The sequence below is a fragment of the Anaeromyxobacter soli genome, from assembly GCF_022808855.1.
Lineage (GTDB): Bacteria > Myxococcota > Myxococcia > Myxococcales > Anaeromyxobacteraceae > Anaeromyxobacter > Anaeromyxobacter soli.
Genome location: NZ_JAKZLF010000019.1, coordinates 1 through 95,288, shown reverse-complemented (window position 1 = coordinate 95,288; position 95,288 = coordinate 1). Strand labels below are relative to the sequence as shown.

At 72.2% G+C, this 95,288-nt stretch carries 77 protein-coding genes; 42 read left to right on the top strand and 35 right to left on the bottom strand.

Annotation, left to right across the window (positions count from 1 at the left end):
* The 5 genes from MLV88_RS14295 to MLV88_RS14275 form a co-directional block, all read left to right on the top strand.
* A partial coding sequence (locus tag MLV88_RS14295; RefSeq protein WP_243337798.1) for a chemotaxis protein CheA occupies positions 1–1,471 on the top strand: 1,471 nt, incomplete at its 5' end.
* A complete protein-coding gene (locus MLV88_RS14290) occupies positions 1,468–2,070 on the top strand; it encodes a chemotaxis protein CheC (protein ID WP_242341071.1) in 603 nt (200 codons plus the stop codon). The genes MLV88_RS14295 and MLV88_RS14290, both read left to right, overlap by 4 nt.
* A gap of 10 nt (positions 2,071–2,080) precedes the next feature.
* Positions 2,081–2,824 carry a nickel pincer cofactor biosynthesis protein LarB gene (gene larB / locus MLV88_RS14285; RefSeq protein ID WP_242360412.1) on the top strand — a complete coding sequence of 248 codons (744 nt, stop codon included), beginning with the start codon at positions 2,081–2,083 and terminating at the stop codon, positions 2,822–2,824.
* A 10-nt stretch (positions 2,825–2,834) separates the two neighbouring features.
* Positions 2,835–4,046: a nickel pincer cofactor biosynthesis protein LarC gene (larC, locus tag MLV88_RS14280; RefSeq protein WP_242341069.1), complete on the top strand. Its 1,212-nt coding sequence runs from the start codon at positions 2,835–2,837 to the stop codon at positions 4,044–4,046.
* 150 nt (positions 4,047–4,196) lie between these two features.
* Entirely contained in the window at positions 4,197–6,074 is a 1,878-nt protein-coding gene (locus MLV88_RS14275; protein ID WP_243337797.1) for an ATP-binding protein, read from the top strand.
* 9 nt (positions 6,075–6,083) lie between these two features.
* Here MLV88_RS14275 and MLV88_RS14270 read toward each other — a convergent pair whose 3' ends face one another.
* Positions 6,084–7,760: a hypothetical protein gene (locus MLV88_RS14270; protein ID WP_243337795.1), complete on the bottom strand. Its 1,677-nt coding sequence runs from the start codon at positions 7,758–7,760 to the stop codon at positions 6,084–6,086.
* Between the two features lie 334 nt (positions 7,761–8,094).
* On the opposite strand from MLV88_RS14270, the gene MLV88_RS14265 reads away from it, so the two are divergent.
* The 7 genes from MLV88_RS14265 (at position 8,095) to MLV88_RS14235 (ending at position 15,029) form a co-directional block, all read left to right on the top strand.
* The gene (locus MLV88_RS14265; RefSeq protein WP_242344800.1) at positions 8,095–8,775 is read left to right on the top strand and encodes a MotA/TolQ/ExbB proton channel family protein; all 681 of its coding nucleotides are present in this window, start codon (positions 8,095–8,097) and stop codon (positions 8,773–8,775) included.
* Between the two features lie 122 nt (positions 8,776–8,897).
* Entirely contained in the window at positions 8,898–9,395 is a 498-nt protein-coding gene (locus MLV88_RS14260; protein WP_242360408.1) for an ExbD/TolR family protein, read from the top strand.
* 9 nt (positions 9,396–9,404) lie between these two features.
* On the top strand, positions 9,405–9,989 hold the full coding sequence (locus MLV88_RS14255) for an ExbD/TolR family protein (protein ID WP_242335654.1): 585 nt from the start codon (positions 9,405–9,407) through the stop codon (positions 9,987–9,989).
* A gap of 224 nt (positions 9,990–10,213) precedes the next feature.
* Complete coding sequence (locus MLV88_RS14250; protein WP_243337793.1) at positions 10,214–12,652, top strand: sodium-translocating pyrophosphatase; 2,439 nt, start codon at positions 10,214–10,216, stop codon at positions 12,650–12,652.
* 1 nt (position 12,653) lies between these two features.
* Positions 12,654–13,349, top strand: coding sequence for an LON peptidase substrate-binding domain-containing protein (locus MLV88_RS14245; protein WP_242335648.1), 696 nt, complete (start codon positions 12,654–12,656; stop codon positions 13,347–13,349).
* Between the two features lie 103 nt (positions 13,350–13,452).
* Complete coding sequence (locus MLV88_RS14240; RefSeq protein ID WP_243337790.1) at positions 13,453–14,310, top strand: UbiA family prenyltransferase; 858 nt, start codon at positions 13,453–13,455, stop codon at positions 14,308–14,310.
* A gap of 23 nt (positions 14,311–14,333) precedes the next feature.
* Positions 14,334–15,029, top strand: a complete 696-nt coding sequence (locus MLV88_RS14235; protein ID WP_243337789.1) for a class I SAM-dependent methyltransferase — start codon at positions 14,334–14,336, stop codon at positions 15,027–15,029.
* A gap of 27 nt (positions 15,030–15,056) precedes the next feature.
* Here the strand turns inward: MLV88_RS14235 and MLV88_RS14230 are convergent, their stop codons facing one another.
* From MLV88_RS14230 to MLV88_RS14215, 4 genes are read right to left on the bottom strand one after another with little or no spacing between them, the layout of a single operon-like run.
* Positions 15,057–16,739, bottom strand: a complete 1,683-nt coding sequence (locus MLV88_RS14230) for a hypothetical protein (protein WP_243337788.1) — start codon at positions 16,737–16,739, stop codon at positions 15,057–15,059.
* Positions 16,736–18,052 (bottom strand): UDP-glucose dehydrogenase family protein, encoded by a 1,317-nt coding sequence (locus MLV88_RS14225; RefSeq protein WP_243337787.1) that lies wholly within the window; start codon positions 18,050–18,052, stop codon positions 16,736–16,738. The genes MLV88_RS14230 and MLV88_RS14225 overlap by 4 nt, the downstream gene beginning before the upstream one ends.
* Positions 18,053–18,102: 50 nt before the next feature.
* Positions 18,103–19,509: a hypothetical protein gene (locus MLV88_RS14220; RefSeq protein WP_243337782.1), complete on the bottom strand. Its 1,407-nt coding sequence runs from the start codon at positions 19,507–19,509 to the stop codon at positions 18,103–18,105.
* 26 nt (positions 19,510–19,535) lie between these two features.
* A complete protein-coding gene (locus MLV88_RS14215) occupies positions 19,536–20,459 on the bottom strand; it encodes a nucleotidyltransferase family protein (RefSeq protein WP_243337780.1) in 924 nt (307 codons plus the stop codon).
* Between the two features lie 118 nt (positions 20,460–20,577).
* Between MLV88_RS14215 and MLV88_RS14210 the strand changes: the two genes are divergently transcribed.
* The gene (locus MLV88_RS14210; RefSeq protein WP_242335639.1) at positions 20,578–21,834 is read left to right on the top strand and encodes a baeRF10 domain-containing protein; all 1,257 of its coding nucleotides are present in this window, start codon (positions 20,578–20,580) and stop codon (positions 21,832–21,834) included.
* 57 nt (positions 21,835–21,891) lie between these two features.
* Here MLV88_RS14210 and MLV88_RS14205 read toward each other — a convergent pair whose 3' ends face one another.
* The 4 genes from MLV88_RS14205 to MLV88_RS14190 form a co-directional block, all read right to left on the bottom strand.
* Positions 21,892–23,451, bottom strand: a complete 1,560-nt coding sequence (locus tag MLV88_RS14205) for a glycosyltransferase (protein WP_243337779.1) — start codon at positions 23,449–23,451, stop codon at positions 21,892–21,894.
* 69 nt (positions 23,452–23,520) lie between these two features.
* Positions 23,521–25,146, bottom strand: coding sequence for a capsule assembly Wzi family protein (locus MLV88_RS14200; RefSeq protein ID WP_243337777.1), 1,626 nt, complete (start codon positions 25,144–25,146; stop codon positions 23,521–23,523).
* A gap of 52 nt (positions 25,147–25,198) precedes the next feature.
* Positions 25,199–25,981: a glycosyltransferase family 25 protein gene (locus MLV88_RS14195; RefSeq protein WP_243337774.1), complete on the bottom strand. Its 783-nt coding sequence runs from the start codon at positions 25,979–25,981 to the stop codon at positions 25,199–25,201.
* 15 nt (positions 25,982–25,996) lie between these two features.
* The gene (locus MLV88_RS14190) at positions 25,997–26,650 is read right to left on the bottom strand and encodes a hypothetical protein (protein WP_243337772.1); all 654 of its coding nucleotides are present in this window, start codon (positions 26,648–26,650) and stop codon (positions 25,997–25,999) included.
* A gap of 225 nt (positions 26,651–26,875) precedes the next feature.
* On the opposite strand from MLV88_RS14190, the gene MLV88_RS14185 reads away from it, so the two are divergent.
* The 8 genes from MLV88_RS14185 (at position 26,876) to MLV88_RS14150 (ending at position 35,364) form a co-directional block, all read left to right on the top strand.
* Positions 26,876–27,652 (top strand): hypothetical protein, encoded by a 777-nt coding sequence (locus tag MLV88_RS14185; protein ID WP_243337770.1) that lies wholly within the window; start codon positions 26,876–26,878, stop codon positions 27,650–27,652.
* A gap of 25 nt (positions 27,653–27,677) precedes the next feature.
* Positions 27,678–28,616 carry a glycoside hydrolase family 16 protein gene (locus MLV88_RS14180; protein ID WP_243337769.1) on the top strand — a complete coding sequence of 313 codons (939 nt, stop codon included), beginning with the start codon at positions 27,678–27,680 and terminating at the stop codon, positions 28,614–28,616.
* Positions 28,617–28,871: 255 nt separating this feature from the next.
* Positions 28,872–29,759, top strand: coding sequence for a glucose-1-phosphate thymidylyltransferase RfbA (gene rfbA / locus MLV88_RS14175; protein WP_243337767.1), 888 nt, complete (start codon positions 28,872–28,874; stop codon positions 29,757–29,759).
* On the top strand, positions 29,759–30,307 hold the full coding sequence (rfbC, locus tag MLV88_RS14170) for a dTDP-4-dehydrorhamnose 3,5-epimerase (protein WP_243337764.1): 549 nt from the start codon (positions 29,759–29,761) through the stop codon (positions 30,305–30,307). The genes rfbA and rfbC overlap by 1 nt, the downstream gene beginning before the upstream one ends.
* 15 nt (positions 30,308–30,322) lie before the next feature.
* Positions 30,323–31,333 carry a dTDP-glucose 4,6-dehydratase gene (rfbB, locus tag MLV88_RS14165; protein WP_242360395.1) on the top strand — a complete coding sequence of 337 codons (1,011 nt, stop codon included), beginning with the start codon at positions 30,323–30,325 and terminating at the stop codon, positions 31,331–31,333.
* Positions 31,333–32,232, top strand: coding sequence for an SDR family oxidoreductase (locus MLV88_RS14160; RefSeq protein ID WP_243337763.1), 900 nt, complete (start codon positions 31,333–31,335; stop codon positions 32,230–32,232). Before rfbB ends, MLV88_RS14160 begins: the two co-directional genes overlap by 1 nt.
* Before the next feature lie 340 nt (positions 32,233–32,572).
* Complete coding sequence (locus MLV88_RS14155) at positions 32,573–34,147, top strand: SLBB domain-containing protein (RefSeq protein WP_243337761.1); 1,575 nt, start codon at positions 32,573–32,575, stop codon at positions 34,145–34,147.
* An 8-nt stretch (positions 34,148–34,155) separates the two neighbouring features.
* Positions 34,156–35,364, top strand: a complete 1,209-nt coding sequence (locus tag MLV88_RS14150; RefSeq protein ID WP_243337759.1) for a GumC family protein — start codon at positions 34,156–34,158, stop codon at positions 35,362–35,364.
* A gap of 56 nt (positions 35,365–35,420) precedes the next feature.
* Here MLV88_RS14150 and MLV88_RS14145 read toward each other — a convergent pair whose 3' ends face one another.
* Positions 35,421–36,008, bottom strand: a complete 588-nt coding sequence (locus MLV88_RS14145; protein ID WP_243337757.1) for a sugar transferase — start codon at positions 36,006–36,008, stop codon at positions 35,421–35,423.
* 202 nt (positions 36,009–36,210) lie between these two features.
* Between MLV88_RS14145 and MLV88_RS14140 the strand changes: the two genes are divergently transcribed.
* The 5 genes from MLV88_RS14140 to MLV88_RS14120 all read left to right on the top strand — a co-directional run bounded on the left by MLV88_RS14140 (position 36,211) and on the right by MLV88_RS14120 (position 42,553).
* Positions 36,211–37,440 (top strand): glycosyltransferase family 4 protein, encoded by a 1,230-nt coding sequence (locus MLV88_RS14140; protein ID WP_243337755.1) that lies wholly within the window; start codon positions 36,211–36,213, stop codon positions 37,438–37,440.
* Between the two features lie 235 nt (positions 37,441–37,675).
* Complete coding sequence (locus tag MLV88_RS14135; RefSeq protein WP_243337753.1) at positions 37,676–38,998, top strand: O-antigen ligase family protein; 1,323 nt, start codon at positions 37,676–37,678, stop codon at positions 38,996–38,998.
* A complete protein-coding gene (locus tag MLV88_RS14130; RefSeq protein ID WP_243337747.1) occupies positions 38,998–40,293 on the top strand; it encodes a lipopolysaccharide biosynthesis protein in 1,296 nt (431 codons plus the stop codon). Before MLV88_RS14135 ends, MLV88_RS14130 begins: the two co-directional genes overlap by 1 nt.
* Positions 40,294–40,329: 36 nt before the next feature.
* A complete protein-coding gene (locus MLV88_RS14125; protein WP_243337746.1) occupies positions 40,330–41,463 on the top strand; it encodes a glycosyltransferase in 1,134 nt (377 codons plus the stop codon).
* Positions 41,464–42,001: 538 nt separating this feature from the next.
* Positions 42,002–42,553, top strand: a complete 552-nt coding sequence (locus MLV88_RS14120) for a D-glucuronyl C5-epimerase family protein (RefSeq protein ID WP_243337745.1) — start codon at positions 42,002–42,004, stop codon at positions 42,551–42,553.
* On the opposite strand, the gene MLV88_RS14115 is transcribed toward MLV88_RS14120, so the two are convergent.
* The 5 genes from MLV88_RS14115 to MLV88_RS14095 form a co-directional block, all read right to left on the bottom strand.
* Positions 42,550–43,767: a glycosyltransferase gene (locus MLV88_RS14115; protein WP_243337744.1), complete on the bottom strand. Its 1,218-nt coding sequence runs from the start codon at positions 43,765–43,767 to the stop codon at positions 42,550–42,552. The genes MLV88_RS14120 and MLV88_RS14115 overlap by 4 nt on opposite strands.
* Before the next feature lie 19 nt (positions 43,768–43,786).
* Positions 43,787–44,902, bottom strand: coding sequence for a DegT/DnrJ/EryC1/StrS family aminotransferase (locus MLV88_RS14110; RefSeq protein ID WP_243337743.1), 1,116 nt, complete (start codon positions 44,900–44,902; stop codon positions 43,787–43,789).
* An 8-nt stretch (positions 44,903–44,910) separates the two neighbouring features.
* Positions 44,911–45,558: an acyltransferase gene (locus tag MLV88_RS14105; RefSeq protein ID WP_242335584.1), complete on the bottom strand. Its 648-nt coding sequence runs from the start codon at positions 45,556–45,558 to the stop codon at positions 44,911–44,913.
* A gap of 7 nt (positions 45,559–45,565) precedes the next feature.
* The gene (locus MLV88_RS14100; RefSeq protein WP_242335581.1) at positions 45,566–46,519 is read right to left on the bottom strand and encodes a Gfo/Idh/MocA family oxidoreductase; all 954 of its coding nucleotides are present in this window, start codon (positions 46,517–46,519) and stop codon (positions 45,566–45,568) included.
* 115 nt (positions 46,520–46,634) lie between these two features.
* Positions 46,635–47,954 carry a nucleotide sugar dehydrogenase gene (locus tag MLV88_RS14095; protein WP_242335578.1) on the bottom strand — a complete coding sequence of 440 codons (1,320 nt, stop codon included), beginning with the start codon at positions 47,952–47,954 and terminating at the stop codon, positions 46,635–46,637.
* A gap of 287 nt (positions 47,955–48,241) precedes the next feature.
* On the opposite strand from MLV88_RS14095, the gene MLV88_RS14090 reads away from it, so the two are divergent.
* From MLV88_RS14090 to MLV88_RS14070, 5 genes are all read left to right on the top strand, one after another.
* Positions 48,242–49,435 carry a DegT/DnrJ/EryC1/StrS family aminotransferase gene (locus MLV88_RS14090; RefSeq protein ID WP_242335575.1) on the top strand — a complete coding sequence of 398 codons (1,194 nt, stop codon included), beginning with the start codon at positions 48,242–48,244 and terminating at the stop codon, positions 49,433–49,435.
* Positions 49,436–49,582: 147 nt separating this feature from the next.
* Positions 49,583–51,472 carry a polysaccharide biosynthesis protein gene (locus tag MLV88_RS14085; RefSeq protein ID WP_242335572.1) on the top strand — a complete coding sequence of 630 codons (1,890 nt, stop codon included), beginning with the start codon at positions 49,583–49,585 and terminating at the stop codon, positions 51,470–51,472.
* 134 nt (positions 51,473–51,606) lie between these two features.
* Positions 51,607–53,352, top strand: coding sequence for an ABC transporter ATP-binding protein (locus MLV88_RS14080; protein ID WP_242335569.1), 1,746 nt, complete (start codon positions 51,607–51,609; stop codon positions 53,350–53,352).
* Positions 53,353–53,505: 153 nt separating this feature from the next.
* Entirely contained in the window at positions 53,506–53,952 is a 447-nt protein-coding gene (locus MLV88_RS14075) for a low molecular weight protein-tyrosine-phosphatase (protein WP_242335567.1), read from the top strand.
* Positions 53,949–55,076 (top strand): polysaccharide export protein, encoded by a 1,128-nt coding sequence (locus tag MLV88_RS14070; protein WP_242335564.1) that lies wholly within the window; start codon positions 53,949–53,951, stop codon positions 55,074–55,076. The genes MLV88_RS14075 and MLV88_RS14070 overlap by 4 nt, the downstream gene beginning before the upstream one ends.
* 121 nt (positions 55,077–55,197) lie before the next feature.
* Here MLV88_RS14070 and MLV88_RS14065 read toward each other — a convergent pair whose 3' ends face one another.
* From MLV88_RS14065 to MLV88_RS14055, 3 genes are all read right to left on the bottom strand, one after another.
* Positions 55,198–55,638, bottom strand: a complete 441-nt coding sequence (locus MLV88_RS14065; protein WP_242335562.1) for a hypothetical protein — start codon at positions 55,636–55,638, stop codon at positions 55,198–55,200.
* A gap of 64 nt (positions 55,639–55,702) precedes the next feature.
* Entirely contained in the window at positions 55,703–56,179 is a 477-nt protein-coding gene (locus tag MLV88_RS14060) for a zf-HC2 domain-containing protein (protein WP_242335559.1), read from the bottom strand.
* On the bottom strand, positions 56,176–56,787 hold the full coding sequence (locus MLV88_RS14055) for a sigma-70 family RNA polymerase sigma factor (protein ID WP_242335557.1): 612 nt from the start codon (positions 56,785–56,787) through the stop codon (positions 56,176–56,178). The genes MLV88_RS14060 and MLV88_RS14055 overlap by 4 nt, the downstream gene beginning before the upstream one ends.
* 193 nt (positions 56,788–56,980) lie before the next feature.
* Between MLV88_RS14055 and MLV88_RS14050 the strand changes: the two genes are divergently transcribed.
* The 6 genes from MLV88_RS14050 to nagZ all read left to right on the top strand — a co-directional run bounded on the left by MLV88_RS14050 (position 56,981) and on the right by nagZ (position 67,123).
* Positions 56,981–60,217: a DUF4175 family protein gene (locus MLV88_RS14050; protein WP_243337741.1), complete on the top strand. Its 3,237-nt coding sequence runs from the start codon at positions 56,981–56,983 to the stop codon at positions 60,215–60,217.
* Complete coding sequence (locus MLV88_RS24615; protein ID WP_243337739.1) at positions 60,214–61,824, top strand: peptidase MA family metallohydrolase; 1,611 nt, start codon at positions 60,214–60,216, stop codon at positions 61,822–61,824. The genes MLV88_RS14050 and MLV88_RS24615 overlap by 4 nt, the downstream gene beginning before the upstream one ends.
* A gap of 22 nt (positions 61,825–61,846) precedes the next feature.
* On the top strand, positions 61,847–62,875 hold the full coding sequence (locus MLV88_RS14040; RefSeq protein WP_242335547.1) for an AAA family ATPase: 1,029 nt from the start codon (positions 61,847–61,849) through the stop codon (positions 62,873–62,875).
* Between the two features lie 7 nt (positions 62,876–62,882).
* The gene (locus tag MLV88_RS14035; RefSeq protein ID WP_243337736.1) at positions 62,883–63,788 is read left to right on the top strand and encodes a DUF58 domain-containing protein; all 906 of its coding nucleotides are present in this window, start codon (positions 62,883–62,885) and stop codon (positions 63,786–63,788) included.
* Positions 63,785–65,938: a BatA domain-containing protein gene (locus MLV88_RS14030; protein ID WP_243337735.1), complete on the top strand. Its 2,154-nt coding sequence runs from the start codon at positions 63,785–63,787 to the stop codon at positions 65,936–65,938. The genes MLV88_RS14035 and MLV88_RS14030 overlap by 4 nt, the downstream gene beginning before the upstream one ends.
* 90 nt (positions 65,939–66,028) lie before the next feature.
* The gene (nagZ, locus tag MLV88_RS14025) at positions 66,029–67,123 is read left to right on the top strand and encodes a beta-N-acetylhexosaminidase (protein ID WP_243337733.1); all 1,095 of its coding nucleotides are present in this window, start codon (positions 66,029–66,031) and stop codon (positions 67,121–67,123) included.
* 197 nt (positions 67,124–67,320) lie between these two features.
* Here the strand turns inward: nagZ and MLV88_RS14020 are convergent, their stop codons facing one another.
* The 5 genes from MLV88_RS14020 to MLV88_RS14000 all read right to left on the bottom strand — a co-directional run bounded on the left by MLV88_RS14020 (position 67,321) and on the right by MLV88_RS14000 (position 73,985).
* On the bottom strand, positions 67,321–68,442 hold the full coding sequence (locus MLV88_RS14020; RefSeq protein WP_243337731.1) for an alpha/beta hydrolase family protein: 1,122 nt from the start codon (positions 68,440–68,442) through the stop codon (positions 67,321–67,323).
* A gap of 168 nt (positions 68,443–68,610) precedes the next feature.
* Positions 68,611–69,927 (bottom strand): response regulator, encoded by a 1,317-nt coding sequence (locus tag MLV88_RS14015; RefSeq protein ID WP_243337729.1) that lies wholly within the window; start codon positions 69,925–69,927, stop codon positions 68,611–68,613.
* Between the two features lie 173 nt (positions 69,928–70,100).
* Entirely contained in the window at positions 70,101–71,186 is a 1,086-nt protein-coding gene (locus MLV88_RS14010) for a porin (RefSeq protein WP_243337726.1), read from the bottom strand.
* Between the two features lie 34 nt (positions 71,187–71,220).
* Positions 71,221–72,258, bottom strand: a complete 1,038-nt coding sequence (locus tag MLV88_RS14005; protein WP_242335526.1) for a sulfate ABC transporter substrate-binding protein — start codon at positions 72,256–72,258, stop codon at positions 71,221–71,223.
* A gap of 152 nt (positions 72,259–72,410) precedes the next feature.
* The gene (locus MLV88_RS14000) at positions 72,411–73,985 is read right to left on the bottom strand and encodes a CotH kinase family protein (RefSeq protein WP_243337725.1); all 1,575 of its coding nucleotides are present in this window, start codon (positions 73,983–73,985) and stop codon (positions 72,411–72,413) included.
* Between the two features lie 229 nt (positions 73,986–74,214).
* On the opposite strand from MLV88_RS14000, the gene MLV88_RS13995 reads away from it, so the two are divergent.
* Entirely contained in the window at positions 74,215–75,501 is a 1,287-nt protein-coding gene (locus MLV88_RS13995; RefSeq protein ID WP_242335520.1) for a hypothetical protein, read from the top strand.
* 3 nt (positions 75,502–75,504) lie between these two features.
* Here MLV88_RS13995 and MLV88_RS13990 read toward each other — a convergent pair whose 3' ends face one another.
* Positions 75,505–76,809, bottom strand: a complete 1,305-nt coding sequence (locus MLV88_RS13990; RefSeq protein ID WP_242335517.1) for an MFS transporter — start codon at positions 76,807–76,809, stop codon at positions 75,505–75,507.
* A 156-nt stretch (positions 76,810–76,965) separates the two neighbouring features.
* Between MLV88_RS13990 and MLV88_RS13985 the strand changes: the two genes are divergently transcribed.
* Positions 76,966–77,712: an SDR family oxidoreductase gene (locus tag MLV88_RS13985; protein WP_242335514.1), complete on the top strand. Its 747-nt coding sequence runs from the start codon at positions 76,966–76,968 to the stop codon at positions 77,710–77,712.
* Between the two features lie 197 nt (positions 77,713–77,909).
* Positions 77,910–79,121, top strand: a complete 1,212-nt coding sequence (locus MLV88_RS13980) for a hypothetical protein (RefSeq protein WP_242335511.1) — start codon at positions 77,910–77,912, stop codon at positions 79,119–79,121.
* A gap of 46 nt (positions 79,122–79,167) precedes the next feature.
* Here MLV88_RS13980 and MLV88_RS13975 read toward each other — a convergent pair whose 3' ends face one another.
* The 7 genes from MLV88_RS13975 to MLV88_RS13945 all read right to left on the bottom strand — a co-directional run bounded on the left by MLV88_RS13975 (position 79,168) and on the right by MLV88_RS13945 (position 87,081).
* Positions 79,168–79,827 (bottom strand): hypothetical protein, encoded by a 660-nt coding sequence (locus MLV88_RS13975; protein ID WP_242335508.1) that lies wholly within the window; start codon positions 79,825–79,827, stop codon positions 79,168–79,170.
* A complete protein-coding gene (locus tag MLV88_RS13970) occupies positions 79,824–80,942 on the bottom strand; it encodes a DUF2332 family protein (RefSeq protein ID WP_243337723.1) in 1,119 nt (372 codons plus the stop codon). The genes MLV88_RS13975 and MLV88_RS13970 overlap by 4 nt, the downstream gene beginning before the upstream one ends.
* Positions 80,943–81,027: 85 nt before the next feature.
* A complete protein-coding gene (locus tag MLV88_RS13965; protein ID WP_242335503.1) occupies positions 81,028–82,278 on the bottom strand; it encodes an MFS transporter in 1,251 nt (416 codons plus the stop codon).
* A gap of 173 nt (positions 82,279–82,451) precedes the next feature.
* Complete coding sequence (gene glnA / locus MLV88_RS13960) at positions 82,452–83,876, bottom strand: type I glutamate--ammonia ligase (protein WP_242335500.1); 1,425 nt, start codon at positions 83,874–83,876, stop codon at positions 82,452–82,454.
* A 257-nt stretch (positions 83,877–84,133) separates the two neighbouring features.
* A complete protein-coding gene (locus tag MLV88_RS13955) occupies positions 84,134–85,588 on the bottom strand; it encodes a sigma-54-dependent transcriptional regulator (RefSeq protein ID WP_242360354.1) in 1,455 nt (484 codons plus the stop codon).
* A gap of 90 nt (positions 85,589–85,678) precedes the next feature.
* Positions 85,679–86,734, bottom strand: a complete 1,056-nt coding sequence (locus tag MLV88_RS13950) for a two-component system sensor histidine kinase NtrB (protein WP_242335494.1) — start codon at positions 86,732–86,734, stop codon at positions 85,679–85,681.
* Between the two features lie 8 nt (positions 86,735–86,742).
* A complete protein-coding gene (locus MLV88_RS13945) occupies positions 86,743–87,081 on the bottom strand; it encodes a P-II family nitrogen regulator (RefSeq protein ID WP_012099225.1) in 339 nt (112 codons plus the stop codon).
* Positions 87,082–87,378: 297 nt separating this feature from the next.
* Here MLV88_RS13945 and MLV88_RS13940 point away from each other — a divergent pair, with 297 nt between their 5' ends.
* Positions 87,379–88,470: an alpha/beta fold hydrolase gene (locus tag MLV88_RS13940; RefSeq protein WP_243337720.1), complete on the top strand. Its 1,092-nt coding sequence runs from the start codon at positions 87,379–87,381 to the stop codon at positions 88,468–88,470.
* A gap of 10 nt (positions 88,471–88,480) precedes the next feature.
* The gene (locus tag MLV88_RS13935; RefSeq protein WP_242354696.1) at positions 88,481–89,932 is read left to right on the top strand and encodes a sensor histidine kinase; all 1,452 of its coding nucleotides are present in this window, start codon (positions 88,481–88,483) and stop codon (positions 89,930–89,932) included.
* A 16-nt stretch (positions 89,933–89,948) separates the two neighbouring features.
* Here MLV88_RS13935 and MLV88_RS13930 read toward each other — a convergent pair whose 3' ends face one another.
* The 4 genes from MLV88_RS13930 to MLV88_RS13915 all read right to left on the bottom strand — a co-directional run bounded on the left by MLV88_RS13930 (position 89,949) and on the right by MLV88_RS13915 (position 94,885).
* A complete protein-coding gene (locus MLV88_RS13930) occupies positions 89,949–90,470 on the bottom strand; it encodes a GDYXXLXY domain-containing protein (protein WP_242335485.1) in 522 nt (173 codons plus the stop codon).
* On the bottom strand, positions 90,457–91,764 hold the full coding sequence (locus MLV88_RS13925) for a DUF2157 domain-containing protein (protein WP_243337719.1): 1,308 nt from the start codon (positions 91,762–91,764) through the stop codon (positions 90,457–90,459). Before MLV88_RS13925 ends, MLV88_RS13930 begins: the two co-directional genes overlap by 14 nt.
* Before the next feature lie 96 nt (positions 91,765–91,860).
* Complete coding sequence (locus tag MLV88_RS13920) at positions 91,861–93,360, bottom strand: hypothetical protein (protein ID WP_242360351.1); 1,500 nt, start codon at positions 93,358–93,360, stop codon at positions 91,861–91,863.
* Between the two features lie 79 nt (positions 93,361–93,439).
* Entirely contained in the window at positions 93,440–94,885 is a 1,446-nt protein-coding gene (locus MLV88_RS13915) for a phospholipase D-like domain-containing protein (protein WP_242360350.1), read from the bottom strand.
* Between the last annotated feature and the right edge of the window lie 403 nt (positions 94,886–95,288).

Sequence of the window (95,288 nt, the reverse complement as noted above, 5' to 3'; positions counted from 1 at the left end):
CCGGCGCGTGCAGGTGCAGGTCGAGATCGCCGGGTCCTGCCCGGTGCCGGCGGTGCGCGGCTTCCTCGTGGTGAAGAAGCTCGGCGCGCTCGGGCAGGTCGCCGAGGCCCGGCCGTCCGTGGAGGAGCTCCGCGCCGGCCGCATCCCGGGCAAGCGCCTCGAGGTCCTGCTCGACACCGCCGAGTCGCTCCAGGCGGTGGAGCGCGCCCTCGCGCAGATCTCCGACATCGCCGCCGTCACGCTCCGCGAGGCGGAGGCGGAGCGCGCCCCCGCGCCGGCCCCGGCGCCCGCGCGAGAGGGGACGCCCGGGGAGGCGAGCCGCACGGTGCGCGTCCGCACCGAGATCCTCGACGGCTTCCTCGACGCGGTGGGCGAGCTCATCCTCGCCACCGCGCGCATCCGCGAGATCGGCCGGGCGCTGCCGGAGGGCGCTCGCCCCGCGCTCGACGAGGGCGTGGACCGGCTGCACGCGATCGTGAAGGACCTGCACGACAAGGTGATGACGGTGCGGATGACGCCGCTCGCCCTCGTCACCGAGCGGCTCCCGCGCACGGCGCGCGACGTCGCGCGCAAGCTCGGCAAGAGCGTGGAGGTGGAGATCCGCGGCGCGGAGATCGAGCTCGACCGCGCCATCCTGGAGGAGCTGTCGGACCCGGTGCTGCACGTCCTGCGCAACGCCGTCGATCACGGCGTCGAGCTCCCCCACCTCCGGCTCCTCGCCGGGAAGCCCGCCACCGGCGCCCTCGCCATCACCGCTCGCCGCGAGCGGGACCGGGTGATCCTCGAGATCTCGGACGACGGGCGCGGCATGAACCCCGAGAAGCTCCGCGCCGCCGCGGTCGCGCGCGGCGCGCTCAGCGCGGAGGACGCGGCGGAGCTCCCCGAGCGCGAGGCGCTCCTGCTCGCCTGCCTGCCGGGCGTCTCGACCGCCGAGACCGTCACCGACGTCTCCGGCCGCGGCGTCGGCCTCGACGCGGTGAAGCGCACCGTCGAGGGGGTGGGCGGCACGCTCGAGCTCGACTCCGTGCCCGGCAAGGGCACGCGCGTCACCTTCCGCCTGCCGCTCACCGTGGCGGTGCAGCCGGTGCTGCTCGTGCGCGTCGGCGAGGAGGTGCTCGGCATCCCCATCGCCAAGGTCCACGGCGCGGCGCAGGTGGCGCTCTCCCGGCTCGAGCGGAGCCAGGGGACGCCGGTGCTGGAGCACGAGGGCGCGCTCGTCCCGGTGCACGACCTCACCCGCCTGCTCGGCTTCCCGGGCGCGCCCTTCGACGAGCGCTCGGTGGTGGTGGCCGACGGCGGCGACGGCGGGCGGGTCGGCCTCGCGGTGGACGCGCTCCTCGGCCAGCACGAGGCGGTGCTGAAGCCGCTCGGCGAGCCGCTCGACCTCGTGCCCGGCCTCTCCGCGGTGACGGTGCTCGGCACCGGGCGGCCGGTGTTCATCCTGGACGTTCAGAGGCTCCTCTCGGCGTGACCTCCTTCGGCCCGCGAGACCTCGACGCCCTCCAGGAGCTCGCCACCATCGGCTGCGGGCAGGCCATCACCGCGCTCGGCAAGCTCGCCGGCCGGCGCATCGAGATGGACGTCCCCGAGGCGTGGGTGGGCGCCGAGGCGGGCGCGATCGCCGTGTTCCTCGGGGGGCTCGGCCAGGACCTCGTCGCCGTCGGCGTGAAGCTCGAGGGGCCGCTCCAGGGCGACCTGCTCCTCGCCCTGCCCGAGGCGGACGCGGAGGGGCTCGCGGCGCTGCTCGGCTTCCCGCCCGGCGCGGGCGAGGGCTGGGGCGGCATGGCCGAGAGCGCCCTCATGGAGTCGGGCAACATCGTGGGGAGCGCCTTCGTCTCCGCCATCGGGACCCTGGTCGGCGAGAAGCTGCTCCTGTCGGTGCCCACCTTCGCGCGCGGCAGCGGCCGCGCCTGCGTCGAGCGGCTCGTCGCCCACGCCGGCTCGATCGCGCTCGCCACCCGCTTCACCCTCGCCGCCGAGGTCGACCGCGGGGCCCTCGAGGGGCTCATCCTCGTCATGCCCGAGCCGGAACGGATCGCGAGGCTCCTCTCGCACCTCGATCTGCGCTAGACACCCCGGCATGGACGAACGCACGCTGCGCCGGCTCCTCGACGGCGTCCGCAATGGCGACACCACCGTCGACGACGCGGTCGCGCACATGAAGCACGCGCCGTTCGAGCGGCTCGGCGACGTCGCCACGATCGACACGCACCGCGCGCTGCGCGTGGGCATGCCGGAGGTGGTGCTCGCCGAGGCCAAGACCGGCGCCCAGGTCGCCGCGATCGCGAAGCAGCTCGCGGCCCGCGGGCCGCTCCTCGTGACGCGCCTCGCGGCGGACAAGGCCGCGCCGGTGAGGCGCGCGGTGAAGGGGGCGAAGTACGACCCGGTCTCGCGCACCCTGCGCAAGGGGCGCATGGACGTCCCGGCGCGCGGGCCGGTCGCGGTCTGCTGCGCCGGGACGAGCGACATCCCCGTCTGCGAGGAGGCGGCGGTGACGCTCGACGTGATGGGCCTCGAGGTGATCCGGGTCTACGACGTGGGCGTCGCCGGCCTGCACCGGCTCCTCGCGCGCCGGGCGGACCTCGAGCGGGCCCGCGCCGTGATCGTGGCGGCCGGCATGGAGGGCGCGCTCCCCTCGGTGGTGGGGGGCCTCGTGGGGCGGCCCGTCATCGGGGTGCCCACCTCCGTCGGCTACGGAGCCTCGCTCGGCGGCATGGCGCCCCTCCTCACCATGCTCAACTCCTGCGCGCCCAACGTCACGGTCGTGAACATCGACAACGGCTTCGGGGCGGCGTTCGTGGCGGGCCTCATCGCGCGCGAGTAGGAGCCTCTCCATGCAGCCTCTGCTCGTCCTCGAACCCATCGGCGGCATCGCCGGCGACATGTTCCTCGCGGCGGCGCTCGACCTGGGCGTCGACCGCGCCCGCCTCGAGGAGGCGCTCCGCTCGCTGGGCGTGCCCGGCTGGCGGCTCGAGGTGCAGCGCCGGAGCGCCTCGGCGATCCTCGGCACGCACGTGGACGTGGTCGTGGAGGGGCAGGAGCCGCCCGCGCGGTCGCTCTCCGAGATCCTCGGCATCCTCGACGCGAGCGCGCTCGCGCCGCGGGTGAAGGCCGCCGCGCGCGGGCTGTTCGAGCGGATCGGCCGGGCCGAGGCGAAGGTCCACGGCGTGCCGGTCGAGGAGGTGCACTTCCACGAGGTCGGCGCGGTGGACTCGATCGTGGACCTGTGCGGCGCGGCGGTGGCGCTCGACCTGCTCGGCTGGCCGCGCGTGGTGTCCGCGCCGCCCGAGCTCGGGCGCGGGATCGCCCGGACGGCGCACGGGCCGGTGCCCATCCCCCCGCCGGCGGTGCTGGAGCTGCTCGCCGGCACGCCCGTGCGGCCCGGCGGGCCTCCCGGCGAGGCGGTCACGCCCACCGGCGCCGCCCTCCTCGCCGAGTTCGCCCAGGTGGGGCCCCTGCCGCCGTTCGTGCCGCGCCGGATCGGCCACGGCGTCGGGACGGTCACCTGGCCGGACCGGCCGAACGTGCTGCGCATGACGCTCGCCGAGGAGGTCCCGCTCGCCCCGGGCGCGAGCCCCGCGGGCGGCGCGCCCGCGGAGGCCGGCGCCGGGGCGCTGTGGGTGCTCGAGGCGAACCTCGACGACTGCCCCGGGCAGCTCGTCGCGCGCGCCATCGAGGCCGCGCTCGAGGCGGGCGCGCTCGACGCGTGGGCCGCGCCGCTCACCATGAAGAAGGGACGCCCGGGGATGCTCCTGGGCGCGCTGTGCGAGGAGCCGCGCCGCGCGGCGGTGACCCAGGCGCTCTTCGCGGAGACCACCACGCTCGGCGTCCGCCGCCACGCGGTCGAGCGGGACGCCCTCGAGCGCACCTTCGAGCAGGTGGAGACGCCCTACGGGGTCGTGCGGGTCAAGGTGGCGTGGCAGGCCGGGCGCGAGCTGGGCGCTCACCCCGAGTACGACGACTGCCTCGCCCGCGCGCGCGAGCGCGGCGTCCCGGTGCGCGAGGTGATGTCCGCCGCCATCGCCGCACATCGCGCCGGGCGCTGAAGGCCGCGGCCGCCGCCTTCGTCGGCGCGTCCGCTCCGCGTGCTAGAGTCACTGCGGGGGAAGCGCGTGGCACGCAAGGAGAAGGCACGGCCGCGGAAGCGATCGGCCCGCGCGACGCCGCGGCGGAGGCCCCCGCGGCCCGCCCCGCGCGTGGACGACGCCGTGCTGCGCGAGGTGTTCCGCACCGCGGCGGTGCCGGCGGTGGTCCTCGAGGACGGCGTGGTGAAGCTCGCGAACGAGGCGTTCGCGCGGGCGCTCGGGCAGGACGCCGACGCGCTCCGCGGCGCGGCGCTCGGCGCGCTCCTCCCGCCGGTGGACGGCGAGGTCCCCACCCCGCTCCCCGGGACGATCCGCAGCTACCGCACGAGCGTCGCCGGCGTGCCCGCCCGCGTCGACGTCTCCGCCGCGCTCACGCCCGCGCAGAGCGGCGCGGTCCTGGGCTCGGCCGCCCTCGCCCTGGCGCTGCCCGACGAGGACACCGCGGTCCCGCGCGTGCTCCTCGCCCTCTCCCGCGAGCTCGCCGAGGCGCGCAGCGAGGACCAGATCACCGCGGCGGTGGCGCGCGCGCTCGAGCTGCTCTTCCCCGCGCGCTCCTTCTGCGTGCGGCTCGTCGATCCGAGGACCTTCGCGCTCACCACCCTGTACGCCCGCGGCCGGCTCCGGCCGCTCGCGCGCGGCCGGCTCGCCCTCAAGGCGATCGCGGTCGAGCGCACCGGCCTCTCGCGCGCGGCGCTCGAGCAGGGCGGCGTCCAGATCGTCGAGCGCGACGTGCCGCTCTTCGCGGGCTGCGACGAGGCGAGCGCGGTCCCGCTCGCCGTGGCGGGGCAGCTCTTCGGCATCGTGAACCTCGAGTACGCGCGCGGCGGCCCGGGCGATCCGCTCTCCGACGCGTCGCTGCTGTACCAGGTGGCGAACCACGCCGCCCTCGGCGTCCGGAACCTGCGCTCGGTCGAGGAGCTCACCTACCTCAAGACCTACCTCGAGGACCTCATCGAGCACGCGAACGCGCTCATCTTCGTGGCGAGCCGGGCGCGCGAGGTGATCGTCTGGAACGCCGCGCTGGTGCGGCTCACCGGGGTCACCCGCGAGGAGGCGCTCGGGGGCGATCTCCTCGCGCGCATCCCGCCGGAGGAGCACGCCGCGGTGGAGGCGGTGCTCGCGCGCGGGCTCTCGGGCGAGTCGGTGGACGGGTTCGAGACGCGGCTCCTCGCCGCGGGGCGCGAGGCGCGCATCGCGGTGAACACCGCCCCCATCTTCGGCGCGGCCGGCGACGTCGAGGGGGTCATCGCCATCGGCCACGACCTCACGCGCGTGCGCTCGCTCGAGGCCGCGGCGGAGCACGCCGAGCGGCTCGCCGGCATCGGCCGGCTCGTCGCGGGCGTCGTGCACGAGCTCAACAACCCGCTCACCGCGGTGAACATGTACTCGGACGTGCTCGTGGAGAAGCTGCAGAACGCCGGGCACGACCCCGCCGACGTGGAGAAGCTCCGCGCCATCCGCGAGGGGGGCCAGCGCATCCAGCGGCTCGCGCGCGACCTCGTCGCCTACGCGAAGCCCTCCGGCGCGCGCGCCGAGCTCGTGGACCTCGCCTCGGTGCTCGACGAGGCGGCGCGGCTCGCGAAGCCCGCCCTCAAGGAGATGAGCGCGGTGCTCGAGCAGCGGCTCGTCCCGGTGCCGCCGGTCGAGGGGAACCGCCCGAGCCTCGTGCACGTCTTCGTGAACCTCGTGCGGAACGCCGCGCAGGCGGTCGGCGAGGGCGGCCGCGTGTCGCTCGCGCTCGAGCAGGACGGCGAGACCGTGAAGGTCGCGGTGCAGGACGACGGCGCGGGCATGCCGCCGGAGATCGCGGCCCGGGCGTTCGAGCCGTTCTTCACGACGCGCCCGGGCGTGGGCATCGGCCTCGGGCTCCCGATCGTGCAGGGCATCCTCGAGCGCCACGGCGGCCGGATCGCCCTCGACACCGCCGAGGGCCGCGGCACCACCGTGACGGTGACGCTGCCCGTCCGCGGCGCCAGCGCCGAACGGTGAACGCTCCGTTCAAACGTTCACGCTGAGGATCGCGTAGCCCTTGAAGGCGGGCAGCACCGTGGAGAGCGAGTAGCCCGACGGGTTCATGGGGATGCGCACGTCGCTGCCGTCGGCGGAGACGAAGCGCGCGCGGCGGGCGTCGCCCGCCACCTGGAGGCCGAGGAACAGGGTCGCGCCCTGGGCGCGCTCCGGGCCGAGCGTGACGAGGTGCGCGTGAACCGCGCCGTCTGTGCGGTCGAGGACCACGAGGAGCGGCTGGCGCGAGGCGACGGACGCCGCCCGGCGTCCCTTGCCGAGGAGCGCCGCGAGCGCGCGCTCGAGCAGCGCCGGGTCCGGCGGCGCGGCGCTGCCCTTCTCCGGCGCGAGCGGCGCGAGGGCGGCGAAGGTCCCCTTCCCCACGCGCACGCCGGCGGGCTTGCCGCCCGGCAAGAACGTCGCGCCTGGCCGCCCGACCTCGTCGGCGCCGGCGGGCTCGCCGAACGCGAGCACCCCCCCGCCTGCCTCGAGCCGCCGCCGGATCTCCTTGGCCTCGAGCGGCGTCACGCCCACGGCGTCGGCGAGCACCACGACCGCCTCCGGCGGCGCGTCCTCGAGGCGGAGCACCACCGGGGCCTGCACGTGCAGCTGCGCGAGCGCCTCCGCCGCGCGCTCGACGGCGGCGCGGTGCCGCCCGCCGGACCAGAGGTCCGCCTCGGCGGAGTAGAGGATCGCGCACTCGGCGACCGGCGTGGTCACGAGGGGCGAGCGGCCCGCGGTGGCGAGCTGGCGGGCGAGCCGCCGCACGGCCGCGACCTCCGTGCCCGGCGCCGCTGCCGGCTCTACGCCGGAGAGGTCGATGCCGCAGCTCGCCGCGACGGCGGCGAGGCGCGCGTGCGGGTGCGCCCCGGCGGCGGAGGCAGCCGCGGGCGCGACCGCCGCGAGGCGGCGGCCCATCGCCGCGCGCAGGAGGCGGAACAGGCCGATCCCGGTCGCGCCGGGCGCGAGGCTCGCCGGGAAGATGGCCGCGTCGGCGTGGCGCGCGGCGCGGAGCTGCGCCGGGCCGACCGCCTCGAACTGGACCACCACCTCGAACGCGCGGGCGGCGGCCCGAGCCGCGTCGCGCGCGCTGCGCGCGTAGTCGGCGACCGCCCGCTCGAGCGCCTCGTTGCGGGTGCGCCAGAAGTCGCGCCCGAACGGGAGGACCTCGAACGAGAGCGCGCCGGAGGCCTGCGCCACGGCCTCGCGCGCGAGGGAGAGGTAGTCGATCGGCTGGAAGTGATCGCCGTACTCGCGGACGAGGTGGCGGGTGAAGGCGCGCTGGCAGTCGGTGCAGAAGCCTGCGCCGAGGAGGCCGAGCGTGAGCGGCGCGTCCGGGCGGTCCAGGCAGACGCCGGCGAAGCCGGCCGAGAGCGCGGCCCGGACCGCCTCGCCGACGCGGGCGCGCTGGCGCTCGGACGACAGGCAGGCGCGCGGGGTGCCGCCCATGCCCGCGATCGTCCCGTCGGCCGCGCGGCACGCCTCGGACGGCGTCGTGGCGCGGCCTGACGGCACGTCGGCGAGCGCGCGGTTCACGAGCGACGCGGGCAACGGCTCCGCGGGCGTGGCGACGAGCGGGTGCGCGTCGAGCGCGGCGGCCGCGCGGGCAGCCTCTTCCGGCAACGCGCCGGGCGCGAGGCGGTAGGGCGCGAAGGTGGTCTCGTTCGGCATGTCCGACGACCGCCCGGACGGAGTGCGGCGCGCTTTCGGCCGCTCACCGGCCAGGCGCTCCGGCGCGCGGAGGCGGAGAGCCTACGACGCAGGCCGCCTCGCGGGCAATTGCCGGGCGAGCGCGGCGGATGCACCGTCTCGCCCGGACGTGCGCGACACGGCCGCGCGGGGCGGCGGGCGCGTCGCGTGTAGGTCGAACGGTGTGCGCGGCGCGCGCACGCCGTCGAATTGACGCCTCTGAAAACCCCGTGATAGGGGATCGAGCACTCGGGCAAGCGCGCGGCAATTCCCTGCGGATTTCCGCGCGTGCCCACGGTCCGGAGGACCCTTCCAGATGGGCGACATGTTCGGAACGCTGGCGAAGCACTACCACGACGGTGGCTGGATGATGCACCCCATCCTCGTGTCGCTGTTCTTCGTGGTGGGGCTCGTCATCGACCGCATCATCGCCCTGTATTTCAGGGCGAACGTCGATAAGGACGCCTTCCTGCGCGGCCTCAAGAAGCACATCTACGCGGGCGACCTCGACAAGGCGATCAGCTTCACCGCCTCGCAGAAGAAGACGCCGCTCACGAGCGTCATCAAGGCGGGGCTCATCAACGTGCCGAAGGGCGATCAGGACGTGCAGGCCGCCATGGACGAGGCGACCCTGCGCGAGTCGCCCAAGATCGAGGCGCGCACGGGCTACCTCGCCATGATCGGCAACGTGGCCACGCTGCTCGGCCTCCTCGGCACCATCGTCGGCCTCATCGGCGCGTTCGGCGCCGTGGCGAACGCCAACCCGGCCGACAAGGCGGCGATCCTCGCCGACTCCATCTCCGAGGCCATGAACTGCACCGCGTTCGGCCTCCTCACCGCGATCCCGGCGCTCGTCGCCTTCTCGGTGCTGCAGGGCCGCACCCAGCACATGATCGACGAGATCAACGAGACCTCGGTCGCCGTGCTGAACCTCATCGTCGCGAACAAGGACAAGATGAAGATGCCCGCGACGGTGTCGACGGGTGACGACGACTAGGACGGATCCCGGCGCTCCCCGCTCGCCCCGTCGGGGCGAGCGGCCCGGGGCGCCCGAGCGACCGTCCGCGGCGCGAGCCACGGGCGGCAGCGGATCCGAGCTCACGCGAGAGGAGGTAGCCAATGGGCGGCGGCGCGATGCCCGAGCAGGGCGGCGGCGGTGGCAAGCGGCGAAAGAAGGCGCTCGACGCGACGATCAACGTCGTCCCGGCGATCGACCTGCTCTCCTGCTGCATCACCTTCCTCCTCTACACCGCGGTCTGGACGCAGGTCTCGCGGCTCCAGGTGCAGCAGCTCGGCACCGGCGCGCCCGAGGTCGAGCAGACCGAGGCGCAGAAGCAGCTCCTCGTGACCCTCGCCATGGGCGAGCGGGGCTTCAACCTCTCGACCTCGGCCGGCACCTCCATCGAGATCCCGAACCTCGGGCGCGGCCAGGACGGCCTCGTGCGCTTCGACCTCAAGGGCCTCGGCGAGCGGCTGAAGGCGCTCAAGGGCGATCACCCGGACGCCGCCGCGGTCACCCTCTCCGCCGAGGACACCGTGCCGTACGGCGACCTCGTGCAGGTCATCGACACGTGCGTCGGCGCGGGGCTCGTCTCCGTCGCCGTCACCGGGGTCTAGAGAGCCGCCATGCCCATCGTCACTCCAGGCAAGCGCCCGGCGAAGCGGTTCGAGAAGTCGAAGATCCTCGGCGGCAAGATGGGCCGCGCTCACAAGGCGACCAACGCGGAGCTGAACGTCGTCCCGATGGTCGACATGATGACGATGCTCGTCATCTTCCTCCTGCAGCAGTTCAGCGCCACCGGCGAGGTGCTGTACATGCAGAAGGACATCAAGCTCCCCGACGCGCAGCACGGGCAGATGATCGAGATGGCGCCGGTGGTGGCGGTGAGCGCCGACCAGGTGGTCGTGACCGGGGTGAAGGTCGCGGACATCCGCGAGCTCGACTCCGACTCGGGCTACCTCAACATCCCCGCGCTCGAGGAGCGGCTGCGCGACGAGAAGAAGCGCTGGGAGTTCATCCACCAGCAGGACCCCGAGAAGAAGTGGGACGGGGTGGTGAACATCCAGGCGGACAAGGCGGTGCCGTTCCGCATCGTGAAGCGCGTGATGTACTCCTGCGGCGTGGCCGGCTACTTCAACGTGAACTTCGCGGCGCTCGACCTCGGCGGCCTCACCGCCACCTCGAGCGGCGCCCCGACGCCCGGCATCTGAGCGCTCGCCCGGCCGCGATCGCCCCCGCCTACGGCGCGGGGCGCCGGCCGCGGCGCGGCTCTTCCGCGCGCCACGCGGCGCCCGCGGGCGCTCGGGACGCCCGAACATCCCCAACGCTTGCCAAAAAGCGCAACGGGCCGGTACTATCCGGGCTCCGCCGCGGCGTTCCGTCGCGCAACCAACGGATATTCCAAGAAATATCCGAAGATTCGGATTCCCGGACCATGAACATCTCCCACCTGCTTTCACGCCTCGCCGTCGCCGCAGCGCCGCACCACGGCGGGGGCGAGGCGAACCTCGTCCTGCCGGACCTCGGGTCCGAGACCTTCCTCGGCGGTGTGACGGGGCACTCGCTCCTCCTCGTCGGCCTCCTCGTCTGCGCGCTCGGCCTTGTCTTCGGCCTCGTCGTCGCCCGGCAGCTCAAGGCGCTGCCCGTGCACCGCTCGATGCGGGAGATCTCCGAGCTCATCTACGAGACTGCGAAGACCTACCTCGGCACGCAGGGCAAGTTCATCGCGATCCTGTGGGCCTTCATCGCGGTGATCATCGTCGCGTACTTCGGCTTCCTCACCACCGGCCCCGAGGGGCAGCAGGGGATGGGGCTGGGCCGGGTGGCGATCATCCTCCTGTTCTCGCTCGTCGGCATCATCGGCTCGACCGGCGTCGCCTGGTTCGGCATCCGCGTGAACACCTACGCGAACAGCCGCGCCGCCTTCGCCTCGCTGGGCGGCAAGCCGTTCCCGACCTACGCCATCCCGCTCAAGGCCGGCATGTCGATCGGCACGATGCTCATCAGCGTCGAGCTGCTCATCATGCTGTTCATCCTCCTCTTCATCCCGCGCGACCTCGCCGGCCCCTGCTTCATCGGCTTCGCGATCGGCGAGTCGCTCGGCGCGTCCGCGCTCCGCATCGCCGGCGGCATCTTCACGAAGATCGCCGACATCGGCTCGGACCTGATGAAGATCGTCTTCAAGATCAAGGAAGACGACGCGCGTAACCCCGGCGTCATCGCCGACTGCACCGGCGACAACGCGGGTGACTCGGTCGGCCCCTCCGCGGACGGCTTCGAGACCTACGGCGTGACGGGCGTCGCGCTCATCACCTTCATCCTGCTCGCCATCTCCAACCCGGCCGTGCAGGTGAAGCTGCTCGTCTGGATCTTCGCGATGCGCATCATGATGGTCATCGCGTCGGTCGTGTCCTACTGGATCAACGAGGCCGTCGCGAAGGGCCGCTACGCCACCGCGACGGTGATGAACTTCGAGGCGCCGCTCACCGCGCTCGTGTGGCTCACCTCGGTCGTCTCGGTGGTCCTCACCTACGTCGTCTCGTACCTGCTCATCGCCGACCTCGGCGACGGCACGATGTGGTGGAAGCTCTCGACGATCATCACCTGCGGCACGCTCGCCGGCGCGATCATCCCCGAGATCGTGAAGGTCTTCACCTCCACCTCCTCCGGCCACGTGAGGGAGGTCGTCACGGCCTCCCGCGAGGGCGGCGCGTCCCTGAACGTCCTCGCCGGCCTCACGGCGGGCAACTTCTCCGCGTTCTGGATGGGCCTCGTCATCACCGCCCTCATGGCGGCCGGCTGGGGCGTCTCCACGCTCGGCCTCTCGGACCTCATGATGGCCCCGGCGGTGTTCGCCTTCGGCCTCATCGCCTTCGGCTTCCTCGGCATGGGCCCGGTGACCATCGCGGTCGACTCCTACGGCCCGGTCACCGACAACGCGCAGTCCGTCTACGAGCTCTCGCTCATCGAGAACGTCCCGAACGTCCACGCCGAGGTGAAGAAGGAGTTCGGGTTCGAGCCGAACTTCGACAAGGCGAAGCACTTCCTCGAGGAGAACGACGGCGCCGGCAACACCTTCAAGGCGACCGCCAAGCCGGTGCTCATCGGCACGGCCGTCGTCGGCGCGACGACGATGATCTTCTCGATCATCGTGGCGCTCACGAGCGGCCTCACCGCCAACCTCGAGAAGCTCTCCATCCTGAACCCGCTCTTCCTGCTCGGGCTCATCATGGGCGGCTCGGTGATCTACTGGTTCACCGGCGCGTCCACGCAGGCCGTCTCCACCGGCGCCTACCGCGCGGTCGAGTTCATCAAGGCCAACATCAAGCTCGAGGGCGTCGAGAAGGCCTCCGTCGAGGACTCGAAGAAGGTCGTCGAGATCTGCACGGTCTACGCGCAGAAGGGCATGTTCAACATCTTCCTCGTCGTGTTCTTCGCGACGCTGTCCTTCTCGTTCGTCGACGAGTTCTTCTTCATCGGCTACCTCATCTCGATCGCGATCTTCGGCCTGTTCCAGGCGATCTTCATGGCGAACGCCGGCGGCGCCTGGGACAACGCGAAGAAGGTCGTCGAGGTGGAGCTCAAGGCGAAGGGCACCGCGCTGCACGACGCGTGCGTGGTCGGCGACACCGTCGGCGACCCGTTCAAGGACACCTCGTCCGTCGCGATGAACCCCATCATCAAGTTCACGACGCTCTTCGGCCTCCTCGCCGTCGAGCTCGCGATCAAGATGGAGCTCGGGACGCGCGTCACCCTCGCGGCCGTCTTCCTCGCCGTCGCGCTGTTCTTCGTCTACCGCTCGTTCTACGGGATGCGCATCCAGGTGGGCATGAAGGCGGCGGGCGAGACCTCGGCGAGCCCGGCGGCCCATTAACATGTGCGCGGAGCGCATCGCTCCGCAGGGCAAGTGGGCGGCGCTCGCGAGCGCGTGCGCCGCCCTCAAGGTGTTCCCGCTCCACGGCGTGGCCGTCCTCCCCGGGACGCCCACGCCGTTTCACGTCTTCGAGCCCCGCTACAAGGCGCTCGTGAAGGACGCGCTGGCCGGGGATCGCGTGGTCGCGATCCCCGCGCTCTACACCAAGGCCGACGCGCAGCGGCTCCGCCCGCGCCTCAAGCCCATCTGCGGGGCCGGCATCATCGAGGCCGAGCAGGAGTACCCCGACGGCCGCTACGACATCCTCGTGCGCGGCCTCGCCCGCGTGCGGCTCGTCGAGGAGCACGTCACCGAGAAGGCGTACCGGGAGTGGAAGGCGGAGATCCTCGAGGAGATCTGGCCGCAGGGAGGCGCCGCCGCGCTCGCGCCGGAGCTCGAGGCGCTCCGCCAGCTCGTCTACGAGCTCTCGACGCGGCTCCCGGCCGAGTCCGGCGCGCCGCAGCTCGCCGAGGCGGTCGCGCAGATGAGCGATCCCTCCGCGATCGTGGACCTCGTGGGCGCCGCGGTGGTCTCCGACCCCGAGTCGCGCCAGAAGGTGCTCGAGGAGCTCGCGGTCGCGCGGCGGCTCGAGTACGTGCTCGAGGAGGTCGCCGGCGTCGTGCTGGTGCTCTCGAAGGGGAAGAACCCGCGGGTGTGAGGCGGCTGTTCCGCGGGGCGCCGTCACGGACGGAGGGGCGATGGACGGGGACAGCGCGCGCGGGACGCCCGCGGCCGAGGCGCGGGGCGGGATTGCACGCACCGTGATCGAGATCTTACGGGCGCTGCGGCTGCACCAGTGGGCGAAGAACGTCCTCGTGTTCCTCCCCCTCGTGGCGGCCCACCGGCTGCGGGAGCCGGAGGAGGTGCTCCGCGCCGCGCTCGCCTTCGTCGCGTTCGGGCTCGTCGCCTCGGGCGTCTACGTCACGAACGACCTGCGCGACGTCGAGGCGGATCGGTTGCACCCGCACAAGCGCCTGCGGCCGTTCGCCTCCGGGGCGCTGTCGGCCCGCGTGGGCGCCGCGCTCGCGCCGCTCCTGTTCGTCGCGGCCTGGACCGTGGCAGTCCCGCTCCCCCTCGCTTTCAGCCTGCTCGTGGCGGGCTACCTCACCGCGGCGCTGGCGTACTCGTTCGGCCTCAAGCGCCAGCCCATCGCGGACGTGCTCGTGCTCGCGATCCTGTACACGACCCGGATCTTCGCGGGCGCTGCGGCCACCGGGATCGTGGTGTCGGAGTGGCTCGCGACGTTCTCGATGTTCCTGTTCCTATCCCTCGCCTTCCTGAAGCGCGCGAGCGAGCTCGTCTCGAGCGACGACACGCTCCCCGGGCGCGGCTACCAGCGCGTCGACCGGGAGATGGTGTTCACGATGGGAATCGGGAGCGGCTATCTCTCCGTGCTCGTCCTCGCGCTGTACGTCTCGAGTCCGGACGTGCGCCACGTCTACAGCCACCCCCACGTGCTGTGGGCCCTCTGCCCGCTCCTGCTCTACTGGCTCTCGCGGCTCTGGTTGCTCGTGCGGCGGGGCGAGATGCACCACGACCCCCTCGTCTTCGCCATGCGGGATCTCCCGAGCTACGGCGTCGCCGGGGCGTCCGCCCTCGTGATCCTCATCGCCTCCTGACCTCACCTCCGAAGGGAGGAGCCATGCCCGAGCCGCTCGGCCAGCCCACGCCAAGGAGCACCCCCTCGCCGGCCGCGCGCGGCGCGCCCGACCCGCGGCGGCGCATCGCCGCCGCCTACCCGGGCGGCGCGGGCCTGTACGCGAGGCTCCGCTTCCTCATCATCCGCGAGAACATCCTCGCACCCATGGACGCGCTCCTCCCAGCCCGCGGGCGCATCCTCGAGGTCGGCTGCGGCTTCGGGCTCTTCGCCGGCTACTTCGCCGCGCGCGGCGAAGGACGGGAGGTGCTCGGCGTGGACCGCGACGCGCGCCGGATCTCGCTCGCGTCGCGGATGTCCGAGGCGCTCGGCCTGCCGGCGCGGTTCGCCGTGAGCGACGTCCGCGCGCTGCCCCAGGCGGAGCGCTTCGACGGGGCTTACGCGCTGGACGTGCTGCACCACGTCCCCGCCGAGCACCATCTCGGCGTACTGCGAGACGTGCGGGACCGGCTCGCGCCGGGCGCCACCCTCCTCGTGAAGGAGATCGCGACCGCGCCGCGCCTCGGGCTCGCGTTCACCTGGGCGCTCGATCGCGTGATGGCGCCCCAGGACCAGCTCAGCTATCGCTCGCCCGAGGACTGGCTGGCGCTCCTCGCCGAGGCTGGGTTTCGCGCGAGCGCGCGGCGCATCCGAGACGTGCTGCCCTACCCACACGTGCTCATCGAGTGCGTGCGGGAGTGACGGACGGGCGGCGGTGCACGCCGCCGCTCAGCGGGCGTTGGCGGTCGACGCGCCGGCGGAACAGACGGTGTACTGCGGGTACGCCGGGTGGGTGACGGGCTCCGCGCAGCTCGGCGCGGCCGAGCGTTTGTGGAAGGCGATCCCGCGCTCGCGCAGCGAGGGCTCGAGCCCCTCGAACGGACCGAAATAGATCTCGAGCGGCTGCGGCATCCGCGCGAGGCTGTCGAGGTGCGCCGCGAGGACCGTGGTGCCGATCGTGCGGGCGCGGTGCTGGGACGCGAGCGTGAGGGCGCTCCCGGCCAGCGCGAGCGCGAGGCCCGCAGCGGCGAGGGCGCGCCGGCGAGCGCGCAGCGCGACGACCGCCGTGAGGATCGGGACGAGCCAGAGCTGCGGCACGTACCGCGCCCACCAGGCCTCGGGGTTCACGAGGACGCTCGCGACGAGCGCCGCTCCGACGAGCCAGGCGGGATCCCGCCGCGTCTCGGGCGCGCGCCAGAGGAGCAGGAGCGTCGTCGCGAGGGCGACGAGCAACGCGCCGCTGAAAAGCGGGCCGAAGCCGCCGACGCGCAGGTCGACCACACCGAGCCAGGCGAGCTCGCCCTCCACGACTCGGAACGGAGCCTTCGGGTGGACCTCCGCACCGTCACACGCGCCGAAGGTCGCGATCGCGAGGGCTGACAGGCGATCCCGCCCGCGCAGGGCGGACGGGGTGTTCGCGGTCATGAAATCGATCTTCCCCGGTCCCATGATCGGGAAGAACGGATGCCCGTGCTCGCGGGCGTTCGTCACGTAGGGCGCGTAGCCGACGAGGGCGACCGCGAGCGGGATCGCGACCGCGAGGGCCACGGCGTACCGCCGAACTCCCGGCGCGCGGGTGAGGAGGCCTATCGCGACGAACGCGAGAGCTGCCCCAACCGCGTACACCACGCCCGTGAACTTGAGGTTGGGGAGATACAGGGCTGCGCCAGCGAGGCCCGTCGCGGCGGCGAGGCGCAGCCCCGGGATCCCCACGAGGAGCATGGCGGCGAGGAGGATCGTGATGGTGGCCGCAAGCTGCCCGTCCACATAGAGCGAGAAGAGCTGCGCAACGGCTACCGGGTTCAGCGCCGCCGCTGCCGCGATCGCCAGCGATGTGAAGGGGCCGAGGCCCGCCCGCGCGCGCGCCGCCGCGAACACGAAGCAGAGCGCCGCCGCGATGAGCACGACGTTCATACCCTTCGCGGCCTGGAAGGGAATCCCGAGACGGTAGAGCGCCGCGGCGACCTCCCACGACGCCTTCGGATAGTGATCGATCCAGAACGCGAACCCTTCGCTTCGGAAGGGATCGCCGACCACGTGGAACGGGTTCCAGCCGCGGGCGAGGTCGTCGATGGCGGGCGCGTGGTAGGCGAGCCCGTCCCAGGACATGTCGAAGAAGCGGGAGGCGAGGGCGCACGACGCGGCCCACCCGAGGAGCGGCAGCGCGGCCACGAGCCACAGCGCGGCGCGCGAGCGGACGCCCGCGTCGCGGGCCGCCCACGTCGAGAGCGACGCCCCCGCCGCGAGCGCGATCACCGCGTGCGCAGGCCCGATGGGAACGCCGATCGCGAACCCGGCCGCCGCGAGCAGGATCATGACCGGAGCGGGCGCGAAGAGCCCCGCTCCGACGGCGGCAACGAGGGAGCCCGGCGCCGTCGCGCCGGCGCCTCGCGGCGCGGCCGTCGTCTTCATTGCAGCTCCGCCGCGTTCCGCCCCACCCCGTAGTACGTGAACCCCGCCGCCCGCATCTTCGCGGCGTCCCACACGTTCCGGCCGTCGAGGAGCACCGGCTGGCGCAGGAGCGCCTTCAGGCGGGCGAGGTCGGGCTGGCGGAACTCGTTCCATTCGGTGACGAGCATGAGCGCGTCGGCGCCCTCCGCCGCCGCGTAGGGCTCGTCGGCGAGCACGACACCGCGGCCGTCGAAGAGCCGCTCCGCCACCTCGGCGGCCACCGGATCGTGGGCGCGCACCCGGGCGCCCGCGCCGAGGAGCCCCTCCACCACCGAGATCGCCGGCGCCTCGCGCATGTCGTCGGTCTTGGGCTTGAAGGCGAGCCCCCACACCGCGATGGTCTTCCCGGCGAGCGAGCCGAAGTGCTTCGTGGCCTTCTCCACGAGCCAGCGCTTCTGGCGCTCGTTCACGCGCTCCACCGAGCGGAGCAGGTCGAAGTCGAGGCCCACGTGGCGGGCCATGGTCATGACGGCGCGCACGTCCTTCGGAAAGCAGGAGCCGCCGAAGCCCACGCCGGGGAAGAGGAACGGGTGGCCGATGCGGCGATCGGAGCCGATGCCGCGCCGCACCTGATCCACGTCGGCGCCGAGCCGCTCGCACAGCGCGGCCATCTCGTTCATGAAGGAGATGCGCGTCGCCAGCATGGCGTTCGCCGCGTACTTGGTGAGCTCGGCGGAGCGCAGGTCCATGAACAGCACCGGCTGCTCGGCGCGGACGAACGGCGCGTACAGCTCGGCCATCACCGCGCGGCCGCGCTCGGAGGCGACGCCCACGACCACGCGGTCGGGCCGCATGAAGTCCTCGATGGCGGCCCCCTCCTTGAGGAACTCGGGGTTCGAGACCACGTCGAACGGGTGCTGCGCGACGCGCCCCAGGGCCTCGGCGACCTTCTCCGCGCTGCCGACCGGCACGGTGCTCTTGTCCACCACCACGCACGGGCGGGTGAGGTGCCGGCCGATGTCCTCGGCCGCGGAGAGCACGTACTGGAGGTCCGCCTCGCCGTTCTCGCCGGGCGGGGTGCCCACCGCGATGAATGCGACCTCCGCGCCCCCGATGGCCTCGGCGTAGGAGGTCGTGAAGGTGAGCCGCCGCTCCTTCACGTTGCGGCGGACGAGCTCCTCGAGGCCGGGCTCGTAGATCGGGATCCCGCCGGCGCGCAGCGTCTCGATCTTGCGCGCGTCCACGTCGAGGCAGACGACGGTGTGGCCGGTCTCGGCGAAGCAGGTGCCGGTGACGAGGCCGACGTAGCCCGTGCCGACGACAGCGATCCGCATGTGTGCTCCCCCAGGAAAAAGCGCCCGGAGGGTAGCACGGAGCGGCCGGCTCAACGAGCGGCGGTGCGAGCGTGCGCCGGCGCGGCGCCGCCCGCTTCCGGGGGCGCCCTGCGCAGCGCATGCGCCGCGGCGGCGGCGAGCCAGGCGGCGGCGAGCGAGAGCGCGAGCACGTTCGCGTAGTTCCCCACGAGCACGTGCTTCTGCGTCTCGACGAGCCCGTCGGCGAGCGAGACCGGGTACTGCAGGACGCCGAAGAGCGCGAGGAGCCCCGCCGGGCGCGCCGCGCCGGAGCGCCGCGCTGACGCGAGGAGCGGCGAGGCGGCCGCGAGGAGCGAGAGCGCGAGCACGGCCCGCCCGAGCCGGTGGAAGACGCCGGTCCAGAAGCGGAACGGGAACAGCTCGGCGTAGGACGCGAGGCCCGGCGCGCGCTTCGAGAGGTAGGCGAGGTCCACGTCGGCGCCCTTCGCCACCGCGCGGGCGACGAGCGCGGCGGCGGCGCGCGGGTGCGTCGCGAGGAGGCCTGCGGCGGCGGCGAGCGAGCCGGGCGCGCGCTCGAGGCAGGCCGGCCCCTCGGGCCGCACGTAGGCTCGCACGCCGATGCAGTCGCGATCGACCGGCGCCCCGCGCACACGCACCTCGGCGAGCTCCGCGTCGGAGAGCGGGAGGAGCGCGCCGTAGTAGAGCGCCTGGTAGGCGTTGAGCCGCGTCGTGGCGCGGTTCACGAGGGGCGGGACGACGGCGACGGCCTGGGCGAGGAGGAGGGCCGCGACCGCCAGCGCGCGAGTGGCCGCCGTCCGCGCACTGAGCGCGTCCCACAGGAAGGGCGCCGCGAGGAGCGGCAGGTAGAAGAAGGCGGGCTTCGCCGCCCCCACGAGCGCGGCCACGGCGAGCGCGGCGAGCGCGTCCCAGCGCGATCGCTCCCGCGCCGCGCGCCACGTGAGGAGCGCGAGGAGCGGCAGGAACACGATCGCGACCTGGTCCTCGAAGGCGCTGTTCAGGAACGCGACGAAGCTCGTCTCGAGCGCGACGAGGCCGAGCAGGAGGGCGAGCACCACCCCCGCGGCGGGCGCCTCGGCGGCGGCGGCAGCGACGAGCGCGACGACGCCCGCGACGAGCAGCGCGCGGAGCGGCAGGGAGCCGACGACGAACGAGTACTCGCGGTCGCGCGTGACGAGCCCGTCGAGGGCCACCTGCGCCGCGAGGATGGGCTTGTAGGACGAGGCCGTCATGCCCGGGTGGACCCGCGGCGCGTCCGGGGCGAGCTCCCAGCGGTCGTGCCACTCGCCGAGGATGCGGCGCTCGCGCTCGGGGGTGTCGTAGGGCGGCCAGTTCGTCGCGAACCCGACCGGCTTCTCGAGGAGGAAGTAGGTCGAGCGATCGAAGTCGCCGTTGTCCGCGAGCCCGGTGCCGAGGTGGAGGAGCGAGAGCGCCGCGAGGGCGGCCGCGTAGGCCCCCACGCCGACGCGTCTCGCTCGCTCCGGGGTCACGGCGCGACCACGAGCCTCGCCGCGGCATCCACGCCGCGCAGGTGGCGGAGCTGGGCCGGGTCCTTCGCCGCCTCCACCACCCGCTCGACGGCGAGCCGCTCGGCGACGCCGAGCGCCGGGCGCACCCGCGCCGCCGCGTCCGCGATCTCGGGGTAGAAGTGCGCGGCGAGCTGGCTCGAGCCGAAGAGCGCGCGCGACAGCCGCAGGTCCGCGGCGCGGGCGTGGAGGTAGCGGACGTCGAGCTCGAGGCGGAGCAGCTCGCGCACGTCCACGAAGGTGATGAGCGGCGCGAAGAGTCCCAGGCCCGCCTGCTCCGCGACCGTCGCGAGGAGCGCGTCCTCGGCCGACGGCCGGGCGGCCCCCGGGCCAAACGCCCGGTGCGGCCGGCCGCGCTCGAAGAGTGGCCCCTCCGCCGGGCCACCGGGCCACAGGGCGTCCTGCACGGCGATGGTGATGCGCTCGTCTGCGAGCACCGCCGTGCGGCCCTCGTGCTCGGTGCGCTCCACGTGGAGCGCAGGCACCCGGGAGACGAGCTGCTCGCGGTCGGCCGGCCGCATCGCGATGCGTACCTCGCCCACCGGGCGGAACGCCATGTGCGGGTAGAGCCAGTCCACGTAGGCGGCCGCGTCGAGCAGCACGACCGGCAGCTCCGGCGCCTCGCGCAGCGCGTTGCGCAGGGAGACGAGCTTCAGGACGTTGTCGTTCACGACCCCCTGGTAGTTGCCGAGCAGGCGCTCGCGGAACGCCTCCGGCAGGCCTGCGCCGAGCCGCGTCGTCTCGAGCTGGTACGAGGCGAGCGGCCCGAGGCCGTGCGCCTCGAGGACGTCGCCGAGGAGCGAGAAATCCGCGTCGGGCAGCGCCCGCGGGGGGGTGAAGTCGGTGAGCGCGCGCAGGGCGTCGAGCAGGGCCACGGCCGCCATCTAACCCGTCCGGCGCGGCGCGGCAATCGGCCAATCGAGAGGCGCAGAGCCCCGCCGACGACTCGACGCGCGCGGGGCCCGTGGGCATGTCCACGTTGTGGTGACAAGGGAGGAAGGAATGATCGAGCTCGACGGAACGCTCTCCGAGCTCGCCCGCTACAAGAGCGGCAGCGAGCCCATCGTCAGCCTGTACCTCGACATCCGTTGGAAGGACGAGCAGCAGCGCGAACGCGTCCGGCTGTTCGTGCAGGAGCGAATCCGGCAGACCCTCGCGCACTACCTACCGGAGAGCCCGGGCCGCGCGGGGCTCGAGAAGAACCTGAGGCGGATCCAGGAGCAGGTGAACGGCCTGCTCGGCCAGGAGTACGAGGAGAACAAGAACGGGCTCGCGCTGTTCGCGTGCGACGCGCTCGGCCTGTGGCAGCCGCACTTCTTCCGGCGGTCGTTCGAGAACGCGCTCACCACCGACGCCATCCCGCACCTCACCCAGCTCGCGCGGCTCCAGGACGACGTCGCGCCGGCCATCGTGGTCGCGCCGAGCCAGGAGGGCGCGGACATCTACCACGTGTCCCTCGGCGATCTCGCCGTCGAGGCGAACCTGCGCGGCTTCGTCCCGCGCCGCGAGCGCGACAACTTCAACGCGGGCGGCTCCGGGCGGCCGCGGGCGCAGTACGAGCGGGAGACGAAGGAGGTCCGCCACCACGAGAACTACGTCCAGAAGAACCGGCGCGCCGCGGCGGCGGAGGTGACCGCCTTCTACGACCAGCACCGGCAGGCCTATGTCGTGCTCGTCGGCACCGCCGAGACGCTGGCCGCCTTCGAGCGCGAGCTTCCGGAGCGGCTCAAGGAGCGCATCATCGCGCGGCTCCCGCGGCCGCGGGACTGGGAGTCCGGGGACGGGATGCGGCGCGACGGCATCGTGAAGGGCGCCGTGAAGGCGCTCGCCGAGCGGGAGAAGCTGGACGAGCACGACGCCATCGAGCAGGTGGTGGCCCAGTCGCTCCGCGGCGCGCTCGGCGTGCTCGGCCCGAGCGACGTGGTCGAGGCGCTGAACCAGGGGCGCGTGCACCGGCTCGTCATCGAGGAGTGCTTCGACGGCACGGGCTGGCGCTGCGAGAACTGCCTCGCCATCGGCGCGAACGCGGAGTCGGCGGAGTCCTGCCCCTACTGCGGCGGAGAGCTCCACGCGGTGCGCGACCTCGGCGAGGCGATCGTGGCGCGCGCGCTCCTCGACGGCGCCGCCGTGGAGGTGGTCGCCCACGCGAACAAGCTCCACAGCTACCGGGGCGTGGGCGCGTTCCTCCGTCAGACCGCGCAGACCGGGCTCCGCGGCGCGAGCCCGCCCTACCCGAGCGCGCCGGGGGCGAGCCAGTAAGGAGGCCCGCGGATCGTCACGCGCCCCGCTCGCCCTCCGGCGCGGGCGGGGCGCGCCTCACCCCACGTCGAGCGAGGGCGGCACCGGCTCGAGCGCCTCCTGCGGGAACTGCGGCTCCGCGGCGCGCCCGGCGCGCGCCGGCTCGAGGACCGCGATGAGCGACAGGGCCGGCAGCGGCAGCACCCGGTCCACGAGCCGGAAGAGCGGCGTGAGGAGGTTCAGGGCGACGATCTGCAGGAGCCCGAAGGAGCGGCGCTTGAGGAGCTTGCCGTTGAGCCACCACGCGGCGGTGCCCACGCGGTTGAAGCGCAGCACCTCCCTCACCTCGAAGCCGCTCTCGATTGCGAGCACCCGGAGCGACGCCTCGGTGTAGCGCCGCTTGTGGCCGAGCACCTCGTCGAGGGTGCCGAGCAGCTCCGGCCCCTGCGGCACGAGCACCACGGCGCGGCCGCGCTCGGAGAGCACCGCGCGGATGTTCTCGAGGGCACCCTTGTCGTCCTCCACGTGCTCGATGACGTTGAGGCACACCACCGTGTCGAAGCCGCCCTCGACCTTCGGGAACGAGCCGGCCGCGGTGACGTCGGTGAGGGCGACGTCGAGGTAGGGCCGGTCGGCGGTGAGGCTGCGCAGGGTCTGGAGATAGAGCGGGTTGATGTCCGAGGCGACGTAGCGGCTGCGGGGGATGAGCTGGCGGGTGAGGTTGCCCGTGCCGCTGCCGATCTCGAGGATGCGCTGGCCGCAGAACGGGCGGATGGTGTCGGCCATCCAGGCGTTGAAGCGCGGCGCGCGCGCGAGCCGCCCGAGGATCTGCGAGCCGTGGGCGTCCTTCGCGTAGATCTCGTCGGAGAGCCAGAAGCGCAGGATGGCGAACAGCGCCTTCAGGCCGTCGCGCCAGTTGATCTTCTTGCCTTCCTGGTAGGTGCGCCCCGAGTAGCTGATGGGCACCTCGAAGATGCGCGCCTCGCGCTTCGCGAGCTTGATGGTGAGCTCGGGCTCGAGGCGGAAGTCGTTCGAGCGCAGCGGCAGCGACTTGAGGAGCTCGGTGCGGACGGCCTTGTAGCAGGTCTCCATGTCCGTCAGGTTCACGTTCGTCACCCAGTTGGTGAGGAACGTGAGGAGCCGGTTACCGAGCTCGTGGCGGAAGAGCAGCGCGCGCCGCGCCTCGCCGCCCGCGAAGCGGGAGCCGAACACCGCGTCGGCCTGCTCCTCCACGAAGACCTTCACGATGCGGAGCAGGTCCTTCGGGTGGTACTCGAGGTCGGCGTCGTGGATGACCGAGAGCTCGCAGTCGGCGTCGGCGAGCGCGGTGCGGATGGCCGCGCCCTTCCCGCCGTTCACGACGTGCTCGAGGAACACCCACTCGATCCGCCCGGTGCGCCCGTGGCCGCGGAGCCGCACGCCCTCCGCGACGGGCCCGTTCTCGTGCCAGGCGATGCCGCGCTGCGCCGCGAACGCCGCGAGCGCGCCCGCCGTGCCGTCCTTGGAGGCGTCGTTCACCACGATGACCTGCACGCGCTCGAGGTGCGGCGAGGTCTCGAGGAGCTCGAGCCGCGCGAGCGAGGTCGCTACGAGGTGCTGCTCGTTGAAGACGGGGACGAGGACGGACAGGGACGTCATGACCGTCCGGTTCTACCAGACCCTGGCTGCCCCCGGAACGAGCGGGCGGGCGGACGCATCCGCAAAGGATCAAGGCCGGCGGCCGAGCGGCATCGCCAGCTGCACGCCGAGCCGGAGGTTCGGCTCGTTGCGGAGGAAGTCGCGGTCCCAGCGGTAAGTGGCCGCCGCCTCCCACGAGACGTCCACCGGCCCCGCGAAGAAGACCTGGCGCACCGCCGCGGTGACCTCCGTGTCGTGGGAGATCTCGCCGGGGTTGTTCGGGTCGATGACGAGCCAGAACACGGGCTCGTTCCGGCGCACCCGCTCGAGGTAGCCGCCGATGCGGCCGCGCTTGCCGAACACGTCGAGCGCCACCAGCTGCGAGTCTGCCCCCGGCCCGATCCACGCGCCGAGGAGCTGGCCCTGGTACGTGTAGGAGAGGTCGTTCCCGTGGATGTAGTAGACCGGCTGCCCCCGGCTGCTGGTGACCGGGCGGAACTCCTGCAGGTCGGTGTACTCGGCGTGGAAGCGCACCCAGCGCTCGCCGAGGCGCGCGACCTTCTGGAGGCCGAGCGTGTACGCCTGCGTGTGGTCCGGCTCGCGGATGAAGCCCGCCCACGAGTTCTCGTGATCCTCGCGGGCCCACTCTAAGTAGATCTCGAGCCCGCTCTCGGGGAACGCCCAGCGGCCGAACGCGGAGGCGAGCTGGTTGTCGCGCGGGTTGTCCCCCTGCGGGCCGCCGTACCAGGAGCTGAGGTTCTTCTTCTCGAAGCTCTGGAAGAACGGAAACCAGTCGCGGACGCGCAGGTCGTCCCACACCTGGAGCTGAACGCGCGCGAGGCCGAGCGACAGGCGCGGCAGCCAGCGCGGGGTGTAGTCCACCACGAGCGCGGTGAGGAGCGGGTGCGTCGGCGTCGTGACGTAGCGCGTGCGGTCGAGCCGCCCCCAGAGCACCTTCGCCTCCACCGTTCCGATCCAGATGTCGGCCGGGCGCGAGGTGCCGACGAAGGCGTGGGGGAACCCGGCGGCGGCCGAGGACATCACGATGGAGTTCCGGATGCCCGGCCCGAACCAGAGGTTCTCGGTCGAGACGCCGGCGGCGACGTTCCAGACGTCGAGCCTCAGGTAGCTCTGGCCGGGCGCCCAGAAGGTCGGGGTCCCCGCCCCGAAGCGCTGGGGATAGTCGATCGTGTCGCCGTACCAGGCGTTCTGGAAGCGGAGATCGCCGGTCTTGCCGTTCGGGACGAGCGTGAAGTCCCGGTTCTGCGAGACCGCGACCTCGGGGGCGAGCGCGAAGGAGAGCGGCCCGTAGCGTCCGGCGACGCCCACCGTGGCGAACGCCGAGACGCCGCGGCCCGCCCACAGGAGGCCGTCGTTCGCGCCCTCGGGGAAGCGGGAGTTGAACGTGCCCTCGAGCCGGGCGGGGAGCGCCGTGAGGAAGCGCTCGCCGTCCGCGGGCGCGGGCGCGACGTTCCAGGGGAGCGCGACGGCGGCGCAGGTCTCTTCCAGGCGGAACCCGCCGCGCCGGATGAGGCGCGGCTCGGGCGCGACCGCGCCGACCAGCTCGCCGACGCGGGCGAGGTCGTCGGCGGGGTCCCGGAACCCGTCCACCGCGAAGGTCGCGGCCGGCGTGCAGCGCGTGTCGTCGGCCGCTGGCGCGACGGCGGGGAGCGAGAGAGCGAGGACGAAGGCGAGGGCGAGCGGTCGGGAGCGCATGGAGGCGGCGCGACTCTACGCGAACGGATCGCGCGAAGGGAGAACCCTTTCCCTACCGCTGTGCCGTCGGTGGCCCCTCGAGGATGTACGAGGTGTCACCCCGCTGCCGGAACAGCTTCGGCTCGCTCACGTAGGCCTCGAGCTCCCCGCGCAGGACGAGCCGCCCGATGCCGGTGTCCACGTTCAGGACGACGGGCTGCTGCGAGGCGAGGAGCTTCCGGGCTGCGGAGCGGCTCAGCGCGTACGCGTGGGTGTGATCGTGGCGCCCGGCCCGGCGGAGGTTGTCCGAGTAGGGGCGCGGCAAGAGGTTCATCGCCTCGCGGGCGCTCCAGCGGATGAGGCCCAGGGCCCCGAGCGCGACGTAGGCGGCCTGGTCGAGCCGCCGCCGCGCCGTGACCGCCTCGCGCCCCTTGTAGCCGAGGTAGACGAGCTCGAACGTGGGAGGGAGCTGCTCCAGGACCGCCGGAGCGAGCCCGATGGCCTCGGGGATCGGCTCGGCGTCGTCCTCGAAGACGAGGACGCGCTCGTGCCCCTCGTCGAGCATCCTCCTCCAGATCCGCGCGTGGGAGAGGACGCAGGCGATGTGACCCAGCGTGATGCTGCGACCGTACCGGTGGGCGCGCCGCGCCGCGCGATCGTCGTAGACGCCGCGCGCCTCGAGGTCGGCGAGGTCGAGCTCGAGCTTGTCCTGCCCGTACACGAGCTCGTAGCGCAGCCCACCGAGCGAGCGCTCGATCGCCGGGTGGCGATCGGTCGCGCGCGGCAGCGTGAGGACGAAGATCCGATCGAAGTAGTCGTTCAGGGCTCGGTACGAGCGGTCGAGACCGGGATCCATGGGGGCGGCGCGATGTTATCGCACTCGCCGTCCGACCGGCAGGTCCGTCCGGATGAGGAGGCCGATCGAGGGCGCGCCCCGCGATCCGCCGTCCCAGGAGAACCGGTACCAGCTCGCCCGCAGCCCGAGGCCGGTGCGGGTCCGGGGCGCCACGATCCACTCCGCGTCGAGCACCACGCCGGGCGCCGGATCGAAGTGGAAGCGCGCATCCTCGAGGAACCCGCCGCCGCGCATGCGCGGCCACAGCAGCACCGAGGCGCCTGCCCCGAGCCGGAACGGCCCCGCGTAGGCGAGCTCCATGAGGTCCACGGGCACCGTAGTGAAGAGCGCGTCCCCGTTCGACGCGCGGAGCATGTCGAGCTTGAAGCCGGCGGCGAGACGGGTCGCGAGGCGGCCCTGCGAGAGCGGGAGGAAGCTCCAGCCCAGCGCGAAGGCGAAGCCGTCGTTGAGGTGCATCGTCGTGCGGGTATCGTCCGGGTACTGGATCGCGACCAGCCGCTCGAAGCCGAAGTCGCTGTGCAGCTCGAGCACGAAGCCGTGGTCGCTCGCGCGGGCCCGTTCGGGCGGGCGAACCGCGGGCGCGGCCTCGACCTCGGGGGTGGACCTCGGCACCCCCGGCGAGCCGAAAGGCTCCTGCCTGGCCGCGGCCTGCGCCGCGAGCAGCAACACGAAGGGTAAAGTTCGCAAGCGCGGTCCCAGCGCTCCAACGTCGAGCGTGCGAGCGCCGGGAGCAAGCCCGCGGACGGAGGTCCACGCGAGGCCACGGCGCATCCCCCGAGGGCGCGCCACGGCCAAACGAGCGTGCGCCTCTCCACTCGTGGCGAAGATCGGAGCGCCCCGCCGTGCCGCGGGCGCGCCCATTGCCGTCCGCCGGCCCACCGCTAGCTTCCGGAAGTGAGCTCGCGCTACGCCATCGTCGCGCTGGCGGTCGCCGTCGGCGCCGCTCCGCCGGAGGCGCGCGGGGGCGACGACGGCCTCGGCGAGCCGCCTCGAACGGTGGTCCCCGAGATGACGAGCGGCCCGGTGCAGGTGCTCCCGCCGGTGCTTCCCGGCCAGCACCTCAGCGGCACGGCGTTCCTCGGCTACCGCGGCATCGACCGGCAGACCACCGGCGCAATCGTGACGGCCGCCCCCTGGTGGAAGTCGTTCGTGCGCCTGGGCGCGGAGCTCACGCCGCGTTCCCGCGATGGCGACGTGCGGTTCCTGTGGGGGCTCGGGTTCGAGGACTGGCGGGACAACTCCTTCTTCCTGCACGTGCACGACTGGGGGCCGGTGCGCCCCGACGACTCGTTCACGCTCAAGGACGCCGAGGCGAGCCTCGGCTACAAGCTCCCGAGCCTGTGCGGGGGGCCGTTCTGCATCGCGCCGAGCGCGTTCGCCACCCTGCCGTTCCGCGGCGGCCCGTACCTCGGCGCGCGCACCACCTTGCTCGTGGCGCGGACCTGGTTCGCCACCGGCGGGCTCGGCTGGACCATCCCGGGCGCGCTGGAGGGCACGGCGACGCCGCCCGAGTGGCGCGTGTCGTTCGCGCTCGGACGCTGGGACTGGCGGCCGGGGGGGCTCTTCCTCACGTACCGGGACGAGATGCAGCTCGACCGCCTCCGCACCTGGGACACCACGGAGCGGAAGGGCAACGGGGTCGTCGCGGCGGGCGTCAACTGGTCGTACTAGGGCGGCTCGGCGGGGGGGGGAGACCATGCGCCACGAGATCCGGATCGTCGTCGCAGCCGCGCTCGCGCTCTCCGCGTGCGGGCTCCTCGAGCCGGAGGGGCCGCCGGCGAGGACGGCGGGGGAGCTCCCAGGAGGGACGACGCCGGACGTGCCGATCCCGCGGCCGCAGGACCCGAGCACCCCGCAGGATCCGAGCGCTCCCGGCGAACCGGTGCCCGACGCCCCGTTCGCCGGCTACACGCTCGCCTGGCGGGATGAGTTCTCCGGGTCCGCGGTCGATTCCGGCAAGTGGACCGTGAACAGTGGAAGGTGGAAGGGCGGCGTGAGAGGCCCGGAGGCGCTCGACGTGAGCGGTGGCATCCTCACGTTCATCACCTTCACCGACGACGCGGGCGTGCACCACGCCGGTCACATCACCACGCACGGCAAGTTCAAGGCGCGCTACGGCTACTACGAGACGCGGGCCCGGTTCGGAGACAGCTACGGCCAGTGGTGCTCGTTCTTCGTGTGGCCGGAGACTTACGGGAACCCAATCGGCGATCCCGGCGCCGCCGGCGTAGAGGTGGACATCTACGAGCACCGCGAGATCGACGGCAGCGGGTGGCGGATGCCCAACTACGTCCAGGTCGGCATCAACTGGGACGGCTTCGGGAGCGAGTGGAAGAAGAGCAACCGCACCGTCGCGCACCCCGATGGCGCGCCGCTCAAGGGCGAGTGGCACGACTACTCGGTGCTGTGGACCCCGGAGGGCTACACCTTCTACATCGACGAGAAGCCGGTGTTCCGGACGAGCGCGGCCGTGTCGAACATCGCGCAGGATCTGTATCTCACCTGCGAGGTGCTGGATCACAGCTGGGCAGGCGACGTCCCGGCGGGCGGCTACGGCTCGCGCGAGACGAGCACCACCAGGATGGAGATCGACTGGGTCCGGGTGTGGGTGCCGAGCGACGAGGCTGCGCGCTGACGCCGCGGCCGCCGGCGTCGCCACGCTGCCCCGCGGCGCGAGACGGCGCCAGCCTGCCGTGAGCGGAAGCGGACTCCGGCCGCGCTTGCGCCGGCCGCGCGGAGCGTCGTAGAAGATCGCGGACTCGCGGTCTTGGCCGGCGGACGGGCGTTCGAGCGCCTCGACGCTGCAAGCTGCAGGCGGGCCGCGGCTCCGACGGTTTCATCCTCGCGACGACGCGGGGCTGCTCCAACGCTCGGAGACGCGGCGGATCCCATGACGACCAGGCGCAAGGGCATCATCCTCGCTGGCGGCGCCGGAACCCGGCTCTATCCGGCCACGCTGTCCGTCTCGAAGCAGCTGTTGCCCGTCTACGACAAGCCGATGATCTACTACCCGCTCACGGCGCTGATGCTCGCCGGGATCCGGGAGGTGCTCGTCATCTCGACGCCGCAGGACACGCCGCGGTTCGCGGAGCTCCTCGGCGACGGCGGCGCCTGGGGCATGCACTTCGAGTACAAGGTCCAGCCGAGCCCGGACGGCCTCGCGCAGGCGTTCATCCTCGGAGCGGACTTCGTGCGGGATGGCCCGTCGGCGCTCGTGCTCGGCGACAACATCTTCTACGGCCACGAGCTGCAGCAGGTGCTGCGGACCGCGGACGAGCGGCGCGACGGGGCGACAGTCTTCGCCTACGCGGTGACCGACCCGGAGCGCTACGGCGTCGTGGAGTTCGACGAGAAGCGGCGGGCCGTCAGCATCGAGGAGAAGCCGGCACGGCCGAAGTCGCGCTACGCGGTCACGGGCCTCTATTTCTACGACGAGGAGGTCGTCGAGAAGGCGCGCACCGTGCGCCCCTCCGCGCGCGGCGAGCTGGAGATCACCGACCTCAACCGCCTGTACCTCGACGAGGGCAAGCTCGCGGTCGAGATCATGGGCCGAGGTTACGCCTGGCTCGACACCGGCACGCACGACTCGCTCCTCGACGCGGGGCAGTTCATCGCCACCATCGAGAAGCGCCAGGGGCTCAAGGTCGCCTGCCCGGAGGAGGTGGCCTGGCGGCAGGGATGGATCGACGACGCCCGGCTCGAGCGCTGCGCCGCGGCCCTGGGCAAGTCGAGCTACGGCCAGTACGTCTGCGGGCTCGTCGGCACGCGGGTCTTCTGATGAACGTCCGGCCCACCCGCATCCCGGACGTGCTGGTCCTCGAGCCGAAGGTGTTCGGGGACGCGCGGGGCTTCTTCTTCGAGAGCTTCAACCGCAAGGCCTTCGACGCCGCGGTCGGGCGGGCCGTCGAGTTCGTGCAGGACAACCACAGCCTGTCGGCGCGGAACGTCCTGCGCGGCCTGCACTACCAGCTCCCGCGCCCGCAGGGAAAGCTCGTGCGCGTGGTCCGCGGCGAGGTGCTCGACGTGGCGGTGGACCTCCGCCGCGGCTCGCCGACCTGCGGCAAGTGGGTGGGCGAGGTGCTCTCCGCCGAGAACAAGCGCCAGCTCTGGATCCCGGAGGGCTTCGCCCACGGGTTCCTCGTTCGCTCGACCGAGGCGGAGTTCCTCTACAAGACCACCGACTACTGGCACCCGGAGCACGAGCGCTGCATCCGCTGGGACGATCCGACCCTCGCCATCGACTGGCAGACCGGCGGCGACTCGCCCGTCGTCTCGGCGAAGGACGCGGCCGGGCTGCGCCTCGCCGACGCGCCGCTGTTCGACTGAGCTGGAGAATCAAGAATGAACGTCCTCCTCACCGGCGGCTCGGGCTTCATCGGCTCGAATCTGGTGCGCCTCCTCCTCGCCGAGCGGCCCGAGTGGCGCATCGTCAACCTCGACAAGCTCACCTACGCCGGGAACGCCGAGAACCTCGCCGACCTCGAGGGGAACCCGCGCTACCGCTTCGTGCGCGGCGACATCTGCAACGGCGAGCTCATCGCCGACGTCTTCCGGACGGAGAAGATCGAAGCGGTGCTGCACCTCGCGGCCGAGAGCCACGTCGATCGCTCGATCCTCTCCCCGTCCGTCTTCATCGAGACGAACGTGCGCGGCACTCAGGTGCTGCTCGAGGCGGCGCGCGAGCTCGGGGTGAAGCGCTTCGTCCACGTCTCCACCGACGAGGTGTACGGCTCGCTCGGGCCGACCGGCCTCTTCACCGAGAAGACGCCCCTCGATCCGTCCTCGCCGTACTCCGCCTCGAAGGCCTCGAGCGATCTCCTCGCGCTCGCCTACGCGCACACGTTCAAGCTGCCGGTGGTCGTCACGCGGTGCTCGAACAACTACGGGCCCTACCAGTTTCCCGAGAAGCTCATCCCGCTCATGATCGCGAACGCGCTCCGCGACCTGCCCCTGCCCGTGTACGGCGACGGCATGAACGTGCGCGACTGGATCCACGTCGAGGACCACTGTCGCGGCCTCCTCGCCGCGCTGGAGCAGGGCGAGAGCGGGCAGGTCTACAACTTCGGGGCGTCGAGCGAGCGCCACAACATCGACATCGTGAAGCAGGTGCTCCGCCTCGTCGGCAAGCCCGAGTCGCTCATCAGGTACGTGACGGATCGGCCCGGCCATGACCGCCGCTACGCCATCGACTCCACCAAGGCGCGGACCCAGCTCGGCTGGGCGCCGCGGCACGCGTTCGAGGACGCGCTCGCCGCGACCGTGCGCTGGTACGTGGAGCGCCGGCCGTGGTGGGAGCGGATCATCTCCGGCGAATACCTGAAGTACTACGAGAAGCAGTACGGAGGCCGGTAGTGCGCGTCGCGGTCACCGGGGCGAACGGGCTGCTCGGCGGCGAGGCCGTGGCAGCGCTCGCTGCGAGCGGTCACGAGGTGCTCGCCATCGGCCGCGGGCCATGTCGGCTGCCGCCTGGCGCGTACCGCTGGGCCGAGGCCGACCTCGGCGACGGCGCGTCGGTCGAGCGGGTCCTCCGCGAGTTCGGTGCCGAGGCGGTACTTCACGCGGGAGCCGCGACCGACGTGGACGCCTGTGAGCGCGACCCGGAGCTCGCCTGGCGCGTGAACGTCGGCGGCAGCGAGCAGGTGGCCCGCGCCTGCCGCGCCCTGGGCGCGCGGCTCGTGGCGGTCTCTACCGACTACGTCTTCGACGGCACCGCCGGCCCGTACTCCGAGGACGACGTGCCGAACCCGCGCGGCGTCTACGCGCGCACGAAGCGCTGCGGCGAGGAGGCGGCGCTCGTGCTCGTGCCGGACTGCGCCGTGGGGCGCGTCGCAGTCGTGTACAGCGGTCGGCAGGGGGCGAAGGCCACCTTTGCGACGCAGGTGGTGGAGAAGCTCTCGCGCGGAGAAAAGGTCCACGCGTTCTCGGACCAGCTCGTCTCGACCACGCTCGCCGCGAACGGCGCGGCGATGTGCCTCGAGCTGCTGCTCGAGACGACCTACCGGGGCGTCCTGCACACGAGCGACGCCACCGTGCTCGATCGCGTGGAGTTCGCGCGGAGGGTGGCGACCGAGTTCGGTCTTTCGGGCGAGATCGTTCCGGTCAGGACCGCGGACGTGAAGCTCCTCGCCCCACGTCCCTTGCGCGGGGGCCTGCGCACGGAGCGCGCGGCGGCGCTGCTCCGGACGAAGCCCCTGCCAATCGATGAGGCGCTCCGCCGGTTCCGCGCGGAGTGGCAGCGGCGCGGCGCTTGACGGTCACGTGCAACTGGTCAGCGCGCGGGCGAGTTGCAGGTGGATCGGAGACCGCGCCGCCACCAGTTCATGGCTGTCGAGCCAAAGGTTCGGTCGTGCTCGCAGTCTGGACCGGAGGGACCCAGTGAGGTAACGTCCATCGTGCACTGGCCGTCCGAGCCGGGACCCGGAATGCCCCTAACGTTCTCTGCTCGGCTCGTGCCCACAAGGCGCGATCTTGACCCACTCGCGCACGTGCCCACGGGGCTCCGCCGCGCGGGCTCACCTCGGACGTGAAATGCTTCGTACGACTTTCGGTCGCGCGGTGGCTGTGCTGCTCTGCTGCCAGCCCGTCTTTTGGATGAGCAACGTCGCGCTCGCGCAGACGTTGCAGTCACCCGGAACGTTCCCCACGACGCCCGGCGAAACCGCGCCCGGAAGCGCGTCCCCGTATCAGCCGCCGTTCACGGTTCCTGACCTGGATCGCGAGCGGGATCACACCCGCGACGGATCCGAAATGGTTGCCCCACGGGACCAGACAGGGATGGGGGTCTCGGGCATCGACCGCTCGCTCGCCGCCAGGGTTCCTGCGATCGACGCGCCGTTGGATCCCGACGCGTACGTGTGCGGCCCCGGGGACATCCTCGAGCTGAACTTCTGGGGCGTCCAGAACTTCAAGCTGCGCGTGACCGTGGATCTGGAAGGCCGCGCGTTCGTCCCTAAGACAGGCTTTCTCGATCTCGGCGGGAAGACCCTGTCTCAGGCGCGGCGGATCATGCGTGACTCCGTGGCGCGCTTCTACCCGCGGCTAAGCTTCGACGTTACGCTCGCCGAGCCGCGGACGTTCCTCGTGCAGGTTGTCGACGACGTGAAGCGACCGGGTTCATACCCTGCTCGCGCGCTCGATCGCGTCGCAAGCCTCATCGCACGCGCGGGTGGCTTCGGGCCGAACGCCTCGAGGCGCCGCATCGAGATCCGGCGGCGAGACGGCAAGGAGCTCCGCGCCGACTTGCTGGTCTACTCGCTCACCGGCGACGTGGCGCAGAACCCGTATCTCCTCGACGGCGACGTGGTGCGCGTGCCGTTCGAGGAGCTTGCTGCGACGGTCGACGGCGCGGTCAATCGCCCAGGGCGCTACGAGCTGACGGGAAAGCGTGACCTCGCAGAGCTCGTCGAGCTCGCCGGTGGACTCGCGCCGACCGCGACCCAGCGCCTGCCGATCAGCCTAGTACGACGATCGAAGGAGGACCGCCAGGACCAGACGCTGCTTCCCTTCGGGGCGGACGGGTCCCTCCCGACCGCCACCATTCAGCACGAAGACAGCGTCAGGATTCCGGCGTTCGCGGACCTTCAGCGGTCCGTCATGATTATCGGCGCGATCGCCGGCGCTACCGCGCCGAACGATGCTACAGCGACGCGGCGCCTGCCGTTCGTCCAGGGCGATTCGGTCCGGACGCTCCTCGATCGCGTTGGCGGTGTCGGACCCCTCGCGGATCTCACCGGCGCCTACGTGCTGCGCAACGGGACGTCACTGCCCGTCAACCTCTACCAGCTCGTGATGGTCCGCGATCTGAGCGCGGACCGTCCCGTCGAGCTGGGCGACTCGCTCGTGGTGCCATTCAAGAGGCGGAGCATCCTCGTGGAGGGTGCTGTGTTCAAGGCCGGCGAGTACCCGTACAACCCGAACTTCGGGATCCAGCAGTACCTGTCGCTCGCGGGCGGCCGGAATCGGTTCGCGCAGGGCCTTTCCAGCGTACGCGTCGTGACGCCGAACGGTGAGACGAAGAAGTACGCATCGGACCTGAACGTGGAGCCGGGCTCATCGGTGATCGTACCGGAGCGCAACTTCTCGCGGTCGGAGGTCGTTCAGATCTTCCTCGGTGCCGCCGGAATTGTCTTGAGCGGTGTTGCCGTAGTCATCTCCGCAAGGAAGTGAGCTGGGCCATGTCACCGCTGGACCTTTCGTTCCTCAGAGATCGCGCCGTGCAGAAGCGTCTGGCGGCGTTCACCCTCGCTTTTGCGTTGGGCGGCGTGATCTACGCGGTCCTCGCACCGAAATGGTATCGGTCCGTTGCCACGGTCGTCCCGGCCAGGGGTCAACGGCAGGGAATCTCCAGCATGCTCGGCGCAGAGGTGGCAAGCCTCGCGGCGGGATTCGACTCTGCCGGCGGGGGCGCGGATGTGCCACGAATCGCAGCGGTGTTGCAGAGCGTTTCGGTGACCGATGCAGTCGTGGAAAAGTTCAATCTGCGCGACCGGTATGGGAAGAGGTATCAGGAGAACGCACGCGACGCCCTGTGGGAGCACTGCGACGTCAAGGCGCTGCCGAAGCCGAACCTCGTCCAGGTGTCGTGCGAGGACAAGGACCCCCGCTTCGTCCAGGAGATGCTCGCCTACCTTCTGAATTTCGCGAACCAGGTGTTTCGCCGCGTGAATGTCAGCTCGGCCTCGGAGGAGGTGAACTTCCTCGAGAAGAGAGTCGCTGAGCTACGTCAGCAGGCAGACGGTACGGCCACACGGATGCGTGAATTCCAGGAGAAGTACCAGATCGTGGATATAGAGACGCAGACGAAGGCGGTCGTGTCGGCGCTGGCGACGCTGCAGACGCAACGCATCAACAAGGAGCTGGAGCTCGACTACGCGCGGACGTTCTCGGCCGGTGACGAGGCGACACTTCAGCAGCTTCGGTCGCAGATCGCGGTCGTGAACGAGAAGCTTCGCGACCTCGAGCAGCCCGCGACCGAGGTCTCCGCTACGCCGGCGAACGCAAAATCGCGAGGCAAGACGTCGCGCGCTGGTGTGTTTCCGGCTGCACTCGACGTCCCGAAACTGCGTGCGGAGTTCGAGGCGATCTTCCGCGATCGCAAGGTGAGCGAGGCGACGCTGATATTCGCGCTGGAGCGGCTCGAGGCCGCCAAGGCGAACGAGGCCCGCGAGGTTTCCACCTTCCAGGTGCTCGACATGCCCACGTTACCCACACGCAAGGCGAGGCCACAACGGCTGCGCATCGTCGCGATGGCGACTCTCCTGGGGATCGCTGCGTCAATCGCCTGGGAGTGGGCGCGTCGAGGTGGGGTGGCCGAACTTCTCGGAATTGGCCCAGCGGCGCGTTCGGCTCGTTCGAGTCGCGATGGTACGTCACGAACTGCGTGACCGTCTCCCAGGCGATCCCCGCTGCCGCCATCGAGCGCCTTTCGAAGGGCGCTCGCCTAACGCAGAATGGCTGCGAACGTTCTGGCGAGGATGACGAAATCCGTTCGGAGCGACCGCTCGGCGAGGTATCTGCGGTAGAGCGCGATCTTCGCTGGCAGCACGATCCGGCAGTACTCCGCGTCCGGATCGCGGCTCGCTGCCAGGATCCGCTCCTCGTCGCGGTACTCGATCGCCGCGAGATCGGTGATGCCGGGTCTGACTTGGAGGATGTCGTCGTAGTCGCTCGCAAACATTCGGACGTAACGGTCGACCTCGGGGCGTGGGCCCACGAGGCTCATGTCGCCCACGAGCACGTTCCAGAGCTGTGGGAGCTCATCGATCTTCGTTCGCCGCAGCAGGCGCCCGACGCGTGTGACACGAGCGTCGCCTGCTACCGTCACGTCTCGACCGCTTGCGCCGTGCGTCATGGAGCGGAACTTGAGAAGGAGAAACTTCCGTCTGCCGCGGCCGATGCGCTCGTGCCGGAACAAAGCAGGGCCGGGGCTGTCCAGCTTGACGGCCACCGCTACGGCGACGAGAAGCGGCGAGAGCAGCGCAAGACCGATCAGCGACGCCGACACGTCGACGGCTCGCTTGGTGACCACATATGGTGTCACTAGAGATACTCCGCACGATCAGCTTATCGCGTTCCGGCGACTCTCATCGCACGGAGGTTGATGGTCCCTGAGGACCGGCGCCCAGTACGCGAGAGCCATTACCACGGGGGCAACGGACCGTGCCACCAACTGTTCTTCTCGGCGACAGGGGGCGGGCGCCTCCGGCGGACGTCGAGGCGATGAACTTTCGATGAACATACTTCTCATCAATCATTACGCGGGCTCCACGCAGCACGGCATGGAGTACCGTCCGTTCTACATGGCACGCGCCTGGAACCGCCTTGGTCACCGGACGCGCGTCGTGGCCTCGTCGTTCTCGCACCTCCGGGCTGCCCAGCCGGAGCCCTCGACCGTGCCTCGTCATGAGATGCTCGACGGCGTCGAGTATTGCTGGCTGCCTGGTGGGGAGTACCACGGCAATGGCGTGGGTCGGATCCGGAACATGCTCGCGTTCCTGTCGGGGCTTTATCGGCACGAACGGTTCGTGACGGCGGAGTTCCGGCCCGATGCGGTGGTGTCGTCCTCGACCTACCCGCTGGATGCATTCCCGGCGCACAGGATTGCGCGCCGCTACGGCGCGCGTTTCGTCCACGAGGTCCACGACCTCTGGCCGCTGTCGCCGATGGAGCTCGGTAACATGTCGCGATGGCATCCCTTCATCGCGACGATGCAGGTGGCGGAGGACTTCGCCTATCGCCGCGCCGATCGCGTCGTCTCGATGCTGCCGCGAGCGGAGGCTCACATGCGCGCCCACGGGCTCGCGCCCGGCAAGTTCGTCTACGTGGCGAACGGAATCGACGTCGCGGAATGGGAAGCGAGCGACCAGCCCCTCCCCACGGAGGCCGCCTCCGCCCTCCAGGCCTTTCGGAGGCGATGCCCCTTTCTGATCGGCTACGCTGGCGCGCATGGCGTCGCGAACGCCCTGGAGGTGCTGGTTGAGGCGGCAGCGCGCGTCGTCCAGACGCCGGTGGGGTTCGTGCTCGTCGGACACGGTCCCGAGAAGGAGGCGCTGCGTGCCCGGGCGGCGAGGCTCGGGCTCGAGAACCTGATCTTCCTGGATCCGGTGAAGAAGCGCACGATCCCCGCGTTGCTCGCCGCGATGGACGCCCTGTTCATCGGCTGGCACCGCAGCCCGCTCTACCGGTTCGGCGTGAGTCCGAACAAGCTCATGGACTACATGATGGCGGCGAAGCCGGTGCTCCACGCGATCGAGGCCGGGAACGACCTGGTGGCCGAGGCTCGCTGCGGCATATCCGTGGCCCCCGAAGACCCTGGCGCGATCGCGGACGGGGTTCATCGATTGATGGCGACGAGCGCGGGGGAGCGCGCGGAGATGGGCGCGCGAGGCCGGAAGTTCATCCTCGAGCACCACACCTACGACGTTCTCTCGCGGCGCTTCCTGGCGGCGCTTGGAGGCTGAGATGCAACCCGAGTGGCGGCATGCTCTGCTACGACTTCGACCGTGAGAATGCGAGTAATCAGGACGTGAGGGGGAGCCTGCTCGGACGCGTTTGGACGCGCGAGGATGCACGGGAGCCCGGTGACGCTTGCGTCGGCCAACGGTCGGCTCGTACCCCTCGCGGCGCAGTACGGCGTCTTCGACGCCGTGCGGTGGCTTCAGAGGTACGTGGCTTGCTGGATCGAGGAGCGTTCGAGTGACCGCCGAAGTCCCTGGCATCGGCGGACGGTGGGCTTTGGCGTTCCTGGCCGCCTTCTGCGCGATTGTCGTGTTCGCGCCACCTTTGCCGATCGACTTCGAGTTTGCGAGCCGCGGGGTCAAGCTGGACCAGGTGCTTCTCTTGCCACTGGTCTACCTGACGGTGCGTCGCGATCCGGATGCGGCAAGTGTGGCGGTGTCGAACCCGGCCATGCGTCCCCTATGGTGGTTCGCTGGCTTCTCACTCGTCTCCGCTCTCTGGTCGCTGATCTTTGCCCCGGGGCTTTCGGTCGGCGGCGCGCTCGCCGGCGCGTGGGGGACGTTCCGCCTGCCCTTCGTCATGCTGCTCGGGCTGACGGCCGGCGCTCGTGTAACCGACACGCAGCGCCGCTCCTTCTCCTGGTTCCTGGCTTTCCTGACCGTCCTGATGGCCGGAGTCGCGACGGCGCAACTCTTCAAGTGGGAACCGATATACGGGTTCCTCTCGGCCAACTACACTCGCAAGGCTGACTTCGACCTCGTGCTCGAAGCGCTCGATCTTGGTCGTGCGTATGGGACCTTCGACGGGCAGCCGAACGTCCTCGGCTCGTTCGGGGTTCTGGGCGTCGCCGTGATAGGGTCACTCCTGGTGGAGGCCGACCGTTCTCGAGCGCGGCTCCTGCTCGCGGGAGCGACGTTCGCGGCAACGTGGCTCATCGCGATTAGCTGGTCGCGAGGTGCATACGCGGGCGCGCTCACGGTGCTCATGTACCTCCTGTGGAGGGCGGGTCGCCGTCGATTGTTGGGATTTGTGGTGGCGGGCACTGTGGTCCTGGTTGGATTGTACTCGGTGTTGCCGGAGGTCCCGCTCGAGCGGCTCATGCAGCTCATGGAGGCCCGAGGGGATGGGTCCGGAGAGTCCATCTTCGAAAGCCGCTTGCCTTTCTGGCAGACGAACTGGGAGCTATTCACTCAGAATCCGCTTTTTGGACTCCGCTCGGCGGACTCTGCTCCTCTCGACAATCTTTACCTTGGTTTGCTCTTGGTCCATGGCCTCGCGGGTACGATCGTGTTCGCGTTTGCGTGCCTACGCTTTCTGAGACTGCTTCGGAGTCTCGAGAGCCCGGGTGCAAGGGTTCTGGGCATGGCGTGCTCGGCGACGACCCTGGGGTGGCTGGTCAATGGCCTGTCCGTCCCGTCCTTCTTCGGGGAGCGTGTGCAGGAGTTGTTCTTCGTGGTCATGGGGGTCGCTCTGGCAGCTCCGGAGCTGGCCGTGGGTCGCGATGACGCGCTCTCGACCAAGAGTTCCGATTCACCCGTCTCCGCGCCCGAGCTCCCGTGATGCGGTCCTCGTCCCTCTACCGGCTCGTCGGATGGACGCTGGCGGGCAACGTCGCGTTCGGCTTTTCGCAGTGGGGCATCACCATCGCAGTCGCGAAGCTCGGCCATGAGGGCATGGTCGGAGAACTCGCTCTCGCGTGGGCGGTGACGACCCCCGTATTCGTCTTTTCGACCCTTCAGCTTCGGCAACTGCTCGTGTCCGCGAGCGACGACGAAGTGTCGTTTCGCGACTATCTGACGGCGCGCCGCCTGCTCACGACCGGGGCGCTCGTTGCGACCATCCTCATCGTGCTCGCGCTCGGCTATCGAGGCGAGAGGCTGGCAGTCATGGTTGCCGTCGGCGTCGCGAAGGCACTGGACTCTCTCGTCGACATCCACCTCGGATGGCTCCAGCGCCAGGAGCGCATGGATCGGGTCGCGAAGGCACTGTTCGTGAACGGGGCAATGGCGCTCGGCGCCGCTGCGGCTGCCATGAGCGTGTGGCGGCATGCCTCGATCGCGGCACTCGCGAGCGGGCTCGGCCCGCTCGCCGCGCTCGTCGTCGTGTCGCGCTGGAATGCCGGAGAGCCGCGGTGGTCCGCGAAGGGCTCTGGTCTCCGCGGGGTCATCGCCCTCGCTACGCTCGGCCTCCCGCTCGGGGTGGTGATGGGACTCGTCGCTGTTCAGACCAACCTTCCTCGATTGTTCGTGGACCGACACCTTGGCATCAGCGCGCTCGGGATCTTCGCAGCCGCGAGCCAGCTCACGAACGTCGGAGCGAACCTGGTCAGCAGCATCGCCACCGCTACGGTCAGGCGCATCGCGCGGGCCTTCTCGTCCGGAGAGGTGGCGGACTTCCGCCGGATCACGTGGCGGCTTTTCGGTCTGGGACTCGGGATCGGCTTGGCGGGCGCCGCCCTCAGCTTCCTGGCGGGACGTCAGATTCTCTCGATCGTGTACACACCCGACTATGCCCAGGGTGCCAGCGTACTCGTCTCCTTGAGCATCGCCGCTGGCCTGTCCTACGGGGCTTCGTTCCTTGGATACTCCATGACCATGGCGCGGCGTCTCCGCATCCAGGTAATCCTCTTCCTTTTCGCCGCGGCGGTGACGTGGGGCGGGTGCGCTCTCGCGGTACCGGTTCTCGGCCTGCATGGCGCCGCGCTGGGTGCGGGCATCGGGTCAGTGGCACAGATCCTGGGCAGCGCCGCAGTCTTGCGAAGCGCCGAGCGCTCGCTCACCCGAGCTCAGAGCCTCCCGCCGGAGGAGCCGACCTCGGGTGGGCAGCGTTCGTCCGCGAGCATCGATCCTTCATGAGCCCGTCAAATGACGTCTTCCAGGCGAGGAGGATGCATGACTGACCGTCTTCGCTTGGTGCATGTGATTCCCAATCTGGGCACCGGCGGTGCCGAGCGCATGCTGCTCAATCTCCTTTGCGCGCTCGATCCCCGGCGGGTCGATGCCTCCGTCTTGAGTCTCTACCCGGCAGCAGGGTCGATCATCGAATCGGAACTCCACCGGGGCGGGGTCCGGTCATACTATCTCTCGAAGCGACCCGGCCCGGACCCTTCATGCGCCATCGCAGTCTGGCGAACACTCCGCGAACTCCGGCCAGACGTGGTGCACACTCATCGGTTCGCGCTGTCGTACGTGCTTCCGTCGCTGGTGAAGCGTGAAATTGCGTGCGTTCACACAGTCCATAACATCGCCCGGCAAGAGGTCCCGGCCCTTCATCGCGTCGCGTACCGGTTTGCATTTCGCTTGGGAGTGGCGCCGGTTGCGATCAGCGCCGAGGTAGCTCGTTCCTTCGAACTCCTCTATCGCCGCCCACCGGCGGCGCTCATCCCGATCGGCATTCCCCTGGCAGCCATGGCGAGCCCATCGATGGACCGCAGAGCCTGGCGCGCGTCCGAGGGGGTGCCGGACGATGCGGTGGTGTTCGTGTGCGTCGCACGGTTCGCTCCGCAGAAGAACCTGCATCTTCTGATAGACGCGTTTGCCCGTACGACCGTGGCGCTCCCCACGGCGATACTCCTGCTCGCAGGTGACGGGCCGCTGCTGACAAGCGTCCAGAATCAGGCTGGCGCCCTTGGAATCCGAGATCGTGTCCGGTTTCTCGGCGAGCGCCGCGACATGCCCTCGCTCCTGGGAGCGTCCGACGTGTTTGTCTTGTCCTCGGACTGGGAGGGAACTCCGGTCTCGATCATGGAGGCAATGGCGGCTGGCCTCCCGGTCGCAGCTACTGCCGTGGGCGGCGTCCCGGAGCTCGTACGTTCGGGCACGACGGGTCGTCTCGCGCGTCCGAAGGACGCCCGTTCCCTTGGCGACGCAATGCTCGAGCTCGGATCCGACGCCACACTCCGACGCGCCATGGGACTCGCTGCGTCGCGACTCGCCAGCGAAGCGCTTGATGTACGCGTGATGGCGTCGGCGTATGAGAACCTCTACTGCAGGCTTTCAGGACGCGCTATCGACCGGCAAACCTAGGCGCGGCTGTGGAGCGATGCCTGATATTTGCGAAGGACCATCGTGCAATGCGAGATCTTCTTCTTGGGTACTCGAGAGCTCAGTGACTGACACAGCGCCCACCGGCAGGGTCCAGACGCGTTCTCGCGTTGGAAGTCGTGTCCGGCTCTATATTCAGATGTTTCGGCATTGGGGTGGCATGCTGAGCGGGCGGGGGTACTGGCATGCCCCTCAAGGGCTCGGCTCACAGTTCGTTGCCGGAAAACTGGCCGGGTATTTCAATGATCTAACCGGGAAAGCTCGCTGGCAGGGCCCAGTCGACGAGAATGGACTGATTCTCAATCAGCTTGCTGACGGAAGCCCGGTACAGTACCCGACCGCAGTCTTCCAGCAAGCCCTGGGGCACTGGGATCTGTGGCTTGCGACTGGCCGGAGCGTGCCTGCGCATCGCGATGTATTCTTGGCAGGAGCCCAATGGGCCCTCGAGCACCAGGACCGGCTGGGTGGGTGGCCCGTGTGGTCGCTCCTGGGTGCCCAGGATCGGTCAGAGTATTCGTCCATGACGCAAGGCGAGGGCACGTCACTGCTCGTCCGTGCGTATGACGTGACGCGCAACGAGGTGTTTCTCGAGGCAGCGCGCCGCGCCCTTGCGCTCATGCTGCTGCCAGTGGATCGCGGTGGGGTTGCGCGCGATGTCCCCGAGGGGCTGGTGCTGGAAGAAGTTGCGTCGCAGCGTGAGAACGCCGTCTTGAATGGGTGGATCTTCTCGCTATTTGGATTGCACGACTTCCTTCTGGTGCGACCCGACGACGCGGTTGCGGTCGCCCTCGACCGCACGCTGGCCGCGCTCTGCCGCTGGCTTCCCCGTTATTGCGGGCCGTATTGGTCCAATTACGACACGCAAGGAACGTTGGCGAGCCCCTTCTATCATCGCCTTCACATCGCACAGCTCTCCGCGCTCGAGATGACATTTCCCGAGCGCGCCGTTCATTTTGCGAATGCCCGGGCGCGCTTCGAGAGGCAGGCCGCATCTCGAGGCCAATCGTTGCGTGCGCTGATCACGAAGGCCGTTCAGAAGCTCAGGCAGCCCCCTCCCGGCATCCTTCGTTAGAGTCGGCAGGGCTCATGTGCGTCGCGGCGAATCAACGCCAGCAGGCGCGCGGCAGAGCTGTCCACTGAGCAGCCCTCGCGAACGCGAGTCCTGCACATCGCGCCGACCGAGCGATAGTGCTGCTCGTCGCAAATGAGGAGGCGCAGACGCTCCGCAAGTGCGGATGCGTTTCGTTGCGGCACCGTGAGACCGAGGTCGTCCGGAAGCAGCTCCGGAATGGATCCCGTCCGCGTCGAGAGCACCGGAACGCCAAAGGCCATCGCCTCCATCAGCGAGACCGGCACGCCCTCATGCTCCCCTCCGCCGAGGTCCAGGCTGGGAAGCACGACTGCGTTGACCCGGCGGTCTTCGTACAGCCTGAGGAGCTCCGGCCGCGGAAGGTGCCCCAGAAACGTGACACGCCCAGCGATTCCGGCGCGCCTTGCTTGCGCAGCTAGTTCTCCGCGAAGCGGCCCATCGCCAGCCAGTGCAAGCTCTACGTCGCGACCTTCAGCGATGAGCTCCGCACACGCCGCCAGCAGGTATGAGTGACCTTTGACCGGAAGAAGATTCGCTGGACACAGGACTCTGAAGGGAGTGCCGCTCGGCCATAGCAGGGGCGGAACGAACGGCGGCACCCAGGTTCCCATGGGGATCACATGCGTACGGCCCGCGGCGGCGCCGAGCTGCCCCGCATCGCGCTGGCCCCCACGGGAAATGAACCGAGTGAACGCCGCGGAGTGCACCTTTGCAGCGAGCAGATTGTTCTCGTGGATATCCCACCGATGGCATGACATGGACCAGGGGATTCCGGCCAACTGCGCGGCCACCATGCCGGCGGACGCCGTGGTCGCAGCCCAGTGCACGTGGAGATGCTCACAGCCCCTTCGCTCGAGTTCCCGGAAAGCCCAGAGCGCCTTCGGGACGACGGCGAGGTTCTTCGCCGCGTGCCGTGTTGATGCACTCAGTAACTTGAAGACGGCGCGCGCCGAGGCGAGAGGCTCCCTTGAACAAGCGCTGGCTGCGCCCAGGAGAACGCGGATCGAACAGAGTCCCTCGTCGAGCAAGTGGACCCCCTCGGTGTCAGGGTCCCAGTCCGGCCTGCGACTACCCCGGGGATAAAGGGGGATCACGTACAGCTCCACCCCCAAGCTCTTCAGCGCGGCGATCTCCGAGATCAGGAACGTCTCGCCCGTTCCGTACGGGAAGGACGCCGTCATGTAGGCCAGCTTCATCCAGCTCTGCGCTCCGATGTCATCCACGAGCCTTCGCTTCGCGGAGCGCTCTCGCGACCCGTTCCTGAACGGCGACAGGTATCCGCGGCCACATCGGCAACGACAACACCTCGCCGCTCGCCGCATCGGCTTGCGGGAACTCTCCGAACCCCTCGTAGACCGGCAGTCGATGAGCCGCCTTCGGGTAGTACACCATCGTGTCGACGCCGGCGTCGGCGAGCGCTGCCTTCAGCGCATCGCGGCGCCCGTCGAGAACGCGAATCGTGAACTGATGATAGACGTGCCGCACCCCCTGGCGCTCCGAGGGGAGCACGATGCCAGGCACTCCGGCGAGCAGCTCGCGATACCGGATCGCCGCCTCACGCCGACCCGCGTTCCACGCGTCGACGTGCGGCAGCTTCGCGCGGAGGAACGCCGCCTGGAGCGCATCGAGCCGCGAGTTGTAGCCGATCTGCTCGTTCTCGTACTTCTTCCGGGATCCGTGCGCGCGCAGCATGCGGGCGGCGTCCGCGACCTCCGCGTCGTTCGTCGCGACGAGCCCGCCATCTCCCAGGCAGCCGAGGTTCTTCGAGGGGAAGAACGAGAAGGCCCCTGCGTCGCCGAAGGTCCCGAGCTTCCGGCCGTTCAGCGACCCACCGAAAGCCTGCGCGACGTCCTCCACGATTCGGAGTCCCTTCGCACGGGCGAGCGACTGCAGCGCCTCGAGATCCGCGGCATGGCCGAAGAGGTGGACGGGAAGAATGGCCTTCGTGCGGGGCGTGATCGCGCGCGCGACGAGCTCGGGCCGGAGGTTGAAGGTCTCGGGATCGACGTCGACGAAGACCGGCGTCGCCCCGACCACGCTGACGGACTCTGGCGTGGCGAAGAACGTGAACGGTGAAGTCACGACCTCGTCGCCTGGCCCGATGCCGAGGGCCCGGAGCGCGATGACGAGCGCGTCGGTCCCCGAGTTCACGCCGATCGCGTACCGAACGCCCAGGTACTCGGCGACCTCGCGCTCGAACGCATCGACCTCGGGCCCGAGGATGAAGTGGCCCGAGGCCATGACGCGACGGAACGCCGCCTCGAGCGCAGGCCCGACCTCGTCCAGCTCCGGTGCGAGGTCGAGAACGGGGATCCTGGAATGCTCAGCCACGCGCGCTCTCACTTCTTGAAGGTGTCGTACGCCACCTTGCCCACCGCCAGCTCGGGCGGGAGCGGTGCTTCCTCGTCGACATCCAGGCAGCGCACCACGCCTGGCTCGACCTCCCTGTAGCGGAGCCCGCTCTCCGGGCAGCGCATGATGCCCTCGCCGTCAGGTTTGGGAAGCCGATGCCCGTGCCGGCTCATCCACCCCGCAAAGCGGCCGGGCACCCCGACCACGAGCGCGTAGTCGGGCACGTCCTTCGCGACCACCGCGCCGGCCGCGACGAAGGCGTAACGGCCGATCGTGACCCCGCAGACGACGGTGGCGTTCGCGCCGATGGAGGCGCCGCGGCGAAGGAGCGTCTTCTCGTAGAGCGCGCGGCGCACCACCTGGGAGCGCGGGTTCGTCACGTTCGTGAGCACGCAGGACGGGCCGAGGAAGACGTCGTCCTCGATGACGGTGCCCTCGTAGATGGAGACGTTGTTCTGGACCTTGACGTTGTTGCCGATGGTCGTGCCGCCGGCGATCGAGCAGTTCTGACCGAAGCTGCAGCGTTCGCCGATCACCGCGCCCGAGAGCACGTGGCAGAAGTGCCAGAGCTTCGTGCCCTTGCCGACCTGAGCTCCATCATCGACGTACGAAGACTCGTGAACGAAATAGTCCATGGGCTCCTCAAGACGCTCGGGTGACGAACGGATGCATCAGCTGGGGAGAGGTCCGCACGGCTGGGGCGACGCGGATGTCGTGCGCGAGGGTCACCGATGGACGGGCGGCCTCGAGTCCGAAGCCGCGCCCCGCCAGGATCTCCCGGTACACGGCCGTGTGGAGCTCGGTGAACCCGTCCGAGAACTCGATCTCCTGACCGTCCACCGTCAGCGAGCGGAAGGTGGTCTTCCCCTGGTCGCGCGCGGCCTGGGGCACGTCGCTTTTCGCGAGCGAGAGGAACCAGCGCACTACCGCGCGCTCCAGGCGCAGCATGCCTGCCGCGCGCGTGGCCTCGGACACGTGGACCTGCATCTCCTGCACGCTCCCGAAGATCCAGGAGAGCATGTCGAAGAAGTGGATCCCGATGTTGGTCGCGATCCCGCCGGACTTCTCGACGTCGCCTTTCCAGGACACGCCGTACCAGCGCCCGCGCGAGGTGATGTACGTGAGGTCGATGTCGTGGATCTTGCCGGGTGGCTCCGCGGCGATGCGCTCCTTCAGCGCCACGATGGTCGGGTGCAGCCGCAGCTGCAGGATGTTGAACACCCGCCGCCCCGTCTCTGCCTCCAGCTCTTGCAGCGCGTCGAGGTTCCACGGGTTCAGCACGAGCGGCTTCTCGCAGATCGCGTCGGCTCCGACGCGCAGGGCGAAGCGCATGTGCGCGTCGTGCAGGTAGTTCGGCGTGCAGATCGAGACGTAGTGGATGCGCTCGTCGTCGCCGCGGCGCCGCAGCTTCTCGACGTGACGATCGAACCGCTCGAACTCCCGGAAGTACGCGACGTCGTCGAAGTAGCGGTCGAGGATGCCGACTGCGTCGTGCGGGTCCAGTGCCGCCACGAGGCGGTTGCCAGTATCCTTGATCGCCTGCAGGTGGCGCGGCGCGATGTACCCGCCGACGCCCGTCATCGCAAAGTTCTTCATGATGCCCCCTGGCGCGGTGGAGGGCCCTGCGCCACCGCCCCTTCGCGACGGACGTACACCCGATCGGCCGTCACCCGCCGCGTGGCGCGCACCCCGCGGGTGCGCCGCCGTCAGTTCATGCCTTCACGAGCCTCCGCGGCCCACCGCCGCCTCGCAGCGAGGCGACGACGTTGCGCGTGTCGACGACGAGCGGCACGTTTTCGTAGATCTCGGGGCGCTTGAACTCGTCGTGCGCCGTCGAGAGAACGACGACGTCGTAGGTCGCGAGCGTCTTCGGCGTGCACGGCACCGAGCGCATCGCGAGGTCGTGCTTCCGTGTCGGGTGCGAGACCGGAAAGTAGGGATCGCAGTAGTCCACCTGCGCCCCCCCGTGCTGGAAGAGCTCGATGAGCTCGTACGACGGGGACTCCCGATCGTCGTCGATGTTCGCCTTGTAGGACAGACCGAGCACGAGGACGCGCGAGCCGCGCAGCGCCTTCCCGTCGTCGTTCAGCGCGCGGACGGTCTTCTCGACAACATAGCCCGGCATGCGGGTGTTCACCTCACCCGCGAGCTCGATGAACCGCGCCCAGGAGCCGAACTCGGCAGCCTTCCAGGAGAGGTAGAAGGGGTCGAGCGGGATGCAGTGCCCGCCGAGCCCGGGGCCGGGATAGAACGGCATGAACCCGAACGGCTTGGTCTTCGCGGCCTCGATGACCTCCCAGACGTCGATGTCCATCCGGTCGAAGATGACCTTTAGCTCGTTCACGAGCGCGATGTTGACCGAGCGGAAGATGTTCTCGAGGAGCTTCCCCGACTCTGCGACGCGGGAGCTCGAGACGGGGACCACGGTGTCGAGCGCGGCGCGGTAGAGCTGGACCGCCGCCTCCGTCGAAGGGGCGTTGACGCCCCCGACCACCTTCGGGATGGAGCGCGTCGAGAACCGCTCGTTGCCGGGGTCTTCGCGCTCAGGGGAGAACGCGAGCAAGAAGTCCTTCGGGCACTCGAGCCCGCTCGACTCGAGGATGGGCTTCACCTCCTCGTCGGTGGTTCCCGGGTACGTGGTGGACTCGAGGACGACGAGCTGTCCAGGCCGCAGCCGCTTCGCGATCTCCCGAGCGGTCGAGTGGATGAAGGAGTTGTCGGGCTCCCGGTGCTTGCCGAGCGGAGTGGGGACGCAGATCAAGACCGCGTCGCATTCGGCGAGCCGATCGAAGTCGTCGGTCGCCACGTACCGCCCGCTCTCGACGGCCGCGGCGACGCGTTCCGGGCCGATGTGGCGAATGTAGGACTCGCCCCTGGAGAGCGTGGCGACCTTCTTCGCGTCGATGTCGAAGCCCGTGACGTGAAAGCCGGCGCTGCAGAAGACGAGGCCGAGGGGCAACCCCACGTAGCCCTGCCCGATGATGCCGATCCGCGCGGAGCGATTCTGGATGCCGTCGAAGAGTTTCTGCATGTCCATACCGGAGGAGGTGGGACTCTACGCGTAAACCGGCGGACGGAAAAGCCCCGCGCTGGCGCCGCAACGGAGTCGGAATGGGAGCGGTGGGACGGTCGTCCGATCACCGAGATGCTGCGGGTCGCGCCGCTGACGAGGAAAGCGCGTAAGCGCCAGGCGGCGAGGCGGAGTCGCGTGCGCACGCGCAGTGGCGACACAGGTCCAGCGGGGCACTCCAACTTCTCGTACCTTCCACGTCCGAGGGCCATTCATGAGACCGCACCATCCGTGGTAAACAGGGAGCGATGCGCGCCGCCAACTTCCTGCCGTTCGCGTTACCCGACATCTCGGAGGCGGAGGTCGAGTCCGTCGTCGAGACCCTCCGCTCCGGCTGGATCACGACCGGCCCGAAGACGAAGGAATTCGAGCGCCGGTTCGGCGCCGCGACGGGCGCGCCGCACGCCGTGATGGTGAACTCCTGTACGGCTGCGCTTCACCTCGCCCTCGAGGCGGTCGGCGTGAAGGCCGGCGACGAGGTGATCGTCCCCACCTTGACGTTCGCGGCCACCGCCGAAGTGGTCAGGTACCTCGGCGCGACCCCCGTGCTCGTGGACGTGCGCGGGTCCGACCACAACGTGGACCCCGCCGCCATCGAGCGGGCGATCACGCCGCGCACGCGGGCGATCATGCCCGTGCACTTCGCGGGCGTGCCCGCGGACATGGACGAAATCGTCGCGCTGGCGAGGCCGCGCGGCATCTTCGTGATCGACGACGCCGCCCACTGCTTCCCGGGTCGCTATCGCGGGCGAAAGGTCGGGACTCTCGCCGACATCTCCTGCTTCTCGTTCTATGCGACGAAGACGATCACGACGGGTGAAGGCGGCGCGGCGGTGACCGCCAACGCGGAGTGGGCGGACCGGATGCGGTTCATGTCGCTCCACGGGATCTCGCGGGACGCGTGGAAGCGGTACTCGGCCGAGGGCAGCTGGTACTACGAGATCATCGCGCCGGGCTACAAGTACAACCTGACCGACATCGCGTCGGCGATCGGCCTGGGCCAGCTGGAGCGGGCCGACGAGATGCTCGAGCGGCGCCGCGAGATCGCGGTGACCTACGACCGCGCCTTCATCGACCATCGGGCCTTCGAGCTGATGTCGTGGTCGACGGATCGTGACCACACGCACCATTTGTACGTCCTGAAGCTTCGCCCAGGAGCGCTCGGAATCGACCGGGATCGCTTCATCGTGGAGCTCAAGGAGCGCGGGATTGGCGCCTCGGTACACTTCATCCCGCTCCACGTCCATCCGTACTATCGAGACACTTACGGTTACGCGCCCGAGCAGCTCCCCGTGGCGCTCGACGTCTACCGCCGAAGCGTCTCGCTGCCCATATACTCCAAGATGACGGACGGCGACGTCGCACGCGTCGTGGAGGCGGTCACCGACATCGCCAGCAAGCACCGGCGCTCCGGGGGAAGGCACCGGTTCGAGGCGGCCTGACGGCGAGGCTGCGGCCGCGTCCTGTGCTCGGGCGACGCGGCTGCCACTATGCGTGACCGAGCTTCTTCTGGTACACATTCCGCCGTGACTGACCGGGGGGTCGCACTTAGGGTCGCTGCACGTCGTGTGGCCGTCATCGGCGCCCACATGGCGTTGTGGACGTCGGCGCTCCTCATCGCGCTAAACCTTCGGTTCGACTTCAGGATCCCCGCGGATCAGGCCATCGACCTCGCGGTCTGGCTCCCAGTGCTTCTCGCCGCCCGCGTCGCGAGCTTCCACGCGCTCGGGCTCTTCCGTGGCCTGTGGCGATACACGGGCGCGCCGGATCTCGTCGCACTCGTACAGGCGACGACGGTCGGGACCCTGCTCTTCTCGGTCTTCCTGTTCGCCGGGTTCGAGGGGTTCCCCCGTTCGGTCCCGGCGATCGAGTGGTTGACCGCGATCACGCTCGTCGGAGGTCTGCGGTTCGCGACGCGGGCGCTGAGACGGCGTCTCCACACCGCAGGCCAGGAGCGGCGGCAGCGCGTTCTCGTCATCGGCGCCGGCGATGCCGGCGAGACGTTGCTCCGCGAGATCCACGCGCGTCAGGAGCGCTGGGACGCGGTGGGTGTCCTCGACGACAGCCCGCACAAGCGGGGGGCGCAGATCCACGGCGTGCGCGTGGTCGGCACGATCGAGGATCTCCCCACGGTCGCCGCCGACTTTGCGGTGGACGAGGTGCTCATCGCGGTGCCCTCGGCGACCGGCGCGCAAATGCGGCGCATGGTCGCGGCCTGCAAGGCCGCCGGCGTCCGTTTCCGGACGATCCCGGGGATCGGTGATCTCATCGACGGCCGCGTCACGGTGAGCCAGCTCCGCGAGGTCGCCATCGAGGACCTCCTCGGCCGCGATCCCGTCCAGCTCGACATGGCTGCCATCTCCGAGGTCATGGCGGGCCGGGTGGTGATGGTCTCGGGCGCGGGAGGTTCCATCGGATCGGAGCTTTGCCGCCAGGTCTGTCGGTTCGGGCCCGAGCGCCTCGTGCTGGTCGAGCACGGCGAGAACAACCTCTTCCAGATCCACCGGGAGCTCCAGGAGCGCTTTCCCGACCTCTCGCTCGTGGCGTGCATCGCGGACGTCGGCGACGAGGTCCGGATGCACAAGGTGTTCGCGGAGCACCGGCCGGACGTGGTGCTGCACGCGGCCGCGCACAAGCACGTGCCGATGATGGAGTGGAACCCAGGCGAGGCCGTGAAGAACAACGTCTTCGGGACGAAGACGCTCGCCGACCTCTCGGATCAGTACGGGGTCGATCGCTTCGTCATGATCTCCACGGACAAGGCGGTGAACCCGACCTCCGTGATGGGCGTCTCGAAGCGCGTGGCCGAGATCTACGTCCAGGGACTCTCGCAGCGATCGCGGACGCGGTTCGTGACCGTCCGGTTCGGGAACGTGCTCGGCTCCACCGGGAGCGTCATCCCGATCTTCAAGGAGCAGATCGCGGCCGGCGGCCCGGTGACCGTCACGCACCCGGAGATGCAGCGCTACTTCATGACCATCCCGGAGGCGAGCCAGCTCGTGCTCCAGGCCGGGTCCATGGGGGCAGGCGGCGAGATCTTCATCCTCGACATGGGCGAGCCCGTGAAGATCTCGGATCTCGCCCGCGATCTCATCTCCCTCTGCGGCTACGAGCCTGGGGTGGACATCGAGATCGAGTACACCGGCGTGCGCCCCGGCGAGAAGCTGTTCGAGGAGCTGTCGGTGCACTCCGAGAACGCCGCCAAGACGCGGCACCCCAAGATCTTCGTCGGCCGCTTCCGCCCGCACGCGTGGGAGCCGCTGTTGCGGCACGTTAGTGAGCTCGGGGCGCTCTCCGACGCCGCGCCCGACGACATTCGCCGCAAGTTCGCGGAGATCGTGCCGGAGTTCCGCCCAACGCTGCCGTGCGACACCCCGCTGCCGAGCGATCCCCGACCGGCAAACAATCGGCTGCAGCCGGGGGAGTCCCTTCCGCCGCTCGCGTGGGACCCGCCGCTCAAGGTCATCGCCACTCGCTGACGGTTCGCGAGTCGAGAGGCCTACCAGCTTCGGCTCGCGTTCGGAATTCGCGTAACACTCGCGGCGAGCTTGCCGAACCGCGAGCGGGGCTGGTGAGGGCGAGCGGAGTTTTCCCGCGTTATGACTCCCGCCCGATGCCCGCCCGCCCGCCCACCTCCGTCCTCCGCCGCCTGGGCGGCCTCCTGCGCGAGGAGCTGCCGGCGCTCTCGCTCGGCACCGTCCTGCTGGTCGCTGGTGCGGCGCTCTCGCTCGTGTACCCGCAGGGCATCCGGCTCATCGTGGACGGCGCCATCGCGGGGAAGGATCCGCGCGCGGTCACCCGGGCGGCGGGCGTGCTCGCGGTCATCGCCGTCGTCCAGGGTCTCGCGATAGCGGGGCGGCACCTCCTCTTCTCGCTCGCGGGCGAGCGTGGCGTGCGGCGCGTGCGCGAGCGGCTCTACAGGAGCCTCCTCGATCAGGAGATCGGCTTCTTCGACGCCTCCCGCACCGGCGAGCTCATCTCGCGCCTGGGCACCGACTCCGCCACCATCCAGAGCCTCGTCGCGGCGAACGTGTCGATGGTCTTCCGCCACGCCATCACCGCGCTCGGCGGCATCGGGCTCCTCTTCGTCACCTCCCCGCGACTCACCGTGGTGATGCTGCTCGTCGTGCCGCCCATCGCGGTCGGTTCGGTGTTCTACGGTCGCAAGGTCCGTGCGCTCGCGCGCCGCTACCAGGACGCGCTCGCCGACGCCTCCCACGTCGCGGAGGAGTCGCTCTCCGCGATGCGCACGGTGCGGGCCTTCAACGCCGAGCCCGCCGAGCGCGGCCGCTACGACGCCGCCATCGCCTCCTCCTACGACGCCGCACGACGCCGGGCGCGGGCGGGCTCGCTCTTCATGGGCGGGGCCTCGGCGGGCGTCTACCTCGCCATCGCCGCGGTGCTCGGCTACGGCGGCCAGCTCGTCGCGCGCGGTGACCTCACGCCTGGTGCCCTCACCGCGTTCCTCGTCTACACGCTCCTCATCGCCATGAGCCTCGGCGGCCTCGCCGACCTGTGGGCCGAGGCGATGAAGGGCATCGGCGCGGCGGAGCGGGTGTTCGCGCTCATGGATCGCGTGCCGGAGATGCCCGTCGCCGGCGGCCTCCAGCCGGCGCGCTGCGACGGGCGGATCGCGCTCGAGGGCGTGCGCTTCTCCTACCCGAGCCGCCCCGACGTCGAGGTGCTGGGCGGGATCGACCTCCACATCGCTCCGGGCGAGGTGGTCGCGCTCGTCGGCCCCTCCGGCTCAGGCAAGTCCACCGTCGCGGCGCTCCTCGGCCGGCTCTACGACCCGCTCGCCGGGCGGCTCACGCTCGACGGCCATGACCTACGCTCCCTCGACCCCACCTGGCTGCGGGCGCAGTTCGGCGTCGTCCCGCAGGAGCCCACGCTCTTCTCGGCCTCGGTGGAGGAGAACGTGCGCTACGGCCGGCCGGACGCGACGCACGAGGAGGTCGTGGCAGCCTGCCGCGCAGCCCACGCGGACGCCTTCGTGCGCGGGTTCCCGGAGGGCTACGCGACGCGGGTGGGCGAGCGCGGTCAGCAGCTCTCCGGCGGCCAGCGCCAGCGGCTCGCCATCGCTCGCGCCGTCCTCAAGGACCCGCGCATCCTCCTCCTGGACGAGGCGACGAGCGCCCTCGATGCGGAATCCGAGGCGCTCGTGAAGGACGCGCTCGCGCGTCTCATGACCGGCCGCACCACCGTGATCATCGCCCACCGGCTCTCGACGGTCGCGAGCGCCGATCGCGTGGTGGTGATCGAGGGTGGCTTGATTGTGGAGTCTGGCCCCCATCGCGAGCTCGTGGCGCGTGGCGGCCTGTACCAGCGGCTCGTCGAGCGTCAGCTGCGCGCTGGTTAGCCTCGCGCGCACCATTTGGAGGTGGCACTCCGAACGGGCGGTGACATTGGCACGGCGGACATCGACCTTCGCGCAGGGGAGGCAGGCAGCCAAGCACGCTCGAGTCCCAGAGAGGCGAGTAAGCCACCACGGAACTCTCCTTCAGCGCACGCCATGCTCGACCGGGTTCTGATCGTGTGCGTCGGCAACATCTGCCGGAGCCCCATGGCGGAGGCCCTCCTGCGCGCGCGGTTCGCGGCGCGGGGGCGTGGCCGTGTGGAGTCGGCGGGGCTGGGCGCGCTCGAGGGACGGGGCGCCGACCCGATCGCGGTGGCCCTCCTGGCGGAGCGCGGGATCGACCTCACGCCCCACCGGGCGCGGCAGCTCACCCCCGAGATGCTTGCGGCGGCGGACCTCGTGCTCGTGATGGAGTCGGCCCACCAGCGGCAGATCGAGGCCATGGCGCCCTCTGCGCGCGGCCGCGTGCACCGCATCGGAAAGTTCGGAGGGTTCGACGTGCCGGATCCGTACCACCTGCCCCGTGCTTCCTTCGAGTCGGCCCTGGCGCTCATCGAGCGCGGCCTCGAGGACTTCGACCGCGCGTTCTGGAGGGTGCCTTGAACGCGCTCGCTCGCCCGACCGTCCTCGGCCTCGCCGCGCTCGCGCTGCTCGCCACGGGCTGCCGCTCGATCTCTCCCGGCCTCCAGTTCAAGCCGGACAAGCTCGAGGCGCGCGGCACCGCCGAGCAGCCCATCGCCATCGTCCCCATCTCGTCCAAGGTGCTCGTCGAGCAGGCCGAGGCGCGCGTCCGCGCCGCGAGCGCACGCCCGAAGGACCCGCTCGCCGACGAGGCCGCGAGCTGGCAGTACCGCATCGCGCCGTACGACGTGCTGTCCGTCATCGTGTGGGATCACCCGGAGCTCACCATCCCGGCCGGCGAGTTCCGTGCGGCGGAGACCTTCGGCAACGCGGTGCAGGCAGACGGGACGATGTTCTACCCGCACGTCGGGGTGATCGAGGTCGGCGGCAAGACCCTCCCCGAGGTCCGCGTCCTCATCGCCGAGCGGCTGCGCAAGTACATCGAGAACCCGCAGCTCGACGTGCGCATCGCCGCGTTTCGCGGGCAGCGCGTGGAGGTGACGGGCGAGGTGGTGCAGCCCACCACGCTGCCGATCAGCGACGTGCCGCTGCGCGTGCAGGACGCCATCGCCGCCTGCCGCGGGCTCGCCCCCGGCGCCTGGACGCGGGGCGTCGCGCTCACCCGCGAAGGCCGAACCTACCGGCTCGACCTGCAGGCCTTCTACGACGAGGGCGATCGCTCGCAGAACTGGCTCCTCAAGGACGGCGACGTGCTGCACGTGCCCTCGCGCGAGGAGAACAAGGTCTTCGTGCTCGGCGAGGTGATGCGCCAGTCGTCGAAGCTCATGGCGCGCGGCAGGATGACGCTCGCCGAGGCGATCGGCGACTCCGAGGGCTTCTCGGCGGTGTCCTCGAACCCGGGCGAGGTGTACGTCTTTCGGGGCCGCTACGACGCGCCGCGCGTGTACCGTCTGAACGCCTCGAGCGCCGACGCCATGCTGCTCGCCACCCAGTTCCAGCTCGAGCCGCTCGACGTCGTCTACGTGGCGCCGTACGGCCTCACCAACTGGAACCGCGTGGTGACGCAGATCCTCCCGACCATCCAGGGCATCTGGCAGAGCGTCGATCTCGCCAACCGCGGCCAGAACGTGCTCCAGGGGAACTGACGCGAAGAGCGTCGCTACGCAAAAGCGCTCGATTTCGAGTCGCGCCCGCGCCGTGCCGATTGGAGCTCGTACGCGGTCGTCATGACGCTCGAGCCAGGTGGCTCAAGGCCCGACCCCCCCCCTACGGCCAGGCATTCACGGTGAGGAAGAGGGCCTCGCCCTTCTTCTCGCCGGTGACCTGGTGCACGATGCGCTGGCCCTTCTGCACGGTCAGGCGGGACTGGGTGTTCCGCGAGGTGAGCGCCACCTCGAACGTCACCGTGTCGCCGTGCCGCTCCTGCAGCGTGAGCGCGGCGGTCTCGCCGCCCGGCAGCTCGACGAACTGCGTCCGGCCGCGGTCGAGCTCCATCCGGTGCTCGCTCACCTGATCCCAGCGGACGTAGGCGAGCGGCGAGAGCTGGCGGCGCAGGTCCTCGAGGCGGGGATCGACCTTGGCCGGTCCCTGCCGCGAGCCCTTGATGACGCGAACCCTGACCGGCACTTCGGCGTGGGCGGCCGTGGGCAGGGCGGCGCCGATCGCGAGGAGGGCGCCGAGGGTCGCGGCGAAGAGCGTGCGGGTCACCGGGTCTCCTGAAGCTTCGCAGGCCCGCTCGTGAGCCTGTCGAAGCACGAGCGGCGGCATCGAGTCACGAGTGCTCCCCGTCGTCGAGCAGCACCACCGGGCCGTCCGACGTCTGCAGCACCATCGTCACCTCGCCCTCGGTCGAGAGCTCGAGGGAGGCCACCTGGCCGAGCTGGCCGCCTTCGAGGCGAACGTACACGACGAGCGCGACCGCCGCCAGAACCGGCACGAGCGAGGCGAGCGCCGCCCGCGGGTGCGCCCGGAACCACCCGAGGAAGCCACGCCGGCCGCGCGCGGGCGCGAGCCCCGGCGCGGCGCCCACCCGCGCCATCACCTGGTCCACGAACGGCGCGAAGTCCCGGGCGTTCGCGCGGGCGAGGAGCGACTCGCCCACGAGGCCGTCGAGCGCGGCCAGCTCCGCCGCGGTGGCGCTGCAGCCGGCGCAGCCCTGGAGGTGGAGGTCGAGCGCGCGCCGCTCCTCGTCCGTGAGCTCTCCCGGGCGCGCGCCGAGCATCGGGGCGTAGCGGACGCAGTCCTTCATGGCGCCGACTCCTCGTCGTCCCCTGCGCTGCGCTCCGCGTAGCCGCGCAGCGCGGTCTGCATCTTCTTCCGCGCATGGAAGAGCCGGCTCATCACCGTGCCCTTGTGGATCCCCAGCCGCTCGGCGAGCTCCTCGTAGGAGAGCCCCTCCACCTCGCGCAGCACGAGGATGGTCCGGTGCTTCTCGGGCAGGGTCGCGAGGGCGTCCTGGATCTTCTCCGCCATCTCGCGGCGGAGCACGTTCTCGGCGGGATCGTCCCCGAGCGTCGTCGCGAGGATGCCCTCGCCGCCGCCGGTCAGGTCGCTCTCGCGCACCTCGTCCACGTCCTCCTTCTGCGAGACGCGCTCGCGCCGGACGGCGTCGATGGACAGGTGCGTCGCGATGCGGAAGAGCCAGGTCGAGAACGAGGACTTGCCCTCGAACGCGCCCAGGTGCCCGTGGACCCGCACGAACGCCTCCTGGGCGACGTCCCAGGCGAGGTCCGAGTCTTTCACGATGCCGAGCGCCACGGCGTAGACCTTCCTCTGGTAGCGGACGACGAGCGCGCGAAAGGCGGCGGGATCGCCTGCCTGGGCCTTCGAGACCAGCGCGAGGTCGTCAGCTTCCATCGGTCGGACGGCTGCTCCGGGGTGTAAATTCAAGCGGAGGGCGAAAACTAGCACACCCTGGACGGCGCGCTCCCAGAGAGGTGCGCCGCACACCTGCCCCGTGCGTAACACCGCGGGGGCACCCCGGACCTCCCCGCGTTATCCTCCCTGAACCCGCCGGGCCGAGGGCGGGGGCTTCTCTACGAAAGGGCCGATGACCGTCGCGTACGGTGACATCGCGCGCGTCCTCGACGGGGCGCGGCGCCGACAGCTCCGCGTCGTCCTGCTCGCCGCGCTCGGCTTCGGGCTCGCGGCCGGGCTCGCCGTGCTGCTCGCGGGGGCGGTGGCGCTCTACCTCGGCGCCCGCATCGGCGTGCGATCCCTGACGCTCGCCGCGGCGGCCACGGTGATCGTCGCCGCCGCCGCGCTCGCGATCCGCGCGCTCCTCCGCACCGCCTGGAGCGCCGAGGCCGCCGCCCGCACCGTCGCGCGCGACGCGCCGGCGCTCCGCTCCGACCTCCTGTCCTCGGTCGAGCTCGCGCGCGAGCGCGAGGCCATCCAGGCGAGCGGGCGTTACTCGGTCGCGCTCGTGGACGCCCACCTCGCGCGGACCGCGGAGGCGGCGCAGGAGGTGGACCTCGCGCGCGCCGTGCCGGATCTCTGGGCGCGGCGGGGAGGGCTCACGCTCGTCCTGGCGCTCGCCGCCCACGCGGCCGCCTTCCTCCTCGGCGGCAGCCCCCTCGCGCACGCCTACGGCCGCGTGCTGCTCGGCGATCCGCCCGGCACGCCCGCCCCCGCCGCCGACCCGATCACGGGCGATATCCAGCTCACCTTCAAGTACCCCGCGTACATGAAGCGCGAGCCGCGCACGCTCTCCGGCACCGGGGGCGAGATCCGCGCGCCGAAGGGTACCGAGGTCACGCTCGAGACGCGCGCCGACCGCGACGTGAAGCAGGCCGAGCTCGTCATCGCGTTCGACCTCGACCCCGCCGCTCGGGGCCCTGCCGAGGGTGCGCAGCGGGCCGGCGTCAGCGCCGGTGAGGAGGGGCAACCCCGAGGTGGCGCGAAAGAGCCCGCTCGCGGCGAGCCAGGCGAGCCACGAGCGGAGCCGGGGGCAGCGCCGGTGAAGCGCTTCGCCCTGTCCGTCGGCGGCAAGCGCGACCTGCGCGGCCGGCTGCTCGTGACCGACGGCGGAAGCTATCGCTTCCGCTACCTCGACGGGAAGGCGGTCGTCGCCGAGGGGCCGCCCATCCCGATCGTCGTGGAGCCGGACGCGTTCCCGGAGGTGCGCATCACCGCGCCGGAGCGCGAGCTGGAGGTGGACGCGAACGCGCGCGTGGCGATCGAGTGGCAGGCCGAGGACGACGTGGGGCTCTCCGAGGCCGCGCTCGTCCTGAAGCGCGCGGGCGGCGCGGAGGAGCGGCGGGTGCTGCGCCGGCAGCAGGGGCTGCGCCGCGACGGCGGCGTGTACGAGCTCGACCTCGTCGCGGAGAAGCTCGGCGAGGGGGAGCGGCTCGACTACTGGCTCGAGGCGCTCGACACGGACACGGTCTCCGGCCCGAAGAAGACCCGCACCGAGACGCACACGCTCAAGATCTACTCCGAGGCCGAGCACCGCCGGCAGGTGCTCGAGAACGCGCGCGCCTTGTTCGAGGAGCTCGTGGGGGTCCTGGGCGACCGGCTGGAGACGCTCGCGGCCGGGCCGGTGACGACCGCGGAGCGGCTCGCGCCGGTGCAGGCGCTCGACGTCCGCACGCGCCACCTGCACGAGCGGATGAGCGACGCGGCGCGCGAGATCCGCCGCGACCGCGCCGGCCCGCGGGAGGTCGCCGACGCGCTCACGAACGTCGCGGGGGCGATCCGCTCCGCCGCGGGGCGCGTCGCCGGCCCGCGCGGCTCGGTCGCGCAGGCGATCCGCGTGCGCATCCGCCCCGACGCCTCGCTCCTCCGCGGCATGGCCGCGCTCGACGGGCTGCTCGATCAGGAGCTGGAGAAGGGCGCCCTCTACCTCGAGCAGCTCCTCGACAAGCGCCGCGCCGAGGACCTCGTCCGGCTCGCGAAGGACCTCGCGAGCCGCCGCCGCGAGCTCGCCTCGCTCATGGAGAGGTACCGCGCTTCGCCGAGCGAGGCGGCGAAGAAGGAGCTGCTCGCCGAGATCGGCCGGATGAAGGAGCGCGTGAAGGATCTGCTCGCGCAGATGGCCGAGCTCTCGAAGGGCTTCAACGACGAGCACATGAACGCCGAGGCGCTCGCCGAGCTCGCGCGCTCGAAGGACCTCGTGGGCGGGCTCGACGAGGTGGAGAAGCTGCTCTCGAAGGGCGACGTCGAGGCGGCGATGAAGGCGCTCGACGCGATGGCCTCCTCCATGGACCAGATGCTCGCCGGGCTCCAGCGCACCGCGGGGCGGCCGGACGAGAAGGCCCAGGCGCTCATGAAGGAGATGCTCGCCTTCAAGGAGCAGCTCGAGAAGGTGAAGGCCGAGCAGGAGGCCACCGCCGGCGAGACGGACCAGGTCCGCGCGGAGTACCGCAAGAAGCTGCAGGAGCGGGTGAAGGCCTCCGAGCAGGAGGTGAAGCGCCTCGCGGAGCTCGCCGGCGAGGCGCGCAAGGACGTGGAGCGCGCGGCGCCGGGGATCTCCTACCGCTCGGAGATGGAGTACGAGCAGTCGCGCGAGGCGCTCTCCGATCTCGAGCGCGCGCTCGGCATGAAGGAGATGGGGGCCGCCTGGGAGACCGCGCAGCGCGCGGCGCCGTCGGTGGAGCGGCTCTCGCGCTACCTCGAGGAGGACGCCGAGCTGTCGCGGCAGCCGGCGCTCGGCACGCCCCGCGAGTCCATCGCCGACGCGCACCGCGCGGTGGACGCGGCGGTGCCGAAGGCGCGCGAGATCCGCGACGCCCTCTCGAAGATGTTCCCCGATCCGCGCTCGGTCCTGCCGCCCGAGGCGCAGAAGCGGCTCGGCGAGCTCGCGAAGAAGCAGGGCGCGCTCGAGCAGAAGGCGCAGGGCCTCCAGCAGAAGCTCGGGGAGCTCATGCAGCAGGCGCCGATCTTCCCGCAGGAGGCGCAGGCGCAGCTCGGCGAGTCGCGCGGCCACATGGGCGAGGCCGCCGCGGAGCTCGGCAACCGCAACCCGCAGCGCGGCCACGGCGAGCAGGCGCTCGCGCTCGACGCGCTCGCGCGCTTCCAGAAGGGGCTCGAGGAGGCCGCGAAGCGCCAGGGCCAGGGCGGCGGGGGCGGGATGGGCTTCCCGTTCCCGTTCGGCGGCGAGCAGGGCGGCGGCGAGGAGTCGGGCGACGGCCGCGAGGCGTCGCGGGAGAAGGTGAAGATCCCGGGCGCGGAGGCCTACAAGGTGCCGGAGGAGTTCCGCAAGGACCTGCTCGACGCGATGAGGCAGGGCGCCCCGGAGCGCTACAAGGGCGAGGTGCAGCGCTACTACGAGGAGCTCGTCAAGTGAGGGCCCTCGCGCTCGCCCTCGTCGCGGCGCTCGTCGCCGGCTCGGCCCCCGCCTCCGCGGCGCCGCCCGCGAAGAACGTCACCCCCCACGCCTCGCCCGCGCGCCCCCCGCGCCCGAAGCTCGCGCTCCCGGAGCGGATCTCCGGCGCGCTGCGCACGCTCGCCGACGAGGACGTCGCGAGCGCCCGCGCCGTGATCGAGCCGCTCTTCGCGGCGAGCCCCGACGAGCCGGCGGTCCGCCTCGCCGCCGGGCTCCTGCGCTTCTACGAGCAGCGCTACGCGGAGGCGGTGCCGCTCGTCGAGTCGTCCGGGCTCGGCGATCCCGCCGGCTACCTCGCCCTCGCGAAGGCCGCGCTCGAGGTCACGAAGGACGACGCCCACTTCGAGAGCGAGCACTTCGTCGTCGCGTATCCGAAGGGCAAGGACGAGGTGCTCGTGCCGTACCTCGTGGACGCGCTCGAGCGGCAGCGCGCCGCGCTCGCGAAGAGCCTCGCCTTCACGCCGGACGCGCGGCTGACGGTCGAGATCGTGAACGACGTGAAGGAGCTCGCCAAGGTCTCGACGCTCACCGAGCAGGAGATCCGCACCTCCGGCACGGTGGCGGTGTGCAAGTTCAACAAGCTGATGCTCCTCTCGCCCAAGGCGCTCCTCAAGGGCTACGACTGGCTCGACACCGCGGCGCACGAGTACACGCACCACGTCCTCACGCTGAAGTCGCGGAACCGCGCGCCCATCTGGCTGCAGGAGGGGCTCGCGAAGTGGTTCGAGGACGACTGGCGCGGGGGGGGCGAGCCGATCTCGCCCGTGTCGGCCGCGCTCGTGCGCGAGGCGGTGCAGAAGAACGACCTCGTCTCCTTCGAGGAGATGCACCCCTCGCTCGCGAAGCTGCCCTCGCAGGAGCGCGCCGCGCTCGCCTACGCCCAGGTCGCCCTCGCCATCGAGTACCTCGTGCAGCAGCGGGGCCCGCCGGTGCTGCCGCGCGTCCTCGACGCGCTCGCGCGCGGCGAGCCGACCGAGGCGGCGGTGTCGGAGGCCCTCGGCGTGCCGTTCCCGCGCTTCCTCGGCGAGTGGCGCCGCCACATGGGGAGCCGGGCGCTGCCGCGCGGCGGCGAGCACGCGCTCGCCAAGCTCCGCTTCAAGGACGACCCGAAGCAGGCGGGCCAGTGGGCCGAGTGGGCGGAGATCCCGGACGAGCGCGCGCGCGGCTTCGCGCGGCTGGGCGAGATCATGCGCACGCGCGGCAAGTGGACCGCCGCGCGCATCGAGTACGGCAAGGCCGTGCAGCGGGTGGGCGCCCGGGTGCCCATCCTCTCGAACCAGTACGCGCTCGCCGCGATGATGTCCGGCGCGGACGGCGAGGCCGAGCGGGTGCTCCGCGAGGCGCTCGGCTGGAGCCCCGACTACGCCGCGCTCCACGTGCGGCTCGCCCGCATCCTGCTCGCCCGCAAGGACTTCGCGGGCGCGAAGGAGCACCTCCTCGTCGCGAACCGCCAGGACCCGTTCGACCCGGACATCCACGCCGGCCTCGCCAAGGCGCTCGAGGCGAGCGGGGACCCGGGCGGCGCCTCGCGGGAAGCGGGCTTTGCGCGGATACTCGCGGACCACTAGCCGGCACGGAGCGGAACAGGCCATGTCCACCACCACGACCCTCGACACGAGCGCATCGCCCAACCCCGAGGCCGACCTCCAGGCCGTCCGCGAGCTGCACGAGGCGCGGCGGCTCCTCCTCACCGAGATCGAGAAGCGCATCGTCGGCCAGAAGGAGGTCGTGGACTCGCTCCTCGTCGCGCTCTTCGCGCGCGGGCACTGCCTGTTCGTCGGCGTCCCGGGGCTCGCCAAGACGCTCCTCATCTCCACCGTCGCCGACGTCCTCGACCTCTCCTTCAACCGCATCCAGTTCACGCCGGACCTCATGCCCTCCGACATCACGGGCACCGACGTGCTCGAGGAGGACCACACCACCGGGCGCCGCGCCTTCCGCTTCGTCGCCGGCCCGATCTTCGCGAACCTCCTGCTCGCCGACGAGATCAACCGCACGCCGCCGAAGACCCAGGCCGCGCTGCTCCAGGCGATGCAGGAGTACCGCGTGACGGCGGGCGGCGAGACCTACCCGCTCGACCTGCCGTTCCTGGTGTTCGCCACGCAGAACCCCATCGAGCAGGAGGGCACCTACCCGCTCCCCGAGGCGCAGCTCGACCGGTTCATGTTCTACGTGACGGTGAGCTACCCCACCGCGCAGGAGGAGCAGGAGATCGTCCGCTCCACCACCATCGCGTCGCGCCCACCGCTCAAGCGCATCCTCTCGCCCCACAAGATCCGCGAGCTGCAGGACCTCGTCCTGCGCGTCCCCGCCGCCGACCACGTCATCAAGTACGCGGTGGATCTCGTGCGCGCGACGCGCCCCAAGGAGCCGGACGCGCCCGACTTCGTGAAGGAGAACGTCTCCTGGGGCGCCGGCCCGCGCGCGAGCCAGTACCTCGTGCTCGGCGCGAAGAGCCGCGCCATCCTCGACGGCCGCATGGCGGCGAGCGTGGAGGACGTGCGCGCGCTCGCGAGGAACGTCCTCGTGCACCGCGTGATCGCGAACTTCCGCGCCGAGAGCGAGGGCGTGACGAGCGCCGAGATCGTGGGCCGGCTGCTCGAGAAGGTGAAGGGCTAGCAGCGCGATGGCCGACGCGAAGCGCCCCCTCCTCGACCCCGCCGTCCTCGCGAAGCTCGGCACCCTGAAGCTCCGGGTGCGCGCGGTGACGGAGGGCGTGCTCTCCGGGCTCCACAAGTCGCCGCACCACGGCCAGTCGGTCGAGTTCGCCGAGCACAAGGAGTACGCCCCCGGCGACGAGATCCGCCACATCGACTGGAAGGCCTACGGGAAGTTCGACAAGTACTACGTGAAGCGCTTCGAGCAGGAGACGAACCTCCGCGCCTACCTCGTCGTGGACGCCTCTGGCTCGATGGGCTACCGCGGCGATCCGGACCGGCTCTCGAAGCTCGAGTACGCGAGCGCGCTCGCCGCGTCCCTCGGCTACCTGCTCGTACGGCAGCAGGACGCGGCCGGGCTCGTGCTCGTGCAGGGCCACGTCGCGGGCGCCATCCCCCCCCGCGCGTCGGCGAGCCACCTGACGCCGGTCGTCGAGGCGCTCGAGGCTGCGAGGCCGCAGGGCGAGACGCGGCTCGACGCGGCCGTGGACTGGATCATCGAGAACGCGCCGCGCCGCGCCTCGGTCGTGGTCTTCTCGGACCTGCTCGACCCGGACGAGCGCATCGTGAAGAAGCTCGCCCAGCTCGGCCGGCGCAAGCACGAGGTCACGATCTTCCACGTGCTCGATCCCGCGGAGCTCGAGTTCCCGTTCGACGATCCGACCCTGTTCCTCTCCATGGAGGACGCGCGCCAGGTGGAGGCGCACGGTCGCGACGTGCGGAAGGGTTACCTCGAGGTGCTCGGGCGCTGGCTCGAGGAGACGAAGCGGACCGCCGCCGAGGCCGACGTGGACTACGCGCTCTGCCGCACCGACCGCCCGCTCGACGAGGTGCTCGTCCCGTTCCTCGCCCGCCGCGAGCGCAGCGCCGCATGAGCATCGGCTTCCTGAACCCCGCGCTCCTCTGGGGCCTCCTCGCCGCGGCCATCCCGCTCGCGATCCACCTCTTCTTCCGCCGCCGCCCGCGGCCGACGCCCTTCCCGGCGATCGACTTCATCCTCCGCGCCCGGCGCGAGACGCAGCGGCGCCTGCGCATCCGCAAGGTGCTGCTCTTCACCGCGCGCACCCTCCTGCTCGCCGCCGCGGCGCTCGCGATCGCGCGGCCGCGCGCGGAGCGGCCGGGTGAGGCGGCCGCCGCGGTCGTAGAGGGGCCGAAGGCCACGGCCATCGTGCTCGACGCCTCCGGCTCCATGCGCTACCGGCTCGGCGGGCGGGCCCTGTTCGAGCGCGCCCGCGCCGACGCGCTCGGCGCCCTCGCCGCGCTCGGTCCCGACGAGCCCGCCACCGCGGTCGTGTGCGGCGCCGAGACGCCCGCCGCCGAGCCGCCGGGCTTCGACCGCGCCGCGGTGCGCCGGCTGCTCGAGCAGGCCGAGGCGTGGGCGGGCCACGCGGACCTCACCGCCTGCGTCGGCGCGGCGGTGCGCGCGCTCGCGAGCCCCGCCGCGCAGGCGCGTCTCGGCAAGCGCGTCGTCGTCGCGACCGACCTCGCCGCGAGCGCCTGGCGGCTCGACGTGCCTCCGCCGGTGATCGAGGGGCCGGAGGGGAAGATCCTCCCCGAGGTGACCGTCCAGGACGCCGCGCGCGGCGCGCCGCTCCCGAACCTGGCGGTGGTCGGTCTCGACGCCGAGCCGGATCCCGCCGCGGGCCCCCGCGGCTACCGCGTCACTGCGGCCGTGTCGAGCGCGGGCGGTGAGGCGCGGAAGGACGTTCCGCTCGGGCTCTCCGCCGGGGCCGGCCCCGGCGCGAAGACCGCGATCCGCGCGTTCGTGGATCTCCCCTCCGGCGGCACCGTGCGCAAGACGCTCTCCTATGCGTTCCCTCAGGGCGGCCCGGCCGTGCTGCAGGTTGCGCTCCCGGAGGACGCGCTCCCGATGGACGACGCCCGCGCGGTCGCGCTCGTCGTGCCGCGCGAGGTGAGGGCGCTCGTGGTGGACGGCGCGCCCTCGCCGGTGCGCTACCGGGACGAGGCCTACTTCGTGGAGTCCGCGCTCGCCTCGGCCGCGTCGCCGGTGCGGCCGAAGCTCGTGGATGCGGACGCCTTCCCCGGCGAGGACCTCTCCAGGTACGACGTCGTGCTCCTCCTCAACGTGCGCAGCGTCGGGGCGAAGGCGGGGGAGCTCGAGCGCTTCGTGGAGAACGGCGGCGGGCTCTTCCTCTCGCTCGGCGACGAGGTCGATCCCGAGGCGTACGACCGCGAGCTCGGCAAGCTCCTGCCGATGCCGCTCCACGTCGTGAAGACCGCCGCCTCGCCCGCCGACGGCGCGGCGCGGGCGGCGCGCTTCGCGGACGTGGCCTGGGATCACCCGGCGCTGTCCATCTTCGTGGGCGAGGCGCGCGAGGGGCTCCTCGGCACGCGCACCTACCGCTACGTCCTCGCGAAGCCCGGCCCGAAGGGCGCCCCGGCGACGGTGCTCGCGAGCTTCGACGACGGCGCGCCGGCGCTCGTCGAGGCGCGGCGCGGCCGCGGCCGGGTGCTGCTCTTCACCTCGAGCGCCGACCGCGACTGGACCGACTGGCCGATCCGCACGAGCTTCCTCCCGGCGATGCAGCGCTTCGCCGGCTTCCTGGCGGGCGGGCTCGAGGAGCGGCGCGAGCCGGCGCTCGTGGTGGGCGCGCAGCGGACGATCCGGCTCGAGCCGGGCGAGCGGCTCGCCGGGCTCGTCGATCCGGGTGGGCGGGAGCGCGGGCCGGCGGAGCTCGAGCGGATGGGGCTGCGCGAGGGAGAGCGCGGCGGGCTCGTCATCACGCCGCGCGAGCCGGGCCTCTGGCAGGTGAAGGTGACGGCGCAGGGCAAGGGCGAGCGGCTCGAGCCGCGCCTCGCGTTCGCCGTCTCGCCCGATCCGCGCGAGTCCGACACGCGGCGGCTCGAGCCGAAGGAGCTCACCGCCTACTTCGGCGGCGAGACGCACGCGAAGGTCGAGGGCGACGCGCAGGCGGCGGGAGCGGGCCGCACGATCCCCCTCTGGTCCGTCCTCCTCGTCCTCGCGCTCGCGGCCTTCTTCCTCGAGGGGCTGCTCATCAGCTGAAGCGTGCGTCCGGGCCCCCGGCCCGATCGGCACGAAAGCTCCGCCCGGCGGGCACCTTGCCCGCCGCCCGGCCGTGGCTAGGATGGCGCGGTGATCTCCACGCTCGATCGCGACGTCGCCGGCCTCTTCTGCGTCGGCTTCCACGGCAAGACCCCGTCGCCCGAGGTGCTGGAGCTCGTCCGGCGCGGGGTGTACGGGGTCGTCCTCTTCGGCCGTAACGTGGACGGGGCCGAGCAGGTGGCGGAGCTCGTCCACGCGCTCAAGGCCGCCGCGGGCCGGCCGCTCCTCGTCTCGATCGACCAGGAGGGAGGCCGGGTCGCCCGCCTGCGCGAGCCGCAGGGCTTCACGGAGGTCCCGCCGATGCGCGCGCTGGGCGACGCGGGCGACGCGGCGCTCGCGCGCGAGGTGGGCGCGCTCCTCGGCCGGGAGCTGCGCGCCGTGGGCATCGACCAGGACTACGCGCCGGTCGTGGACGTGGACACGAACCCTGCGAACCCCGTCATCGGGGATCGCGCGTTCTCGCGCGATCCCGCCGCCGTCGCGCGGCTCGGCGTGGCGCTCGCGGAGGGGCTCCAGTCGGCCGGCGTCGCCGCGTGCGCGAAGCACTTCCCCGGCCACGGCGACACGAGCCAGGACTCGCACAAGGACCTGCCGCGCCTCCCGCACCCGCTCGCGCGGCTCGAGGAGGTGGAGCTGGCGCCGTTCCGGGCGCTCGCGCGCGCGGGCGTCGCCTCCGTGATGACCGCGCACGTCGTCTTCGAGGCGCTCGACCCGCACCGGCCGGCCACGCTCTCGCCGGAGGTGATGCGGCTCCTGCGCGAGCGGGTCGGCTTCCAGGGCTGCGCGATCTCGGATGACCTCGAGATGAAGGCGGTCGCCGAGCACTTCCCGCTCGAGGAGGCCGCGCCGGGCGCGGTCGCGGCGGGGGTGGACGCCCTCCTCGTCTGCCACACCGCGGGCGTGCAGCACCGCGCGATCGAGCTCGTCCGCGCCGCGGTCGAGGGCGGGCGCATCCCGCGCGCCCGGCTCGCCGAGGCGCGCGCGCGCGTCGAGCGGCTCCTCGCCTTCGCCGGCCCCGCGCCCGACCCGCGCGGCGTCCTCGCCCGGCTCCGCACCCGGGAGCACCTCGCCGTCGCCACGCGCATCCCGCGGCTCGCGACGGGCCACGACCCGACGCACGTCTGAACGGGATCCCCTCGCGGCGGTCTGCCGGCGATGAACGGCCGATCATGATTCGCGAACAGGCGAGCGAAGCGAGCCCGCCGGGCGACGCCGCGGAAGCGGCGAAGCCGCTCGCGGCGGCGCACGGGACCCGGCGAGAGGGGTGGGCCCCCGACGACGGGTGCCAGCCGTCGGCGGGGCGGGGGCGCAGCCCCCGTGGATCATGCCCGAGGGGGCCTGCGCGTCGCGGGCCGCCGCTGGCGCAGCGCAGCGCCGCGCGGCCGGTCGCGGCGGCCGGGGCGGGCCGCGATCGCGGGCGGCGCCGTCTTCACCGCGTCGTCGCGCAGCGCCTCGCGGCGCGGGCGGCGCCGCGGTAGCGGGGCCGCGTCGAGCCGCTCGAGCGCGTCGAGCATCGCCTGCCGCATCGCGCCCTGGTGGCGGAGGATGGCGCTCACGTGGCCGGCGGGCAACCAGCGCAGCTCGGCGCCCCAGTGCTCGGCGATGCGCCGCATGTCCGACGGCGGCACGAAGCCGTCGGAGGCGGTGCCGACCACGATGGCCGCCTCGGGGTAGACGGGCGCCGGCAGGCAGGTCACCGAGAACTGCGCGGCCATGGCGAGCAGCGACTCGCGCACGGACTCCTCGGTCTCGCCCTCGGCCGCGAGCTTCGGCCAGGAAGGCACGTGCCGGAGCACCCCCGCGCGCAGGACCGAGTCCGGCGAGCAGGCCGGCGCCACCGGCACCACCGCCACCGGGAAAGGCGCCGCGGCGCCGACCATCGCTGCGAGCTGGCCGCCCATGCTGTAGCCCGTCACGCCGACCCGCTCGGCGCCGAGCGCGTCGCGCAGCCAGCGCAGGAGCGCTCGACCCTCGAGGAAGGTCGCGGCCGCCATGAGGTGCATGTCGGCGACGGAGCGGACCGCGTGGCGGAGCTGCGCGTCAGGACGGCGGGCGCCGTAGTACGCGTTCTCGAGCACGGCCGCGCCGACGCCCTGCGCCAGCAGCGGCTCGGCGAAGCGCAGCCGCATCCCGAAGCCCTGGTCGCCCGAGGCGGCGAGGTGCACGAACACGCCGCGCAGCTCGCCCTCCGGGAGGAGGAGCTTCACTCGCGCCGTGCACGCGCAGGGAGGCAGCCGCTCCTCCGGGCTCTCGAACGTCCCGTCGCGGACGATCCCGCCGTGCGCGCGCTTGCCCGCAGTGAGGCGAACGTCGATGGGGCGCGCCCTGCGCCGGAGCAGCAGCTCCGGATCGGCGGCCGCGCAGAGCGCGCGATCTCCCCAGCCATCCTCGAAGAAACGGTGGCCCCGGATCGCAACGCCGAAGATGAGATCCAAGAGATGCATGGTCGCGCTCAGCAAAAACGATAGTGCGGAGCGCGCCGACGCGCGCCCCCACGGGCGGCGGGGCGAGCGGTCGATCGCGGCGAGCTGTAATCGTGGGAGACCCGAGCCGGGACGGCGCGGAGCGAGCGGGCGAGCGGTGGGGCGAACCGCGGGAGCGAGCCCCGGGCCTCAGCTCCGGTCGAGGATCTTGAGCGCGAACATCCCGACCAGGAAGCCGTACACCGCGTGCTCGGGGCGCTGGGCGTGGTGGACGATCTCGGAGACCGTGCGCGTGCCGTCCACCCTGGGCAGCGTCTCCGCCTCCCAGCGCTCGAGCTCGACCTCGTGCAGCCCGTACGCCGGCTGCGGGCTCGGGATGAGCCGGTCCTCCGGGCTGAGCAGGCGGAAGAGCCGCTCCGGCTTGTAGAGCTTCTTCACGCCGCGGACGATGAGGTTCGCCGGGTGGAGGTCGATCTTGATCGCCTCCTGGGCGGCCCGGTCGGTGAAGTGCATCCGGTACTCGCCCTCCTCCCAGCCGAACACGGAGTAGACGATCGCCTTCACCTGCTGGGCGAGGTAGTAGATCTTCTCGGTGTCCTTGAGGAGCTTCATCTCCACCAGGATGTCGCCGGTGCGCCGGCCGGAGCGATCGGCGGCGGCCTGGCACTCCTCGAGCTGGGCGGTGGTGATCTTGCCCACGCGCACGAGGAACGGGCCGAAGCGGTCGGTGACGAGGTTCGAGATGGCGAAGCAGGGCCGCCCCTTCTCGAAGTAGATCGTCTTCTTGACCTTGCCCTTCTGCAGGGTCAGCTCGCCGGTCTGCTGCGCGAGGTGGAAGGCGGTGATGAGCTCGGGGACGTTGTCCTCGAGCCGTCCCTCGGTGCGGGACAGGTCGGGCCCGGGGCGGCTCGGAGGCGGGCGCGGCGGGGCGGGGCGGGGCGGCGGACGCGCGGGGCTCCCCACCGACGCGGCCGTCACCGTCTCGCCGCGGAGCACCGCCGAGACCTTGCCGTCCTCGGTGAGGACCACCTTGCCGGTGAGCTCCATCGGCTCGAGGGGCTCGTCCGCCTCGACCGCGACCTCCACGTCGAAGTCGTTCCCGTGGAGCGGCGGAGGCGCCGGGGTGCGCGTGGGCGCGGGCGTCGTCGCCGGCAGGAGCGCGCGCAGCGCCAGCACGAGCTTGTGCGCCTCGAACGGCTTCTCGAAGTACTCGGCCGCGCCGTGCTGGGTGCGCGCGTCCGTGGCGGCGCGGCCGCCCTTGAACACGCCCGTCATGAAGACGAACGGCACCCTCGCGTTCCGGAGCGCGTGGGCGACGTCGTAGCCCATCATGTCCGGCAAGAGGACGTCCACCACCGCGGCGGCGGGCTTCTCGGTCGCGACCTTGGAGATGGCGGTGTGGCCCTTGCCGACGGCGATGGGGGTCCACCCCTCGGCCTCCATCAGGCGGGCCAGCAGGGAGAGCAGCTCGGCGTTGTCGTCGACGAGGAGGATCTTCGGCCGCACGGTCCCGGCACGATACCGGTGGGGGCACATCGGATCAACGCGTGCGCCGGTGTGGCCGCGCGGCCTACCGGCCGCATCGCTCGCTCCGGAGGCGGGGCACGCGCCGCGCTCGCAGCGAAGGAGAGTTGGCCCCGGCGTCGATCCGACCGCCGGGGCCCGGGCCCCGCCCCGCCCTAGAAGATGACCTGCCCGAAGAGGACCGCCCGATCTCCGGTCCGCACCGCCTTCTGCGATTGATCGAGCTCGTAGTTGGCGATGAGCCGCGCCTTGATGGGCAGGAGGTCCACGTAGGCGCCCACCGTGTAGCGCTCGTTGCGATCGCCGGCGGTCGTGCGGTTGCGGTCGAAGCGCTCCGCCCGGAAGACCGGGCCCACGTTCCAGGGGGTCTTCCCGTACAGCCCCGCGTACCAGCCGCGCGCGAGCGCGTCCGAGCGCGCGCCCGTTGCGGCGGTGAAGACGTCGCGCTCCGACTGGATGAGCTCGGCCGCCGCGAAGAGATACGGGGTGTCGAGCGTCGCGTCCGCGCCGTAGGTCAGGAAGTAGAACGAGGTGTCGTCCACCGCGGCGCCGACGCCGTCGAAGCGGCCGTTCGCGCCGAGGCCGGCGAGCTGACGCCCGTAGCCGTACGACCCTCCCGCGCGGACGGTCGTCCTGCCGGCCGCGAACGAGAGCCCGGCTCGGCCCCACACGTTCTTCTCGTCGAGATCGTCGCGTCGGCTGGGGCCCGCGCCGTTCACCACCGAGGCGGCGAGGTCCGCGCCGAGCCCGCCGGCGATGCTCCACCGCCCCACCACCCCGAGGCCGAGGTCGCGCGCGTCGGAGCTCGCCGTGAGGCTCGAGGTCGTGGTGGAGCGCGCGAGCGCCGCCACCACGTACGAGCTCGTCACCCACAGGAGCTTCGTGTCGCTCTCCGGCTGCTCGTAGCCGAAGGGCGTCTTCCACTGGCCGGCACGCAGCTCGAGCCCGGGCAAGAGCGAGAAGCCCTGGAGCGCCGCGTAGGCGTCCTTCACCGAGGCGTCGGCGGCGTCGAAGAGGAAGGAGTAGGCGACGTGCGGCGTCACCTCGCCGCGCGCGCCGATGCGGGCGCGCCGAAGCTCCACGGTCGAGGTGGTCGCGCCGGGGGTGGGCGCGTCGAGGCGCGAGGCCTGGACGTTGAGCACGCCGTAGAACACGGGGGAGGTCTTCTCCTGCGCGCGGGCGGGCGGGGCGAGCAGGGTGGCGACGGCCGCGAGCGCGGCGAGCGAGAGGCGGAAGCTCATGGGTCTTCTCCGGGAGGTCTTTAGGGAACGCCGTTCACTGGCCGGGCGTGTAGATCTGGTCGAAGACGCCGCCGTCGGCGAAGTGCGCGGCCTGCGCCTTCTGCCAGCCGCCGAAGGCGTCGATGGTGACGAGCTCGAGCCTGGGGAAGCGGGCCGCGTGGCGCGCCGCGACCGCCGGATCGCGGGGCCGGTAGTAGTTCCTCGCGGCGAGCTCCTGGCCCTCGGGCGTGTAGAGGAACTCGAGGTACGCCTGCGCGAGCGCGCGGGTCCCGTGCCGGTCGGCGTTCCGCTCCACCACCGCGACCGGCGGCTCCGCGAGGATGCTCGAGCGCGGCACCACGATCTCGAACTTCCCCTTCCCGAGCTGCTCCACGGCGAGGAACGCCTCGTTCTCCCAGGCGAGGAGCACGTCGCCGAGCCCGCGCTCCACGAACGTGATGGTGGAGCCGCGGGCGCCCGAGTCGAGCACCGGCACGTTCCGGTACAGGGACCTCACGAACTCGCGCGCCTTCGCCTCGTCGCCGCCGCTCTTCTTCACCGCGTGCGCCCAGGCGGCGAGGTAGTTCCAGCGCGCGCCGCCCGAGGTCTTCGGGTTCGGGGTGATCACCTGGACGCCGGGCTTCACGAGGTCGTCCCAGTCGCGCAGGCCCTTGGGGTTCCCCTTGCGCACGAGGAAGACGATGGTCGAGGTGTACGGCGACGCGCGCTCCGGCAGGCGCTTCTGCCAGTCGACGGGGAGGAGCCCCCGCGCGGCGATCGCGTCCACGTCGTAGGCGAGGGCGAGGGTGACCACGTCGGCCTCGAGCCCGTCGATGACGGCGCGCGCCTGCTTGCCGGAGCCGCCGTGCGACTGCCGCACGCTGAGGTCCTGGCCGGTCTTTGCCTTCCACCTGGCGGCGAACGCCCTGTTGACCGCGTCGTACAGCTCGCGGGTCGGGTCGTACGAGACGTTGAGCAGCTTCGCCTCGCCCCCCGCCGATTCCGTGGCCCGTGCCGGCGCCGCGCCGAGCGCGACTGCTATGAGCGCGGCCGCGGCGGCGTTCCTCCACAGCTTCGATTCCCCTCTCGTCATGACACTCCCCTGGGTTGCGCGACGACCGAACGGCCGGACGTCCGTTATAACGGACATCCTAGATAACGGCGGGCCGTCCGGTCAAGCGGACGGTCCCGAGGGCGTGCGCCTGGCGGGCCTTTCAGCAGAGGAGTGGGGAATGCCGCAGGCTGCTAGTAGCGCTCTGCGAGGTAGGCCCAGCGGGCTGCGATCCACTCGCGCGCGTAGGCGACCTCATCCTCGTACGAGTGCCAGTCCGTGCGCCCAATGGCCTCGAAGTAGGCTCGCTGCTCGCTCCCCCAGCGCGCGTCGTCGCGCCACGCGGTCGCCGCGGTCTCTGCGACGAGGCGGTCGTACTCGGAGAGCACGGCGTCGCTGGGCACGCGCTCCCGGAGTGCGGTTCCCAGTCGCGCCCGCGTCAGGTCTCCGAAGGGAGGTGCGAGGAGGCGCTCGAAGAGGTGGTTCCTGTCGATGAACTCCGCCGAGCTCTGCGGGCTCGTTCGGAGCATCTGATAGTTCTGGCCGAGGCTTCCCGCGTGATCCCACACGGTCGCTCGCCAGGGGCCCGCCTGCGGATCGTGATACAGGAACGTGTTCTTGCCCACGCTATCGGTCGAGTAGGACAGCATCGCGAGCACCCACCAGTCGCGGAACTCGTCGACGCTTACCGTCTCGGGCAGCGCCGCGGCGAAGGTCGCATCGTCGGCCGTCGCGACGAGTTGCACGAAGGCGTCGAGATCGTCGAAGGCGCCGGGCTCCCCCTCGAGCGGCGTGCCCTCGTCCTTCTCGTACCCGTCGTGCCAGGTGACCTTCGGCTGGCCGTCCGGGCCGGTCTCGCGGAAGTTCGCGAACCAGGACATCGCGAAGTACAGGTTCCCGTCGCCGTCGAGGCCGTGCTCCTTGAGCACCTGGCCCGCGATCTTCTCGCTCATCATGTAGACGCCGCGGAACTCGCCGTTGAGGTACAGGACGGCACTCGCGGTGCGCACGTCGATGGGGTGGTCGGCGACGAGCGACCAAAGCCCGAGGGTGAGACGGTTTCGGATGAGCGTCTGATCGTCGAAGGTCGTGACGAGCAGGATCTTCTTGCGCGGTGGGAACCCGAGGACGGGGTCCGAGAATTGGGCTTCATCCGGAAATGAGAGCGTGAAGCTCTTCTTCGGGAAGTTCAGCGAGCTGGCGCCTCTATATTTCACCCTCAGCGAATAGGTGGTTCCGCGGTACGTGAGATTTGCAGGGACGTAGTCCAAGTCCGTGATCTCCGCGTCCACCCGCAGGTGGAACACGGGGAGCCCGTACTCCTCGGTGTATCGGGCCGGGTCCGGCGGGGTGTTCCCGGTCGCATCCCAGCGGTCCACGATCCCGACCCGGAGCTGCGCCCCGGCCTTGCCCGGCATGCGCACGGTGGCGAGATACACCCCCGCGTCGGCGAGCCCGGTCTGCCAGACGACCTCTCCGGCGCGCGGATCGAGCCGGGCCGCCGCGGGGAGCCCCTCCAGCACGAGGTCAGCCGGCAGAGCAGCGCCGTTCGCGCACCCCACGGAGAGCTGCAGCCGCTCCCCCTCCACGATCCAGGCGGGGCCCGCGAGCGTGATCTGGCACTCCGGCGGAGCCGGGGGCGGAGCGGGCATGGGTGGAACGACCGGATCGATCCCCGCTTCCGGCGCTTCCCGCGAGCACGCGAGGACGGCCGAGGCGACGGCGATCAGCACCAGCATGGGCGGGGTGGAACGCGGCGCTCGGGTCATCGCTCGTACAGCCTCCGAGCGGACAGGTAGTTGCTTGTGTGAGGGTGTGGACCTCCTCGCCCGGGCCGAGCCTCATCCGGACCGCCGTACTTTCTGAATCACGGCCCTCCCGATGCACCAAGCCGCCCGCGCGAGCAGCGTCGGTATCCCGCCCAGCCTCCCGAGGGGCGCGCCGGACGGGCGTCGCCTGGCCGACCCACCGCACGTAGGTTTCGCCGCGGAGGTCCCGATGCGGGCGAACGTGCTCCTGGCGGTGGTCGTTCTGTCGGCGTGCGGGAATCCAGGCGCGAAGGACGGCGTCGGGACCGGCAGCAGCCGCCTCTCGGACGCGGACGTGACCCGCCTCACCTGCGTGAGGGCTCCCGAGCTACCCGCCCCGGCTCCCACCGGCGGGTCGTGCGCCGGGATCACCGTCCCGGCGCTTCCCCCCGCGATCACCGCGAGCCTTCCCGCCTTCGGCGCGGGTGCGGTGTGCACGGCGGCCACCACCGATGGCACGGGCGCGGTCGCGGCGGGCCTGCTCTACGGGCCGACCTACGCCACGGGCGCATTCGCGGTCTGGAGGGCCGACGGCGCTCAGGCCTGGTACGCGGCGGACCCCGCGAAGCTCTTCGGGGGCGCCGAGGTGTTCGGCGGGCCGTCCGGCTTCCTCGCCTACCGCCACGCCTCGGGCGCGGCGACCTTCACCGCCGACGGACGGACGACGCCGGTCTCGGCGGATCCATGGCCGTCCGGCTTCACGCTCCTGCAGCAGCGTGCGGGCTATTCGGGGCCCTACGCGGTCGCGCCGGACGGCGCGGGCGGCGCGCTCGTCGTCTCCGCCGGGCCGGGGGACGCGGAGGGTGAGAACGGGATCTACGCGGCGCGCTTCGACGCCCCCGGCGCGCTGCGCGCGTTCTTCACGGTCGAGGTCTCGCGCCGCGAGGCGGACGCGCCGGTGCTCCGCTCCTCCGCCGCCCTCGCCGTCGGGGCCGATCCGGCCGGGCACATCCTCGTCCTCTGGTCGGGCGTCACGCCGTGCGCGCCGGGCGCGGTCGCCGCGCGCTGGTTCGATGCGGACGGCGCGCCGCTCGGGCCGCCGTTCGACGCGGGCGTCGCCGCGCCGGGGACGCTCGTCGCGCTCCTCGACGGGAGCCTCGCCCTGCAGGACGGCGCGGGCGCGTTCGTGCGGCGCTTCGAGGCGGGAAAGCTCGCCGGCGGCCCCGTCCCCGCGTGGCTCGCCGCGGCGGGCGGCGCCGCGCTGCACCGGGTGCTCGGGGGTCGCGCCTACGCGCTCGCGCGGAGCGCGCCCGACGGGAGCGGCGCCTGCGCGCAGACGCTCGAGATCGTCGCGCCGGACGGCGAGGTGTGCGGCACGCTCGCCCTCCCGGGCGCGGCCGCCTGCGAGCGCTTCCCCTGGCGCGCGCCGCCCGCGCCGTGGATCGGCCCGGACGGCACCCTCGTGCAGGAGGTGGCCGGCACGCTCGAGAGCGAGGCCGCGTGCACCTGGCGCTTCTGGCCCGCGGCGCTGCGCTGAACGTCAGCGCGCGGTGTCGTCTGGGAGCGGCGCCCCGCCGTCCGGCAGCGCACCGCGCGGGCGCAGGAAGAGCACCGCCAGCGTGAGCGCGGCCGCGGCGGCGACCACGCCGGCGATGGCGCGGGAGAGCGGGACCCCCGCGTCCTCGTGCAGTGCGGCCACGAGGGTCGGCGTGACCGCGGCGACGAGCGCGCCCACGTGGTAGGCGACGCCCATCGAGCGGGCGCGCACGTGCGGGGGGAAGAGCAGCGTGAAGAGCATGGGCGTCACGCCGGAGGTGCCCGCCCCGAGCACGCCGGCGAGGAGCGCACCCGCCCACAGGAGGCCGGGCGCGAGGCCGACGTGGAGCGGCAGCGCCGGCAGGAGCAGGACGAGCGGAATTGCGAGGGCGGGGACCACGCCGGCGCGGCTCGCGAGCCAGCCGCAGCCCACCGCGCCCACCATCATCCCCACGTTGAACAGCGTGACCAGCCCGGCGACGTCGCCGGGAGGCCGGCCGAGCTCGCCCTGCAGGAGCGCAGGCCACAGCCCGGTGAGGCCGTAGTAGACGGAGAAGCTCATCCCGAGGAGAGCGCTCGCCCAGGCGATCCGCAGGAGCACCCCCTCGCGCGCGAGCTCCGCGAGCGAGGTCCGCGGGCGCTCCCGCGCCGCGCGGCGCCACTCCGCGCTCTCCTGCACGAGGAGCCGGATCGGGATGACGAGCAGCGCGGGAAGCGCGGCCAGGAGGAACAGCGGGCGCCAGCCGAAGGCCGGCACCACCCACGCGTGTGCGACGCCCGCGAGGATGAAGCCAACCCCCCAGCTCCCCTGGAGCAGGCCCGACGCGATCCCGCGGCTCCGCACAGGCCAGCTCTCCATCGCGAGCGCGGCGCCGGCCGTCCACTCCGCGCCCATCCCGAACCCGAACAGCGTGCGGAAGACGAGCACCCAGCCGAACGACGGCGCGAAGGCGACCGCGCCGTCGCACAGCGCGAACCACGCGATCGAGATCATGAGCGGGAGCTTCCGCCCGACCCGGTCGGCGAGCGCGCCGGCCGCGAGCCCGCCCGCGAGCCGCACGAGCAGGGTGAGGGTGATGCTCCCCGCGGTCGCGACGTAGGTGACGCCGAACTCCTTCGCGATGTCGCGCATGGCGAGGAGGAAGATCGTGAAGTCGAAGCCGTCGAGCACCCAGCCGAGCCAGGCGGCGAGGAACGAGAGCCACTGCGGGCGGGTCGGCTCTCGCCACCAGGCGCCTCGGCCCGGAGGGCCCCTCCTGTGCGCTGGCTCCGGGAGGGCTGGCGCTGCGAGCCTGGGGTGCGTGGCCATGGGGCCAAGGCGCATAACCGGAGAGGCGGGCCGGCGTCAAACGCCTGCGTGCGCCGCCGCGTCGACGGAGCGTACGACGTCGCCGGTGGGGACGCGCCGCGGTGGGCGGGGACGGCGGGAGCGGCTGAACGACGTCAACGATGGGAGAACGCGCCGATGGAGCTGAGAGAGCTGAAGGTGATCGTCACCGGTGGTGCGCAGGGGATGGGCGCCCACTTCGTCCACCGGCTCGCCGAGGCGGGCGCGGTGGTCGCGGCGGGCGACGTGAACGAGGCGAAGCTCTCCGAGCTCCCCGCGGCCGTCCACCGCCGCCGCCTGGACGTCTCCGACGAGGAGGACGTGAAGGCGTTCGTGGCGTGGGCGGCGCAGGCGATGGGGGGCCTCAACGCGCTCGTGAACAACGCCGGAATCATCCGTGACGGGCTGCTCGTGAAGCGGGATCGCGCCACCGGCGAGATCACCACACTCCCGCGGGCGGACTGGGACGCCGTCATCGGCGTGAACCTCACCGGCGCGACGCTGATGGCGCGCGAGGTCGCCGCGACGCTGGCCAGGGCCGGCACGCGCCCGGGGGTCGTCGTGAACATGTCGTCCGTGGCGCGCCACGGGAACCGTGGCCAGTCGAACTACGTCGCGGCCAAGGCCGCCCTCGCGGCGAACACCGTCACCTGGGCGCGCGAGCTCGCGCCGTTCGGCATCCGTGTCGGCGCGATCGCGCCGGGCATGATCGAGACGCCGATGACGCAGGGCATGAACGCGAAGGCCCGCGACGCGCTCGTCGCGGCGATCCCGGTCGGCCGCATCGGCACGCCCGAGGACATCTGGAGGGCGCTCCGCTTCATCGTCGAGTGCGACTACTTCGACGGACGGTGCGTGGACGTGGACGGCGGCCTCGCCATGTGAACCGCCGGACCGACGCGCCCTCGCACCGCCAGCGGCCAGGCACTGGCCCGGTGGTCCGAACGCTCGAAAGGAGCCGGGAGCATGGGGTGCGCGCCCGGCCCCTCCGCCGCGCTAGCCTGCGTGGCACGGAGGGTCAAATGCGAAAGCGCCTCGCAGTAGCGCTCGTAGTGTTTCTCGCCGGTGGCTCGGCTCGCGCGATGCCGAACTTCTCGCGCCGAGAGGGCTTCGACTGCACCACGTGTCACACCACCATCCCGCGCCTGAACCGCTTCGGCTACGAGTACCGGAACTCGGGCTTCCGCACGCCGGACACCATCGGTGATCGGAAGCAGAAGGACCTGCCGGACTTCGGCACGATGTTCGCCGCCCGGCTGCAGACCGAGCCGAGCTTCGTGCGGACCCGCACGGGCGGGACCACCACCAACCGCGGCCAGATCTCGTACTTCGAGACCACGCTGTATCCGCTCGTCGGCTCGTTCGGCCGCTGGTGGTCGTCGGAGGGCGAGCTCTCCTTCGCGCCGGGCGAGGGGTTCGAGGTCGAGAACGCCTACGTGCGCGCGACGTTCGGGAGCGCGGCGAGCCGCTTCAACGCGCGGGTCGGCGTGTTCCACCCGTGGGAGGGCTACGGCGCGAGCGATCGGCCGATCACCATCAACCGCCCCCTGTTCCAGCGCGTGCCGGCGCGCTACGGCGCCGGGGCCGGGAACACCTTCTTCACGCTGTGGGGGTTCGATCAGGCGGGCATCGAGCTCGGCTACACGTTCGCGGGCTTCAACATCGCAGCGAGCGTGCTGAACGGCCTCGTCGTCCGGGAGGAGGAGGGACGGTTCATCGCCGATCCCTTCCAGGGCGGCGCGCTGTCTCGCGCGAACGACGATCCGAACTACAACTCGAAGGACTACCAGGTATTCGCGAACCAGTTCTTCGGCGACGCGGCGCTGAGCGCGCACTACTACCACGGCAAGCTCACCGTGCCGACGGGCACGGTGGCGGCGCCCGGCCCGGAGTTCACCGACAAGTTCGACCGCCTGACCGTGTACGGCACGCTGCCGCTGCCGCGGTTCGGGGGGGCTCGCGTGCCTCCGCTCTCGCTCCTCGGAGGCTACGTGGCGGGCTGGGACACGGGCTTCGCCGGAGGCGCGACGGGCGGCAAGTCGCGCTCGAACGGCGCGTTCGGGGAGGTGTTCGCCTCCGTGACGCCGATGGTGGGCGCGGCCGTGCGCTACGACTGGTTCGACCCCTCGAACAAGAGCTCGTCGAACGAGCAGCAGGCGGTGGTGGGCGCCGTCAACGTCGCGGCGCTCAACGGCGCCCAGGGCATCCTCGAGTACCGCCACCGCCTGAACGAAGGGGCCGCGACGAACACCAACACGGACGAGGTGCGGCTCCGCCTCATCTACATCTTCTAGCTAACGCGAGAACGGGGGCGGCGCGACGGCGCCGCCTCCGGCGCGCTCATCGCGCGAGCACCCCGTCCACGCCCGCGGTGGCGTGGAAGGCGACGTTCGGGACGCGCGCGCTCCCGTTCGCGATCGGGACGCCGACGTAGGCGCCGACGACGCGTCCGCCGACCGTGAGCCGGAGCCGATCGGTGCCGAGCGGCAGCCGCCCCTCGATCCCGGCGGCCAGCGCCGGCCCGGCGAGGTGCAACCCGAGGCCGAAGAGACCTCGCCCCTCGTCGAGCGCCTGCCCGCGGACGGTGCTCTCCGGGTGCGCGAGGACGAGGCCGCCGCCGAGGCGCGTCCAGACGCCACGAGCGACCTCGATCCCGTAGGACCCGACGAGCAGGTTGAAGCCGTGGGAGACGGAGAAGTCCTGCACCTCGGGCGGCGGGTTCTGCAGGTAGATCTTGTGGTGCAGGAACTCGAGCGAGATCTCGCGCCCGCCCTCGCGGCGGAAGCCGCCGATGCCGTAATAGATCGGGTTCTCGAACGGCCGCGTCGCCCAGCGGGCGCGCAGGTGCAGATCGGGCTCGCCGCGCTGACGGATCGTGAGCGGCGTCCGCAGGTTCAGCGGCCCGCCGACGAGGAGCTGCACGCCCCACTCCGCGCCGGCGGCAGGCTCCGCGGTCGCGAGGAGGGCGGCGGCGAGGAGGAGCTCTGCGCGCCCGGTCAAGGGTGCGCGGCGGCGGGCTCGCGCGCGAGGAGTGCCGCGAGCTCGGCGACCGCCCCGGTGCGCCGCGCGATGCGGGTCGGGTGGAAGCCGCAGCCGGCGAGGACGAGGTCTTTCACGGCGCCGGCCGGGGACCGGACGTGCGCGATGATCGCGGCCGGCTCCTCGGGGCCGGCCTCCGGCCCGGCCGCCTCGAGCTCCACCCACAGGGCCTGGCCGGGCGGCTGGGCCGAGAGCCAGGCCCGCATCCCCGCCGCGTACTCGGCGCGCTCCTGCGGCGGAAGGTAGTCGCGCATCACCGTCTGGTAGGCGAGCACGAGCGCGCCGCGCTCGGCGGCGGAGAGGACGTCGAGCCGCGCCGGCACCGCCGTGGCCGCCACTGGGGCGAGCACGGGCGCGTCCGGGCGTCGGAGCGCGAGCCGGTAGGCCCCGAGCGCCAGCTCGAGCCGGGCGAGCCGCTCGGCGTCGGTGGGCCAGATGCACGCGCGGATCCACTCCGCGTCCTCCGGCCTCGTCGCGTCGAGCGGCGCGGGATCGAGCCCGAGGCGCGTCACCGCGGCGACCCCCTTCGCGACCTCGAGCGGAGCGCCCGCCTCGTCCGTCCAGATCGCGGGCAGCGCGTCGGCGACGAGGTTCAGGCCCGCGCTCGCGCCGACGTCCACGAGCGCCAAGGGGCGCGCGCCGTTCGAGAGCCCCGCGAGCGCCGCGGGCCACAGCCACGCGACCGCCCGCGAGGTGTCGTTCGTCTGGAGGCTCCGCTCCGCGAGGGTGTCGAACAGCCGCTCGCGCGTGCCGTCGAGGGCGGCGCGCAGCGCGTCGATGGTGACCGCGGCGGCGCGCGGCGCGGGCGCGGCGAAGGCGGTGAACAGGGGGTGGCCCTCGCCCTCCTTCATCGCATCGTGGCGTAGCGCGGCGAGGAGCAGGAGCGGCCGCTCCCAGTAGACGTGGAACGTGCGCCGCTCCCAGGCGGCGGCCAGGAACCGGGCCGCAGGACCGGCGAGCGCCTCGGGCAACAGCTCGAGCGCCCGGACGTACGGAGCGCACCGCTTCACCGCGCTCCCGCGTACGCGCTCGAGCTCCTCGAACAGCCCGTCGATCCCGGTCCGTCGCGCGCCCATGCCGGCCTCCTCCGATCCCCATGCTGCGGACGGTCGGCCGATGTCGCCTCCCCGGTGGAGGGGGAGCACGGGCGACAGCAGCCACTCAGCCGGGCGGCGGTGCGTGCGCCCGGAGGGCGGCGAGGCGGCGGCGGCGCGGGCCCGCCGCGGCGAGGTGCAGGGCCGCCACGAGCGACCCGAGCGCGAGGCACAGGAGCCAGAGCGCCCGCGCGCCGAAGCGCGTCAGCACCTCGCCGCCGACGAGCGGCGAGAGCGTGAAGGCGACGCCCCACGCCATCGAGAACGCGCCCTGGTAGCGACCACGCAGCGCGGCGGGCGCGAGGTTCGCGACGAGCGCGTTCGCGGTCGGGAACCCCACCACCTCGCCCACCGTCCAGAAGAGGACGCCGGAACCATACACGAGGAGTGGACCCACCACCTGGCCGAGGGCCGTACCGACCGCGGCGTTCACCCCGAAGCCGAGGCCGAAGAGGAGCGCGGAGAGGGCGAGGAGGTTGGCGCCGTCCCGCCGCTGGAGCGCGGGCCCGAGGAGCGGCTGGAGCAGCACCACCCCGAACCCGTTCATCGCCATGAGCAGGGAGAAGCCCTTCGGGCCGATCCCGTGGGCCGCCATGTCGAGCGGCGCGGCGAGCTGGAACTGGAGGAACACCACGAGGCCGAGCAGGTGGAGCAAGAGGAACGTGACGAGCTGCCCGTCGCGGAACGCGATGGAGAGGCCCGCGAGCGGCGAGTGCGCCTGCGCCCCCGCCGGCCGGGTCTCCGGGACGCGCAGGAAGACGAGGGCGGCGAAGGCGAGGCAGGTCGTGGCGTCGGCGAGGAAGAGCAGGAGGAAGCTCCGCTCGGCGACGAGGCCGGCGAAGGCGAGGCTGATGCTCCAGCCGAGGTTCACCGCCCAGTAGACGAGCCCGTACGCACGGGTGCGGTCCTCGGGCGGCACGAGGTCGGCGATCGCCGCGTTCATCGCCGGCCGGTAGAGCTCGCTCGTGGCCGCCGCGAGGAACGCGAACAGCCCGAGGAGCCAGGGCGCGCGCAAGAAGCCGATCGAGCCCACCGCGAGCGCCCCGAGGCCCAGCGAGAGGAGCATGGTCGCGCGCCGGCCGATCGCGTCCGCGAGCGTTCCGCCGAGGGGGCCGGCGACGAGCACGCCCACGCCGAAGAGCGAGACGATCCGCCCCGCCGCGCTCGGGGAGAGGCCGCGCTCGCGCACGAGGTACAGCGCCAGGAAGATCCCGACGAAGCTCGCGAGCCGGTTCACGAGCATGCCGGTGAAGAGCATCCAGAACGTCGCCGGGAGGCCGCCGAGCGCGTGGGAGAGCCTGTTCCGGAGGGAGGCCAAGGCGCGAGGTGTAGCAGAGGGAGGCCACACCGTCACCCCGCGTGCGGCCCGCAAAAGAGAACGGCCGCCCTCGCGGGCGGCCGTGACTTGCCGGGGGGTGTAGGGGGGCAACGCCCCCCTACGTAGACACCGTCGAAGTCTGAGACATCTGACGCGCGCGCGCAGCGCGCGCATCAGATGTCGAAGTAGAGGGCGAACTCCATCGGCGAGGGGCGCATCCGGACGGGGTTCACTTCCTTGTCGTACTTGTACTGGATCCAGGTCTCGATCACGTCCTCGGTGAAGACGTCGCCCTTGAGCAGGAACTTGTGATCGCGGCGGAGGCACTCGAGCGCCTCGTCGAGCGAGCCCGGCATCTTCGGGATGTCCTTCAGCTCCTCCGGCGACATGCCGTAGATGTCCTTGTCGAGGGGCTGGCCGGGGTTGATCTTGTTCTCGATGCCGTCGAGGCCGGCCATGAGCATGGCCGCGAACGCGAGGTAGCCGTTCGAGGACGGGTCGGGCGAGCGGAACTCGATGCGCTTCGCCTTGGGCGAGGGCGAGTACATCGGGATGCGGATCGAGGCGGAGCGGTTGCGCGCCGAGTAGGCGAGGTTCACCGGCGCCTCGAAGCCCGGGACGAGCCGCTTGTAGGAGTTCGTGCCGGGGTTGCAGAGCGCGGCGAGCGCCGGGCCGTGCTTCAGGATGCCGCCGATGTACCACATGGCGAGATCCGAGAGGCCCGCGTAGCCGTCGCCCGCGAAGAGCGGCTTGCCGCTCTTCCAGATCGACTGGTGCACGTGCATGCCCGAGCCGTTGTCGCCGTAGAGCGGCTTCGGCATGAACGTCACGGTCTTGCCGTGACGGCGGGCGACGTTCTTGATGATGTACTTGAACCACTGGAGGTTGTCGGCGCACTTCACGAGCGACTCGAAGCGGATGTCGATCTCCGCCTGGCCGGCCGTGGCGACCTCGTGGTGCTGGCGCTCCACGTGGATGCCGACGGACTCCATCACCCGGCACATCTCGGTGCGGAGGTCCTGCTGCGAGTCGGTCGGGGCGACCGGGAAGTAGCCCTCCTTGTAGCGGGGCTTGTAGCCGAGGTTGCCGCCGGCCTCTTCACGGCCCGTGTTCCACTGCCCCTCGCCCGAGTCGACCTTGTAGAAGGCGTGGTTCACGCCGTGGTCGTAGCGGACCTCGTCGAAGATGAAGAACTCCGGCTCCGGGCCGAAGAACGCGGTGTCGCCGATGCCGGTGGACCTCAGGTACTTCTCGGCCTTGATGGCGATGTTGCGCGGGTCGCGGGAGTAAGGCTCCTTCGTGATCGGGTCGACCACGTTGCAGATGAGCGAGAGCGTGGGCTCCGCCATGAACGGGTCGATCACCGCGGTCTCGGCGTCCGGCATGACGAGCATGTCGGAGGCGTGGATCGCCTGCCAGCCGCGGATCGAGGAGCCGTCGAACCCGAGGCCGGCCTCGAAGACCTCCTCGGACAGCTCGTAGAGCGGGATCGAGAAGTGCTGCCAGATGCCGACGAAGTCCATGAACTTCAGGTCGACGTAGGTGGCCTTTCTCTCCTTCGCGAGGTCGAGGGCCTGCTTCGGCGTCATCTTCGGCATCGGGTCTTCTCTCCGTGAGTCGGTGGGGGGAACGGGCGGGGGGATAGCACGCTGCATGCCACGCCCCGGATCGCGAAGGCAGCCCTGATCCAGGCGGGGCCCGCCTCCTCCTGCGTGCCCGCTGGGCAGCGTGCTGCCCGGATCTCGGGCAGCGGGCCGCAGTCTGCCCCGTTCCCGGGCGCCGTTCCACGAGGGCCCGGCGGGCGGGCGCCTTCCCCGGGGCCGCCCTCGGCGAGTCCGGGCAGGCGGGCGGACGGCTACTTCGCCTTCATCCCCAGCGCGCGCATGCGCTCGCGCAGGGTGTTCCGGTTCATGCCGAGGAGCTCCGCGGCGCGGAGCTGGTTGCCGTTCGTGCGCGCCAGTGCGGCGGCGAGGAGCGGCGCCTCGAGCGTGGCGAGGGCGGCGTGGTAGCGGCCGCCCTCCGGCGCGGGCGCGTCGAGGATCGTCTCCACGAGGCCGTTCAGGCCGCGCTCCTGGCCCGCCGCGGCGGGCAAGAGGCCGGCGAGGTCCTTCGCGCCGAGGCGCGGACCGGCGAGCTTGAGGAGCGCGCGCTGGACGACGTTCTGCAGCTCGCGCACGTTGCCAGGCCAGGGGTGGCCCGCGAGGAGCGGCTCCGCGTCGCGCCCCAGCGCCACCGGGCGCCCCTTCAGCTGCTCGCCGTACTTCGCGACGAAGTGGCGGGCGAGGAGGATGACGTCGCCCTCGCGCTCGCGGAGCGGCGGGAGCCGGATCGGCACCACCGCGAGCCGGTAGTAGAGGTCGCGCCGGAAGCGGCCCTCCTCGACGGAGCGCGCGAGATCGGCGTTCGTGGCGGCGACGATCCGCACGTCCACCGCGAGGGGGCGGGTGCCGCCGACGCGATCCACCTCGCGCTCCTGCAGCACGCGCAGGAGCTTCGCCTGCAGCTCGATCGGCATCTCGCCGATCTCGTCGAGGAAGAGCGTGCCGCCGCTCGCGAGCTCGAACTTGCCGGGCCGACGCTCCACCGCGCCCGTGAAGGAGCCCTTCTCGTGGCCGTACAGCTCGCTCTCGATGAGGTCCTTCGGGATCGCGGCCATGTTGACCGTGATGAAGGGCCCGCGCGAGCGGGTCGAGTTCGCGTGGACGGCGCGGGCGACGAGCTCCTTGCCGGTGCCCGACTCGCCCATGAGCAGGACGGTCATCTCGGTGCGCGCGACGCGCCCGATCTCCTTGTAGACCTCGATCATCGCCGCCGAGCGGCCGATGAGGGTCTCCGGCAGCGCGATCTCGCTGTAGCGGCGCGGCTCCGCGTTCGCGTCGAGGTGGCGCTCGAGCCCGCCGGGCTCGGCCACCTCGTGGCCGTTCGCGCCCTCCGGCTCGGCCGCCGCGAGGTCGCGCACGAGCTTCTCGACGCGGGCGAGGTCGAAGGGCTTGCCGAGGTAGTCCGCGGCGCCGCGCTTCATGGCCTCGACCGCCGAGCGCATCGTGTCCTCGGCGGTCATCACCACGATGAAAGGGGAGTCGGAGCGCCCGCCGATCTCGCCGAGCAGCTTGAACCCATCGTCCCCGGGCAGCCGCACGTCGAGGAGCACGAGGCCGACGCCGTTGCGGCCGCCGCCGAGCGCGCGGAGCTTGTCGCGGGCCTCCTCGGCGCTGCCCGCCTCCTCGAACGGCACGCCCGCGCGCTCGCACGTGCGCGCGAGCACGAACCTCACGGAGGGTTCGTCGTCGACGATGAGGACCTTGCGCACCACGCCTCCGGTCAGGATCTGCCGCCTGGCTTAAGCAAGGACGGGGCCAGCGCGCCACGCGCCGGGCGGCCGCCGCCCCCTCGCGCGCCCTCAGACGTCGAGCGGCACGTAGACGTTCGCCTCGGCGCCTCCGGCGGCGCGGTTCTTCACCTCGATGCGGCCGCCGTGCGCCTCGACGATGCGGCGCGACACGGCGAGGCCGAGCCCGGTGCCGTGCGGCTTCGAGGTGGCGAACGGCGTGAAGAGCCGGGGTAGCATCGCCTCGGCGATGCCCGGGCCGTTGTCCTGGACGGAGATGCGCGCGAGCGGCCGGGTGCGCCCGCTCGCGGCGCGCAGCCGGAGCGAGGAGGCCGCGGTCTCGAGCACCACCTGGGCGCCCGCCCGGCCGGCCACCGCGTCGAGCGCGTTGCGGACGAGGTTCAGCATCACCTGCGTGAGCTTCTCGGCGTCGCCGTGCAGCTTGGGCAGCGACGGGTCGTAGCGCTCGACGAACGTGACCTTCTCGGCGCCCGGGATGCCGCGAGCGAGCACGAGGACGTCCCCCACCACGTCGTGGAGGTCGACCGGCCCGGTCTGCAGCGCCGCCGGGCGGGCGAGGTCGAGCAGCTCGCGCACGAGCCCGTCGACGCGCTTCGCCTCCCGCGCGATCACCGCCGCGTACTCGCGCGCCGGGCCCTCCGCCTCGCGGGCGAGGAGCTCGGCCGAGCCCTGCAGGCCGGCGAGGGGGTTGCGGATCTCGTGCGCGAGGCCGGCGGCGAGCGCCTCGAAGTCGAGCGCGCGCTCGGAGGCGCGCGGCACGCGCAGCACGATCACCGTCCCCACGCAGGCGGGGCCGTCGAGGAGCGGGCCCGCCTCGACCGACACCGCGATGCCCGGGTCCTGCGGGCTCGGGTAGTCGATCGACTGGCTCTCCTGCGAGATGCGCACGCGCTCGGAGAGGATCGCGAGTTGCGCGCCGCCGGGGAGCGCGCGCACCGGCAGGTCGACGGCGCGCTCGCGGCTGCGGCCGAAGAGCTCCTCCGCGGCGGGGTTGAGGTGCACCACCCCGCCGTCGGCGCCCACGATCACCACCGCGTCGGCGATCGAGTCCACCGCGGCGCGGGCGAGCGCCGCCGGCAGCGGGGGAGCCTTGCCGTTCCGGGACAAGCTCCCGCCTACAGCGCCTCGTCGCCGCGCTCGCCGGTGCGGATGCGGATGACCTCTTCCACGGGCAGCACGAAGATCTTGCCGTCGCCGATGCGGCCGGTCTTGGCGGCGCGCTCGATGACCTCGACGACGCGGCCGACGAGCTGGTCGGAGACGACGACCTCGACCTTCACCTTCGGCAGGAAGTCCACGACGTACTCGGCGCCGCGGTACAGCTCCGTGTGCCCCTTCTGGCGGCCGAAGCCCTTCACCTCGGTGGCGGTCAGGCCGGCGACGCCCACCTCGGAAAGAGCCTGCTTCACCTCGTCCAGCTTGAACGGCTTGATGATCGCCTCGACCTTCTTCACGGCGCACCCCTGTGGGTAAGTGTCTGTTTTTCCACGCTACGCCCGGCCCTGGCCGCCGGTCAACGCGCCCGACGGAACGGCTCCCGCCTGCTCACCCTGCGGGCGTGCTGCCTGGAATTCGAGCAGGCTGCTGCACGAGAACCAGACAGCAATCTTCTCACCGGCTTCGCTTCCTCGCGCGTCCCACGCAGAGACGGCCGAGTGCAGAGCTTCGACCGTTCGAGCGAGGGCCACGGGAGCCTGGGCTGCAACCGTCAGGCCACGCCCCGCCGCGCTCCCGGCTACAATCCGCGCCCGATGTCCGGCCCTCTCCTCGCGCTGCTCGCCGTCGCCGCGCTCGCGGTCCTCACCGCCCTCCACTACGCGTTCTGGCAGTGGCGTCTCGCCGCACCGACGGGCGAGGACGAGGTCGTCCCCGCGCGCACCGGCGACGGCTGGACGCTCGCGCTCGGCCGGCGCCGCCCGCGCGGCCCGGCGCGGCGCCCGCCGGTGCTGCTCGTCCACGGCATCGCCATGAACCGGCAGGCGCTCGACTTCGGCGTGGAGCGCTACTCGCTCTCCGCGTTCCTCTCCCGCGCCGGCTTCGACTGCTTCGCCCTCGACCTCCGCGGCCACGGCGGCTCGCGCCGGGGGCCGACCCGGCGCTGGGACCTCGACACCTACCTGCGCGAGGACGTGCCCGCCGCCCTGGACGCGATCCGCGACGCCACCGGCGAGGCGCAGGTCCTGTTCGTCGGCCACAGCCAGGGCGCGCTCCTCGGGATGGCCGCCTGCGCGCTCTACCCGGAGCGGGTCGCCGCGCTCGTGGCGCTCGCCGCGCCCGCCCACTTCGACGTCCAGGAGCGGCTCCGCGCGGTGGTGAAGCTCCGCCACCTGCCGCTCGGCGGGTTCCTGCGGCTCGGCTCGCGGCTGCTCGCGCCGTTCTCCGGCTACTGGCACCCCGCCGCGGCAGATCTCGCCATCAACATGCGGAACGTCGAGCGGCCCGTCTACCGGCGCATGCTCGCGAACGCGATCGAGAACCTGCAGCCCGGCGTGCTCGCCCAGTTCGCCGCCTTCGTGCGGGAGGACTCGTTCCGCTCCATGGACGGCAGTCGCGACTACCGCGCGCTGCTCGCGAGCGCTCGCCAGCCCGCGCTCTTCGTCTCCGCCGAGAAGGACGGCCTCGCGCCGCCCGCCGTGGTCGAGGCCGCCTTCCGGCGCTGGGCCGGGCCGAAGCGCTACTGGAGCTGCGGCCGGGACTACGGCCACGGCGACGTGCTCCTCGGACGGAACGCGCCGGAGGTGGTGTTCCCGATGGTGCGCGACTTCCTCCTCGAGCAGAGCGGCGCGCTTCCCGCCGAGGGCGGCGTGGCGGGGCGGTCGTCCGCCGCGCCCGTGCCGGGGTAGCATCGCCCCCGTGCGCCTCCGCTTCGCCCTCGCCGCGCTCCTGCCCGCGCTCCTCTCCCTCGCGGTGATGGCGCTCGTCGCCGACCGGCTCGCCCGCCGCGCGCTCGACGACGAGCTCTCCGCGCGCCTCGTGGTGGCCGCCCGCGCCGCCGCCGCCGCGCTCCCCGCCGACCGCGTCGCCCGGCTCGAGGCCGGCCAGGAGTCGACCCGGACGTACGGCCACATCCGCGCGCGCCTCCTCCCCGTGGCGCGCGCCACCGGGACGCGCCTGTTCGTGGTTCGCCCGGACCGGACCGCGCTCGTGGACTCGGAGGGGCGGATCCCCATCGGCGAGCCCGTCCCCGCGCTCGAGCGCGATCGCTTCGAGATCGCCGAGGCCGCCGCCGGGCGGGCGATGGCGAGCCAGATCCTGTTCGAGGGCTCGGATGGGCGGCTCTACAAGACCGGCTACGCCCCGCTCGCCGACGAGGCGGGCAACGTCCTCGCGGTGGTGGGCGCGGACGGCAACGCCGCATCCTTCGTGACGCTGCGCCGCTTCCGCCGGCTCCTCGGCACGGTGGCCATCGCCGGCGCGGTGCTCGGCGCGCTCGTCGCCGCGCTCGCGTCGCTCTCGGTCACCCGCCCGCTCACGCGCCTCACCGAGGCGGCCCGCCGCATCGCGCGCGGCGACCTCGAGACCCCGCTGTGGCGACGGGAGCGGCACGACGAGATCGGCACGCTGCGCGACACGCTCGAGGAGATGCGGCGGGCGCTCCGCGCGCGCGACGAGGAGCGCGAGACCCTGCTCGCCGGGATCGCCCACGAGGTGCGGAACCCGCTCGGCGCGCTCGACCTCTTCGCCGGGCTCCTCGCCGAGGAGCTCCAGGGCGGCCCGCAGGCGCCGCACGTCTCGCGCATCCAGAGCGAGCTCGCCGCGCTCTCCAAGGTGGTCGAGGAGTTCCTCGACTACGCGCGCGCCAGGCCGCCCCTGCGCGAGCCGGTGGACCTGCGCCTCCTCGTGGCCGAGGTGGCGGACCTCGCCGCCCCGCTCGCGGCGCAGCGCCAGGTGTCGGTCTCGTTCGACGGCGAGGGCGAGGCGAAGGCCGACCGCGAGCAGCTCCGGCGCGCGGCGGTGAACCTCGTGCGAAACGCCGTGGAGGCCGCGCCGGCTGCGAGCGAGGTGGAGCTCGTGGCCCGCGCCGCCGACGGCGAGGCGACGATCGAGATCCGCGATCGCGGGCCGGGGCTCGCCCCGGACGCGCGGGCGAGCCTGTTCCGGCCGTTCTTCACGACGAAGGAGAAGGGCACCGGCCTCGGGCTCGCGCTTGCGAAGAAGGTCGCGGACGCGCACGGCGGGACGCTCGCGCTCGAGGAGCGCGAGGGGGGCGGGACGGTGGCGCGGCTCGCGATCCCCGCGGAGCCCACCGCTACGCGGACGCTCACCGGCCGCGCCCACCGCGGGGCCGGGGCGGCGCACGGCTGAACGTCCTCGCTGCGGCTCACTCGGCGAGCACGCGCTCGCCGTCGCGCAGCCTGAGGAGCGCGACGTTCCCCGCCCCGTCCACCCGCAGGTCGACGAGGGCCTTCCCCCGGCGCGCGCGCAGGGCCTCGTCCACCGCGGCGCGGCGGCTCTCCGGGACGTAGAAGCGCCCCGCCGAGACGATCTCGAGCCCGCGCCGCGTCATCACCGCGCGGAGCGCCACGCGCCCGCTCGCGCTCGCGGGCGGCGGCTCGCGCGCGACGCCCACGGCGCGCCAGGCGGGCACGGCGTGCTCCACCACGACGAAGGCCGTGTCACCCGGGGCGAGCTTCGCCTCGACGAGCCCGGGGGGCGACTCCGCGGCGTAACGGAGGGTGGCGTAGTAGCCGGAGAGGACGTCGAAGGGATCGAACGGCACGGTCTCGAGCGTCACCACCGTGCCGTCGAGGCGCGCGCGCACCTGGCGGAGGGGGATCGCCGCCAGGATGGCGACCTGCAGGGCGAGGACGGCGGCGAGCCGCAGGGGGCTACGCGAGCGCATGGTCCACCTCCTCGCGCTGGGCGCGGCGCCGCTCGAACGCGACGCCGGCCACGAGGACCAGGACGCCGCAGGCGATGAACGCGGCGCCCTTCAGCCACAGGCGCGTCTCGATCTCGAGGAAGCGGCTCGCCACGAGCACGCCCGCCACCGCCATGCCCTCCCAGAACGGCCCGCGCGAGAGCCAGGACAGCCCGCGCACGATGCGGCCGATGGCGAGGAACGCGAGGGCCAGGTTCGCGACGAGGGTGGCCCCGCGGCCGGCCTCGAGCGAGAGCCCCGCCACCACCGCCAGCACGGTTGCGGCGAGCAGCATCGCCTCGCCCCGGGCGAGCGGGTCCACGTCGTCGCGCCGGAGCCCCGCCGCGAGCCCGGCGCCGGCGGCGGCGAGGAGCGGCACGACTCCGAGCGCGAGGTCGCGCGTCACGCCCTGCTCGAGCCGCAGGTGGCTCGCCAGCTCGTGGAACGACAGGAGGTAGGCCGCGCCATAGAAGGCGAGCCGCCCGAGGAGGCGGGCCGCCGCGCCGAGCGGGAGCCGCGCCGGATCGCGCACGACGAGGGCCGCCGCCGCCAGCGCGGCGCCGAGCGCGGCGATCATGGGGAGGACGGCCGCGTCGGCGTGGAGCGCGTCGAGCGCGCTCGCGAGCGTGAGCGCGACGCCCACCGCGCCGACGACGAGGAGCGCGCGCGAGCGCGCCCGCCAGGCGAGGCCCGCGGCCGCCGCGGCGCCGGCGTGGCCGAGCGCGATCCCAAAGAGCCCGTGATCGCTGGCGAGCCCGGGCCCGAAGAGCCACAGCCCGCCCACCGCGGCGAGGAGGAGCTGCGGGACGCTATCGTAGAGGAGCGCCGCCGCGAGCGCTCCCACGGTGAAAACGCCGAAGGCGCCCCACCAGGCGCCGGAGACCTGGAAGATCTGGGCGACGAGCCCGATGCTCGCGCCGAACACGAGCGTGCCGAGCACCGTGAGGGCGTGGCCGAGCCGCTCCGAGCGGCCGCTCTTCCACAGCCAGAAGCCGGCGACGTGCGCGGAAGCCATCGCGACGCCGAGCGTGGCGAGCTTCGCGGCGGCGCTCATCGCCTCCCAGTGCCAGGCGACGAGCGACACCACGCCCGCGCCGACGAGCAGCGCGCCGAGCACGTACACCGCGAGGAAGCTCGGCCCGCCCGGCTCCGCGCGGGCGAGGTCGTAGCGCGCTGCGAGCGCGCGGGCGGCCTCGTCGCTGACGAGCCCCTCCGTGCGCCAGGCGGGGAGCTCCCGCCGCAGCCCTTCGCGGAACCCCCGGGATGTTCGTTCCATGGCGCCCCCTTCGCGGAGGCGAGCGTACCACCGCGGGAGCGGGCCCGGCGCGCGATGGCGACGCCCGCTTCCTGCGCGCGGCCGCGCACGCGCGCCTCAGCGCGCGGGATTCTGGACCGGCACCGGCGCCGCGCCGCAGCGCCCGCGCAGCCGCTCCGCGCGCTCGAGCCACGGCGCGCGCGCGACGTCGGACGCGTCCTCGGGCACGAGCTCGAGCGCGCGCTCCGCGGTCTCGAGCGCCTCGGGGCAGCGCCCGAGCGCCTCGAGCACGCCCGCGCGCGTGTCGAGGATCATGGGGTCGCCGGGAGAGAGCGCCGCCGCCCGCTCGGCGAGCGGCAGCGCCGCGCGCGCGTCGCCGCGGAGGAGGAGGTTCCAGGCGAGGTTGTTCGCCGCCATCGCGCTCTTGGGCGCGACCTCCACCGCCCGCTCGAGCGCGTGGAACCGCTCCGCCTCGAGGCCCGCGGGGCGCGCCGCCGCGGCGAGCCAGAGCCAGGCTCGCACGTCCTCCGGGTGGCTCGCCACGGCGCGCCGCGCGAGGGGGAGCGGCTCGAGCCCGTCGAGCGCGGCCTTTACTTGAAGTCCCAGCACGTGATCGGGATCCTCGGCGAGCGCCTCCTCCATCTCCGCCCGCTCCGCCGCGCCGGCGCGCGCGTCGCCGCGGGAGAACCGCGTGAGCGCGAGGCGCGTGGCGTGCACCTCGCCGGGCGAGAGGGTGCGCGCGCGCGGAGCGGCGCGCACCGGGTCGACCGGGACGGCGATGCGGGGGCGCTCGCCCCCGGGCGCGAGCGCCGCCCGCGCGTGCTGCAGGAGCGCCGGATCGAGCGCCTCGGGGTGGCCGCCGGCGGGATCCCAGGCCGGGAACACCTCCCGCCAGGCCCGGGCCGGCTCCTCGGCGCGCGCGAGGCGGCGGCGCAGCTCCGCGAGGCGCTCCGGCTCGCGCGCGAGGAGGTAGTGCACGAGGACGGTGGCGGTGTCGTGGTAGCGCCCGTCGTGAGGGCGTCCGTCCCAGGTGAAGAGCTCGGGCACGCTCACCGGGTGCGTGAGGAACCCGCGCGCGCGGTGCGCCGGCAGCGGCCCGAACACCGGCCGCCCCGTCTCGTCCCGCTCCGCCTCGGCGAGCCCGGCGAGCCCCTCTCCGAACCAGCGCGGCTGGCGCGGGTAGGCGTGGTACGCCACGACGTGCGTGAGCTCGTGGGCGACGAGGAGCCGCGCCGCGGGGCCGAGCGCGCCGGGCAGGACGATCACCGGCTCGCCGAGGCCGTTGTGCGAGAAGAGCGCGCGCAGGCCGGGCGGCGCGAACTCGTCGAGCTCCTCCGGGGTGCGGAAGGCGACGACGCGCACGAGGCCTTCGAGCCTCGGCGCGTCGCGGGGGAAGAGCGCCGCCACGACCCACGCGTGCACCTCCTCGAGCTCGCGCGCGAGCTCGACCGCCTCGCCCCGGCGGACGTCCGAGGAGACGACGAAGTGCTCCGTCGTGAGCTCGCTCCACGGCGGGCCGCCCCGCGCCGGGCAGACGAAGCGCGCCCCGGGACCGGGCGCGTGGGCGCAGGCGGCGAGGAGCGCCAGGCCCGCCGCGGCGGCGCGTGCTCGAGACATGCGCCCGGAGCATAAGGGCCCTCCCCGGTCGCCGGCTCCGCCTCCGCGGGGCACCTCCCGGCGCGGGAGCGGCGTCGGGTCACAGGTAAGGCGAGAGGAGCCGGGCCACGCCGTCGCGCAGCTTCACGGGCAGCGTACGGGCGTCCACGTCGGCGAGCGTCACCTCGCGGGCGCGCGCGATGCGCTCCTCGGCGAGCGCCTCGGTCCGGGCGGCGAGGTTCGGGTCGTAGCACTCCACCGCCAGCTCGAAGTTGAGCCGCAGGCTGCGCGGGTCCCAGTTCGCCGAGCCCACGAGCGTCCAGACGGAGTCCACCACCATGAGCTTCGTGTGATCGAACGGAGGCGGCGTCATCCACACCCGGCAGCCGCGGTCGAGGACCTGCCAGAGCTGCGCCGTCTGCGCCCACTGCACGAGCGGCAGGTTTCCCCGTTCCGGCAGCACGACGTCCACCGCCACCCCGCGCATGGCCGCCACCGAGAGCGCGGTGATGAGCCCGGGGTCGGGCAGGAAGTACGGCGTCACGATCCGCACGCTCCGCCGCGCCGTCGCGAGCGCGCCGAGGAGCACCCAGCGGATCGCCTCGAAGTCCTCGTCGGGGCCGTCCGCCACGCCGCGGGCCACCACCTCCCCCGCGCGCCGGATGGGCGGGAAGAACGCGTCGCCCTCGAGCGACTCCCCCGTCGTGAAGAGCCAGTCCTCGGCGAAGGCGCCCTGCAGGTGCGCGACCACGGGCCCCTCGACCTTCACCTGCAGATCCATGAACGGCGGTCCGCCGCCCGGCGGCGGGAGGAAGTCGTCGCGGACGTTCATCCCGCCGGTGAACCCGACGCGCCCGTCCACGACGAGGATCTTGCGGTGGTTGCGCAGGTTCACGAAGGGCAGGAAGGCGGGGGTGACCCGCGGGAGAAAGAGCTCGGTGCGGATGCCGCGCCGGCGCAGGCGGGTGTGCACGGGCGGGAACCGGTAGCGCGCCCCGACGGCGTCCACGAGGACGCGCACGGTGACGCCCCGCGCCTGCGCCCGCGCGAGCGCCTCCGCGAAGGCCTCGCCCGCGACGCCTGGGTCGAAGATGTAGGTGCAGAAGGTGACCGAGCGCCGCGCCGACTCGATCGCGGCGATCATCGCCGGATAGGCCACCGCGCCGCCGGGCAAAAGCTCCACGGAGTTGCCGGCGAGGAGCGGCCGGCGCACGACCGCGTCGCCGAGCGCGTGCAGGCCGGCGAGGTGCGCCGCCTCCGGCGCGAGCGGCGCCGCGGGCGCGGCCTCGTCCCCCGGCGCGCGCGCGCGGCGCTCGGGCAGCCGCAGCTCCTTGGCGCGGCGGCGGATCCGGTTCACGCCGAACACGAGGTACGCGGCGCCGCCGACCACCGGCGCGAGCCAGATGAACGCCACCCAGCCGAGCGCGGCGCGCACGTCGCGCTTGTGGAGCACGGCGTGCCCGCTCGCGACGAGCGCGATCACGAGCGTGAACACCGCCGCGGTGATGGTCCACAGCTCCTCGAGCACGATCGTCGATGGAAGCATCCTTCGACGCCGCGGTCGAGGGACGGTCGGGGGCCGAACGTGTGCGCCCGCGGTGAACGCCCCCAAACCGGGTGCAGAGATCAGGATGGTCCCCGACGACGCGGTGCTCGAGGCGCGCACTGTGGGTCGCGCGAGCGCAGGCGCAGCTCGCAGGGAGGGGCCCCGTCGCGAAGCGACGGGGAGGGATGCAATCCCTCCCGGCGGGGAACGGTCGCGAACCCGCGCAGCGGGCGCCGCCCGTCCCGGGCCCCCCCCCGCGCGGGGGGGGGCCCCCCGGCCCCCCGGGGGGGCCTGGTATGCAATCCCTCCCGGCGGGGAACGGTCGCGAACCCGCGAAGCGGGCGCGACCGTTCACGGGCCCCGCCGAGCGGGGGTAGGGCCCCGACGACGGCGGTCAGCCGTC

What these genes read in the sequence shown, in the direction of transcription:
- larB (WP_242360412.1), top strand. Translation starts at nt 2,081, where the DNA reads ATGGACGAACGCACGCTGCGCCGGCTCCTCGACGGCGTCCGCAATGGC.
- larC (WP_242341069.1), top strand. Translation starts at nt 2,835, where the DNA reads ATGCAGCCTCTGCTCGTCCTCGAACCCATCGGCGGCATCGCCGGCGAC.
- MLV88_RS14270 (WP_243337795.1), bottom strand. Translation starts at nt 7,760, where the DNA reads ATGCCGAACGAGACCACCTTCGCGCCCTACCGCCTCGCGCCCGGCGCG.
- MLV88_RS14265 (WP_242344800.1), top strand. Translation starts at nt 8,095, where the DNA reads ATGGGCGACATGTTCGGAACGCTGGCGAAGCACTACCACGACGGTGGC.
- MLV88_RS14260 (WP_242360408.1), top strand. Translation starts at nt 8,898, where the DNA reads ATGGGCGGCGGCGCGATGCCCGAGCAGGGCGGCGGCGGTGGCAAGCGG.
- MLV88_RS14255 (WP_242335654.1), top strand. Translation starts at nt 9,405, where the DNA reads ATGCCCATCGTCACTCCAGGCAAGCGCCCGGCGAAGCGGTTCGAGAAG.
- MLV88_RS14250 (WP_243337793.1), top strand. Translation starts at nt 10,214, where the DNA reads ATGAACATCTCCCACCTGCTTTCACGCCTCGCCGTCGCCGCAGCGCCG.
- MLV88_RS14245 (WP_242335648.1), top strand. Translation starts at nt 12,654, where the DNA reads ATGTGCGCGGAGCGCATCGCTCCGCAGGGCAAGTGGGCGGCGCTCGCG.
- MLV88_RS14235 (WP_243337789.1), top strand. Translation starts at nt 14,334, where the DNA reads ATGCCCGAGCCGCTCGGCCAGCCCACGCCAAGGAGCACCCCCTCGCCG.
- MLV88_RS14230 (WP_243337788.1), bottom strand. Translation starts at nt 16,739, where the DNA reads ATGAAGACGACGGCCGCGCCGCGAGGCGCCGGCGCGACGGCGCCGGGC.
- MLV88_RS14225 (WP_243337787.1), bottom strand. Translation starts at nt 18,052, where the DNA reads ATGCGGATCGCTGTCGTCGGCACGGGCTACGTCGGCCTCGTCACCGGC.
- MLV88_RS14215 (WP_243337780.1), bottom strand. Translation starts at nt 20,459, where the DNA reads ATGGCGGCCGTGGCCCTGCTCGACGCCCTGCGCGCGCTCACCGACTTC.
- MLV88_RS14210 (WP_242335639.1), top strand. Translation starts at nt 20,578, where the DNA reads ATGATCGAGCTCGACGGAACGCTCTCCGAGCTCGCCCGCTACAAGAGC.
- MLV88_RS14205 (WP_243337779.1), bottom strand. Translation starts at nt 23,451, where the DNA reads ATGACGTCCCTGTCCGTCCTCGTCCCCGTCTTCAACGAGCAGCACCTC.
- MLV88_RS14200 (WP_243337777.1), bottom strand. Translation starts at nt 25,146, where the DNA reads ATGCGCTCCCGACCGCTCGCCCTCGCCTTCGTCCTCGCTCTCTCGCTC.
- MLV88_RS14195 (WP_243337774.1), bottom strand. Translation starts at nt 25,981, where the DNA reads ATGGATCCCGGTCTCGACCGCTCGTACCGAGCCCTGAACGACTACTTC.
- MLV88_RS14180 (WP_243337769.1), top strand. Translation starts at nt 27,678, where the DNA reads ATGCGCCACGAGATCCGGATCGTCGTCGCAGCCGCGCTCGCGCTCTCC.
- rfbA (WP_243337767.1), top strand. Translation starts at nt 28,872, where the DNA reads ATGACGACCAGGCGCAAGGGCATCATCCTCGCTGGCGGCGCCGGAACC.
- rfbC (WP_243337764.1), top strand. Translation starts at nt 29,759, where the DNA reads ATGAACGTCCGGCCCACCCGCATCCCGGACGTGCTGGTCCTCGAGCCG.
- rfbB (WP_242360395.1), top strand. Translation starts at nt 30,323, where the DNA reads ATGAACGTCCTCCTCACCGGCGGCTCGGGCTTCATCGGCTCGAATCTG.
- MLV88_RS14155 (WP_243337761.1), top strand. Translation starts at nt 32,573, where the DNA reads ATGAGCAACGTCGCGCTCGCGCAGACGTTGCAGTCACCCGGAACGTTC.
- MLV88_RS14150 (WP_243337759.1), top strand. Translation starts at nt 34,156, where the DNA reads ATGTCACCGCTGGACCTTTCGTTCCTCAGAGATCGCGCCGTGCAGAAG.
- MLV88_RS14140 (WP_243337755.1), top strand. Translation starts at nt 36,211, where the DNA reads ATGAACATACTTCTCATCAATCATTACGCGGGCTCCACGCAGCACGGC.
- MLV88_RS14130 (WP_243337747.1), top strand. Translation starts at nt 38,998, where the DNA reads ATGCGGTCCTCGTCCCTCTACCGGCTCGTCGGATGGACGCTGGCGGGC.
- MLV88_RS14125 (WP_243337746.1), top strand. Translation starts at nt 40,330, where the DNA reads ATGACTGACCGTCTTCGCTTGGTGCATGTGATTCCCAATCTGGGCACC.
- MLV88_RS14120 (WP_243337745.1), top strand. Translation starts at nt 42,002, where the DNA reads ATGACGCAAGGCGAGGGCACGTCACTGCTCGTCCGTGCGTATGACGTG.
- MLV88_RS14115 (WP_243337744.1), bottom strand. Translation starts at nt 43,767, where the DNA reads ATGAAGCTGGCCTACATGACGGCGTCCTTCCCGTACGGAACGGGCGAG.
- MLV88_RS14105 (WP_242335584.1), bottom strand. Translation starts at nt 45,558, where the DNA reads ATGGACTATTTCGTTCACGAGTCTTCGTACGTCGATGATGGAGCTCAG.
- MLV88_RS14100 (WP_242335581.1), bottom strand. Translation starts at nt 46,519, where the DNA reads ATGAAGAACTTTGCGATGACGGGCGTCGGCGGGTACATCGCGCCGCGC.
- MLV88_RS14095 (WP_242335578.1), bottom strand. Translation starts at nt 47,954, where the DNA reads ATGCAGAAACTCTTCGACGGCATCCAGAATCGCTCCGCGCGGATCGGC.
- MLV88_RS14090 (WP_242335575.1), top strand. Translation starts at nt 48,242, where the DNA reads ATGCGCGCCGCCAACTTCCTGCCGTTCGCGTTACCCGACATCTCGGAG.
- MLV88_RS14085 (WP_242335572.1), top strand. Translation starts at nt 49,583, where the DNA reads ATGGCGTTGTGGACGTCGGCGCTCCTCATCGCGCTAAACCTTCGGTTC.
- MLV88_RS14080 (WP_242335569.1), top strand. Translation starts at nt 51,607, where the DNA reads ATGCCCGCCCGCCCGCCCACCTCCGTCCTCCGCCGCCTGGGCGGCCTC.
- MLV88_RS14075 (WP_242335567.1), top strand. Translation starts at nt 53,506, where the DNA reads ATGCTCGACCGGGTTCTGATCGTGTGCGTCGGCAACATCTGCCGGAGC.
- MLV88_RS14060 (WP_242335559.1), bottom strand. Translation starts at nt 56,179, where the DNA reads ATGAAGGACTGCGTCCGCTACGCCCCGATGCTCGGCGCGCGCCCGGGA.
- MLV88_RS14055 (WP_242335557.1), bottom strand. Translation starts at nt 56,787, where the DNA reads ATGGAAGCTGACGACCTCGCGCTGGTCTCGAAGGCCCAGGCAGGCGAT.
- MLV88_RS14050 (WP_243337741.1), top strand. Translation starts at nt 56,981, where the DNA reads ATGACCGTCGCGTACGGTGACATCGCGCGCGTCCTCGACGGGGCGCGG.
- MLV88_RS14040 (WP_242335547.1), top strand. Translation starts at nt 61,847, where the DNA reads ATGTCCACCACCACGACCCTCGACACGAGCGCATCGCCCAACCCCGAG.
- MLV88_RS14035 (WP_243337736.1), top strand. Translation starts at nt 62,883, where the DNA reads ATGGCCGACGCGAAGCGCCCCCTCCTCGACCCCGCCGTCCTCGCGAAG.
- MLV88_RS14030 (WP_243337735.1), top strand. Translation starts at nt 63,785, where the DNA reads ATGAGCATCGGCTTCCTGAACCCCGCGCTCCTCTGGGGCCTCCTCGCC.
- MLV88_RS14020 (WP_243337731.1), bottom strand. Translation starts at nt 68,442, where the DNA reads ATGCATCTCTTGGATCTCATCTTCGGCGTTGCGATCCGGGGCCACCGT.
- MLV88_RS14010 (WP_243337726.1), bottom strand. Translation starts at nt 71,186, where the DNA reads ATGAGCTTCCGCCTCTCGCTCGCCGCGCTCGCGGCCGTCGCCACCCTG.
- MLV88_RS14005 (WP_242335526.1), bottom strand. Translation starts at nt 72,258, where the DNA reads ATGACGAGAGGGGAATCGAAGCTGTGGAGGAACGCCGCCGCGGCCGCG.
- MLV88_RS14000 (WP_243337725.1), bottom strand. Translation starts at nt 73,985, where the DNA reads ATGACCCGAGCGCCGCGTTCCACCCCGCCCATGCTGGTGCTGATCGCC.
- MLV88_RS13995 (WP_242335520.1), top strand. Translation starts at nt 74,215, where the DNA reads ATGCGGGCGAACGTGCTCCTGGCGGTGGTCGTTCTGTCGGCGTGCGGG.
- MLV88_RS13990 (WP_242335517.1), bottom strand. Translation starts at nt 76,809, where the DNA reads ATGGCCACGCACCCCAGGCTCGCAGCGCCAGCCCTCCCGGAGCCAGCG.
- MLV88_RS13985 (WP_242335514.1), top strand. Translation starts at nt 76,966, where the DNA reads ATGGAGCTGAGAGAGCTGAAGGTGATCGTCACCGGTGGTGCGCAGGGG.
- MLV88_RS13980 (WP_242335511.1), top strand. Translation starts at nt 77,910, where the DNA reads ATGCCGAACTTCTCGCGCCGAGAGGGCTTCGACTGCACCACGTGTCAC.
- MLV88_RS13970 (WP_243337723.1), bottom strand. Translation starts at nt 80,942, where the DNA reads ATGGGCGCGCGACGGACCGGGATCGACGGGCTGTTCGAGGAGCTCGAG.
- glnA (WP_242335500.1), bottom strand. Translation starts at nt 83,876, where the DNA reads ATGCCGAAGATGACGCCGAAGCAGGCCCTCGACCTCGCGAAGGAGAGA.
- MLV88_RS13940 (WP_243337720.1), top strand. Translation starts at nt 87,379, where the DNA reads ATGTCCGGCCCTCTCCTCGCGCTGCTCGCCGTCGCCGCGCTCGCGGTC.
- MLV88_RS13930 (WP_242335485.1), bottom strand. Translation starts at nt 90,470, where the DNA reads ATGCGCTCGCGTAGCCCCCTGCGGCTCGCCGCCGTCCTCGCCCTGCAG.
- MLV88_RS13925 (WP_243337719.1), bottom strand. Translation starts at nt 91,764, where the DNA reads ATGGAACGAACATCCCGGGGGTTCCGCGAAGGGCTGCGGCGGGAGCTC.
- MLV88_RS13920 (WP_242360351.1), bottom strand. Translation starts at nt 93,360, where the DNA reads ATGTCTCGAGCACGCGCCGCCGCGGCGGGCCTGGCGCTCCTCGCCGCC.
- MLV88_RS13915 (WP_242360350.1), bottom strand. Translation starts at nt 94,885, where the DNA reads ATGCTTCCATCGACGATCGTGCTCGAGGAGCTGTGGACCATCACCGCG.